This is a genomic window from Microvirga sp. GCM10011540, assembly GCF_042650665.1.
Lineage (GTDB): Bacteria > Pseudomonadota > Alphaproteobacteria > Rhizobiales > Beijerinckiaceae > Microvirga > Microvirga lenta.
The window spans coordinates 1-111220 of record NZ_JBHSBQ010000005.1; the positions used below are offsets into that span (position 1 = coordinate 1).

103 protein-coding genes and 3 pseudogenes (1 of these 106 cut by a window edge) are annotated in these 111220 nt (G+C 66.4%); 45 read left to right on the forward strand and 61 right to left on the reverse strand.

Annotation, left to right across the window (positions count from 1 at the left end):
• Positions 1–581, forward strand: a 581-nt coding sequence (locus ACFOYU_RS00620; RefSeq protein WP_377032075.1) for a TCP-1/cpn60 chaperonin family protein, incomplete at its 5' end; no start/stop codon positions are given.
• A gap of 260 nt (positions 582–841) precedes the next feature.
• Here ACFOYU_RS00620 and ACFOYU_RS00625 read toward each other — a convergent pair.
• Both ACFOYU_RS00625 and ACFOYU_RS00630 read right to left on the reverse strand, forming a co-directional pair.
• Positions 842–1162: a hypothetical protein gene (locus tag ACFOYU_RS00625; RefSeq protein ID WP_377032076.1), complete on the reverse strand. Its 321-nt coding sequence runs from the start codon at positions 1160–1162 to the stop codon at positions 842–844.
• A 35-nt stretch (positions 1163–1197) separates the two neighbouring features.
• A pseudogene (locus ACFOYU_RS00630) lies at positions 1198–1314 on the reverse strand (transposase); the annotation flags it as partial.
• 333 nt (positions 1315–1647) lie between these two features.
• Between ACFOYU_RS00630 and ACFOYU_RS00635 the strand changes: the two are divergent.
• On the forward strand, positions 1648–3399 hold the full coding sequence (locus tag ACFOYU_RS00635) for a hypothetical protein (RefSeq protein WP_377032077.1): 1752 nt from the start codon (positions 1648–1650) through the stop codon (positions 3397–3399).
• Positions 3400–3474: 75 nt separating this feature from the next.
• Here the strand turns inward: ACFOYU_RS00635 and gstA are convergent, their stop codons facing one another.
• Both gstA and ACFOYU_RS00645 read right to left on the reverse strand, forming a co-directional pair.
• Complete coding sequence (gene gstA / locus ACFOYU_RS00640; protein WP_377032078.1) at positions 3475–4092, reverse strand: glutathione transferase GstA; 618 nt, start codon at positions 4090–4092, stop codon at positions 3475–3477.
• 31 nt (positions 4093–4123) lie between these two features.
• Positions 4124–4576 (reverse strand): DoxX family protein, encoded by a 453-nt coding sequence (locus ACFOYU_RS00645; protein ID WP_377032079.1) that lies wholly within the window; start codon positions 4574–4576, stop codon positions 4124–4126.
• A gap of 96 nt (positions 4577–4672) precedes the next feature.
• On the opposite strand from ACFOYU_RS00645, the gene ACFOYU_RS00650 reads away from it, so the two are divergent.
• Positions 4673–5125, forward strand: coding sequence for a MarR family winged helix-turn-helix transcriptional regulator (locus ACFOYU_RS00650; RefSeq protein WP_377032080.1), 453 nt, complete (start codon positions 4673–4675; stop codon positions 5123–5125).
• 124 nt (positions 5126–5249) lie between these two features.
• Complete coding sequence (locus tag ACFOYU_RS00655; protein WP_377032081.1) at positions 5250–5741, forward strand: VOC family protein; 492 nt, start codon at positions 5250–5252, stop codon at positions 5739–5741.
• A gap of 18 nt (positions 5742–5759) precedes the next feature.
• On the opposite strand, the gene ACFOYU_RS00660 is transcribed toward ACFOYU_RS00655, so the two are convergent.
• On the reverse strand, positions 5760–6584 hold the full coding sequence (locus ACFOYU_RS00660; protein WP_226739851.1) for an aldo/keto reductase: 825 nt from the start codon (positions 6582–6584) through the stop codon (positions 5760–5762).
• 193 nt (positions 6585–6777) lie between these two features.
• On the opposite strand from ACFOYU_RS00660, the gene ACFOYU_RS00665 reads away from it, so the two are divergent.
• Entirely contained in the window at positions 6778–7857 is a 1080-nt protein-coding gene (locus tag ACFOYU_RS00665) for a flavodoxin family protein (RefSeq protein WP_377032082.1), read from the forward strand.
• 57 nt (positions 7858–7914) lie between these two features.
• Here the strand turns inward: ACFOYU_RS00665 and ACFOYU_RS00670 are convergent, their stop codons facing one another.
• Genes ACFOYU_RS00670 through ACFOYU_RS00680 form a run of 3 tightly spaced genes read right to left on the reverse strand, consistent with a single transcriptional unit; the run spans position 7915 to position 10496 of the window.
• Positions 7915–8700: a MetQ/NlpA family ABC transporter substrate-binding protein gene (locus ACFOYU_RS00670; RefSeq protein WP_377032083.1), complete on the reverse strand. Its 786-nt coding sequence runs from the start codon at positions 8698–8700 to the stop codon at positions 7915–7917.
• Positions 8701–8746: 46 nt separating this feature from the next.
• Positions 8747–9412: a methionine ABC transporter permease gene (locus ACFOYU_RS00675; protein ID WP_226739845.1), complete on the reverse strand. Its 666-nt coding sequence runs from the start codon at positions 9410–9412 to the stop codon at positions 8747–8749.
• The gene (locus ACFOYU_RS00680; protein WP_377032084.1) at positions 9402–10496 is read right to left on the reverse strand and encodes a methionine ABC transporter ATP-binding protein; all 1095 of its coding nucleotides are present in this window, start codon (positions 10494–10496) and stop codon (positions 9402–9404) included. The genes ACFOYU_RS00675 and ACFOYU_RS00680 overlap by 11 nt, the downstream gene beginning before the upstream one ends.
• 265 nt (positions 10497–10761) lie before the next feature.
• Here ACFOYU_RS00680 and ACFOYU_RS00685 point away from each other — a divergent pair, with 265 nt between their 5' ends.
• Positions 10762–12855 (forward strand): ABC transporter ATP-binding protein/permease, encoded by a 2094-nt coding sequence (locus ACFOYU_RS00685; RefSeq protein ID WP_377032085.1) that lies wholly within the window; start codon positions 10762–10764, stop codon positions 12853–12855.
• Positions 12856–12935: 80 nt separating this feature from the next.
• On the opposite strand, the gene ACFOYU_RS00690 is transcribed toward ACFOYU_RS00685, so the two are convergent.
• From ACFOYU_RS00690 to ACFOYU_RS00720, 7 genes are all read right to left on the reverse strand, one after another.
• A complete protein-coding gene (locus ACFOYU_RS00690; protein WP_226739838.1) occupies positions 12936–13412 on the reverse strand; it encodes an META domain-containing protein in 477 nt (158 codons plus the stop codon).
• A 140-nt stretch (positions 13413–13552) separates the two neighbouring features.
• On the reverse strand, positions 13553–14527 hold the full coding sequence (gene hisG, locus ACFOYU_RS00695; RefSeq protein ID WP_377032086.1) for an ATP phosphoribosyltransferase: 975 nt from the start codon (positions 14525–14527) through the stop codon (positions 13553–13555).
• Complete coding sequence (locus ACFOYU_RS00700; RefSeq protein WP_377032087.1) at positions 14524–15621, reverse strand: ATP phosphoribosyltransferase regulatory subunit; 1098 nt, start codon at positions 15619–15621, stop codon at positions 14524–14526. The genes hisG and ACFOYU_RS00700 overlap by 4 nt, the downstream gene beginning before the upstream one ends.
• Positions 15622–15860: 239 nt before the next feature.
• Complete coding sequence (locus tag ACFOYU_RS00705) at positions 15861–16325, reverse strand: hypothetical protein (RefSeq protein WP_377032088.1); 465 nt, start codon at positions 16323–16325, stop codon at positions 15861–15863.
• 68 nt (positions 16326–16393) lie between these two features.
• Positions 16394–17878 (reverse strand): histidine--tRNA ligase, encoded by a 1485-nt coding sequence (gene hisS, locus ACFOYU_RS00710; protein WP_377032089.1) that lies wholly within the window; start codon positions 17876–17878, stop codon positions 16394–16396.
• A gap of 151 nt (positions 17879–18029) precedes the next feature.
• The gene (locus ACFOYU_RS00715; protein ID WP_377032090.1) at positions 18030–19379 is read right to left on the reverse strand and encodes an aspartate aminotransferase family protein; all 1350 of its coding nucleotides are present in this window, start codon (positions 19377–19379) and stop codon (positions 18030–18032) included.
• 106 nt (positions 19380–19485) lie between these two features.
• Positions 19486–19707 (reverse strand): heavy-metal-associated domain-containing protein, encoded by a 222-nt coding sequence (locus ACFOYU_RS00720; RefSeq protein WP_226739825.1) that lies wholly within the window; start codon positions 19705–19707, stop codon positions 19486–19488.
• 194 nt (positions 19708–19901) lie between these two features.
• Here ACFOYU_RS00720 and ACFOYU_RS00725 point away from each other — a divergent pair, with 194 nt between their 5' ends.
• From ACFOYU_RS00725 to ACFOYU_RS00740, 4 genes are all read left to right on the forward strand, one after another.
• On the forward strand, positions 19902–21290 hold the full coding sequence (locus ACFOYU_RS00725) for an EAL domain-containing protein (protein ID WP_377032091.1): 1389 nt from the start codon (positions 19902–19904) through the stop codon (positions 21288–21290).
• Between the two features lie 51 nt (positions 21291–21341).
• Positions 21342–22223: a TIGR01459 family HAD-type hydrolase gene (locus tag ACFOYU_RS00730; RefSeq protein WP_377032092.1), complete on the forward strand. Its 882-nt coding sequence runs from the start codon at positions 21342–21344 to the stop codon at positions 22221–22223.
• A 63-nt stretch (positions 22224–22286) separates the two neighbouring features.
• Positions 22287–23258 carry a bifunctional riboflavin kinase/FAD synthetase gene (locus ACFOYU_RS00735; RefSeq protein ID WP_377032093.1) on the forward strand — a complete coding sequence of 324 codons (972 nt, stop codon included), beginning with the start codon at positions 22287–22289 and terminating at the stop codon, positions 23256–23258.
• 38 nt (positions 23259–23296) lie between these two features.
• Positions 23297–24298, forward strand: a complete 1002-nt coding sequence (locus ACFOYU_RS00740; protein ID WP_377032094.1) for a DUF4424 domain-containing protein — start codon at positions 23297–23299, stop codon at positions 24296–24298.
• Between the two features lie 3 nt (positions 24299–24301).
• Here ACFOYU_RS00740 and ACFOYU_RS00745 read toward each other — a convergent pair whose 3' ends face one another.
• From ACFOYU_RS00745 to ACFOYU_RS00755, 3 genes are read right to left on the reverse strand one after another with little or no spacing between them, the layout of a single operon-like run.
• A complete protein-coding gene (locus ACFOYU_RS00745; protein WP_377032095.1) occupies positions 24302–25480 on the reverse strand; it encodes a DUF3095 domain-containing protein in 1179 nt (392 codons plus the stop codon).
• A gap of 10 nt (positions 25481–25490) precedes the next feature.
• The gene (msrB, locus tag ACFOYU_RS00750; RefSeq protein ID WP_226739814.1) at positions 25491–25994 is read right to left on the reverse strand and encodes a peptide-methionine (R)-S-oxide reductase MsrB; all 504 of its coding nucleotides are present in this window, start codon (positions 25992–25994) and stop codon (positions 25491–25493) included.
• Positions 25995–26028: 34 nt separating this feature from the next.
• A complete protein-coding gene (locus ACFOYU_RS00755; protein WP_377032476.1) occupies positions 26029–27138 on the reverse strand; it encodes a catalase family protein in 1110 nt (369 codons plus the stop codon).
• 303 nt (positions 27139–27441) lie between these two features.
• Between ACFOYU_RS00755 and ileS the strand changes: the two genes are divergently transcribed.
• The 5 genes from ileS (at position 27442) to ACFOYU_RS00780 (ending at position 34575) form a co-directional block, all read left to right on the forward strand.
• Positions 27442–30390 carry an isoleucine--tRNA ligase gene (gene ileS, locus ACFOYU_RS00760; protein ID WP_377032096.1) on the forward strand — a complete coding sequence of 983 codons (2949 nt, stop codon included), beginning with the start codon at positions 27442–27444 and terminating at the stop codon, positions 30388–30390.
• 134 nt (positions 30391–30524) lie between these two features.
• Positions 30525–31007, forward strand: coding sequence for a signal peptidase II (gene lspA / locus ACFOYU_RS00765; protein WP_264196451.1), 483 nt, complete (start codon positions 30525–30527; stop codon positions 31005–31007).
• Between the two features lie 92 nt (positions 31008–31099).
• Entirely contained in the window at positions 31100–31735 is a 636-nt protein-coding gene (locus tag ACFOYU_RS00770) for a hypothetical protein (protein ID WP_226739810.1), read from the forward strand.
• A gap of 211 nt (positions 31736–31946) precedes the next feature.
• On the forward strand, positions 31947–33275 hold the full coding sequence (locus tag ACFOYU_RS00775; protein WP_377032097.1) for a M16 family metallopeptidase: 1329 nt from the start codon (positions 31947–31949) through the stop codon (positions 33273–33275).
• Positions 33276–33291: 16 nt separating this feature from the next.
• The gene (locus tag ACFOYU_RS00780) at positions 33292–34575 is read left to right on the forward strand and encodes a M16 family metallopeptidase (protein ID WP_377032098.1); all 1284 of its coding nucleotides are present in this window, start codon (positions 33292–33294) and stop codon (positions 34573–34575) included.
• Between the two features lie 80 nt (positions 34576–34655).
• Here ACFOYU_RS00780 and ACFOYU_RS00785 read toward each other — a convergent pair whose 3' ends face one another.
• Entirely contained in the window at positions 34656–36725 is a 2070-nt protein-coding gene (locus ACFOYU_RS00785; protein ID WP_377032099.1) for a hypothetical protein, read from the reverse strand.
• Positions 36726–36958: 233 nt separating this feature from the next.
• Here ACFOYU_RS00785 and ACFOYU_RS00790 point away from each other — a divergent pair, with 233 nt between their 5' ends.
• Together ACFOYU_RS00790 and mutL are read left to right on the forward strand one after the other, a co-directional pair.
• A complete protein-coding gene (locus ACFOYU_RS00790) occupies positions 36959–38278 on the forward strand; it encodes a glucose-6-phosphate isomerase (protein WP_226739800.1) in 1320 nt (439 codons plus the stop codon).
• 160 nt (positions 38279–38438) lie between these two features.
• Positions 38439–40277, forward strand: coding sequence for a DNA mismatch repair endonuclease MutL (gene mutL, locus ACFOYU_RS00795; protein ID WP_377032100.1), 1839 nt, complete (start codon positions 38439–38441; stop codon positions 40275–40277).
• Between the two features lie 138 nt (positions 40278–40415).
• Here mutL and ACFOYU_RS00800 read toward each other — a convergent pair whose 3' ends face one another.
• Positions 40416–41081: a cold-shock protein gene (locus ACFOYU_RS00800; protein ID WP_319004837.1), complete on the reverse strand. Its 666-nt coding sequence runs from the start codon at positions 41079–41081 to the stop codon at positions 40416–40418.
• Positions 41082–41407: 326 nt separating this feature from the next.
• Between ACFOYU_RS00800 and rpsU the strand changes: the two genes are divergently transcribed.
• Positions 41408–41713: a 30S ribosomal protein S21 gene (gene rpsU, locus ACFOYU_RS00805; RefSeq protein WP_226740193.1), complete on the forward strand. Its 306-nt coding sequence runs from the start codon at positions 41408–41410 to the stop codon at positions 41711–41713.
• Between the two features lie 110 nt (positions 41714–41823).
• Complete coding sequence (locus tag ACFOYU_RS00810; protein WP_377032101.1) at positions 41824–42189, forward strand: YidH family protein; 366 nt, start codon at positions 41824–41826, stop codon at positions 42187–42189.
• Between the two features lie 15 nt (positions 42190–42204).
• Here the strand turns inward: ACFOYU_RS00810 and ACFOYU_RS00815 are convergent, their stop codons facing one another.
• Complete coding sequence (locus ACFOYU_RS00815) at positions 42205–42558, reverse strand: TraR/DksA family transcriptional regulator (protein WP_377032102.1); 354 nt, start codon at positions 42556–42558, stop codon at positions 42205–42207.
• Positions 42559–42869: 311 nt separating this feature from the next.
• A complete protein-coding gene (locus ACFOYU_RS00820; RefSeq protein WP_377032103.1) occupies positions 42870–44567 on the reverse strand; it encodes a methyl-accepting chemotaxis protein in 1698 nt (565 codons plus the stop codon).
• Positions 44568–44885: 318 nt separating this feature from the next.
• Between ACFOYU_RS00820 and ACFOYU_RS00825 the strand changes: the two genes are divergently transcribed.
• Positions 44886–47381 carry a glucose/quinate/shikimate family membrane-bound PQQ-dependent dehydrogenase gene (locus tag ACFOYU_RS00825; protein WP_377032104.1) on the forward strand — a complete coding sequence of 832 codons (2496 nt, stop codon included), beginning with the start codon at positions 44886–44888 and terminating at the stop codon, positions 47379–47381.
• A gap of 54 nt (positions 47382–47435) precedes the next feature.
• Here the strand turns inward: ACFOYU_RS00825 and rsmD are convergent, their stop codons facing one another.
• Both rsmD and ACFOYU_RS00835 read right to left on the reverse strand, forming a co-directional pair.
• The gene (gene rsmD / locus ACFOYU_RS00830) at positions 47436–47999 is read right to left on the reverse strand and encodes a 16S rRNA (guanine(966)-N(2))-methyltransferase RsmD (RefSeq protein ID WP_377032105.1); all 564 of its coding nucleotides are present in this window, start codon (positions 47997–47999) and stop codon (positions 47436–47438) included.
• 10 nt (positions 48000–48009) lie between these two features.
• Positions 48010–49953, reverse strand: a complete 1944-nt coding sequence (locus ACFOYU_RS00835) for a pseudouridine synthase (protein ID WP_377032106.1) — start codon at positions 49951–49953, stop codon at positions 48010–48012.
• Positions 49954–49993: 40 nt separating this feature from the next.
• Here ACFOYU_RS00835 and ACFOYU_RS00840 point away from each other — a divergent pair, with 40 nt between their 5' ends.
• Positions 49994–50455: a nucleoside deaminase gene (locus tag ACFOYU_RS00840; protein ID WP_226739783.1), complete on the forward strand. Its 462-nt coding sequence runs from the start codon at positions 49994–49996 to the stop codon at positions 50453–50455.
• A gap of 18 nt (positions 50456–50473) precedes the next feature.
• On the opposite strand, the gene ACFOYU_RS00845 is transcribed toward ACFOYU_RS00840, so the two are convergent.
• From ACFOYU_RS00845 to ACFOYU_RS00860, 4 genes are all read right to left on the reverse strand, one after another.
• Positions 50474–51382, reverse strand: a complete 909-nt coding sequence (locus ACFOYU_RS00845) for an alpha/beta hydrolase (protein WP_377032107.1) — start codon at positions 51380–51382, stop codon at positions 50474–50476.
• A gap of 59 nt (positions 51383–51441) precedes the next feature.
• Positions 51442–52722, reverse strand: coding sequence for a phosphoribosylamine--glycine ligase (gene purD / locus ACFOYU_RS00850; protein WP_377032108.1), 1281 nt, complete (start codon positions 52720–52722; stop codon positions 51442–51444).
• A gap of 134 nt (positions 52723–52856) precedes the next feature.
• On the reverse strand, positions 52857–55289 hold the full coding sequence (locus ACFOYU_RS00855) for a Calx-beta domain-containing protein (RefSeq protein ID WP_377032109.1): 2433 nt from the start codon (positions 55287–55289) through the stop codon (positions 52857–52859).
• Positions 55202–56242 carry a hypothetical protein gene (locus ACFOYU_RS00860; protein ID WP_377032110.1) on the reverse strand — a complete coding sequence of 347 codons (1041 nt, stop codon included), beginning with the start codon at positions 56240–56242 and terminating at the stop codon, positions 55202–55204. Before ACFOYU_RS00860 ends, ACFOYU_RS00855 begins: the two co-directional genes overlap by 88 nt.
• 217 nt (positions 56243–56459) lie before the next feature.
• Between ACFOYU_RS00860 and xseA the strand changes: the two genes are divergently transcribed.
• Positions 56460–58037: an exodeoxyribonuclease VII large subunit gene (xseA, locus tag ACFOYU_RS00865; protein ID WP_377032111.1), complete on the forward strand. Its 1578-nt coding sequence runs from the start codon at positions 56460–56462 to the stop codon at positions 58035–58037.
• Between the two features lie 69 nt (positions 58038–58106).
• Complete coding sequence (locus ACFOYU_RS00870; RefSeq protein WP_226739772.1) at positions 58107–58322, forward strand: DUF2093 domain-containing protein; 216 nt, start codon at positions 58107–58109, stop codon at positions 58320–58322.
• Here ACFOYU_RS00870 and lpxK read toward each other — a convergent pair.
• From lpxK to ACFOYU_RS00895, 5 genes are read right to left on the reverse strand one after another with little or no spacing between them, the layout of a single operon-like run.
• Positions 58314–59333, reverse strand: a complete 1020-nt coding sequence (gene lpxK / locus ACFOYU_RS00875) for a tetraacyldisaccharide 4'-kinase (RefSeq protein WP_377032112.1) — start codon at positions 59331–59333, stop codon at positions 58314–58316. The genes ACFOYU_RS00870 and lpxK overlap by 9 nt on opposite strands.
• The gene (locus ACFOYU_RS00880; RefSeq protein WP_377032113.1) at positions 59333–60622 is read right to left on the reverse strand and encodes a 3-deoxy-D-manno-octulosonic acid transferase; all 1290 of its coding nucleotides are present in this window, start codon (positions 60620–60622) and stop codon (positions 59333–59335) included. Before ACFOYU_RS00880 ends, lpxK begins: the two co-directional genes overlap by 1 nt.
• Positions 60619–61374 (reverse strand): lysophospholipid acyltransferase family protein, encoded by a 756-nt coding sequence (locus tag ACFOYU_RS00885; RefSeq protein ID WP_377032114.1) that lies wholly within the window; start codon positions 61372–61374, stop codon positions 60619–60621. Before ACFOYU_RS00885 ends, ACFOYU_RS00880 begins: the two co-directional genes overlap by 4 nt.
• A 15-nt stretch (positions 61375–61389) precedes the next feature.
• Positions 61390–61623 carry a DUF4170 domain-containing protein gene (locus ACFOYU_RS00890; protein ID WP_226739764.1) on the reverse strand — a complete coding sequence of 78 codons (234 nt, stop codon included), beginning with the start codon at positions 61621–61623 and terminating at the stop codon, positions 61390–61392.
• Positions 61624–61678: 55 nt separating this feature from the next.
• Positions 61679–62482, reverse strand: a complete 804-nt coding sequence (locus ACFOYU_RS00895) for an inositol monophosphatase family protein (protein ID WP_377032115.1) — start codon at positions 62480–62482, stop codon at positions 61679–61681.
• A gap of 228 nt (positions 62483–62710) precedes the next feature.
• Between ACFOYU_RS00895 and ACFOYU_RS00900 the strand changes: the two genes are divergently transcribed.
• The gene (locus ACFOYU_RS00900) at positions 62711–63178 is read left to right on the forward strand and encodes a DUF6101 family protein (protein ID WP_226739760.1); all 468 of its coding nucleotides are present in this window, start codon (positions 62711–62713) and stop codon (positions 63176–63178) included.
• A 5-nt stretch (positions 63179–63183) separates the two neighbouring features.
• Here the strand turns inward: ACFOYU_RS00900 and ubiA are convergent, their stop codons facing one another.
• Positions 63184–64122: a 4-hydroxybenzoate octaprenyltransferase gene (ubiA, locus tag ACFOYU_RS00905; protein ID WP_377032116.1), complete on the reverse strand. Its 939-nt coding sequence runs from the start codon at positions 64120–64122 to the stop codon at positions 63184–63186.
• Between the two features lie 15 nt (positions 64123–64137).
• Positions 64138–64602, reverse strand: coding sequence for a hypothetical protein (locus ACFOYU_RS00910; protein ID WP_226739756.1), 465 nt, complete (start codon positions 64600–64602; stop codon positions 64138–64140).
• Between the two features lie 290 nt (positions 64603–64892).
• Here ACFOYU_RS00910 and ACFOYU_RS00915 point away from each other — a divergent pair, with 290 nt between their 5' ends.
• From ACFOYU_RS00915 to ACFOYU_RS00925, 3 genes are all read left to right on the forward strand, one after another.
• The gene (locus ACFOYU_RS00915; protein WP_226739754.1) at positions 64893–65639 is read left to right on the forward strand and encodes a 16S rRNA (uracil(1498)-N(3))-methyltransferase; all 747 of its coding nucleotides are present in this window, start codon (positions 64893–64895) and stop codon (positions 65637–65639) included.
• A gap of 173 nt (positions 65640–65812) precedes the next feature.
• Positions 65813–66952 (forward strand): carboxylate-amine ligase, encoded by a 1140-nt coding sequence (locus tag ACFOYU_RS00920; RefSeq protein ID WP_377032117.1) that lies wholly within the window; start codon positions 65813–65815, stop codon positions 66950–66952.
• 194 nt (positions 66953–67146) lie between these two features.
• Entirely contained in the window at positions 67147–68517 is a 1371-nt protein-coding gene (locus tag ACFOYU_RS00925; protein WP_377032118.1) for a glutamate--cysteine ligase, read from the forward strand.
• 27 nt (positions 68518–68544) lie between these two features.
• On the opposite strand, the gene ACFOYU_RS00930 is transcribed toward ACFOYU_RS00925, so the two are convergent.
• From ACFOYU_RS00930 to ACFOYU_RS00940, 3 genes are all read right to left on the reverse strand, one after another.
• Positions 68545–70038 (reverse strand): diguanylate cyclase domain-containing protein, encoded by a 1494-nt coding sequence (locus ACFOYU_RS00930; RefSeq protein WP_377032119.1) that lies wholly within the window; start codon positions 70036–70038, stop codon positions 68545–68547.
• 25 nt (positions 70039–70063) lie between these two features.
• Positions 70064–70381: a quaternary ammonium compound efflux SMR transporter SugE gene (gene sugE / locus ACFOYU_RS00935; protein ID WP_226739745.1), complete on the reverse strand. Its 318-nt coding sequence runs from the start codon at positions 70379–70381 to the stop codon at positions 70064–70066.
• 226 nt (positions 70382–70607) lie between these two features.
• Positions 70608–70901, reverse strand: a complete 294-nt coding sequence (locus ACFOYU_RS00940; protein ID WP_226739743.1) for a hypothetical protein — start codon at positions 70899–70901, stop codon at positions 70608–70610.
• A gap of 232 nt (positions 70902–71133) precedes the next feature.
• Between ACFOYU_RS00940 and ACFOYU_RS00945 the strand changes: the two genes are divergently transcribed.
• From ACFOYU_RS00945 to ACFOYU_RS00960, 4 genes are all read left to right on the forward strand, one after another.
• The gene (locus ACFOYU_RS00945; protein ID WP_377032120.1) at positions 71134–72126 is read left to right on the forward strand and encodes a hypothetical protein; all 993 of its coding nucleotides are present in this window, start codon (positions 71134–71136) and stop codon (positions 72124–72126) included.
• 92 nt (positions 72127–72218) lie between these two features.
• Complete coding sequence (locus tag ACFOYU_RS00950) at positions 72219–73901, forward strand: autotransporter outer membrane beta-barrel domain-containing protein (protein ID WP_377032121.1); 1683 nt, start codon at positions 72219–72221, stop codon at positions 73899–73901.
• A gap of 540 nt (positions 73902–74441) precedes the next feature.
• A complete protein-coding gene (locus ACFOYU_RS00955; protein ID WP_226739739.1) occupies positions 74442–75278 on the forward strand; it encodes a class I SAM-dependent methyltransferase in 837 nt (278 codons plus the stop codon).
• Positions 75279–75367: 89 nt separating this feature from the next.
• Complete coding sequence (locus ACFOYU_RS00960; RefSeq protein WP_226739737.1) at positions 75368–75613, forward strand: hypothetical protein; 246 nt, start codon at positions 75368–75370, stop codon at positions 75611–75613.
• Between the two features lie 9 nt (positions 75614–75622).
• On the opposite strand, the gene ACFOYU_RS00965 is transcribed toward ACFOYU_RS00960, so the two are convergent.
• A complete protein-coding gene (locus ACFOYU_RS00965) occupies positions 75623–76060 on the reverse strand; it encodes a YqaA family protein (protein WP_377032122.1) in 438 nt (145 codons plus the stop codon).
• 206 nt (positions 76061–76266) lie between these two features.
• On the opposite strand from ACFOYU_RS00965, the gene ACFOYU_RS00970 reads away from it, so the two are divergent.
• Together ACFOYU_RS00970 and ACFOYU_RS00975 are read left to right on the forward strand one after the other, a co-directional pair.
• A complete protein-coding gene (locus ACFOYU_RS00970) occupies positions 76267–77346 on the forward strand; it encodes an alpha/beta fold hydrolase (RefSeq protein ID WP_377032477.1) in 1080 nt (359 codons plus the stop codon).
• Between the two features lie 222 nt (positions 77347–77568).
• Positions 77569–77646 (forward strand): annotated as a pseudogene (locus ACFOYU_RS00975) (cold-shock protein); the annotation flags it as partial.
• A gap of 215 nt (positions 77647–77861) precedes the next feature.
• Here the strand turns inward: ACFOYU_RS00975 and ACFOYU_RS00980 are convergent.
• From ACFOYU_RS00980 to ACFOYU_RS01005, 6 genes and pseudogenes are all read right to left on the reverse strand, one after another.
• A pseudogene (locus tag ACFOYU_RS00980) lies at positions 77862–80486 on the reverse strand (cadherin domain-containing protein); the annotation flags it as partial.
• Between the two features lie 218 nt (positions 80487–80704).
• Positions 80705–81370: a carbonic anhydrase gene (locus ACFOYU_RS00985; protein WP_226738162.1), complete on the reverse strand. Its 666-nt coding sequence runs from the start codon at positions 81368–81370 to the stop codon at positions 80705–80707.
• Positions 81371–81467: 97 nt separating this feature from the next.
• A complete protein-coding gene (locus ACFOYU_RS00990; protein WP_226738160.1) occupies positions 81468–81779 on the reverse strand; it encodes a DUF190 domain-containing protein in 312 nt (103 codons plus the stop codon).
• Positions 81780–81809: 30 nt separating this feature from the next.
• Positions 81810–82793: a sodium-dependent bicarbonate transport family permease gene (locus tag ACFOYU_RS00995; protein ID WP_319004813.1), complete on the reverse strand. Its 984-nt coding sequence runs from the start codon at positions 82791–82793 to the stop codon at positions 81810–81812.
• 12 nt (positions 82794–82805) lie between these two features.
• The gene (locus ACFOYU_RS01000) at positions 82806–83744 is read right to left on the reverse strand and encodes a threonine/serine dehydratase (RefSeq protein ID WP_226738158.1); all 939 of its coding nucleotides are present in this window, start codon (positions 83742–83744) and stop codon (positions 82806–82808) included.
• Positions 83744–84478, reverse strand: a complete 735-nt coding sequence (locus ACFOYU_RS01005; RefSeq protein WP_226738156.1) for a DUF429 domain-containing protein — start codon at positions 84476–84478, stop codon at positions 83744–83746. The genes ACFOYU_RS01000 and ACFOYU_RS01005 overlap by 1 nt, the downstream gene beginning before the upstream one ends.
• Before the next feature lie 78 nt (positions 84479–84556).
• Between ACFOYU_RS01005 and ACFOYU_RS01010 the strand changes: the two genes are divergently transcribed.
• The gene (locus tag ACFOYU_RS01010) at positions 84557–85444 is read left to right on the forward strand and encodes a CoA ester lyase (RefSeq protein WP_226738154.1); all 888 of its coding nucleotides are present in this window, start codon (positions 84557–84559) and stop codon (positions 85442–85444) included.
• A 130-nt stretch (positions 85445–85574) separates the two neighbouring features.
• On the opposite strand, the gene ACFOYU_RS01015 is transcribed toward ACFOYU_RS01010, so the two are convergent.
• Complete coding sequence (locus ACFOYU_RS01015) at positions 85575–86429, reverse strand: AraC family transcriptional regulator (RefSeq protein WP_377032123.1); 855 nt, start codon at positions 86427–86429, stop codon at positions 85575–85577.
• 65 nt (positions 86430–86494) lie between these two features.
• Between ACFOYU_RS01015 and ACFOYU_RS01020 the strand changes: the two genes are divergently transcribed.
• The 4 genes from ACFOYU_RS01020 to ACFOYU_RS01035 all read left to right on the forward strand — a co-directional run bounded on the left by ACFOYU_RS01020 (position 86495) and on the right by ACFOYU_RS01035 (position 90365).
• On the forward strand, positions 86495–87721 hold the full coding sequence (locus tag ACFOYU_RS01020; RefSeq protein WP_264196366.1) for an ABC transporter substrate-binding protein: 1227 nt from the start codon (positions 86495–86497) through the stop codon (positions 87719–87721).
• 105 nt (positions 87722–87826) lie between these two features.
• The gene (locus ACFOYU_RS01025) at positions 87827–88699 is read left to right on the forward strand and encodes a phosphoenolpyruvate hydrolase family protein (protein WP_377032124.1); all 873 of its coding nucleotides are present in this window, start codon (positions 87827–87829) and stop codon (positions 88697–88699) included.
• On the forward strand, positions 88681–89136 hold the full coding sequence (locus ACFOYU_RS01030) for an SRPBCC family protein (RefSeq protein WP_377032125.1): 456 nt from the start codon (positions 88681–88683) through the stop codon (positions 89134–89136). Before ACFOYU_RS01025 ends, ACFOYU_RS01030 begins: the two co-directional genes overlap by 19 nt.
• Positions 89133–90365, forward strand: a complete 1233-nt coding sequence (locus tag ACFOYU_RS01035) for a Tm-1-like ATP-binding domain-containing protein (protein WP_226738145.1) — start codon at positions 89133–89135, stop codon at positions 90363–90365. Before ACFOYU_RS01030 ends, ACFOYU_RS01035 begins: the two co-directional genes overlap by 4 nt.
• 61 nt (positions 90366–90426) lie before the next feature.
• Here the strand turns inward: ACFOYU_RS01035 and ACFOYU_RS01040 are convergent, their stop codons facing one another.
• From ACFOYU_RS01040 to ACFOYU_RS01055, 4 genes are all read right to left on the reverse strand, one after another.
• Complete coding sequence (locus ACFOYU_RS01040) at positions 90427–91404, reverse strand: aldo/keto reductase (RefSeq protein ID WP_377032126.1); 978 nt, start codon at positions 91402–91404, stop codon at positions 90427–90429.
• A gap of 37 nt (positions 91405–91441) precedes the next feature.
• Positions 91442–92737, reverse strand: a complete 1296-nt coding sequence (locus ACFOYU_RS01045; RefSeq protein WP_226738140.1) for a TRAP transporter large permease — start codon at positions 92735–92737, stop codon at positions 91442–91444.
• Positions 92734–93237 carry a TRAP transporter small permease gene (locus ACFOYU_RS01050; protein WP_226738138.1) on the reverse strand — a complete coding sequence of 168 codons (504 nt, stop codon included), beginning with the start codon at positions 93235–93237 and terminating at the stop codon, positions 92734–92736. Before ACFOYU_RS01050 ends, ACFOYU_RS01045 begins: the two co-directional genes overlap by 4 nt.
• Positions 93238–93388: 151 nt before the next feature.
• Positions 93389–94390 carry a sialic acid TRAP transporter substrate-binding protein SiaP gene (locus tag ACFOYU_RS01055; protein ID WP_226738136.1) on the reverse strand — a complete coding sequence of 334 codons (1002 nt, stop codon included), beginning with the start codon at positions 94388–94390 and terminating at the stop codon, positions 93389–93391.
• Between the two features lie 174 nt (positions 94391–94564).
• Between ACFOYU_RS01055 and ACFOYU_RS01060 the strand changes: the two genes are divergently transcribed.
• Positions 94565–95458 (forward strand): dihydrodipicolinate synthase family protein, encoded by an 894-nt coding sequence (locus tag ACFOYU_RS01060; RefSeq protein WP_377032127.1) that lies wholly within the window; start codon positions 94565–94567, stop codon positions 95456–95458.
• A gap of 12 nt (positions 95459–95470) precedes the next feature.
• Entirely contained in the window at positions 95471–96151 is a 681-nt protein-coding gene (locus ACFOYU_RS01065) for a GntR family transcriptional regulator (RefSeq protein ID WP_377032128.1), read from the forward strand.
• 57 nt (positions 96152–96208) lie between these two features.
• Here the strand turns inward: ACFOYU_RS01065 and ACFOYU_RS01070 are convergent, their stop codons facing one another.
• From ACFOYU_RS01070 to ACFOYU_RS01120, 11 genes are all read right to left on the reverse strand, one after another.
• Positions 96209–96868 carry a hypothetical protein gene (locus tag ACFOYU_RS01070; RefSeq protein WP_377032129.1) on the reverse strand — a complete coding sequence of 220 codons (660 nt, stop codon included), beginning with the start codon at positions 96866–96868 and terminating at the stop codon, positions 96209–96211.
• 105 nt (positions 96869–96973) lie between these two features.
• Positions 96974–98977, reverse strand: coding sequence for a BCCT family transporter (locus ACFOYU_RS01075; protein WP_226738130.1), 2004 nt, complete (start codon positions 98975–98977; stop codon positions 96974–96976).
• A 299-nt stretch (positions 98978–99276) separates the two neighbouring features.
• On the reverse strand, positions 99277–100299 hold the full coding sequence (locus ACFOYU_RS01080; protein WP_226738128.1) for a cyclase family protein: 1023 nt from the start codon (positions 100297–100299) through the stop codon (positions 99277–99279).
• Positions 100296–101453: an SDR family oxidoreductase gene (locus ACFOYU_RS01085; RefSeq protein ID WP_226738126.1), complete on the reverse strand. Its 1158-nt coding sequence runs from the start codon at positions 101451–101453 to the stop codon at positions 100296–100298. The genes ACFOYU_RS01080 and ACFOYU_RS01085 overlap by 4 nt, the downstream gene beginning before the upstream one ends.
• A gap of 7 nt (positions 101454–101460) precedes the next feature.
• The gene (locus tag ACFOYU_RS01090) at positions 101461–102621 is read right to left on the reverse strand and encodes an acyl-CoA dehydrogenase family protein (protein ID WP_377032130.1); all 1161 of its coding nucleotides are present in this window, start codon (positions 102619–102621) and stop codon (positions 101461–101463) included.
• Between the two features lie 13 nt (positions 102622–102634).
• A complete protein-coding gene (locus ACFOYU_RS01095; protein WP_377032131.1) occupies positions 102635–103498 on the reverse strand; it encodes a MaoC/PaaZ C-terminal domain-containing protein in 864 nt (287 codons plus the stop codon).
• Between the two features lie 3 nt (positions 103499–103501).
• A complete protein-coding gene (locus ACFOYU_RS01100) occupies positions 103502–104416 on the reverse strand; it encodes an SDR family NAD(P)-dependent oxidoreductase (RefSeq protein WP_226738120.1) in 915 nt (304 codons plus the stop codon).
• 18 nt (positions 104417–104434) lie between these two features.
• On the reverse strand, positions 104435–105586 hold the full coding sequence (locus tag ACFOYU_RS01105; RefSeq protein WP_377032132.1) for a thiolase: 1152 nt from the start codon (positions 105584–105586) through the stop codon (positions 104435–104437).
• The gene (locus ACFOYU_RS01110; RefSeq protein WP_226738116.1) at positions 105583–105972 is read right to left on the reverse strand and encodes a Zn-ribbon domain-containing OB-fold protein; all 390 of its coding nucleotides are present in this window, start codon (positions 105970–105972) and stop codon (positions 105583–105585) included. The genes ACFOYU_RS01105 and ACFOYU_RS01110 overlap by 4 nt, the downstream gene beginning before the upstream one ends.
• On the reverse strand, positions 105969–106553 hold the full coding sequence (locus ACFOYU_RS01115; protein ID WP_377032133.1) for a hypothetical protein: 585 nt from the start codon (positions 106551–106553) through the stop codon (positions 105969–105971). The genes ACFOYU_RS01110 and ACFOYU_RS01115 overlap by 4 nt, the downstream gene beginning before the upstream one ends.
• A 33-nt stretch (positions 106554–106586) precedes the next feature.
• Complete coding sequence (locus ACFOYU_RS01120) at positions 106587–107369, reverse strand: enoyl-CoA hydratase/isomerase family protein (protein WP_226738112.1); 783 nt, start codon at positions 107367–107369, stop codon at positions 106587–106589.
• Positions 107370–107577: 208 nt separating this feature from the next.
• On the opposite strand from ACFOYU_RS01120, the gene ACFOYU_RS01125 reads away from it, so the two are divergent.
• The 5 genes in view from ACFOYU_RS01125 to ACFOYU_RS01145 are tightly spaced (at most 14 nt apart) and all read left to right on the forward strand, a layout consistent with a single transcriptional unit that may run on beyond the window.
• Positions 107578–108729 carry an ABC transporter substrate-binding protein gene (locus ACFOYU_RS01125; protein ID WP_226738110.1) on the forward strand — a complete coding sequence of 384 codons (1152 nt, stop codon included), beginning with the start codon at positions 107578–107580 and terminating at the stop codon, positions 108727–108729.
• Positions 108730–108739: 10 nt separating this feature from the next.
• Positions 108740–109516, forward strand: a complete 777-nt coding sequence (locus ACFOYU_RS01130; RefSeq protein ID WP_226738109.1) for an ABC transporter ATP-binding protein — start codon at positions 108740–108742, stop codon at positions 109514–109516.
• The gene (locus ACFOYU_RS01135; protein ID WP_377032134.1) at positions 109513–110253 is read left to right on the forward strand and encodes an ABC transporter ATP-binding protein; all 741 of its coding nucleotides are present in this window, start codon (positions 109513–109515) and stop codon (positions 110251–110253) included. The genes ACFOYU_RS01130 and ACFOYU_RS01135 overlap by 4 nt, the downstream gene beginning before the upstream one ends.
• Positions 110250–111116, forward strand: coding sequence for a branched-chain amino acid ABC transporter permease (locus ACFOYU_RS01140; protein WP_226738105.1), 867 nt, complete (start codon positions 110250–110252; stop codon positions 111114–111116). Before ACFOYU_RS01135 ends, ACFOYU_RS01140 begins: the two co-directional genes overlap by 4 nt.
• A 14-nt stretch (positions 111117–111130) precedes the next feature.
• Positions 111131–111220: the 5' end (the start) of a branched-chain amino acid ABC transporter permease gene (locus ACFOYU_RS01145; protein WP_377032135.1), read on the forward strand. It continues 885 nt past the right edge of the window; only the first 90 of its 975 coding nucleotides appear in the window; its start codon is at positions 111131–111133; its stop codon lies beyond the right edge, outside the window.

Consider the following 111220-nt stretch of genomic DNA (forward strand, 5'->3'; position numbering starts at 1 on the left):
CCACCTCGGACTACGACCGTGAGAAGCTCCAGGAGCGTCTCGCCAAGCTGGCGGGCGGCGTGGCCGTCATCCGCGTCGGCGGCGCCACCGAGGTCGAGGTCAAGGAGAAGAAGGACCGCGTTGACGATGCCCTGAACGCCACCCGCGCGGCGGTCGAGGAAGGCATCGTTCCCGGCGGCGGCACGGCTCTGCTGCGCGCCAAGGGTGCGATTGCGAACCTCACGACCGACAATGCGGACGTGAAGGCCGGCATCAACATCGTCCTGCGCGCTCTTGAGGCCCCGATCCGCCAGATCGCCGCGAATGCCGGCGTGGAAGGCTCGATCGTGATCGGCAAGATCAACGACAACAAGTCGGACACCTTCGGCTTCAACGCCCAGACCGAAGAGTTCGTGGACATGCTGAAGGCCGGTATCGTCGATCCGGCGAAGGTCGTCCGCACCGCTCTTCAGAATGCAGCATCGGTCGCTGGTCTCCTCGTCACCACCGAGGCCATGGTGGCCGAGACACCGAAGAACGACGCTACTCCGGCGATGCCGGGCGGTATGGGCGGCGGCATGGGAGGTATGGGCGGCTTCTAAGCCATGCTCCTATCAGCCCAGTGAATTGGCCCCGGAGTGATCCGGGGCCTTTTCGTCTGTGTTGTTGTGAATTCTCTAGAGGCGATCGCACAGGTGAAGATTGGGCGGACAGCTGCGTCGCACTACGCCGGCTGTGAGATCAAGTCGTTGATCGATCTTTGTCCTTTAGAACCGCCGCGCTGATCCTAGCACAGTGAACGCTCGGTTATGGACCTGGCCGAACGCTTCTTCGTCCAACCACGCCCGAGGCAATAATCAGATTAGCGCTTATTCAGCAGGACCACGTTGGATCCGGCCGTGTTGTTGCCCTTGGACGGTTTGACCTTGCTGAGGAGGGTGGGCGAGACATTCCACTTCTGCCCAGTGTTGGTGATCACCGTCACCGTCTTCTTGTTGTAGCGCGTCAACACGCCCTCGAGTGGGTCCTGGCCGGGAGGCTGGAAGGCGACCCGGTCCCCAATCTTGAAATCCAGCATCTCCACATGAGCGCGCATCTGGTCGAGAAAGCGCAGGCGCTCGACGATGCGGTGATTGAGATCGATCAGCTCGGCCTCAGTCAGCTGGTCAATGTCGATCTTCATAGAGGTGCCATATGATAGAGTCGGGCTAGGTACTGTTAGGTCTTGAGCCAATCGAGAGCGGCGGCGAGACAGAGTATGCCCATGAACGATGAGGCCGTCTTCTCGTAGCGGGTTGCAACAGCCCGCCACTCCTTCAACCTCGCCCAGAGCCGCTNGGCTCTCCAGGACGCCGCTTCCGTGGCCGGCCTGCTCGTCACGACCGAAGCCATGGTCGCCGAGCTGCCCCGCAAGGAATCCGCTCCGGCCATGCCGGGCGGCGGCGGCATGGGCGGCATGGACTTCTAAGCGACCCAACGGGTCGTCCCGGACAAGCCGCGCCACGCCAGTGACGCGGCACCGATCCGGGATCCAAGCCGAGAAGAATAAAAAAAAGCCCCGGAGGAAACTCCGGGGCTTTTTTGTTCAATCAGCGAGTTGGATTGTTATATGAAATAAAGTTTCGTAAGACGAAATGCCTAACGTCTGGGGCTGCCATGACTGTACATGTGATCGACACCGCCAATCCTCTGCCGCCTGTCTACGGTGAAGGCGAGAGCGCCTTGGTCATTGAGGATGGCGACACCGTCATTCTGAGCCAAGGAGCGCAAATTGCCGCTTACGGCCGGAATGGCTGGGGCCTCTTCGGCGGGTTGGGCAATACTCTCCAAATCAACGGTAGCGTCCATAGCGAATGGGAAACAGCCATCGCCGCTCACGGGGCCATCACGATCGGGGCGGCCGGGCAGGTATATGGCCGCGACTCCGGGCTTCAACTCGCGAACGATCCTGTCCTCAACCGACCCAACATCCTCAACAATGCGGGGATTGTCTCGGCGGGACAGAATGGAGTCGCGATTTGGCTGCACGGGGCTTCCAACGTCATCGTCAATAGCGGGGAGATTAGAGGCGCAGGGGGCATCTGGGGAGGTAACAATCAACCTGACGGTGGAACCTTCACCCTCTATAATTCCGGTGTGGTCAGCGCCTCACATGGTTTGGCTGTCACAGGGGCCCTGTTCGGCACGAACTACATTGTCAATACGGGGCACATCACTGGCGCGATCATCCTCGGCAGTGGAAACGATTTCTTCGAAAACCGCGACGGCACTTGGACTTATGGAGGCGCCGATATCCGGCTCCGAGAAGGCGACGACGTCTTTCATGGCGGGAGCTCGCCGGAATTCGTCTTCGCTGACGAGGGCAACGATACCGTTGACGGAGGCGGGGGCGATGATCGGCTCATTGGGCGAAGCGGAGACGATTTCCTTCGCGGGGGCACGGGGAACGACGACATTCGGGGTGAGTCGGGCGTCGACGTTGCCGCTTATGCCGGCTCGTTTGCAGACTACACGATTTCTCGCCAAGCCGACGGCAGCTTCATCGTAACGGACAACCGAGCGATTAACGACGCGATGAACGATGGCACGGACATGCTGACCGGCATCGAGTATCTTCAGTTCGCCGACCGCACCATCGCGTTGACGAGTCCGACAAACTCCGCGCCCACTTCCATCACTATTAGCGGCACCGTTGTCGACAGCGATGTGCCTGTCGGAACGGTCGTTGGGCAGTTGAACGGCGTCGATCCGGACGGCGATGCGCTAGGCTATCACCTTGTCTCCAATCCTGGCGGACATTTCCGCATCCACGGCGACAAGCTCCTGGTCCACCGTGCCTTCACGCAGCAGGACATGGACATCCAGATCACGGTTCGGGCCAGCGATCCGGGGGGTGCTTCCATCGATCGGCAGTTCACGATCAACGTCGCGTCCGAGATCTTCACCATTCAGCCGGTAGAGATCGTACCGGTTGTGGCCCCCATGCCCATGCAAACTGCCGCCACCTCTCTCACCCTCAAGGGCGGCAAGAAGGCCGACCGGCTCATAGGCGGGGATGGAAACGACCGGCTCAATGGCGGGCTCGGGAACGACAAGCTCGCCGGCGGCGAGGGAGCGGACGTGTTCGAGTTCAGCACCAGGCTGAAGAAGAACGTGGACCGGCTGCTCGACTTCTCGCGCCCGGACGATACGATCCGGCTGTCGAAGAAGGTGTTCAAGCTGCAGAAGGGCGTGCTGGATAAGGATGCGTTCCGGATCGGCAGGAAAGCGCTCGACGAGGACGACCGGATCGTCTTCAACACCAAGACCGGCGCGCTGTACTACGATGCGGACGGCTCGGGCACGGACCATGCGGCGGTGCAGTTCGCGCAGATGAAGGCCAGGACGGCGCTCAAGGCGGACGACTTCCTGGTTATCTGACGGCATTCGCCGCCACCTCGCGCATGACAAAAAAGCCCCGGACCGCTCCGGGGCTTTTGTCGTTTGTCGGGCGCGTCAGGCCGCCTGCTTCAGCAGGCCTTCGGTGGCCAGCGCCTCCTGCACCTTCGGGCGGGCGGCCACCCGGTCGAGGAAGGCGCGCAGGTTGCCATAAGGGGCAAGGTCGACGGCGTGGTAGTTCGCCCAGTTCGTCACCGTGAACAGGTAGGCATCGGCCACCGTGAAGCGCTCGCCGGTCAGGAAGGGCTGCTGGGCCAGCACCTTGTCGAGATAGGTGAAGCGCTGCGCCAGCTTGTCCTTCGTGGCCTGCTTGACCGAGTCGGGTGTCGAGGGGTTCCACAGCGGGCCGAAACCCTTGTGGATCTCGGACGAGATGAAGGCGAGCCACTCGTGCAGGCGGTGGCGCTCCATCGTGGCTGGGGCCGGGGCGAGCCCCGCTTCCGGCTGGCGGTCGGCCACGAAGAGCAGGAGGGCGGCCGCCTCGGTCAGGACTTCGCCCTCCGGCATGGCGACCGCCGGCACGTAGCCCTTCGGGTTGATCGCGGCGAAATCCGCGCCGGTCTCGGTCTTGCGGGTGGCGAGGTCGACCTTCTCCAGGGTCAGCGGCAGGCCCGCCTCGCGAGCGGCGATGTGGACGGCGAGCGAGCAGGCGCCGGGGGTGTAGTAGAGCTTCATATCAGGTCTCCGAAAGGCGAGGGTGGGTGGATCAGGCGGCGGCGCGGCCCAGGGACGGAGCCGGACGGCCGAAGGGCAGGGAACGCGAGGGGCTGAGCGCATGGGCGCCATCCCCGAGAAGGGCCTGAGCGACGGAGAGGACGATCAGGTAGAGCGGGTATTCCCAGCCGCCGCCCGGCGCGGAGAAGACCCAGCCGTTGCCGAGATGGACCCAGGTCGCTCCGGCGAGCACCGGCACGAGGGCCAGCGACACCCAGCGGCTCTGGACGCCCAGCACCAGCAGAACGCCGCCGATGAACTCGGCCCAGAAGGTGGCATAGGCGAGGAAGGCGGGCAGGCCAAGCGATTCGAAGTACTGCGCCGTGCCCGCGAGGGTGAAGGTCATCCACTTCAGGACGACGCTGTGGGCGATGAACATGACGCCGAGGGAGACGCGGAGCAGAAGAACGCCGTAGGCTTCGAGAGTTGTATTCGTGCGGGTCATTGGAACCTCCATGCAGATGCATAGATATTCGTATGCACTTGCATGTATAAGTCAAACATGATGCAATTGCATGAATCGAGAAGGAGCTTTGCCGGAATGCAAGAACCGCAGAACCCGTCCGAGGCCGTGACCGATGCCTGGGTCCGCCTGATCCGGGGCGGACGGGAGGTGGCGGGCCGGATCGAGGCCGATCTGAAGCAGGCCGGCTTTCCGCCGCTCGCGTGGTACGACGTGCTGCTGTCGCTCAAGAAGGCGGCGGAAGGCCGCCGCACGCCGCGGGAAATCGAGCGCGAGGTCCTGTTCGAGCAGTACAATCTCTCGCGGCTCCTTGACCGGATGGAGGCGGAGGGCCTGGTCCGGCGCATTCCCTATCCCGGCGACAGGCGCCGGCAGCTCATCGAGATCACCGAGGAGGGTAGGGCGCTCCAGCGCCGGATGTGGGCCGTCTACGGCCCGGCGATCAGCCGCTATGTCGGCTGCCGCCTCGCGGAAGGGGAGGCCGCGGAGCTCGCCCGCCTGCTCCAGAAGCTCGTGAGCAACGAGACGTGATCCCGCCGCCCCTGGATTGCCGAACGATACGGGTGTAGTCGCGTTCATCTGTGCACGGCTAACGAAAGGTCAGGGCGTGAGCGCGAACGGGACTATCCTGGGCAGGTGGCGTCGAGGCTTTCGCGTGCTCGCCCTTCTTCCGCTTCTGGCCCTGGCCGTCCCGCTGACGGCTCCCGGTCCCGCCGCGAGCGCTCCCGTCTCCAGGCCGAGCTCCGCCTCCATCCGCACGCCCGATTTCGACGAGACCGTCGCGTGGTATCGCGACAGGCTCGGCTTCCGGCTGCTCTCGACCCGCAGTCTCCTGCGCGAGCGGGTGGCCCTGATGGAACGAAGCGGCTTCCTGCTCGAGATCGCCGAGGCCGATCATCCGATGCCGCCGGGACCGGGACCGAACCTCGACGCCACGGGAGCCACCCGCGCTCCCGTCGTCAGCGTGCTGGTGCAGGATGTGGACAGGGAGGTCTCACGGCTGCGGGCCGAGGGCGTCGACATCCTCGAGGAGCCCCAGGACGAGCTCGAGGGCGATTTCCGGATAGCGCAGATCCGCGACAACGGGCGCCACCGGATCGAGCTCCGGGAGCCCCTCGGCGCGAGCTTCAACGCCATGGGGCGTTGAAGCGGGTAAAAGCTCCGATCAGGTGAACAGCTCGGGGTCGGGACCGACGCGGCCGCCCTTGTCGTCGAGCTTCTCGATCGCCCGCATGTCCTCCGCGTCGAGCGTGAAATCGAACACGTCGAAGTTCTCGCGGATGCGCGACGGCGTCGCCGATTTCGGAATGGCGACGATGCCGTTGTCCAGGTGCCAGCGAAGGATCACCTGCGCCGAGGTCTTGTTGTGCTTGCGGGCGATGGCCGCGAGCTGCTCGTCCTCGAGCAGGGTGCCTTGCCCGAGCGGGCTCCAGGCTTCGGTGACGATGCCGTGCTCGGCGTGGAAGGCGCGCAGCTCCCGCTGCTGGAAGCGGGGATGCAGCTCGATCTGGTTCACCGCCGGCACCACGCCCGTCTCGTCGAAAAGCCGCTGCAGATGCGGAATGTTGAAGTTGGACACGCCGATGGACTTGGTGCGGCCCTCCTCCTTGAGCTTGATGAAGGCGCGCCAGGTGTCCGGATAGGCGTCGCGCTTCCAGGTCGGCCAGTGGATGAGGTAGAGATCCACGTAATCGAGCCCCAGGCGCTTCATGCTCGCGTCGAAGGCCTTCAGCGTGGTGTCGTAGCCCTGGTCGTCGTTCCAGAGCTTGGTCGTGATGAACAGCTCCTCGCGCGGCACGCCCGCCTGACGGACGGCCTCGCCGACCCCTTCCTCGTTGCGGTAGATCATGGCCGTGTCGATGGAGCGGTACCCGGCATCGATGGCCTGCTTGACGATGCTCGTCGCGACCCCGTTCTCGACCTGCCAGACGCCGAAGCCGAGCTGCGGCATCTGCCTGCCGTCGTTGAGCGGAAGGGATGGATGGGACATGTACATTCCTTGTCTGGTGGATCGTCGATGTGTCGGGATGCCCGCCAAGAGCTAGGGCATGCCGCTGCATGTGCAAACCCCAGCCCCATGCAGGGCAGGCCCTCGTTTATGCGAGGGCTGCAGCGGGAGGAACAGTCCAGCTTTCCCCGCGTTGCATCGAGCGGAGCTTCCACCATCCCCGAAGGAACATGCCGTGCCCTCCCTCGCGCCGCGCCAAGGAACGCCGGATCCGACTCTGAGCGAGGAGGAGTACCGCAAGCGCTTCCTCGGCCAGTTCGAGGACCCGGCATTCGACGATCTCAGGGACGAACTCGACAGGATCGCCGCCGCGGCCTGGGACGCCTACAGCCACCACCGCAAGAGCCCGAGGACGCGCAAGGCGGGCCCCGGCTTCGCCGATCCGGACTACGATCTATCGGTGGACTGGCTCGCGGCGCAGGAGGCGATCAGGGAGGCCGAGCGGCGCCATGAGGATCCGAGCGGGCCGCTGCGCATCCTCATCGTCAGCGGCGCCTCGCGCAGCGAGCACACCTGTCCGGGCGAGATGTCCAAGACCTACCGCCTCTCGCAGGTCGCGCGCGAGGTTTTCGCGTTCACACCCGGCGTCGAGGTCGAGCACCTCGACCTCAGCCGCCTGAGTTCGGAATACGGCCGCCACATCCACCCCTGCAAGACGTGCTTCTCGACCGCCGCCGCGCTCTGCCACTGGCCATGCTCCTGCTATCCCAACTACTCGCTCGGGCAGACGCAGGACTGGATGAACGAGATCTACCCGAAATGGGTCGAGGCGCACGGGGTGATGCTGCTCACGCCCGTGAACTGGTATCAGGTCTCGTCGCCCATGAAGCTGATGATGGACAGGCTGGTCTGCGCCGATGGCGGCAATCCGGATCCGACCTCCACCCACGGGAAGGACGCCGAGGGCGCAAAGGCCATGGAGCTGGAAGGCTGGGACTATCCCAGGCACCTGGCGGGCCGCGTGTTTTCCGTGATCGTCCATGGGGATGCGGAGGGCGCGGAAGGCGTGCGCCGCAGCCTGGCGGATTGGCTGCGCTCCATGGGGCTCCACCCCGCCGGGGCGGCGGCGGAGCTGGACCGCTACATCGGCTACTGGAAGCCCTATGCCACGAGCCACGACGAGCTCGACCACGACCATGCGGTGCAGGACGAGGTGCGCAATGCGGCGCGCACCCTGCTCGAGGCGGCCAGGGCCCAGCGGGCAGGGGGCCTGATCCAGGCGGGAGAGGGGCTGCCCGAACCCCGGCAGAAATAGACCATGAAAAAGGCCGGGCACGAGGCCCGGCCGAGTGAGGTCAACTCTTCGAGAGGCTTACCAGCTCGTGAGAACCGCGCCCTTGAACTTCTCTTCCACGAACTTCTTCACCTCGGGCGTGCGGTAGGCTTCGACGAAGGTCTTCACCCACGGCTTGTCCTTGTCCTCGGCGCGCACGGCGATGACGTTCACGTAAGGCCCCTTCGGATCTTCGCGGGTGAGCGCATCCTTCACCGGGTCGAGGCCGGCCTGCGTGGCGTAGTTGGTGTTGATGACGGCGGCATCGACGTCGTCGAGCACGCGCGGAGCCTGGGCGGCGTCGATCTCGACGAATTTCAGGTTCTTCTTGTTCTCGGTGATATCGAGGATCGTCGGCTTGAAGCCCACGCCGTCCTTCAGCTTGATCAGGCCCTTGTCCTGCAGGAGCAGGAGCGCGCGGCCGCCATTGGTCGGATCGTTCGGGAACGCGATCGTCGCGCCGTTCGGCAGGGCGTCGAAGGCCTTGTGCTTCTTCGAATAGACGCCGATCGGGAAGTTCACCGTCTGGGCCACGCTCTCGATCTTATAGCCGCGGTTTTCCTTCTGGTTGTCCAGATAGGGCTGGTGCTGGAACGAGTTGGCTTCCAGCTCGCCGGACGAGAGGGCCTCGTTCGGCACCACATAGTCCGAGAACTCGACGATCTTGATGTCGAGGCCCTTCTGCGCCGCGATGGGCTTCACCGCCTCGAGGATCTGGGCGTGAGGGCCGGGGGTCGCGCCGACGCGGATCGTCTGGGTCTGCGCGGCCGCGGGAAGGGCCGCGAGGGACAGGAGGGCGGCGAGGCCCAGTTTCTTGAACGACATCGTTTTCTCCGTGTGCGATGGTCTTGAAAGGAAGCGGGAATGAGGATCAGGCTTGGCGCACGCGCTTGTTGAGGCGGCGGGCCAGCCGGTCGCCGACGCTCTGAACGGCTTGGACCAGCACGATCAGGACGACGACCACGGCCAGCATCATCTCGGGCATGAAGCGCTGATAGCCGTAGCGGATGCCGAGGTCGCCCAGGCCGCCGCCGCCGACCGCGCCCACCATGGCCGAGAAGCCGAGGAGCGAGACGACGGCAAGGGTCAGGCCGAGCACGATGCCCGGCAGGGCCTCGGGAACCAGCACCTTGAACACGATCTGCAGCGGGCTTGCGCCGAAGGCACGGGCGGCCTCGATGAGGCCCTGATCCACCTCGCGGATCGCGCCTTCGATGAGCCGTGCGATGAAGGGGATCGCGGCGATCGTCAGCGGCACGATGGCCGCGTTGGTGCCGATCGAGGTTCCGGCGATCAGGCGGGTGAAGGGAATGATCGCCACCACCAGGATGATGAAGGGCGTGGAGCGGGTCGCGTTGACGACGACGCCGAGCACGCGGTTCACCCAAGGGGCCGCGAACAGCTCGCCCTTGCCGCTGGTGGCGAGGAAGATGCCGAGGGGCATACCGAGCAGGGTGGCGATCCCGGCCGAGACCGCGACCATGTAGAGGGTTTCGCCGGTAGCGCTGGCGATGAGGCGGATCATCTCAGGCGACATGGCCGAGAACCTCCGTATCGAGTCCGTGTTGCTTGAGGAAGTCGAGGGTGGCCGTCAGCGACTGCTCCGGCACGCCGACGACGAGGGTGCCGCAGGGGCGGCCGGCGATCTCGTCCACCGATCCCGCGAGGATGTTGGCCTCGATGCCGAGGTCGCGCGCCAGCCGCGCCAGGACGGGGTCCGTGGCGTGAGGGCCGCGGAAGCCGATGCGGATCACCGCCTGGCTGCCGGGCGTTGCGTCCGGCTGCAGGCGGTTCGCCACGTAGGGGGGCAGGGCGCGGCCGGTTTCGTCGGCCAGGAAGGAGCGCGTCACCTCGTGCCGCGGCCGGGTGAAGACGTCGAACACGTCGCCCTGTTCGACGATGCGCCCGCCCTCGATCACCGCCACGTCGCGGGCGATGGAGCGGATCACCGCCATCTCGTGGGTGATGAGGATGATGGTGAGGCCGAGTTCCGCATTGATGCGGGCGAGCAGATCGAGGATCGAGCGGGTGGTTTCCGGATCGAGCGCCGAGGTCGCCTCGTCGGAGAGGAGAACCTTCGGATTGGTGGCAAGGGCGCGGGCGATGCCGACGCGCTGCTTCTGGCCGCCGGACAGCTCGGACGGATACCGGTTGCGCTTGTCCGCCAGGCCCACTAGTGCCAGCAGCTCCTCGACGCGCGCCTTGATCGCCGCCTTGTCGTAGCCGGCCACCTCGAGCGGCAGGGCCACGTTCTCGGCGGCGGTGCGCGAGGACAGCAGGTTGAAGTGCTGGAAGATCATGCCGATGGAGCGGCGGGCGTGGCGCAACGCGCGTTCCGGCAGGGCCGAAACGTCGGCTCCGTCCACGATCACGCGGCCCGAGCTCGGCTTTTCCAGGCCGTTCACGAGGCGGATCAGGGTCGACTTGCCTGCGCCGGACCGTCCGATGATGCCGAGAACGGAGCCTTGCGGAACGACGAGGTCGATCTCACTTAAGGCCGTGACGGGAGAGCCGTCGCGCCCGGCGAACACCTTCGAGATCTTCTCCAGGCGGACGATCGGCTCCGCCGGAACGAGGCGGTGAAGCGGCTGATCGCCGAGATATCCGAGGGGAGCGTTCATACGTTTGCTCTGAGGTCACTCTCGTTTCGCAGTTGCGAACACATGGGGTATCCTGTTCTCCATGTCAACCTTTCCGTTCTTTAAAAAGAATTTTCTGTTGTGAAGAACGAAATGCCCGGGTTAGGCTCCTCGCCCCGGCCGGCTGCTTCACGTGATCACACCCGCGTTATGGCGGAACTTTCTCCTTTCTTTCGCCACAGGTGCGGTTGATCGCCCCCTCGGCATCCGACTAAACAAGCCAAGTCGAGTTTTAAGGAAGAAACCCATGGTCAAGGCCAGCATCGGGGTGGGACTTGCAGGTCTTGCCCTTCTCGCGCTGTACCTGAGCGAAACCACCGTCTCGGTCCTGCTGCCGCTCGCGGTTCTGGGCCTGGGCCTTGCCCTGTACCTCTCCAGGGACATCTCGAAATTCCTCAAGGTGTTCATCTGGGTCCTGGCGGGTGTGGAGGGCATCCTCGTCGCCCTGAGCCTCGCCGGCGCATTCGGCTCGGTTCCGGAGACGCTCGCCGACTACGTGCCGCCGGCCTCCATGACGGTGGGCGCGACGATCTTCGCCTTCGTGATCTACGGCATCTCCCGCATTCCGGTGATCCGGACCATCACCCGCATCGCGGACCGCTACTTCACGTCGAGCACGCCGAGCCAGATCACCATTCCCTTCATCGGCACCATTCGCGCCACGGAAGGCGCGATCGGCACGGCGCTCCTGGTCTTCCTCATCGCCATTAATCTGGGACAGGTCGCCCTCAACGTGCGCCTCAACTTCTTCGGGCGCGACATGTTCAACGCCCTGCAGGAAAAGGACGCCAGCGCCTTCTGGTACCAGCTCTTCTGGATCTTCGTGCCGCTGGCGACCGTCTTCGTCAGCGTGGCCATGGTGGAGATCGTCTCGCAATACGTGATGCGCATCCGCTGGCGCGCCTTCCTCAACGACCTCTATGTCCATGAATGGCTGAGCGGCGGCACCCATTACCGCATGCAGCTCGTTGGGCGCGAGGCGGACAACCCCGACCAGCGCATCGCCGAGGATCTGCGCAGCTACATCGACCAGACCTACACCCTGTCCATCGGCCTCATGAACCAGTCGGCGACCCTGGTCTCGTTCATCGCGATCCTGTGGTCCCTATCGGCCGGCTTCACGCTGCCCGGCACGGACATTCCCGTTCCGGGCCTTCTGGTCTGGGTCTGTATCGCCTACGCGCTTCTCGGCACCTGGCTCACCCACCTCATCGGCCGCCCGCTCATCGCCCTGTACTTCCAGCAGGAGCGGGTCGAGGCCGATTACCGCTTCTCCCTGGCGCGCCTGCGCGAATATACCGAGCAGATCGCCCTCCTGGGCGGCGAGGCGGCGGAGGAGGAGGCCCTGAAGGCGCGCTTCGGGCGGATCGTGCAGAACTTCATGCGGATCGTGCGCCGGGTCATGCGCCTGCAGGTGTTCCAGTCCACCTATTTCCAGGCCAACGTGGTGGTGCCCTACATCCTCACCGCGCCCTACTACTTCATCGACCGGATCACCCTCGGCCAGATGCAGCAGACCGTCGGCGCCTTCTCGAGCGTGCAGGGCGCCCTGGACTTCTTCATCACGTCCTACTCGACCCTCGCCAACTACAAGGCCGTCGTCGACCGCCTGACCACCTTCGAGGCCGCGGTGGCGAAGGTCCGCGATCCGGATGCGGGAGAGCACGTGTCGCTCGCATCCTCCCCGGACAGGAACCTCAACGTGTCGAACCTTCAGGTGGCGCTGCCCGATGGGCGGGTGCTCATGAAGGCGGACGGCGTCGCCTTCCGCCACGGCTCGACGACCCTGCTGGCCGGTCCCTCGGGCTCCGGCAAATCGACCCTCTTCCGGGCCATTTCCGGCATCTGGCCCTTCGGCTCGGGCCAGATCAGGGTTCCGGCGGGACAGACGATGATGCTCCTGCCCCAGCGGCCCTACATCCCCATGGGCTCCTTGCGCGAGGCCGTGACCTATCCCGGCACCTTCGGGGTCTACAGCGATGCCGACATCGCGGAGGCCCTGCGCGCCGCCAAGCTGCCCGCCCTGGCGGACCGCCTCGACGAGGAGCGCGTCTGGGCCCAGACCCTGTCCCTCGGCGAGCAGCAGCGCCTCGCCATCGCCCGCGCCCTCCTGGCCAAGCCCGACTGGCTCTTCCTGGACGAGGCCACCGCGGCGCTCGACGAGCCGACGGAGGAGGAGATCTACAAGGTCATCAAGGAGAAGCTGCCGAATTCGACCGTCGTGTCCATCGGCCACCGCTCGACGCTGGGCGCATTCCATGACAGGCGGATCGACATGCACAGGCAGGACGATGGCCTCTTCGCGCCGGTCGAGAGGCGCCAGCCCGAGCCGGCCGAGTAAGACTGCGGCCGTTCTCCAACAAGGAAATGGCCGGCGCAGGGCCGGCCATTCCGAAAGGCTGACGGTGTCGGAGGCGATGCCTAGATCGCCCGCTCGAACCGCAATTCGCCGTTCTGCGTGCGGATGATCAGGTTGCGGCCCTGGATGTCCCACTTGGCGGAGGTGCGGAGCGCCACCAGGAAGGCCTGCTCGATCGCCATGGCGGACTTGTCGCAGGAACGCTTGGTCAGGGCAAAGGGGCCGACCGCCAGTCCCTGCTCGCGCAGGGGATAGGCCGTGGCCGAATAGGTGTTGCAGCCGCCGAAGCCGCTGGCCCGGAGCTGGTCGTCCAGACGGAAGCTCGGGCGGTCGCCGGTGAAGGGCTTGCCGTTCAGGCTCACCGCCACCCAGGACGAGCCCAGGGGGAAGACCTTGTCGCCCTGGAGGGGCTGCGGAACCTTGGTGTCAACCTGTCGTGTCGGACCCACCGGCCGTCCGAGAACCGAGGCGGACTGGGCATGGGCTGCCGACACAGTGGCGAAGGTGGCAAGGATCGCCGCCAATCGAAGCGCATTCATCGGAAACCTCGTCAACATAAAACGCCGGGACCATAAGGGGCCTTGGCCTGAGAGGCAACGCCCCGGGGTGTTTTGTCCCGCTTTCCGTTACAGCACGGTCAAGCTGAAGCGGAGATGAAGCGGAACGGCCGGTCCCGGCATCAGCCGAGCCGGCGCAAAAGCCGCTCCGTCAGTCCGTTGGTGGGGCGGAACAGGTAGTCGAAGGCTCTGACCGTGACGTCCTGGGCTCCCAGAGACTGCAGCGCGGCCACGATTTCGAACACCACCGACGTGCGGCAATGGAGGACGACCTCCCGGGCCTGGGGAGCGCCGTAGGGAAGCGAGGCGCCGAAGGTCTGCACCAGGGCGGCGAGGTCGGATGCCCGCGACGGATCGAGCGCCGCGCGGACCTCGCGGCTCGTGCGCGCGTCCTCCTCGGCCGCGATGCGGGTGAGGACGGCCGTGGCCGCCGCCCGGGCCTTGTCGGTCCAGGGTGCGCGGGTGGAGGCGACGAGATTGGCCTCGGAGCGCAGCATCACCCCGTCGTCCAGCACCTTGAGGGCATTGGCGGTCAGGGTGGCGCCCGTCGTGGTGATGTCCACGATCAGCTCCGCCGAGCCCGCGCCGGGAGCGCCTTCGGTGGCGCCCAGGCTCTCGACGATCCGGTAATCCGCGATGCCCTTCTCGGCGAAGAAGCGCCGGGTGAGGTTCACGTATTTCGTGGCCACCCGCATCTTGTAGCCGTGGCGGGCGCGCAGATCCGCCGCCACCTCGTCCAGGTCGGCCATGGTGCGGACGTCGATCCAGGCCTGCGGCACGGCCACGACCACGTTGGCGTGGCCGAAGCCGAGCGGGGTCAGGAGCTCGATCGCCTCGTCCGCGTCCGGCACCTGCTCGCGCACGAGGTCTTCCCCCGTGATGCCGAGATGGGCGGCTCCGGTCGCGAGCTGGTTCACGATCTCGGAGGCGGACAGGAAGGCCACTTCCACGTCGGGAACGCCCGCAAGCGTCCCGCGGTAGTCGCGCGCCCCGCGGGATTGGGTGAAGACCAGTCCGGCGCGGGCGAAGAAGGCGGCCGCGTTTTCCTGCAGGCGCCCCTTGGAGGGAACGGCCAGGATGAGGGGTGAATCGGTCATTGGGCGGCTCCCAGGATGCGGTCGAGCCAGAAGGAGCAGCCGACCGCCGGGATCGGCTCCTCGGCGCCGAGATGCTGGAGCAGCCGGTCGTAGCGTCCGCCGCCCACCACGGGCTTGGCGTCGCTGCGGTCCGCGTCCTGCACCTCGAAGATGAAGCCGGTATAGTAATCCAGGTTGCGGGCGAAGGTGGCGGCGAACGAGAAGGCGTTCACGTCCAGCCCTCGCGCCGCCATGAAGCCCGTGCGCTCCTCGAAGGCGCCGAGCGCCTCGGACAGATCGAGCCCGGCATCCCGCGCCAGGGCCCGGACGGCGCCGGCCGCCTGGTCGGGGTCGCCGGAAATGGCGAGATAGCGCTCCAGCACCTGCCGGGCCTCGTCCGGCAGGCCGGAGCGGTTGGCGGCGCGGGCCAGGAAGCGCTCGGCGATCTCGCCCGCGCTGCGCCCGCCGACGCGGGCGATGCCGGCGATGGAGAGGATGTCCTCCACGAAGGCCTTGGCGGCTTGAGGGGCCTGTCCCTCGATGGCGGCGAGAAGGCCCGCATGTTCCGGCTGGCCGGGGCCCTCCGGCTCGCTCAGGCTCGCGAGGCCCTGGCCCGACACGATGGCGCGCATCACCCGGCGCTTGGCGGCCGGGGCGATTCCAAGGGCGTCGATGAGGGCGTTGAGAAGCCCCATGTCGCCGAGCCTGACCCGGTGGCGCCGGTCGCTGATGCCCGCAAGGCCTTCGAGAGCGAGGCCGAGGATCTCGGCGTCGGCCGCCGCCACGTCGGTGCGGCCGACGGATTCGAGGCCCGCCTGGAGGAACTCGCCGCTCTCGTTGGGGCGCATGCGGAAGACGGGGCCGCCATAGCAATAGCCCGACGGCCTCGCGCCGCGATGCTCCAGATGCTGCAGGCAGACGGGAATGGTGTATTCGGGCCGCAGGCACAGTTCGGTGCCCGCCGCGTCCTGGGTCACGAACATCCGGCGTCGGATGTCCTCTCCCGACAGGTCGATGAACACGTCCGCCGGCTGAAGCACCGGCGGCTCGATGCGCGCATAGCCTTCGCGCTCGAAAAGCGCGATCAGCGCAAGAATGGCATCCGTCTCCGTCACTGGCGTCGCAATCCCTTGATCCGCACGCTCTCTAGCAATGCTTGGCAGGGAAGGCGACCGTTTTCGGCAGGCAGGGTGAACGGCGAGAGGGAGACGAAATCCTGAAACCCGACGACCTCATCCCGAGGAGCAGCCGGAAGGCTGCGTCTCGGAGGATGATCCAGTGCGCGTCGGAGACGCCCTCGTGCTTCGGGACGGACCTGCGGCCCTCCTCGGCATGAGGGCTGCGGGGCAGGAGCTCAGTGCTTTTCCGCCTTGTCGTCCTTGGTCTTGCGCGACGTCTTGCGCTTGCTGTGGTCGCTGGAGAGATGGGCGTACTGCACCTTCTTGCGCTTGGGCTTCTCGTCGGCTTCGTCCTCTCCCAGGAGCGATGGAGGCAGGAACTGGCGCGCGGCTTCGGTCACCACATGGGCAACGGCGCTGCTGGCAGTGTTGACGGTGTCGGTGGTGGCATCGGCCGCCTTCGATCCCGCGTCCACGGCGGCAGCCCCGGCCTTCTGGGCGGTGCGGGTGCGGGTGAGGGCCGCTGCGGCGGCCCCTGCGGCCGCGATGAGCGCATCGGCCAGGATCTCGCGGCCCAGGCTCGTGTTAAACATGTCCATGAGGCCGGATTTCTTCACGGACTTCGAGAGCTTCGCGGTCGTGCTCTTCTTCTTCGACTTGTCGGCCTTGTCGGAACTCTTCTTCGCTTTGGCCTTCGCCATGACGGTCTCCTGATGGTCAAGCTTGAGAACAACCCGCAGCGCGGGGGCGGAGTTCCCAGGTCCAGCCCTTAACCGAAATGCCGCCCCAGCACCTCGCGCACGGCCTCGACGATCCGGTCCTCGGACACCGAGAACTGGGCCGGCCGGGCCGCCTTCCATTCCTCGTTGGAGGCAATCGCCTCCGCCGCCTTGGCGCCCTCGATGAGGTCCTTGATCTCGACCTCGCCGCGCTCGCGCTCGTTGGAGCCCTGGATGATCACGCAGGGGCTCTGGCGCTTGTCGGCATATTTCATCTGGGCCTTCATTCCCGACGAGCCGAGATAGAGCTCGGCCCGGATGCCGGCCTGGCGCAGGGTCGAGACCATGCGCTGATAGGCGGCGATCTGGTCCCGGTCCATGACCAGCACCACCACGGGGCCGGGCTGTACCTGGCCGGAGACGATGGGGCTCTTCACGGTCTTGAGGGCGGAGAACAGGCGCGACACGCCGATGGAGAAGCCGGTCGCCGGAACCGGCTCCGGCCGGAAGCGGCCGACGAGGCCGTCATACCGCCCTCCGCCGCCGACGGAGCCGAAGCGGACGGGGCGCCCGTCCTCGTCCTGCACCTGGAAGGTCAGCTCCGCCTCGTAGACGGGGCCGGTGTAATATTCGAGGCCGCGCACCACCGACGGATCGATCACGATCCGGTCTTCGTAATTCGAGCCCGCGACGAGCGCCGCGATCTCCGCCAGCTCGTTCGCGCCTTCGGCGCCTCGGGTCGAGGAGCCGACGACGCCGCGCAGGTTTTCGACCGTCGCGGCATTCGTCTCCGCCCTGGCGCTGGTGAAGGCCAGCACGCGCTCGATGGCGTCCGGCTCCAGTCCCGCACCCTTGGTGAAGTCGCCGCTTTCGTCCTTGCGGCCGGCGCCCAGGAGCTGGCGCACCCCGTCGGGACCGAGGCGGTCGAGCTTGTCGATGGCGCGCAGGACCGTGAGGCGCTGGCCGGCCTGATCCTCGCCGCCGAGGCCGATGGCCTCGAGCACGCCGTCGAGCACCTTGCGGTTGTTCACCTTGATCAGGTAGTCGCCGCGCTTGATGCCGACCTTTTCCAGCGTGTCGGCCGCCATCATGCAGATTTCCGCATCGGCGGCCACGGAAGCCGCGCCGACCGTGTCGGCGTCGAACTGCATGAACTGGCGGAAGCGGCCGGGACCCGGTTTCTCGTTGCGAAACACCCAGCCCGCCCGGTAGCTGCGATAGGGCTTGGGCAGGGCGTCGAAATTCTCGGCCACATAGCGGGCGAGCGGCGCCGTCAGGTCGTAGCGCAGGGACAGCCACTGCTCGTCGTCGTCCTGGAAGGAGAACACGCCCTCATTGGGCCGGTCCTGGTCGGGCAGGAACTTGCCGAGCGCGTCCGTGTACTCGACGAAGGGCGTCTCGACGCCCTCGAATCCGTAGAGTTCGTAGGTCTCGCGGATGGCCGCGAGCATCCGCTCGGTCGCCGCGAGATCGGCGGGGCCACGATCGGCAAAGCCGCGCGGCGCGCGGGCCTTGAGTTTGTCGGCCTTGGACATGGTTTTCAGGACAGCCAGTTTTTCAAGAGAAAGCGTGGGCGCGTCCTAACCCGCGACGGCGGGAGGGGCAAGGGTTGTTGCTGTGAGGCGGCGCAAACGTGTCATTCCGGGCCCGGCCCAAAGGGCCGTCCCGGAATGACGGCGAGGGAGCTTACGCCACCGCCTTGATCACCTGTCCGACCTTGTCGGCGATTTCGCCGATCTGGTCCTCGGAGACGATGAGGGGCGGGGAGAGGGCGATGGTGTCGCCGGTGATGCGCATCATCACGTCATGCTCGTGGAAGCCGCGGTCCATGGCCTCGAAGGCGCGGGCGCCGACGGCGTCGGGACGCGAGGCGAGGTCGATGGCGCCCACGAGGCCGATGGTGCGGATGTCGAGCACGTTCGGCAGGCCCTTGAGCGAATGGATCGCGTCAGCCCAGACCGGCTCCAGGGCCTTGGCGCGTTCGAACAGCTTCTCGTCGCGGTAGATGTCCTGGGTGGCGAGAGCCGCCGCACAGGCCAGCGGATGACCGGAATAGGTGTAGCCGTGGAAGAGCTCGATCATGTTGTCGGGCCCCTTCATGAAGGCGTCGTGGATGCCCTTGCGCACGATCACGCCGCCCATGGGCACGGTGCCGGAATTCACGCCCTTGGCGAAAGTGATCATGTCCGGGATCACGCCGTAGCGCTCGGCCGCGAAGGCGGTGCCGAGGCGGCCGAAGCCGGAGATGACCTCGTCGAAGATCAGCAGGATGCCGTACTTGTCGCAGATCTGGCGCAGGCGCTGCAGGTATCCCCTCGGCGGCGGCAGCACGCCGGTGGAGCCCGCCATCGGCTCGACGATCACGGCCGCGATGGTGGAGGCGTCGTGCAGCGCCACGATGCGCTCCAGATCGTCCGCCAGATGCGCGCCCCATTCCGGCTCGCCGCGGGAGAAGGCCTGCTCGGCCCGGTTATAGGTGTGGGGCAGGTGATCGACGCCGGCCAGCAGCGAGCCGAAGAACTGGCGGTTCTTGACGATGCCGCCGACCGAAATGCCGCCGAAGCCGACGCCGTGATAGCCGCGCTCGCGGCCGATCAGGCGCGTGCGGCTGCCCTGGCCCTGAACGTTCCAATAGGCCAGCGCGATCTTGAGGGCGGTGTCGACCGCCTCCGAGCCGGAATTGCAGAAGAACACGTGGTCGAGGTCGCCTGGGGCGAGCTGGGCGATCCGCGCCGCGGTCGCGAAGCCGGCCGCGTGGCCGAACTGGAAGGCCGGGGAATAGTCGAGCTCGGCCGCCTGCTTCTGGATCGCGGCGGTGATCTCGTCGCGGTTATGGCCCGCATTGCAGCACCACAGACCGGCCGCGCCGTCGATCACGGCGCGTCCTTCCGGCGTGTAGTAGTGCATGTCCTTGGCGCGGGCGATCATCCGGGGGCGCGCCTTGAAGGAGCGGTTCGCCGTGAACGGAAGCCACCACGCTTCCAGATCGTTCGGTGCGGACAGATCGTTGGCGGCTCTGGATGTCTGTGCGGTCATGGCGGTCCCCGGAAATGAACTCTCGGGATCAGCCTATCAGTGCTTCCCAGGGGCGCAAAAGGACTTTTGCGGGGACAAGGGTTGCAAGAGCCTCATCGGCCTCCCGTCACAGCGTCATGGCGCGCGCCTCGTAGCCGGCGGCGTTCAGCGCCTGCGCCACCTCCAGGCTCTGCGCGCAGGTGGTGATGTGAACCCGGCCGTGGTCCAGATCCACATCGACCTTGGCGCTGGGATCGAGGCGCTGGACCGCCTTCGTCACGGCGCTCACGCAACCCTGGCAGGTCATTCCCTCCACCTGCATCAGCAAATCCTTCCGGGGCTCTTCCATCGGTCTCATCCTTTCGCTCGTCCTGTCGATCGCCGCCTGGGGACAGGTCCAGGCAAGATCGGCCTGTTAATCAAATCCTCGACATGCGGCACTTGAAATAATGCTGCACTTGCGGTTCAGGTGCCTCTCGGACAACATCGTTGCACAATTGATTCGCTGGTTTTGACGCGAAACCACGGGGAGCGGGGGCACCCATGGTAACAACGGCCAAAAGGCTGTTTTTCTTCAAAGGAAGAGAGGCGACGCCGTTCGCCCTCGGCCTGGCATCGGCTGCGGCGATGATCGTCGTGGCGATTTCCATGGGGATCGGAGCCGTCGTCACGGGCATGGCGCTTCTCCATGTGGCCGCGCTGACGGGCATTGCCATCCTGTGGCTGCGGACGGATGCCGCGACGAAGGCCGCCGAGAAGGCCTCCTCGGATGTCGCCTTCCTGGCCAATCGGCTGGTCAAGCTCGAGAAGCACGTTCGCGCGCCCGAGGCCAATCCCGCCCTGCGCTCCACCGTGGCGGAAGTGACCGGCACCGTCGGCCTTCTGGGCGGAGTCGTACGCGAGCTCGCCCGGAGCGTGGCCGCGCAGAACCGGGACGTGGCCGACCTGAAGGACACCCTGAACGGCGGCGCGAGGTCGGACGGGGGCGAGAGGCTCTCATCCAGGCCCGCCCCGGACCGGCACGTGGTGGAGGCGCTCGCCTCCCTACCGGATATTCAGCCCGAGCCGTCCCTGCTTCCCGCCCGTCCCCAGCCCACGGAGGACGAGATCGGACGCATGCGGCTGGCGACGCAGGCTTTCGAGGCCGACCGGATCGAGCTCCACCTGCAGCCTGTCGTGGCCCTGCCTCAGCGCAAGATCCGCTTCTACGAGGCTCTCGCCCGCCTGCGGCTGGTGGACGGGACGCTCCTCGGTCCCATCGAGTTCCTGCCCGTCCTGGAGCGCCTCGGCCGTGCGCCGGAATTCGACCGGCGGATGGTGGTGCGGGCTGTTGCCGTGGCGCGCCATCTGGTGGCCCGCGGGAGCGAGGCCATCGTCGCCGTCAATCTCTCGCCCCGGTCGATCAGGGAGCCCGGTTTCCTGTACTCCCTCGCCCGGGTGATGGACGATGCTCCCGAAATCGCCGGCAAGGTCGTGCTGGAAATTCCTCAGGCAGCCTGGCGCAGCCTCGATAGGGACCAGAAGGAGGCGCTCGCCGCCCTTCGCGACCGGGGCGTGCCCTTCTCGATCGACCGGGCCGCCGATCTGGCCTTCGACGCGCCGGCCATGGCCGATCTCGGGGTGCGTTTCCTGAAGCTTCCGGCCGAGCTGATGATCGCGACCGCCGAGAAGGAAGAGAGCCGCGGGTTCGGCCACGACATCGGGGTGCGCGACTTCGCCTCCGTCCTGCGGCGCGAGGGCATCAAGCTCGTGGCCGAGCGGGTCGAGCGCGAGGAGGCGGTGCCGGCTCTCGCCGAGCTCGGCGTGCCGCTGGCCCAGGGCTTCGTCTTCGCCGCGCCTCGGGCGATCCGGGGGGATGTGCTGGGACCGTCCTCCGCGAAAACCGCCTTTTCCGCCGATGCCCGCGAACCGGTGCTGCGCCGCGCCGGTTGACTTCGGGGGCGGGACAGCCTACCCGCCCGGGTTCACAGCCAGCGAGCTCCCATGACCGCCTCTCTTCGCCCCGCTCTTGTCGAGGGACTGAAACCCCTTGCCGACCGCTACGATCTCGTTCTCTGCGATGTGTGGGGCGTTCTGCACAACGGCGTCAAAGCCTTCGAGCCCGCCAGCGAGGCGCTGACCCGGTTCCGCGAGGGGGGAGGACGCGTCGTTCTCGTCTCCAACGCGCCCCGTCCCGGAAGCGCCGTGGGCACGCAGCTCGATGGGTTCGGCGTTCCCCGCTCGGCCTATGACGCCATCGTCACTTCGGGAGACCTCACCCGCCTCGCCATCGAGGAGCGGCTCGACAAGGTCGTCCACCATATCGGCCCGCCCCGGGACTGGCCGATCTATACGGGGCTCGATGTGCGCTTCGGCTCCATCGGGGAGGCCGATTACGTGGTCTGCTCGGGGCTGGAGGACGACGAGACGGAGACGGCGGAGGATTACCGTCCCCGCCTCGAGGCCATGCTCAAGCGCAATCTCTGGATGGTCTGCGCCAATCCGGACCTCGTGGTGGAGCGGGGCCACGTGATGGTGCCCTGTGCCGGCGCCATCGCGCAGCTCTACGAGGAGATGGGCGGCGCGGTCTTCTATGCCGGCAAGCCGCACGCTCCGGTCTACGAGCGGGCCATCGCCATGGCCGCCGAGCTCAACGGCCGCGAGATTCCCAAGGATCGGGTGCTCGCCATCGGCGACGCCATCCGCACCGACATCGCGGGGGCCGCAGGCTACGGGATCGACTCCCTTCTGATCGCCCGCGGCATTCATGCGGAGGAGCTGAACGCCCATATGGGGCCGCTCGTCTCGCAGCATGTGCAGGACTGGGTCGATCTCCAGCCCGTGCGGCCGCAGGCGATCACGGACGCCCTGTCCTGGGCCGCCTGAACGCCTTGACCCACCGGCCGGATTTCGACAGGGTCCGGTTCCCGCACAAGCCCGCCTGATCCCATGTTCTCCGAACACGCTTCCCGAAAGGTGCCGTCCTCCTTCGTGGTGTGCCGCGACGGCGAAGCCGTGCCCGCGAGCCTGCGGGGCGCCATGGCGGCCATCGGCAATTTCGATGGCGTCCACCGCGGGCACCAGCACCTGATCGGGATGGCGGTGAAGTCCGGCCGCCCCGGGGCCGTCGTCACCTTCGAGCCGCATCCGCGGGCTTTCTTCCAGCCGGACAAGCCGCTTTTCCGCATCACGCCGGAGCCGATCAAGCTCGCCGTCATGGCCCGGCTCGGCCTTGCCGGCGTCTTCCTCAGGCGCTTCGGCAAAGATCTCGCCGCCCTGAGCGCCGAGGAATTCGTGGACGTCCTGCACCGGGACCTGCACGTGTCGGGCGTCGTGATCGGCCATAACTTCCATTTCGGCCGCGGGCGCGAGGGCAATCCCGCCAGGATGCAGGAGCTCTGCGCCGCGCGGGGCATGGACTGCCTGATCGCGCCTGCCGTGACCCAGGGTACGGAACCCGTTTCCTCCAGCTCCATCCGCACGGCGCTGGAAGCGGGCGACGTGGCCCTCGCCAACCGGCTTCTGGGATATCGCTGGTTTCTTCAGGCGGAGGTGCGCCACGGCGACAAGCGCGGGCGCGATCTCGGCTATCCCACCGCCAATATGCGCCTTTCCGACGATTGCCGCCTGCACCACGGGATCTACGCCGTGCGGGCGAATGTCGGCGGCAGGACCGTGGACGGCGTCGCCAGTTTCGGCCGCCGCCCGACCTTCGACAACGGCGCGCCTCTTCTCGAGGTGCATCTCTTCGATTTCACGGGCGACCTCTACGGGCGAACCCTCGACGTGGAGTTCGTCGGCTGGATCCGGGGCGAGCAGCGTTTCGACGGGATCGAGGCCCTGATCGCGCAGATGGACCGGGATTCCGCCGAGGCCAGGCGGATGCTGGCCGAGGATGACACCCGCTCGATGATCGAATAGGAAAAAAGCCGTCACAACGTCCGCGCGGGAGAATTGGTGTGAACCGTCTCAAGGCCCTTCTGTCCCTCGCGCTCCTGGCGCTACCCCTGGAAGCGGCGACAGCCAACGACACGATGGCGAACTTCGCGGCCGGAGGGCTGACCTTCAGCCGGACGGACGCCGTCGGCATGGTCTCGGAGGATCTCTTCCTCTCCATGGACGAAGTCCGGGTGAACTACCGGTTCCGCAATCGCACCGACCGGGACGTGTCGGGCACCGTCGCCTTTCCGATGCCCGACATCGAGGATCACTATTTCTCCGATGCGGATTATCCCGACGGGCCGCCCGAGAACCCCATGCGCTTCTCGGTGACGGTGAACGGGAAGAGCATCCCGTTCAGCCTCGAGAAGAAGGCAATGGTGGGCGAGGAGAACGTGACCGCTGCCCTTCGGGAGCTGAACGTTCCGCTCGAGCCCTATGCGCCCGAGGTGGACGAGGCTCTCAGGCGTCTGGCCCCGCCCGCGCTGAAGCGGCTTCGGGATGCCGGGGCCGTCGAGGTTCTGGACAATGCCGGGGGAAGCGGCCCAGACACCGAACTGATCCCGCGCTGGGTGCTCAGGGCTACCTATCACTGGCAGCAGACCTTCCCGGCCGGGCAGGACGTGCTGATCGGCCACCGCTACAAGCCGAGCGTCGGCGGAGCCGTGGTCGATCTGGACTCCCTGGCCAGAAGCGGCGAGGGGATCGCCTCCTATGCCGAGGGCGCTTGCGCCGACAGGGACTTCGTCCGCGGTGCACGGCGCTGGGCCGAGCGCCAGCGCAAGGCTCCCGTCGCGCCGCTGGCGCGCTACATCGATTATGTTCTCGTGACGGGCGGCAACTGGGCCGGTCCGATCGGCAGCTTCAAGCTGACCGTGGACAAGAAGCATCCCGACAACCTCGTCAGCTTCTGCGGCGAGGGCGTGAAGAAGGTCGGGCCCACGCAGTTCGAGATGACGAAGACAGATTTCGTCCCGAGGCAGAACATCAAGGTGCTGATCCTGGATGCGGGAAAATCCTGAGCGTCAGGGTTCCGCCTGAGGCTTGAGCGCCTGCGCCGCCATGGCATAGCCGCCCATGGCCCCGTCGACGAAGTGGATGTGGTCGCTGCGGGTCGGAGAGGGAACGAAGCAGGTCATCAGCGCCGCATCCTGCCGGTGCAGGCCGTAGCGGGCGATCCCCTGGTTCTGGGCCTCGGCGAGAAGAGCTTCCAGGCGGTCCGCGAGAGCGGGCGTGCAATCGAGGGTCATGCGCAGCCCGTCGTCGAACTTGCGAAAATCCGTGTTGTCCACGAGCTGGCGCGTGTAGCGCACCGGATCGAAGCTGCCGACCGGCCGCCCGAGCCGGAAGATTGCGAAGGCGGTCAACCGCTGGGCCGCCAGCCTAGCATAGGTGGCGAGACGGGAGCTCCCCTGCGTCCCCAGGGCCCTGGCCTCCAGGCCGAAGCCCGTAAACGGGGCGGCGAGCCTCGGACCGGTCTCGGGAACGGGCCTGCCGGCGCCCGATTTGCTCTCGGCCAGGGAAAGGAGCCGGCCGATGAGGTCGTTGAACGCCGCCGCATCCGCATCGGCGCCGGGAACGACGATCAGGGAAAGGATCACGCCGCGCTCCGAGCGGATCTTGTCGAAGCGGCAGGAGAGGCCGGTCAGGTTCGGCAGCGTTCCGGGCCCCGCCGGTTCGAGGGCGTAGGAACCGGCCTTCATGGCCTGCTCCGCATAGGCGAGCCCGCCTCCGGAGAACATGGCGTAGGTCACGTCCGGCGAGGCCGCGAAGCGGGCGATGCGGACATCGTGCCCTTGCTCCCGGACCTCGTGGACCGGAACCAGCGCGACGCGCAGCGACAGGCCGAACACGTCCCGCACCCAGGCGGCCACGGCGGCAAGGGCTTCGCGCGCCAGATCGGCCTGGGAGGACGGCAGGGCGAAGCTTGCGCCGTCGCCGCTGAAGATGAAGGGGAAATCGTGATTGCCCAAGGCATTGGCGACGGCCGCGATGACGGATGCGGCGGCGGCGTTCACTTCCTTGTAGCGCCCGGCCTCGATGGCGGCGGTGGAGCGCACGATATCGCTCAGACCGAGCACCCAATCGTCGGGCAGGGGCGTGTAGATGGCGGGATCGGTCAGCCGGGAGAAGCGGTCGAAGACGGGCAGTCCGGCATAGAAGCCGGCGCCGTCCCGTTGCTCCGCTCCCGATCCGCCCGCCATCGGAGCGGTGCTACGCCACCGTTTCGCCTTCCGGGGCGCCCCTGTCGAGCAGATCCGGCAGAGGGTCGCCCTCGGCCACGAAGCGCATGGAGACCGAGTTCATGCAATAGCGTTCGCCCGTGGGCGGGGGGCCGTCGTTGAACACGTGGCCCAGATGGCCCTGGCAGCGGGCGCAGCGGATCTCGGTGCGGACCATGCCGTAGCTCGTGTCGCGCACGAAGGCGATGTGCGACCGGTCGATGGGATCGAAGAAGCTCGGCCAGCCGGTGCCGGATTCGAACTTGGCGCCGGATTTGAACAGGGGCAGGCCGCACAGGCGGCAGGCATAGGTGCCCTGTTCCTTGGCCTCGTTGAAGATCCCGCAGAAGGGGCGCTCGGTGCCGTGCTCCAGGAGCACCCGGCGCTCCTCGTCGTCGAGGTCGTCCACGAGCCTGCGGAACTGCTCCTCGGTCGGGGGCGTCAGATCGAAGCCGGCCTTGGAGCGCTGTTCGGTCATGGTGGTCGAATGGTCCATGTCTCGTCCTTCCATCTCTCGGCTTTTCTAGCCCTCACGCGAGCGTGCGGTCCAGCGCCTTCGGCTCCGATATAGGGTGCCCGTTGTGCGTTGCCCTGTCCCGGGCCGACAATTCGTAGGCCCTGCGACGAAGGCGCATGATGATCCCCAGCGGGCGGTGGGCTTCCACCCCGTGCCAGGGACTGAAGGAGAGGCCCTCGTCGATGGCCGCGGCCTTGCCCTCGCTCCAGGCCTCCTGCGGCGGCACCGAGATCCGGGCCACGGGGATGTAGGGGCTCTCGTCCTCCGGCCAGGCAACGGTGGCGTCCTCAACCGGCATGGTCTGCAGATCGGTGCAGAGCTGGACCCGAACCTCCCACACGCCGCCATGCTGGCGGAAGAACTCGACGACCGCCTCGCGCAAGCCGTCCGGATTGCCCTTCAGGTCGAGCGGCGCGTCCTTCAGGGCCATGAGCTCGGGGGAGACCGGGGCGACCGAAACCTTGGCGATGTAGTCGCCGTAGCGAAGCGGGACCTGAGAGAAGAACGTTTCTCCCAGAATGTGCGTCTTGGGGTGTCCGGCCAGGGACTTGAGCTTGGCGCTCTCCCCGCCGAAGGCCTCGATCAGGGTTTCCAGGCCCCGCGAAACGGCCGACACGGCCTTCTTGGTGCGGTCGAGCCGGTCCGTGGTCTTCTCCAGAAGCTTGAGGTTCTGGGCAAAGGTCTTCGCATCCGCCTGAAAGGCCGGGCCGTTCACGAGCACGAAATCCTGCGTTCTGTCGCCCTCGGATCCGGGCAGCCGGTCCCCCTCCACGCCCACCACCTTGATGGCCATGCCCCGCGGCGTCGATACGCTGTCGTCCAGCAGGTCGCCGGGAGTGGTGGAGAGGCGCAGGGCCACCGGATAGGCCTCCGGCCTGGCGAAGATGCCCTGCGCCAGCACCTCGGGCAGGCCGTCGAGGACGCGCATCTCGCCCTGGAGCAGCCCATGGCTCTTGGCGTGGACGCTGCGGACCGCGTGGCCGTAGTCCCGGAAGGTCCGCTCGCGGATCCTGCGCATGGATTCGAGGATGCTCGCCTCGATCTCCGCCTCGTCCTTCCCCGGCGTCTCGACGGACGGGTCGTAGGGCAGGGGCGAGGCAGGGGCGGTCGTCGGGGTGCTCATCGGCAGGTTCTCCAGGATCGGGAACAGCCATTCCAGGGCGCCGTTGCCAAACCGGACAGGCAGCCGGGCAGTTCCGGCATTCTTGCCGCCGTCACGCTTTATTATCCGGCCCGTCGCTGCTAAAAGGCTTGCCATGCCCATGGTTTCTCAGGCTTTCCGCGCGGACCGCATCCGCGCCCTGCGAATTACAGGCCCGGCCTTCGCGTGAGCCGCGAGGGTCCGGGATTGTGCCGTTTCGCCTTTGACACAGAAGCCTGATGCGCTCCGCCGCCCGCGGACCATCCTCAAGATCGATTGACCGTCATGTCCGACAAGACCGAAGCCCCTGCGCGCGACTATTCAGAAACGCTCTTCCTGCCGCAGACCGAATTCCCCATGCGCGCCGGCCTGCCGCAGCGCGAGCCGCAGCTCCTGCAGCGCTGGAACGAGAACAGGCTCTACGAGCGCCTGCGCGAGGTCCAGAAGGGCCGCCCGCGCTTCGTGCTCCACGACGGCCCTCCCTATGCCAACGGCAACATCCATATCGGGCACGCCCTCAACAAGATCCTGAAGGATCTGGTGGTGCGCTCGCAGGGAATGCTGGGCTTCGACTCCAATTACGTGCCCGGCTGGGACTGCCACGGCCTTCCCATCGAGTGGAAGATCGAGGAGGAGTACCGCGCCAAGGGCAAGAACAAGGACGACGTGGACGTCGTCGAGTTCCGCCGCGAGTGCCGGGCCTTCGCCGAAAAGTGGATCGACGTGCAGCGCGAGGAGTTCAAGCGCCTCGGCGTCGAGGGCGACTGGTCCCATCCCTACGCCACCATGTCCTATGACGCGGAGGCGCAGATCGCCCGCGAGATCATGAGCTTCGCGGCCTCCGACCAGCTCTATCGCGGCTCGAAGCCCGTCATGTGGTCCTCCGTGGAGAAGACCGCGCTCGCCGAGGCCGAGGTGGAGTACCACGAGAAGACCTCGACCACGATCTGGGTGAAGTTCAAGATCACCAACACCCTCGACGGCGATCTCGACGGCGCCTCCGTCGTCATCTGGACGACCACGCCCTGGACGATCCCGGCCAACCGCGCCATCGCCTATGGGGCCGAGATCTCCTACGGCCTGTTCAGGGTCACGGAAGCCGCCGACGACAACTGGGCCAAGGTGGGCGACGAGCTCGTCATCGCCGACAAGCTCGCGGCCGAGGTGTTCGCCGCCGCCCGCGTGGCGGGCTACGAGCGCGTCAAGGACGTGCTGCCGGTGATGATCGAGCGCTGCGCCCATCCGTTCCGCGGCCTCGAGGGCGCCAGCGGCTACTGGGACTTCGCGGTGCCGGTGCTGCCGGCCGACTACGTGACCGACGATGCGGGAACGGGCTTCGTGCACACGGCTCCCGGCCACGGCGCGGACGACTACAACACCTACGTGAAGCACAAGGCCGTGTTCGAAGCCTGCGGCACCCGGGAGGTGCCGCATACGGTGTCGCCGGACTCGTCCTACTTCCCCGACGTGCCGTTCTTCGCGGGCGAGCGCATCTACGACGACAAGGGCAAGGATGCGGGCGCCAACGAGGCGGTGATCAAGATGCTCGTCGAGGTCGGTGCGCTCATCGCGCGCGGCCGCCTCAAGCACCAGTATCCCCATTCCTGGCGCTCGAAGGGTCCGCTGATCTTCCGCAACACGCCGCAATGGTTCATCGCCATGGACAAGTCGCTCGACGACAGGGGCGATACCCTCCGTCAGCGCGCGCTCCATGCGATCAAGACCGTCGAGTGGGTGCCGGAGACGGGCGAGAACCGCATCACCGGCATGATCGAGAACCGGCCCGACTGGGTCGTGTCGCGCCAGCGCGCCTGGGGTGTGCCGATCACGGTCTTCGTCCGCAAGGGCACGAACGAGATCCTCAAGGACGAACGCGTCAACGCCGCCATCGCCGAGGCCTTCGAGAAGGAGGGCGCGGATGCGTGGTACGTGGACGACGGCGCCCGTTTCCTGAAGGCCGGCGGCCATGACGTGGCCGATTTCGAGAAGGTGACCGACATTCTCGACGTGTGGTTCGATTCCGGCTGCACCCACGCCTTCGCGCTGGAAAAGCGCGACGACCTCAAGGTCAGGCGCAAGGTCGATGGCGGGCCGGACCAGGTCATGTATCTCGAAGGCTCGGACCAGCATCGCGGCTGGTTCCATTCCTCGCTGCTGGAAAGCTGCGGCACGCGCGGCCGCGCGCCCTACGACATCGTCCTGACCCACGGCTTCGTTCTCGACGAGAAGGGCCAGAAGATGTCGAAGTCGCTCGGCAACGTGGTGGCGCCTCAGAAGGTCATCCAGGATTCCGGCGCCGACATCCTGCGCCTGTGGGTGGCCGCGTCCGATTATTCGGACGACCTGCGCATCGGTCCGGAGATCCTCAAGACCTTCGTCGAGACCTATCGCAAGCTGCGCAACACGATCCGCTGGATGCTGGGCTCGCTGCATCACTTCCGCGAGGCCGACAAGGTCGCCGTGGCGGAGATGCCGGAGCTGGAGCGCTTCGTGCTCCATCGCCTCGCCGAACTCGACGGCGAGATGCGCGAGGCCTATCGCACCTTCGACTACAAGCGGGTGATCGCGCTCCTCAACTCGTTCATGACCACGGACCTGTCGGCGTTCTATTTCGACATCCGCAAGGACTCGCTCTATTGCGACCCGATCTCGAGCAAGGTCCGCAGGAGCGCGCTCACGGTGATCGACCAGACCTTCCGCTGCGTGGCGACATGGATCGCGCCGATCCTCGCCTTCACCGCCGAGGAGGCGTGGCTCGCGCGCTACCCGAACGCGGAATCGGTCCACCTCGAAACCTTCCCCGACGTGCCGGCGGAATGGCGCGACGAGGCTCTGGCCGAGCGCTGGTCGAAGGTTCGCCGCGTCCGCCGCGTCGTTACCGGCGCGCTGGAGATCGAGCGCGCGCAGAAGCGCATCGGCGCGAGCCTCGAGGCGGCGCCCGCCGTCTTCATCGCGGACGAGAGCCTGTGGAACGCGGTGCAGGGGCTGGACCTCGCCGAGATCTGCATCACCTCCGGCATCGAGGTGGCGCAGGGCGAAGGCCCGGCCGAAGCCTTCCGCCTCGAGGACGTGAAGGGCGTCGCGGTCGTTCCGCGTCTGGCAGAGGGCCGCAAATGTGCCCGGTCCTGGAAGGTGACGCCGGACGTGGGCACCGATCCCGACTATCCCGACGTGACTCCCCGCGACGCCGCCGCCCTGCGTGAATGGGACCAGCTGAGAGCGGCCGCGGAATGACAAAGGCAGACAATTCGGGAACGTCGCTTCCCGGGCTCAATGCTTCCGACGAGGACGGCTCGAAGCGCCCTGGGCCTTCGAACCGTTCCCCGTCTCCGCGGGGAGGGGGGAAGCGCAAGACCCGGAAGGACGGGCTGTCCGCCGCCGCCCGCATCGGCTTCACCGTTGCCCTGATCACCCTGTTCCTCGACCAGGCGACGAAGCTCTACACCCTGTTCATCTACGATCTGCCGGTGCGCGAGCCGGTGAGCCTGACGCCGTTCCTCAGCCTGATCGTGGTCTGGAACCGGGGCATCTCCTACGGAATGTTCCAGCAGAGCACCGATCTCGGCCGCTGGATCCTGATCGTGGTCTCGATCCTGGCGTCGATCGGCCTGTCCTTCTGGATCCGCAACACCAAAGGCCGGCTCCTGGCCGCGTCCCTGGGTCTGATCGTGGGCGGCGCCATCGGCAACGTCGTCGACCGCCTCGCTTACGGAGCGGTGTTCGACTTCCTCCTGCTCCACTGGGGCACGTGGTCCTGGTACGTCTTCAACGTGGCCGACGCGGCCATCGTTGCGGGGGTCGTCGGATTGCTTTATGACTCCTTTGTGCTGGAAAAGCGCCGAGTGCGGTAAATCTGCAACGCGAGAATGCCGAGCCGCCTTATGTTTGCCTGAATGAGCAATCAGGCGTTCCGGCAAGAATTGGAAACCAGACGGTGGGTGCCATGAAGGGAATGAAAGTCTTTGGCTGCGTGGGCGCTATGGCGCTTCTGTTCGCCGCCTCCGGAGCTTCGGCGCAGGAGGGCGAGGTCGTGAAGAGCATCCTCGGCAGCATCGGCATCATTCCCAAGGAGAAGCCGCCGATCGTCTACAACGAGCGCGCGCCGCTCGTGCTCCCGCCCAAGATGGAACTGCGTCCCCCGGTGCCGGGCGGCGTCGAGGCCCGGAACGGCAACTGGCCGAAGGATCCCGACGTGGCCGCCGCCCGCAAGGCCGCCGCCGAGGCGCGGACGCCCTACACCAGCACCGAGCTCTACAAGAACAGCGAAGGCAAGCGCCTCTCCATCGAGGAGATCCGCGCAGGCCGCAATCCCAACAACTACGTCTCGGGCCCGACCGGCCCGGTCGGCGGTCAGGCCGACAAGAGCGTCATGACGCCCGAAGAGCTCCGCTCCTTCAGCACGCAGAAGGAAGCCGAGCTCGAAGGCGACGGGCTCGAGCGCCGTTATCTCAGCGATCCCCCGGGAAGCCTCCTGAAGGCTGCTAACGGAGCCCCGCTCAAGGCTTCACAGGATCGGGTGGAGATCATCGGCGATCCGGACAGCCCCCAGTCCTTCATCCGCGAGCAGAGCAGGCGCTGAGTTCTGCCGCACTTCCGCTTCTTTCAGGCGAACGGGACCCCTCGTTTCGCCTGAAATGTTTTAAGAAGGCCGAAAGGCCAAGCCTGCCTCCCCCGAGCGCAAACCGTGTCGCACCTTGAAGTTGTGCTGCTCCGCTTGCGTGCTCGCCGGATTGGACTATTCCCGTAGGCGATCCTACGAACCGACTTGATTCCGCTAAGGTTGAACAATCATGGACACCCCCTCCACACTTTTCCTGCGTACCGATGCCGCCTCCTTCGGGCGGACGGAAGGTGGCGGACCGGAAGTGTCGAGCTTCTCCCTCGACAACGGCCTCGACGTGGTGGTGATCCCCGACAACCGCGTGCCCGTCGTGACTCACATGATCTGGTACCGCAACGGTTCGGCGGATGATCCGCAGGGCCAGTCCGGCATCGCGCACTTCCTCGAGCACCTGATGTTCAAGGGCACCGAGAAGCACCCGGCGGGCGAGTTCTCGAAGGTCGTCTCCTCTCTCGGCGGCCAGGAGAACGCGTTCACCTCCTTCGATTACACGGCCTATTTCCAGCGCGTCGCGCGCGAACACCTCAAGACCATGATGGAGTTCGAGTCCGACCGCATGACGAACCTCCTGCTCGAAGAGGCGGTCGTCGCGCCGGAGCGGGACGTGGTGCTGGAGGAGCGGCGGATGCGGGTCGAGACCGACCCCTCGGCCCAGCTCTCCGAGGCCATGGCGGCGGCCCTCTTCGTGCATCACCCCTACGGCATTCCGATCATCGGCTGGATGCACGAGATCGAGACCCTCAACCGCGAGAACGCGCTCGACTACTACCGCCGTTTCTACACGCCCGAGAACGCCATTCTCGTGGTGGCCGGCGACGTGACGCCCGAAGAGGTGCGCAAGCTCGCCGAGGAGACCTACGGCCGCATCAAGCCGCGCGGCGAGCGTCCGGTCCGGTTCCGCCCGCGCGATCCGGAGCCGGTGGCGGCCCGCCACATCACGGTGGCCGATTCCAAGGTCGAGCAGCCGACCCTGCAGCGGCTCTATCTCGTGCCGTCCTGCCGCACGGCGCAGACCCGGGATTGCTATGCGCTCGAGCTTCTGGCCGAGGTGATCGGCGGCGGGCCGACCTCCTACCTCTATCGCAAGCTCGTGCTGGAGCGGGGCGTCGCGGTGAATGCGGGTGCCTGGTACATGTCCTCGGCCATGGAGGACACGCGCTTCTGCATCTACGCGGTGCCGGCCGAAGGCGTGTCGCTCGAAGATCTCGAGCGGGCCGTCGACGAGGTGCTGAAGACCATTCCCGAAGCCCTCGATTCCGAGGCCATCGAGCGCGCCAAGACCCGGCTCGTGGCCGAGACGATCTATTCCACCGACAGCCAGTCGGCACTCGCCCGCATCTACGGCTCGGCGCTCGCCATCGGCGAGACCATCGAGGACGTTCAGCGCTGGCCGGTCGAGATCGAGGCGGTCCTGAAGGACGATCTCGCTTCCGCGGCCGAGCGCTACCTCATCCTTCGCCGCTCCGTGACGGGCTATCTGAAGAAGTCGGCCGCCTGAGGCCGCGAGAACCGAGATGACCATGACAGCTTCCGTCGAAACTCTTTCCGCGTCCCCCACAACGGTGAAGACGCTGGTGTCTCCCGGCGGCATCGAAGCCTGGCACGTCGAATCGAGCGTGGTACCGCTGATTGCCGTCGCCTTCATCTTCGAGGGCGGCTCCGCCCACGACCCGGAGAACCGGCCCGGCGTGGCGCAGATGCTGGCGCGCCTCCTCGACGAGGGGGCGGGCGAATACGATTCCGATGCGTTCCAGGAGCGTCTCGCGGGACGGGCGATCGAGCTGTCCTTCAACGCCGGTAACGATGCCATCGGCGGTTCGCTGAAGACCCTGGTCAAGCACGCGGACGAAGCGTTCGAGCTTCTGCGCCTGGCTCTGACGGAGCCGCGCTTCGATCAGGACGCCATCGAGCGCGTGCGGGCGCAGACCATCGCCGGCCTGCGCTACCAGCAGAACGATCCGGGCGTGATGGCCACGCGTCGCTTCTTCGAGGAAGGCTTCGCGGGGCATCCCTACGGCCGTCCGACTTCCGGCACGCCGGAGAGCGTGGCGGCGATCACCCGGGACGATCTGGTCGACATGCACCAGGCGATCATCACCCGCGGGCGCATCAAGATCGCCGTCGTCGGGGCCATCGATGCGGAGCGCCTCTCGGTGCTGCTCGACAAGGCCTTCGGTTCTCTTCCCGAGGCCAAGCCTCTCGGGATGATCGAGGCGACCTCGCTCAAGCAGCTCGGGTCCCGTTTCGTGGTGGACCTCGACGTGCCGCAATCGGTGATCCGCTTCGGCACGCAGGGCGTGGCCTGGCGCGACCCGGGCTTCATCCCGGCCTATGTGCTCAACCATATCCTGGGCGGCGGCGCCTTCACCTCGCGCCTGTTCCAGGAGGTGCGCGAGAAGCGCGGCCTCGCCTACAGCGTCGGCACGTCCCTCGTGAGCTACCGCTCCGCCGCCATGACCTGGGGCTACACCGCCACCAAGAACGAGCGCGTCGGCGAGGCCCTGCAGGTGATCCAGGAAGAGATCCTGCGCCTGAAGACGCAAGGTCCGACCGACGAGGAGCTGCAGAAGGCGAAGGACTATCTCGTCGGCTCCTATGCCCTGGGCTTCGACACCTCGACGAAGATCGCCCATACCATGGTGCAGATCGCCTTCGAGGGCCTCGGCGTCGACTACATCGCCCGCCGCAACGCCCTTGTGGCGGCCGTCACGAGGGAAGACATCCACATCGCCGCCGAGCGCATCTTCGGCGACGGCCAGATGCTGACGGTGATCGCAGGGCGGCCGACGGGACTTTGAGGTTCTGAAGCCGAAAAGGAAAAGGGAGCCGCGAGGCTCCCTTTTTTGTTGTTCGTGCGTGCACCCTCTCGTTCAGGGCGTCAGATGAAGAAGAAGTCGTGATGGGAGAGGGTGGTGCCTTCGCCCTTCTGCAGCTTGAAGCTGGCGATCTCCACCATGGCCTTGCGGCCCGAGCCGTCCACGTCCCAGTACAGCTTCTTGCCCTTGAGGATGAAGAAGTCGTCCTTGTCCGTGGCCTTGCTGCCCTTCTTGAAGTAGCTCGCCTTGAGCTTGGCCGGCTTGTCGAGCGAGGCGTTCTTCTTCTTCAGGTACTTGGCAATGGTCTTGTTGGTGAACGCCGCATCATCGAAGAACAGGCTGTCGTACTTGGAGCCGAAGTCGTAGATCTTGTCCTTGTTCCGGTTGGCCACGCTCTTGCTGGTGAGCTTGGTGTCGAACACGAAGGCATCCTTGCTCGTGCGGCCCTTACCGCCGTAGAGCTTGTCCTTGCCGGCGCCGCCGCCGATGGTGTCGTGGCCGGCCTCGCCCTTGAGCGTGTCGTTGCCCGCGCCGCCGAACAGATGGTCGTTGCCGCTTGTGCCCTTGATGACGTCGTTGCCCGTTCCGCCCGGGAACGTGTCGGATTGCACGGATGCGAGCGCCATCTGGCCCGAAGCCAGATCGATGCTGTAGGTTCCTTCCCACTTATGGGCGCCCTGGTACAAGGTCACCGTCGCGGACTTGGTGCCGCCGGTCGCATAGGCATGGCTGAGGACAGCGGTGCCTCCCTTCGGCGTGACCGTCTCGACCGTGCCGTCGCCCCACGCAATCCGGACGCTTGTGGCGGCGCCGACGCCGAGACGAATATCCACGAAGCGGCCTTCGGAGATAGCCGCTCGGTTGACCATCATGGCCATGTCGACGCGGAAGATGTCCGTCCAGCCGTTGGTATCGCCCGGCACGAGATTGTCGGCGAGGCTTTCGAAGACGCCGTAGCGTCCGTCCTCGCTCAGCCGCAGACGATAGCTGCTGTCGTTCCCCTCCGCTCCGGCCGCATCCGTCGAGAGCCGGATGATCTCGCCGGTCACGAGATCCTTGCGGAACACATCCCATGAACCGTTCGTGTCGCCGGCCACAAGGTTGCTTGAGGTGCTTTGAAACGTCACGTAGCGGCCGTCGGCACTGAACTCCGCCCTTTGGCTCGTGCCGTTGCCCTCGGCGCCGTCGGCGGCGGTGGAGACGCGCGTGATCGCACCGGTCAGGAGGTCCTTGCGGAAGATGTCGTAGTCGCCGTTGGTGTCGCCGGTCACCAGGTTCGTGGAATCGCTCTCGAACACCACGTAGCGTCCATCGCGGCTGAAATGAGCGTCGCGCGAGGTGCCGTTGCCGCCCGTGCCGTCGGCGGCCGACGACACGTGGGTGACGGCCCCGGTCACGAAATTCTTGATGAAGATGTCGGCTTTATCGTTGGTGTCGTTCGGCACGAAGTTGTTGGCGATGCTCTCGAACAGCGCCGAATTTCCATCGGGGCTGAGTTGAGGTTTCTCGCTCCAGCCGTTGGATTCCTCGGTCCATCCGTTGGCGAGCGAAACGCGCCTGAGGATGTTGTCCTGAACGTCCTTGATGTAGATGTCGTTCTTGCCGTTCGTGTCGTCCGGGAGAAGCGCCGCGAGGCTTTGGAACAGAATGTAGCGTCCCTCCTCGCTGATCTGCGCTTGGCTGCTGCCGTCGTTCTCGACGCCTCCCGCGGCCGTGGAAACCCGCACGACGGCTCCGGTCACGAGATCTTTCCGGAAGATGTCGCGTTCGCCGTTGGTGTCGCCGGGCACGAGATCCCTGGCGGAACTCTCGAAGACTACGTAGCGCCCGTCGGCGCTGAAGCGGGCATTGTCGCTGTCGCCGCCCGTGGCCGGAGCGCCGTTTGCGGCGGTCGATACCTGACGGACCGTGCCGGTCAGGAGGTCCTTGATGTAAACGTCGCGCCAAGCGGTGGTATCGCCCGGGACGAGCTTCGCATAGCTGTCGAACAGCACATACCGGCCGTCGGCGCTGAACGTAGCGTTCTGGCTGCGCTCATTCCCTTGGCTGCCGTCGGCCATGGTCGAGACGCGGGTGATGATGTCGGAGATGCCGGGGCGGCTGAAGGATTGCAGGACAGGAGTGAAGGGCATGGCTGGCTCGCGGTGGGACATGACTGGCGGCAACGACTCCGCTTTCTCGCGGCTTTGACATTGCCGATGCGGTAGCTAGGGCATATCGTAGAGTAGTCGATATGTTATAGCGTGCGTTTTGTCGCACCTCGAACCGGGACAGACCTGTCGCCGCCCCGAAGAGGCACACCCTAGCCGCCGCCCATCCTCTGCCCTAGTGTTCCGCTCTCCTGTAACGAGTCGGAGCATTCCCCATGGCCCTGCAGCAAACGATCGATCTCACCCTTGCATCCAACATCGGTGGAGGCGGTCTGCCGCGGCAGGCGGTGGAGGCGGCGCTCTCCGTCGTGGGCAAGGCCATGAAGCGGCTGGCCGAGGACGACGAGACCGGGCGGCTGCCGCTGCTGCACATGCCCCGCACCACGGACGATCTCGACGCGGTGCGCGAGGCGGCGGCGTGGCTGCGCCGGGACGCGACCGACGTGGTCTTTCTCGGCACCGGCGGGTCGAGCCTCGGCGGCCAGACCCTTGCGCAGCTCAGGGATTATGCGGTGCCCGGGGCAGGGCGCTTCACCGAGAGCCCGCGCATCCATTTCCTCGACAATCTCGACCCGATCACCTTCGACCACATCCTGCACAAGCTGCCCCTGTCGTCGACCCGCTTCGTGTCGATCTCCAAGTCCGGCGGCACGGGCGAGACCCTGATGCAGACGATCGCCGTCCTCTCCTGCCTGGAGAAGGCCGGCCTCAAGGCGCACCCGAAGGAGGTCGTCCTCGGTCTCTCGGAGCCGCGCAGGAACGGCGGCAAGAACGCCCTGCGCGACCTGCTCGAGCCCGAAGGCGTGCGCTTCCTCGATCATCATACCGGCATCGGCGGGCGCTACTCCGTGCTCACCAATGTGGGCCTTCTGCCCGCGGCCGTGATGGGCCTCGATATCGACGCTATCCGCGCAGGCGCGGCGGAGGCCTATGAGCCCTTCCGAAACGGCACGGAAGCGAAGTACACCCCGGCGGCCCTGGGCGCCGCGGTCAATGTCGCGACGGCGCTCGAAGGCAAGGGCATCGCCGTCACCATGGCCTATGCGGACCGGCTGGAGCGCTTCACCCGCTGGTGGGTCCAGCTCTGGGCGGAGAGCATCGGCAAGAACGGCAAGGGCACCCAGCCCGTCGCCGCCATCGGTCCCGTGGACCAGCACAGCCAGCTGCAGCTCTATCTCGGCGGCCCGAACGACAAGCTCTTCACCGTCATGACCACCGGGGTGGCCGGGCAGGGCCCCGTCATGGACGAGAAGCTGGCGCAGCGGGCGGGCGAGCCCGGTTTCGCCGGCAAGCGCATCGGCGATCTGGTTGCGGCGCAAGGCCGGGCGACCGCCGAGACCCTCGCGAAGAACGGGCGCCCGACGCGCCAGCTCCACATCGAGAAGCTCGACGAGCGGTCTCTCGGAGAGTTGCTGATGCACTTTATGCTCGAGACGATCCTCACCGGCTACGCGATGGGCGTCGACCCCTTCGACCAGCCCGCCGTGGAAGAGGGCAAGATCCTCGCCAAGCAGTATCTGGCGCAGGCAAAGTAGCGCGGTCCCTGCTCGCTCATTGGCGCCGGCCCCGGCCGGCTGTCCACGTCTTTTTGCCGTGATGGCTTGCCGGGGGAGGGGGAGAATGTCGCGCCGTCTGGCCGACTCGTCCCTTCACCTCTATCTTAACGGGTGAGATTTCCGTTACGAAAAGCGCCCCATGCCCGTTCGCCGCCTCGATCCCATCCTCGTCGACCGCATCGCCGCGGGCGAGGTCGTCGAGCGCCCGGCCGCGGCCGTGAAGGAGCTCGTCGAGAACGCCATCGACGCGGGCGCCACCTCCATCGAGATTGCCGTGGAGGCGGGCGGCCGGCGGCTCATCCGCATCGTCGACGACGGGCACGGCATGACTCCGGGAGATCTGGAGCTCGCGGTCGAGCGTCACGCGACCTCGAAGCTGCCCGACGGCGATCTTTCCTCCATCGACACGCTGGGCTTTCGCGGCGAGGCGCTGCCGTCCATCGGTGCGGTGGCCCGCCTTGCCATCACCACGCGCACGGCCGACGCCGAAACCGGCTCGTCCATCGTGGTCGAGGCCGGCGTGAAGGGGCCGGTGCGTCCCGCGTCCGCGCCCAAGGGCACGCGGATCGAGGTGACCGACCTCTTCGCCGCCACGCCCGCCCGCCTGAAGTTCCTGAAGAGCGACCGCTCCGAGGCGCAAGCCGTGGCGGAGGTGGTCAAGCGTCTCGCCATCGCGCATCCGACCATCCGCTTCACCCTCGCGGGCGAGCACATCACGCCCTTCACCTACCCCCCGGAACCGGCGGGCGAGCATGGCTTCCTGCGGCGCCTCTCCCGCGTGCTCGGCAGCGATTTCAACGAGAACGCCATGGCGATCGGCGTGGAGCGCGAGGGCGTGCGGCTGTCGGGCTTCGCCAGCCTTCCGACCTACCATCGCGGCACGGGAGCCGGCATCCACTTCACCGTCAACGGCAGGCCGGTGCGCGACAAGCTGCTGCTCGGCGCGGTGCGCGGCGCCTATGCGGACGTGATGGCGTCCGACCGGCACCCGGTGCTGGCGCTGATGATCGACCTCGACCCGCGCAATGTGGACGTGAACGTCCACCCGGCGAAAACCGAGGTGCGCTTTCGCGATCCCGCCTTCGTGCGCGGCTTCGTGGTGGCAGCCCTGAAGGAGGCGATCACCCGCTTCGGCTTCCGGTCGGCCTCGACCGTCGGCACCCGCACACTCGAAAGCCTGCGGCCGCAGGGCGCGCCGCCGCGGCCGGTCTCCGTGGCCCAGCGCGCCCCCTCGATCCGCCATTCCAGCGCCTTTGCCGGCTGGCAGGCCCCCCTCGATGCCGGCTATCGCTCGTCCGGACTGGCCGAAGCCCAGACGGCTCTCCCCGACCTCGCGGCGCCGTCCGCCGACAGCCGCGCGAGCCTGCCCGATTACGATCCGGGTCAGGACGATTCGCCTCTCGGCGCCGCGCGGGCGCAGATCCACGGCACCTACATCGTGGCGCAGACCCAGGATGGCATCGTCATCGTCGATCAGCACGCGGCGCACGAACGGCTCGTCTACGAGCGCCTCAAGCGCGAGCGCGCCTCGTCCGGCATCTCGCGGCAATTGCTGCTCATTCCGGAGGTGGTGGATCTCGATCCCGTCGATGCGGACCGGGTCATGGCCGAGGCCGAAACGCTGGAAAGCCTGGGCCTGGTGCTGGAGCCGTTCGGGCCCGGCGCTCTGCTCGTGCGCGAGGTGCCGGCGGCCCTGGCGGGCGGGCGCATCAAGGCCCTGGTGCAGGATGTGGCGGATGCGCTTGCCGAATGGGGGCAGGGCGCATCGAGCCCTGTGGAGGAGCGCCTGGACGCGGTGCTCTCCCGCATGTCCTGCCACGGCTCCGTGCGGGCCGGGCGGCGCATGAAGCCGGAGGAGATGAATGCGCTCCTGCGCGAGATGGAGGCAACGCCCCTGTCGGGCCAGTGCAACCACGGACGTCCCACCTACGTAGAGCTCAAACTCTCCGACATCGAGCGCCTGTTCGGCCGCCGCTGACGGACGATCCGCCTAGCGCATCGTGCGGAAAAGTGGACCCGGTTTTCCGAACAACGCTCTAGAAACGGTGCCTTCAAAATAAATCCGGCGGCATCCTTTCGGACGCCGCCGGATTGAAATTCCGCGCTCGTCTGAGGCTCAGGCGAGCTCGATGGCTCCGACTTCGCGGCCCTTGCGTCCTTCGACGATGGCGACGCGAACGGCCTGACCCTGGTCGAGCCGGCTGAGGCCGGCGCGCTCCAGCGCCGAGACGTGCACGAACAGATCCTTGCTCTCGCCGTCGACGGCGATGAAGCCGAATCCCTTCACCTCATTGTACCACTTCACGGTTCCCAGGGTGTCGGGAGCCGCGGTCGGGGCCTGGAAGCCGCCCTGGCGGGGCGGACGACCGGCGGGAGCGCCTCTCGGAGCCATCGGCGGGCGCGGGCCGCGGCGCGGCGGCTCCGGTTCGGCCGTGCTGGTGTCGACGCTGACGATCTCGTTGACCTGGGGACCTTTCTGTCCCGTGCCGACCTGGATCACCAGGGTGGTGCCGGAGGGCAGGGCGCTGTGGCCCGCAGCCTCGACCTGCCTGACGTGCAGGAAAGCCTCGCCCGAGCCGTCCGTCAGCTCGACGAAACCGAATCCCTTCTCGGGATTGAACCACTTCACCCGTGCCTCGGCCTCGCGGCCGGATGTCGCCCGCGGAGCCTGTGGCCGCGCCGGACGCTCGAATGACGGCGACGGAGCGTAATCGCCCCAAGGATCAGCGGGTTGATCGCCGAACTGACGCTGGCGGCTGCGGTGCTCGTTACCCCGGCCCATAGGTACTGCCTTCTAAAGTCTGTCATAAAGGTTTGCTGCCAGTAGGCGTAGCGCTCTCGACGCGGAAGAGCAAGAAGATTGCCATGCCCAAAAAGAAGATCGGTCCGATTTCGTGCCATCTTGCGGTCCGCCCGTGCCCAGGAGGCGGGGTCCAGATGGCGAAATTGCGACTTTTCGGGTCTCGGGAGCGCCCGGAGCGTGCCAGACGGCGAAACTGTGCTATGGTCCGCCCTCGCCAAGGAGGTGGAAGCCCCCTTCCTGCCGGTATCAGCGATCGTGACACATCACGTCGACCGGCGCGTTTACACATGAGATTGGACGAAGTTTTGCAGGTTTTGGTACGCGACAACAATGTCGATCAGGCCCTCAGGGTTCTCAAGAAGAAGATGCAGCGTGAAGGAATCTTCCGTGAAATGAAGCAGCGGAAGGCCTACGAGAAGCCCTCCGAGCGGAAGACCCGGGAGAAGGCCGAGGCCGTCCGGCGCAATCGCAAGGCCGCCCGCAAGCAGGCGATTCGCGAGGGTCTGATCGCGGCTCCCAAGCCCAAGCCCCGCTTTGCCGGCGCCCGTCGCCCCTCGGCGGCTCCCGCTCCCGGAGCGCGTCCTCAGGCCGCAGAGCCGAAGGCCTCCTGAGGTCAGAGCACCTGGCCCTGGACTGACCCTGCAGGCGGCGCAGTTACGGCGCGCCGCCTCATGCCTGCCCCCTGGAGGGTGGGGCCGATCGTGACCCGGCTTATGCGAAGATGCCCCAACGCGACCCCGCAACAGAAGTCGACAGCGTCGACCTTGCGCACGACCGCACCATGCTGGCGGCCGAGCGGACCCTGGCCGCCTGGTGGCGCACGGCCATGGCGGCCCTGGCCGGAGCCGTGGGATTCGTGCGTCTCTTCGGCGACGTACAGCCGCAATGGGTCATCCGCGGCGGCGCCACGCTTCTCATCGCCCTGGCGCTCGTGATTCTCTTCGTCGCCTACGGGCGCTATCGCAGGACATCCAGGCGCATCAACAACGAAGAGGTGCGCTCGCTGTCCGTCTGGTCCCTTGCGGCGGGAACCGGGCTGCTCGTTCTGGCGGCAGGCGTTGCCGGTGCCGTCACCTGGCTCTTCTAGAGCCTCCTGGCGCTCTCAGCGGGCGCATTTCACGCAGAGGTGGAAGGTCGGGTCGATGTCGAGACGGCCCTCGGCGATCTCCTCACCGCATTCGGCGCAGTAGCCGAACTCGCCTTCCTCGATTCGCTGCAGGGCGCCCCTGATGCGCAGCACGCGGTCCTTGCGGCGCCGCTCGGCCTCCTGCGCCATGGCCTGGACCTGCATGGCATCCATGCGGGCGAGGCGACCCACGCTCTGCTGATCGAGCTGGACCGGTGCGCTGTTGCCGGCATTGGCCGCGACCAGCGCCTCGGTCTCGGCCAGTTCCGCCTCGAGCCGCGTCCGGTATCTCTCCGCACGCTCCCGATCCGATTGGCTTTTCGTGTTCATTGATCGTCCTCCCTGACGGCTTTGCCCGAAACAGTCGCGCCGGATGTGGAGGGGAATACGATCCGACGCGGGATGGTCGGGAGCGAGGCCGAATGCCCGCGCGCCCGTGCGATGGCGGAGGGGCTATGGCGGCGTCATGGGCTGCGAAGGAATGGGCTGCGAAGGAATGAGCGCGATCCGGACCATGCCGGATTTGTAGCGCATCGGGCGGGCAGGGACCAAGGGCCTGCCCGGGCCTCTCGGCCGGGTTCGAGGACCTGCGCCCCCAGGAGAGCGGCTCCTGAGGGGCGCAGGTCGTGGTTATCGTTGCGTCAGGCGGCCTTCACGCCCGAGAGGAAGCCGTCGACCTCCTGGCCGAGGCTGGCCGAGTGCCGGGCCAGCTCCCGGGCGGCGGAGAGCACCTGAGAGGCGGCCGCCCCGGTCTCGCCGGCGCCCTGGCGCACGTCGCCGATATTGCCGGTCACCTGCTCGGTGCCGCGGGCGGCCTCCTGCACGTTGCGGGCGATTTCGGCGGTGGCGGCGCCTTGCTCCTCCATCGCCGCCGCGATGCTCACGGAGATCTGGGACATCTCGCCGATGGTCTTGGCGATTTCCTGGATCGCTCCGACGGCCTCGCGGGTGGCCTGCTGGACCGAGCTGATCTGGTTGGAGATCTCCTCGGTGGCCTTGGCGGTCTGGCCCGCCAGCTCCTTGACCTCGGTGGCGACGACGGCAAAGCCCTTGCCGGCTTCTCCCGCCCGGGCCGCCTCGATGGTGGCGTTGAGGGCGAGCAGGTTGGTCTGGGACGCGATGTTGTTGATCAGCGCGATCACGTTGCCGATCTTCTCGGCGGTCCCCGCCAGTTGCTGAACGATGTTGTCCGTGCGCCGGGCATCGTGCACCGCCCGCTCGGCGATCTGCGATGACTGGTTCACCTGACCGGCGATTTCGCGGATCGAGATGGACAGCTCCTCGGTGGCGGCGGCGACCGTCTGCACGTTGGCCGAGGTCTGCTCGGCGGCGGTGGCGACGTTGACCGACTGGCTGTTGGTCTGGTCGGCGATGGACGTCATGGACTGGGCCGTGGCCTCCATCTCGGTGGCGGCGGAGGCGAGCCCTTGGGTCAGGGCCGAGACATTGGCCTCGAAGGCCTTGGTCAGCTGGTCGAGAAGCTGGGCACGGCGCATCTTGGCGTCGTTCTCGGCCTCCTGCTCGGCGGCAAGACGCTTCGCCTCGATGGCGTTGTCCTTGAACACCTGGAGCGCGCGGGCGAGCTGGCCGACTTCGTCCTTGCGCTCGGCGCCGGCGACGTTGACCGTGAGATCCCCATTCGCGAGACGGGCCATAGCGCTCGTCATAGTTCCGAGCGGACGCGTGATGCCGAAGACCGTGATCGCTCCGACCAGGCCTGCGGCGACCAGAATGCCGAGCGTGCCTGCCAGGATCAGGGCGGTGGACGTGTTGGACGCCAGCTCCCTTGCCTCCTGCTTCGCCTGCTCCAGTGCCTTGGTGTTGCCGTCGATCCGCTCCTGAAGGATGTCGCGGACCTTCATGCGGTAGTCGCGACCTTCTCCGTTGGAAATCTCGAGAGCCGCCGCGTCGTTGTCCTTCGCCGCGAAGGCGACGCTCTTGTCCATCAACTCGAAGTACTTGGTGGCGGTCGCCTTGATGTTCTCGTTGATCGCGCGCGTCTGAGGAGACCTCGCCAGGGCAACGAGCTCGTCGAGGTGCTGCATCGTCGCCTTCCGGTACTGCTGGTACACGCCGACGGTCCGCTCGATGCGATCCGGCTGGCTCGCGGAGAGCAGGGTCAGGTTCTTCTCCTGAATCGTCGCCTCGTTCACCTCGGCGTTGATCTGCAGGATGCGCGTCAGGCGGGCTGCGTCGTTTTCGACGAGCTCCTGCGTATCCGCGGACATTGTGTCGAGACCGACCTTAGCAAAAGCGATCAGCCCGATGGCAACGGCGACAAAGATCGTGACCGGAATGGCCAGCTTCGTGATGAGTTTCAAGTTGTTGAGGAATTGCATTTTCTTTCGGTGACCTGCCCGCATGGCCGCGGGAAGCGCGCGCCCCCGGACGCGTCATGGATATCAGGCGGCTAAACAATGCAATGACCAAGTAAATGTAAGTTTAAAGTCACCATACTTTAGGTAAGTTCATAGGTGAACTATTTTGGATCAATAGTATAAGATTTGATCTTTTTGGCAGGAAAATTTTCAGAAATTGACGCAGATCAATGCGCGCTTCTTCGGATGTGCTCCGCGCCACGTTGTCGCACGGAGCAACGAACAATCCCGGGCGCGCGGCGTTACCCAAGTGCACAGTGGCGACATTGGGGAAAAATCATGAGTGAGGTGAGGCGGAGCCCCGTTCTTATCGGAACGGGAATTCTCATGGCGTTGATGGGCCTGGGTCTCGGCGGCGGCGGGATCTGGCTGATTGCGCTCGGGGGCTCCTGGTACTACCTCATCGCCGGCATCGGCTTCCTTTTGACGGCTTTCCTGCTCTTCCGGCACAGCCCTGCGGCTCTCTGGGTCTTCGCCGCCGTCGTCGTCGGCACCCTCGTCTGGGCGCTGTGGGAGGCAGGACTCGACTGGTGGCCGCTCGCGGCGCGCGGGGGCGTCATCTTCGTCCTGGGCCTCCTCCTGCTGACCCCTTGGGTGACGCGCGCCCTCCGCCGCAGGCCCGCCGATCCTGCCACTCCGGCATCTCCCGCGCGGGTGTCGGCTTTCCGGGGCGCCGGCCTGCCGCTGACGGCGGCCCTCGGCATCGCCCTCGCCGTCGCGGCAGTCTCATGGTTCACCGAACCCAACCGGATCGAGGGAGCGGCGCCTGCTCCCCGCGCGCAGGTTCCGCCGGATGCGCTGGGGGTCCCGCCGGGCGAGTGGCGCTCGTACGGTCGAACGGATTACGGCCAGCGGTATTCGCCGCTCGACCAGATCACCCCGGCGAATGTGGCCAATCTCGAGGTCGCCTGGACCTACCGCACCGGGGATGTCCCGCTCTCTCAGCCGGGCGACCCGCAGGAGACGACCTTTCAGGTGACGCCGCTGAAGATCGGCAACAGGCTCTTCCTGTGCACGCCGCACCAGCAGGTCATCGCCATCGACGCCACGACCGGAGTCGAGATCTGGCGCTACGATCCGAAGGTCCAGGGCGAACTCGCGCTCCAGCACCTGACCTGCCGCGGCCTATCCTATCATCCCGGACGTGGCGATGCGCCTCCGCCGGCGCCCGCCATCACGCCGCCGGCGGCCCGGGACCCCACCGTGCCGGACCTGCCCGTGGCAGCGGCGGAGGGCCGGACGGCCGAGACCTGCACGACGAAGCTCTTCATGCCCACGGCGGATGGCCGCGTGATCGCCCTCAACCCGGACAACGGGGCCGTCTGCTCGAATTTCGGCGGCGGCAAGGGCCAGATCAATCTCTGGGCCAACATGCCCAACGTGAAGCCGGGCGCCTATTACTCGACATCTCCCGTCGTGGTCACGCGGGACCTCATCATCGTCGGCGGCACGGTTCTGGACAATGTCTCGACCAACGAGCAGTCGGGCGTCATCCGCGCCTTCAATGTCGATACGGGCGAACTCGTCTGGAACTGGGATTCCGGCAATCCCGATCAGACGGCGCCGATCGCTCCAGGCGAGAGCTATGTGCCGAATTCGCCGAACAGCTGGTCGATCTCCAGCGTCGACCAGGAACTCGGCATGGTCTACGTGCCCCTCGGCAACCAGCCGCCGGACCAGTGGGGCGGCAACCGCAGCGAGAATGTCGACCGCTTCTCGTCCTCGGTCGTCGCTCTCGATCTCGCCACAGGACAGGTGCGCTGGCACTTCCAGACCGTCCATCACGACCTGTGGGACTACGACGTGCCCTCGCAGCCGAGCCTGATCGACCTGACGGTCAACGGCGAGACCGTGCCCGCTCTCGTGCAGCCGACCAAGCAGGGCGAGATCTACGTGCTCGACCGGCGCAACGGCCGGCCCATTCTCCCGATCACGGAGGTTCCGGTTCCTCAGGGCGCCGCCGAGGGCGACCGGACGGCGCCGACGCAGCCGGGTTCCGCCCTGAGCTTCGATCCGCCGCCTCTCACCGGGCGCGACATGTGGGGAGCGACGCTGTTCGATCAGCTCGCCTGCCGCATCCAGTTCCACCGCCTGCGCTACGAGGGCCGCTACACGCCTCCCTCGACGCAGGGGACGCTGGTCCATCCGGGCAATTTCGGCGTGTTCAACTGGGGCAGCATCGCGGTCGATCCCGAGCGCCAGATCGCCTTCACGACACCGGCCTATCTGGCCTTCGTGTCGCGGCTGGTGCCGCGCGAGGACGACACGACGCTCTACGTGCAGGGCGAGAACCGGCCGGAGGGCAGCCTGCCGGCCCTGAACGAGAATTTCGGCGCACCTTTCGCCGTGCAGCTCTATCCGTTCACGTCGGCGCTGGGTCTGCCGTGCCAGGAGCCGCCCTGGGGCTATGTGGCGGCGGCCGACCTGACCACCGGACAGACCATCTGGATGCACAAGAACGGCACCGTGCGCGACCAGGCGCCCGTGCCTCTGCCCTTCAAGATGGGCGTCCCGAGCCTGGGCGGGCCGATGATGACGGCAAGCGGCGTCGCCTTCCTGTCGGGGACGATCGACTATTACGTCCGGGCCTACGACGTGACGAACGGCGAGCAGCTCTGGGAAAGCCGCCTGCCCGCCGGCGGCCAGTCGACGCCCATGACCTATCTCGGGGAGGATGGCCGGCAGTACCTGCTGGTGGTCGCCGGCGGGCATGGCTCGCTCGGCACCAAGGTGGGCGATTACGTCATCGCCTATGCGCTGCCGCGGCAGCAATAGTCACCCTCCGCCGGACATTCACGGCGAATGTCAGGGGTGGCGGAGGCGGCGGGCCTAGCTCGCCGCCGTAAACCGTCCGAACACCACCTTGGTCTCCCCGTAATCCCGGCGCTCGATCTCCTCGAAGCCGTCGGGCAGGGTGACCTCGACCCCTTGCGCCTCCTCCACCACCACGAGGGCGTCCGGCGTCAGCCAGCCGCCTTCGGCGCAGGAGCGCAGGGCCTTGGACGCCAGATCCTTGCCGTAGGGTGGGTCGCAGAAGACGAGGGAGAAGGGGGCGTTCGGCGCCGCCGCGCCCATGCGCGTGGCGTCGCGGCGGAACAGCCGGGTGGCGCCGCCGACGCCGACGCTCTCCACATTCTCGCGGATCAGGCCGCGCGCCTGCGCGCCGTCGTCCACGAACAGGGCGAAAGCCGCCCCGCGCGACAGGGCCTCCAGGCCCATGGCGCCGGTGCCGGCGAAGAGGTCGAGCACGCGCGCACCCTCGACCGGGTCGTCGTAGGAATGCTGGAGGATGTTGAAGATCGTCTCGCGCAGGCGATCCGATGTCGGACGGATGCTGTCCGACTTCGGTCCTGCCAGCGAGCGGCCGCGCCAGCGCCCGCCCACGATTCTCACGGCTCAGCCCTCACGGACGGCGACCGCGCGGGCCGCCTTTCGAGCCGCCCTTCGGTCCTCCCTTGAAGCCGCCGCCGGAGCCGCCCCTGGGGCCGCCCTTGAAGCCGCCTCCACTGCGCGGACCGCCAAGGGCCGGGCCTTCGCCACGCGGAGGGCCGCGGCGCGGACGGTCGTCTCCGCCCGCACGGAAGGGCTTGTCGCCGTCCCGGCTGCGGAACGGGCGATCTCCCTCGGGACGGGGGCGGCGCGGACGCTCTTCGCCTTCGGACGCGCGGGCGCGGAACGGCTTGTCCCCCGCCGGACGGCGCGGACGGTCATCGTCCCGGCGCGGGCGGCCGAAGCCGCCTTCGCGGCTGCCGCGCGGAGCACGGTCCTCCCGGTCCGCAGCACTGCGGCGCGGACGGTCGTCGGCGCGCGGCGCGAAGCGGTCAGCCTCCCGGCGCGGCTTGCGGGCGGGAGCCTCTTCCTTCGGCTCGCTCACCAGCCGCTCGACCACCACCTTGCGGCCTTCGCCCGACGAGATGGCGCCCACGCGCTGGCGCTGGCGCTCCCCGCTGGCGGCACGCGCCTCCTTCGGGTCGGTGCCGCGGCGCGGCTGCTTCCTGCTCGGGGCATCCTCCGTCTCGCCGGCGCGCCAGACGCTCGTCTTCACATCGAGGCGGGAGGGGCGCTTCTTCGGCTCTTCCTCGTCCCTGCCGCGGCGGTCGTCGCGGGCGCGGAAGGGCCGCTCGTCATCGTCGCGGCGGCGGCGCGGGCGCTCTTCGTCCCGGTCGCGGCCGAAGCGGCTCGGCCGCTCCTCGCGCCCTTGGCGGGGACTGCGGTCCTGACGCTCCTCGCGCTCCTTCTTCGGCGAACCGAAGGGCGCGACGGGCTCGCGCACGGGGCTTTCGAAATCGACACCCGCCTCGACGGCGAGGGCGGTGCCGAGCTGGTCCTTCAGGACCTTGGTGCGGACCTCTTCGACCATGCCGGGCTCGATGTCGCCGAGCTGGAACGGGCCGAAGGAGAGGCGGATCAGACGGTTCACCTGCAGGCCGAGATGCTCGAGGATGCGCTTGACCTCACGGTTCTTGCCCTCGCGCAGGCCGAGCGTGATCCACGCATTGTCGCCCTGCACCCGGTCGAGGCGGGCCTCCACGGGGCCGTACTCGATGCCGTCGATGGTGATGCCGTTGCGCAAGGGGTCCAGATCGGCCTGGGTCACCTCGCCGTGGGCGCGCACCTTGTAGCGGCGCAGCCAGCCGGTATCCGGATGGGCGATGACGCGGGCGAGCCCGCCGTCGTTGGTGAGGAGCAGGAGCCCTTCGGTGTTGATGTCGAGCCGGCCCACCGCCACCACCCGGGGCAGTTCCTCGGGCAGGTTCTCGAACACGGTCGGGCGCCCCTCGGGGTCGCGGGCGGTGGTCACGAGGCCGCGCGGCTTGTGGAAGAGCCACAGGCGCGTGCGCTCCCGCAGGGGAAGCGGCTCCCCGTCCACGGTGATCTTGTCCTCGGCCGTGACGTTCATGGCGGGGCTGTCGAGCACCTTGCCGTTCAGGGTCACGCGGCCCTCGGCGATCATCGCCTCCGCGTCGCGGCGGGAGGCGATGCCGGCCCGGGCGATCACCTTGGCGATGCGCTCCTCGGAGGGCTCCTGCGGCTGGGTTTCCGCTTTCGCCTCGACGCGGTCCTCGCGGACGCGGCGCGGGCGCTCCTCGGCGGAGCGGTCGAACCGGCGCGGGCGGTCTTCGGTGCCGCGGCCACGGAACGGCTTGTCGCCCTCGTCGCGGCGCGGGCGGAACGGCTTGTCGCCGCCGGGGCGGGGCTTGCGCGGGCGCTCGTCGTCGCCGCGCGCCCGGAAGGGGCGCTCGCCGCCGTCGCGGGTCTTGCGGAAGGGCCGGTCGCCGGAAGGGCGGCCTCGGTCGGAGCGTCCGCCTGGACGGCCCTTCCGATTATTGTCATTGCTGTCGGTCATGGCGGCCTGATAGCAGAGGAAACAAAGAGAAGCGAGGGCCATGGACAACGCCGGCTGCAACAAGTTCGATCCCATGAGCGCCGCCTTCGACGAGGCCCGCGCCGCCGCCACGCGCGGCGAGGTCCCGGTCGGGGCCGTGATCGTGCGGGATGGCCGCCTCGTCGCCTCGGACGGCAATCGCCCGCGCCAGCTGCGCGACCCTTCGGCCCATGCGGAGATGCTGGCGATCCGCCGCGCCTGCGAGGTTCTGGACGACGAGCGCCTGACCGGCTGCGACCTCTACGTGACGCTGGAGCCCTGCACCATGTGCGCCGCCGCCATCTCCTTCGCACGGATCAGGCGGGTCTATTTCGCCGCCTACGACCCGAAGGGCGGGGCGGTGGAGAACGGTGTGCGCTTCTTCCACCAGTCCACCTGCCACCACGCGCCCGAGGTCTATGGCGGCATCCGGGAAAGCGAGGCCGCGACCCTGCTCAGGGGGTTCTTCGAGGGGCGGCGGTGAGCCCTCTCACCTCGCGCTTCAGCTTGTCACGAACGCCTGCAGCGCCGCCAGCGTCGCGCCCGGATTCTCCTCCGCCACGAAATGCCCCGAGGTCACGCCCATGCCGCCGATCTTCGGGGCGAAGGATTGCCGCCACACGTCGAGGGGGTGCTGTTCCTCGCCAACCGGGCCGCTCACGAGATAGAAGTCGCTCCAGATCAGGTAGGCTGGGCAGTTGATCGTCTTGCCCGCCGCGAGGTCGGCCTCGTCCGCCTCCACGTCCCGGGTGGCGCCCGCCCGGTAATCCTCGCAGAAGGCATGGATCCGGGAGGGCTCGTTGCAGCTGTCGCGGTAGGATTTGAGCGCCTTGCGGTCGAAGGGGGACAGGTCGCCCGGGGCGGACCATTTGGCGAGAAGGCCCTCGAAATAGGCCAGCGGATCGCGGCCGATCTCCTCCTCGGGCTGAGGGTAGGGCTGGGACAGGAAGCCCCAATGGGCCTCGGGGATCTTCCCGGCCCTCATCTGCGCCCAGACGTGGAACGTGGGCAGGATATCGAGGAGGGCGAGGCGCTCGACCCGACCGGGATGATCGAGGGCGAGCCGGTAGCCGACCCGCGCCCCGCGATCGTGCCCGGCCACCGCGAAGCGGATATGGCCCAGCTCCTCCATGACGGCGACCACGTCCCGCCCCATGGCGCGCTTGGAATAGATCTGGTGCGCCTCGTCGCTGCGGGGCGCCGTGGACCAGCCGTAGCCGCGCAGGTCCATGCACACGACCCGGTGCGTCTCGGCCAGGGCCGGCGCGAGGCGGTGCCACATGACGTGGGTCTGCGGGAAGCCGTGCAGCAGCACGAGGGGAGGGCCGTCCCCCTTGGAGCGCGCGAAGATGCGACCGACCTCCGTGTCGATCCAGTGGGATTCGAAACCGGGGAAGAGATCGTCGCTCATGAGGCCGCCCTTGGAAGTGTGAGAGGTCGATCCTCAATCTAGGGGAGGAGGCGCGTTCGTCAGCCCTTGCGCTCGCGCTCCACCGCCCGCCAGCCGATGTCGCGGCGGCAGAAGCCCTCCGGCCAGTCGATCCGCGAGACCGCCTCATAGGCCCTGGCGCTGGCCTCGGTGATCGTGGAGCCCAGCGCCGTGACGTTGAGCACGCGGCCGCCATTGGCGAGAATCTTGTTGCCGCTCTGCTTCGTGCCCGCATGGAAGACGATGACGTCGTCCATGGCGGAGGCCCTGTCGAGCCCGCGGATCTCCGAGCCCTTCTCGACGGCGCCAGGATAGCCCTGCGCGGCCATCACCACGGTGAGCGCCGCCTTGTCGGACCATTGCAGGGAGATGCTGTCGAGAACGCCGTCGCAGGCGGCGAGGAAGGCCGTCACCAGGTCCGATTTCAGGCGCGGCAGCAGCACCTGGGTCTCGGGGTCGCCGAGGCGGGCATTGTACTCGATGAGCTGCGGACCCTTGTCCGTGAGCATCAGGCCCGCATAGAGCACGCCCGTATAGGGCATTCCCCTGGCGCGCATCCCCGCGAGCGTCGGCTCGATGATCTCGCGCATGACGCGAGCCTGCAGCTCCGGCGTCAGCACGGCGGCGGGGGAATAGGCGCCCATGCCACCGGTATTCGGCCCCTTGTCGCCGTCGAACACGCGCTTGTGGTCCTGCGCGGTGCCCAGCGGAATCGCCGTCCTGCCGTCGCAGAGGGCGAAGAAGCTCGCCTCCTCGCCTTCGAGGAAGGCCTCGATCACCACCTCCGCGCCGGCGGCGCCGAGGCCGCCGCCGATCATCATGTCGATGGCGGCTTCCGCCTCCTCGAATGAGGTGGCGACCACCACGCCCTTGCCGGCCGCGAGCCCGTCCGCCTTCACGACCGTGGGCACGCCGTAACTGCGCACATAGGTCTTGGCGGCCTCCGCATCGGTGAAGCGGCGATAGGCGGCGGTGGGAATGCCGAACTCGGCGCACAGATCCTTGGTGAAGGCCTTCGACCCTTCGAGCTGCGCGGCGGCCTTGCTCGGCCCGAAGGCCTTGATGCCGGCGGCGGTGAGATCGTCCACCAGACCGGCCACGAGCGGCGCCTCCGGCCCCACGACGACGAATTCCACCCCCATGGTGCGGCAGAAGGCGATCACGGCCCCATGATCCGCCACGTCGATGACCACGTTGGTGCCGTGCTGCGCCGTGCCGGGATTGCCGGGCGCGATGAAGAGCTTGTCGCACAGGGCGCTGGCGGACAGGCTCCGGGCCAGCGCATGTTCCCGCCCGCCGGCACCGATGAGAAGAATGTTCATGCCTGAGCCCTCCCTGTGACGCTTGGGCTCTTAGCGGCTCGTAGGGCTTTCGACTACCCGAAAAAGCAGGGGCCGCGCCTCCGGGAAGAGACGCGGCCCGTTCTGAGGATCCCTTGAGAGGATCGTGTTCGGCCTCAGATGAAGAAGAAGTCCTTGTGGGTGAGGGTCTCGCCCTCCTTCTTCTGCAGCTTGAAGCTGGCGATCTCCACCATGGCCTTGCGGCCCGAGCCGTCCACGTCCCAGTACAGCTTCTTGCCCTTGAGGATGAAGAAGTCGTCCTTGTCGGTGGCCTTGCTGCCCTTCTTGAAGTAGCTCGCCTTGAGCTTGGCCGGCTTGTCGAGCGAGGCGTTCTTCTTCTTCAGGTACTTGGCAATGGTCTTGTTGGTGAACGCCGCATCGTCGAAGAACAGGCTGTCGTACTTGGAGCCGAAGTCGTAGATCTTGTCCTTGTTCCGGTTGGCCACGCTCTTGCTGGTGAGCTTGGTGTCGAACACGAAGGCATCCTTGCTGGTCTTGCCCTTGCCGCCGTAGAGCTTGTCCTTGCCCGCGCCGCCACCGATGGTGTCGTGGCCGCCGCCGCCGGAGAGCCGGTCGTTGCGAGCGCCGCCGAAGAACACGTCGTTACCGGGAGTACCGGCGGTGATCTCCGGGTTCATGTCGGTGACGTTGATCACGAGATCCTGGTCGACGATGTGGGTGCCGTCGCTGACCCGCACCTTGATCGTGTGAGAAGGCGCCTGCTCGAAGTCGAGCTTGAAGCCGTTCTCGACCAGGATCTGATTGCCGTTGGCGAGGGTGAAGCGCCCGCCCGCATTGTCGAGGAGCTGATAGGTGAGCGCGCCGGGAGCCTCATCCACTGCCGAGAGCGTGCAGACCAGGGAACCGGCCGCCGCATATTCCGCCGCCGTGGCGCTGCTCAGTGAAACGCCCGACGGAGCGTTGTTCACCGGAGGAGCGTCGTCGTCGTCCTGGATCTTGCCGGTGGCAGTGTGTCCCGTGTTGCCGACGACCGCGTTGCCGGTGCCGTCGTCGAGTTCCGACAGAAGGATCGTGAAGGTCGCCTCATCCAGATCATCGGCGGCATCCTTTTTGACCAACACCGTCACAGTGGCCTCGGTGCTGTCGCCGGTAAACTCGACGATTCCGGACGTTGGCCCTGAAAAGTCCTCCGCATCGGTAGTGCCGTGATCGAGCGTCCACTTAACCTTGGAGGTGCTGTCGTTCGCGACGTCGCGGATCACCGTGAAGGTGTAGGCGGTCGTGCCCTCTCCGGTTCCCTCGGTCTGGGACACGGTGACGGAGTTGGTTGCGAACTGCACCACAGGAGGCGCATCCTGAGCCATGATCTCGATGTTCTGGGGAGACTGCGCCCGCAGGGTATCGTCGGTCTCATCACAGGCCACCACCATGAGCTGCTTGGTGCCGGCCTGTTCGGTACCGATAGCGTCATTCGTCGTGATCTGGCCCGTTTCCGCGTTGATCGAGAAGCCGCCGTTCGTGGTGGACAATGTGTTGTCCGCCAGCAGGAAGGCGAACTTGTTCTTTCGGAAACCGTCGGCCATGTCCGGGTCTTCCCAGGACGCCTGAACAACGTCCACACCCGCTCCCGTCACGCCTGCGCGGATCGTTCTCTGGGGCTGGCCGAAGGTCACGAAGAGCGGAGCCTCGTTCACGTCGGCGGCCTTGATGGTCAGTTCCTGCACGGCGCTGTAGGTGGTGCCGTCGAAGGCCTTCACGTAGACCTTGTAGCCGCCCTGACCGCCGACCTGATCCTCGTGGTTCAGCGACTGGTTCGGAGCGAGCTTCAGCTGGTTGCCTTCGATTTTGAACTTGCCGCCGGCATCGCCGAACTCCGCGAATTCATAGGTGAGGTTGGCCGCAGGCGTGTCCTCGTCCGTGGCGCTCAGCGCGATCTCGAATACCGGTCCCTCGTCCACGGTGATTTCCGTGACGCCCGTGCCCATCCTTACATCCCTCGGAACGCTGTCGACGACGGTCAGCGTGGAGGTCGCCGTCCGGTCGAAATCGTCGACCACATCGACCTGAATCTGCCTGCCGGCGAACGTGTCTCCTTCCGGGCGTGTGTATGTGAGGGCGCGAACCAAGTCTTGCACGCTTGCAGCACTTCCGCCGCCGAGGAAGGTAACCTCGATCCGGCCGTTTTCGACGGCGGTCAGGATTCCTTCGGTGACGCCGATCTGGATCGTGCTGCCTTTTTGAAGACCATCGGGTCCGAGAAGGATCTCGTCGCTGGTCTGAATTCCAAGGAGATCGCCCGGCTGGCTTTGAGCCAGCGTGACCCGCACCTTACGAATGGTGGTGGTTTCGTCTTGGTCGAGGGTGAAGTTCTGGTCGCGGTCCAACAGGATCGTGGCCCCGGGGGCGGCACCTGTCGTGTCCGCGTCGAGACCTGCTGCAACCGGCCCGCCTGTCGTCGGAGTGTTGCTGCTGTCGTAGATGTGGTCGAAACCCGCGGCAATCAGCAGGTTCTTCTGCGTCTGGTGAGGGTGGCTTCCGCGAGTCTGAAGGTCGCGTTGCTTCCGTTGGTTCCGAGTTGGATCAGGCAATTTTCGTTCGACGTGTCGAACACAGCGGAAATGTTGTTTTGATCGAAAACGAAGATCGGGCTGGTTCCTCCCATGAGGGAGATGCTATCGAGACCCGCCAGGGTTTTCCCGCGGAAATCGAAGTAATTCCCGTTGAGGAAGAGGGTGTCGAGAGTCGCTTCCGTTCCATCGCCGAGGCCGCCGTCGATCTCCGAAAGCCCGAGCAGGTGTTTGCTCTGAAGGGAGAAAGAGTCCTTTTCCGCCGAACCGCGTAGGGCTTCGACACCCTGGATCTTCGAGAAGTTCGACAGGTCCAGGGATCCGCCGCCGACCAAGTGCAGCGCATCGTTTCCGCTGCCGCCGGAAAGGGTGGCCCCTTGAAGGGTTGTCGACGAGCTGAGGACGAAAATGTCGTCTCCGCTCGTACCCGAGACATCCGTCATGTCGGCAGTCAGGACGATGGCATTGTCGGGCCTGACCAGCACCTTGGTCTGGACCGTTGCCGCTGTCGTTGTATTTGCTTCTCGGTACGTAAGCTCGACCTTGATGCTTCTCTCTTCGGTTTTCGGCGTCGCCGATGAGGTATTCGCGTAGCTCAGGGCGCGAAGGACGGCCTGCACGGCTTCCATAGTGGCTGGGTAGCCGTCGAAGCTGATCGTCAACACGCCCTGCTCTGGAAGATCAAACTGGGCTATGGCAGTTCCGTTATACAAAATTTCGGTGGATTCATCCCCTGGGGTCAGAGCTAGGCCGTTCTCTGCCGCGATACTTAGAAAGTCGTAGCTGGCCGTGCCTACGAAGTCGGTCAGCGAAACAGTCAAAGACAAGAAAACCGTCTCATCGCTGGCGCCCGAAATTTCCGCGTCGCTGTCGAGCAGCACCGGTCCAGCTTCGGTGCTCACAATTCCGTCGAAATTCAGGATCTGAACGGTGTTGGCGGCCGAGGGCAGAGAGTTCGAATGGAATTCGGTCATGGAATCGCTTTTCTGATAGGAGGCGGATGAACCGGACTGCGGGAGAGCACTGGACACGTTATAAATTTACATAAAACTTCATTGCAATACCCTTGCAGAACCTGAAGCGCCCGCTTCCTCGCCCGTCTCCGCTGCGGAAGGATAGGATTATCCTCTATCCACACCCTCCGAAGCCCACCCTTGGCAGACCCCCGTCCGACCCACTACTGTTCCCCTCATGTTCGCAGACAAAGCCCCCTCCAATGCCCCCGAATGGTCGGTGTCCGATCTCGCGGGCGCCCTCAAGCGCACCCTCGAGGACGCGTTCGGCCATGTGCGCCTGCGCGGCGAGGTGTCGGGCTATCGCGGGCCCCATTCCTCGGGGCACGTCTATTTCTGCCTCAAGGACCAGAACGCCCGCATCGATGCGGTGATCTGGAAGGGGTCCTTCTCCCGGCTGAAGATCCGGCCGGAGGAAGGGATGGAGGTCATCGCCACCGGACGCATCACCACCTTCCCGGGCTCGTCCAAGTACCAGATCGTGGTCGAGACCCTGGAGCCCGCCGGCATCGGCGCGCTCATGGCGGTGCTGGAGGAGCGGCGGCGCAAGCTCACGGCCGAGGGCCTCTTCGCGGCCGAGCGCAAGCGGCGGCTGCCCTATCTGCCGCGGGTCATCGGCGTGGTGACCTCGCCCACCGGTGCCGTGATCCGCGACATCCTTCACCGGCTGGAGGACCGTTTCCCGCGTCAGGTCCTGGTCTGGCCCGTGCGCGTGCAGGGCGATACCTGCGCGGCCGAGGTGGCGGCGGCGATCCGCGGCTTCAATGCCCTCGAACCCGGCGGCAGGGTGCCGCGTCCGGACGTGCTCATCGTCGCCCGCGGCGGCGGCTCCATCGAGGATCTGTGGGGCTTCAACGAGGAGATCGTGGTCCGGGCCGCCGCCGAGAGCGCGATCCCGCTCGTCTCGGCGGTGGGGCACGAGACCGACTGGACCCTGATCGATCACGCGGCCGATGTCCGCGCGCCGACGCCTACGGGCGCCGCCGAGATGGTGGTGCCGGTGCGGGTCGAGCTGATGGCGGGCGTGAACGATCTCGCCCGGCGCCACATGGAATCCGTCCTGCGGGTCATCGACCGCCGCCGATCCGACCTGCGCTCGACCGCCCGCGCCCTGCCGACGCCGGAAGCCCTGTTCTCGCCCAAGCGCCAGCGGCTCGATCTCGCCTCGACCAAGCTCTACCCGGCCCTGTCGCGCAACGCCCGCGGGCACGAGGAGCGGCTGCTCAAGCTCTCCCGCCAGCTCTCCCACCTGTCGCCGGTGGCGAATGTCGCCCGCATGCGCGCCCGGCTCGATGCGGTGGGGCCGCGCCCCTACAACGCCCTGTGCCGCTCCATCGTCCTGCGCAGCGAAAGCCTGAAGCAGATCAGCCGGCGGCTCGTGGTGTCGCGCGAGGCGCTGCTGCGCGCCGAGCGGACCCGGCTCGCCCAGGCCGGCGACCTGATGCAGCGGGCGTCCGAGCGCTTGGCCCCCGCCCTCGAGGGGCAGATCGCCCGCAAGGCGGATCGTCTCCATGCGGTGGCCCAGCTCTTCGACAGCCTGAACTACAAGTCCGTGCTCAAGCGCGGCTTCGCCTTGGTGCGCGATGCGGACGGGCAGCCCCTGCGTTCCGCCGACGCGGTGTTCGACGGCCAGGCTCTCGTGCTGGAATTCGCGGACGGCAAGACCGACGCCACCGGCGGACGGGGCATGGCGGTGAGGCCCAAGTCCATCAAGTCCAAGGTTGCTGTCGCGGAAGAGCAGGGGGCCCTGTTCTGAGGCGGCATTGAAAACACCCGCCGGTCGCTCCTATGTGAGAGGCCGGTCCTTCCAGACACCAGTGACGCCATGAACAAGCTTGAGCGCAGCGGCGGCGAGGCCGTCGTGCAATATCTCGACAGCAACCTCCGGGTCGTGAAGCCCGGGGCCTTCGTGCGCTGCGGCGTCACGGGTCAGCCCATTCCCCTCGACGAGCTGAAATACTGGAGCGTCGAATTGCAGGAGGCCTATGCCTCGCCGGAGGCCGTGATGATGCGCCTGACGGGGCAGGCACCGTCACAATGACATGGCGCTGAGGCGCCGTTCCTCCACATGACGGAGGAGGAAGTTGCGGAACCCCGCCTCGTCCTCCAGCCCGAGCCGCACCGGCAGCGTCATCAGATCCGCCCAGGGTTCCGCGAGGTCCATGCCCGCGATCCGGGCGAGGTCCTTTTCCGTCGTGACCGCCTGAAGGCCCGCGCGTGCGGCTTCGCCCCTGAGGACGTCCAGGTCGGCGGGGCTGTAGGGGTGATGGTCCGGAAAGATCCGGGTCTGCTCGACCCTTGCCCCGCATTCCCGAAGGGTATCGAAGAACTTCTCCGGCCGGCCGATGCCGGCGAAGGCCAGGACGCGGCGGTCCCGCAGCGCCTCGGCGGCGGCGGGATATGGAACCAGCCGCGCCCGGAAGGCGCGCTTGCCCATTTGTTCCGCCTCCCCGGCCACCGCATCGCCGGCCTCTCCCTCGCCGATGACGAGGATCGCGTCGATGGCGGGCCACTGCACCGCCATGGGCGCGCGCAGGGGGCCGGAGGGCAGGGGCAGGCCGTTGCCGATCCCCGTGGCCCCGTCCACCACCGCGATGACGCAGTCCTTCCTCAGCGACGGGTTCTGAAGCCCATCGTCCATGATCACGGCGGTTGCACCGATCTCCAGCGCCAACTGCGCGCCTGCCGGACGGTCGCGGGAGACGATGGTCGGCGCCCTGCGGGCGAGCAACAGCGGTTCGTCGCCCACATCGGCGGCCGTGTGGTGGTCCGTGACCTCCACGGGGCCCGCGAGACGTCCGCCATAGCCGCGCGACAGGAAGGCCGGGCTCTCGCCGGCGGCCTCCAGCAGCTCCGCCACCGCCAGAGCCGTCGGGGTCTTGCCGGCGCCCCCGGCCGTGAAATTGCCGATGCAGACGACCGGCAGGCCTGCCTGCGCGCCCGGCCTCCCCATGCGCCGGGCCGCGACCGCGCCGTAGATCAGGCTGGCGGGCCGGAGCAGGTGGGCGAGAGGAGAAGGCGCCGCCTGCCACCAGAAGGCGGGCGCGCGCATCAGCGGCGCGCTCCGAGCTTCGCCTGGACGATGAAGGGCTCGATGGACTGCATGGTGCGATCCACGGCGCCGCCGAGCGCCTGCACCGCGTCCGCGGCGGCGCGGGCCATGTCCCGCGTCAGGGCCGGATTGGCGAGAAGCTGGCTCGCGGCCCGCGCGAGGGCGGCGCTGTCCTTGACCGTCAGGGCGCCCCGCGCCTCGTCGAGGGCGGCATAGATCTCGGCGGCGCTGTGAACGTGGGGTCCGTGCAGGATCGCGGCGCCGAGCTTGGCCGGCTCGATGGGGTTGTGGCCGCCGATGGGCACCAGGGTGCCGCCCATGAGCACGATGGGGGAGAGACGGTAGAACAGGCCCATCTCGCCCACCGTATCCACCACATAGATGTCCGTCGCCCGGTCCGGATGGATGCCCTGCGAGCGCCGTCCGGCGCGCTGGCCGGCGCGCTCGGCGATGGCGGCGACCTCCTCGCCCCGGTGCGGGTGGCGGGGCACGATGATCGTCAGAAGGTGCGGATGGCGCTGGGCCAGGGCGCGATGCACCGCGACGATGGCGGTCTCCTCGCCCGGATGGGTGCTGGCGGCGAGCCAGACGGGGCGGCCCGCCACGAGGCCGGACAAATGCGCGACCATGCGCGGATCGGCCGGTGGAGGGGCGGAATCGAACTTCAGGTTGCCGGAGACCAGCACCCGCGGCGCCCCGAGACGCGCCAGCCGCTCCGCATCCTCCGGAGTCTGCGCCAGGCACAGGGCGAAGCGTTCCAGCAGGGCGCCGATGATGCGCGGCAGCTTCTGCCAGCGCTGGAACGACCGGTCCGACATGCGCCCGTTGACGAGAACCAGGGGGATGCGGCGCTGGTCGAGGGCGACGACCGTGTTCGGCCAGATCTCGGACTCTGCCACCAGGGCGAGGTCCGGCTGCCAATGGTCGAGGAAGCGGCGGATGTAGCGCGGAACGTCGACAGGAACGAACTGATGCGCCGCGCCTGGAGGCAGACGCCGCGCGATGAGCGAGGCGGAGGTGCGGGTGCCCGACGTGACCAGCACGGAGATGCCGCGCTGCGTCAGCCGCTCCACCACCGGAAGCAGGGACAGGGTCTCGCCGTTGCTCGCCCCATGGACCCAGACCAGATGGCCCTTGGGCCGGGCGCGGCTGGGATAGCCCTGCCGCTCGCCGAGGCGCGTGCGATCCTCGCGCCCCTTGCGCTGGCGCCAGTAGAGCAGGCCGATCACCGCCGGCTCCAGGGCGGCGGTCGCGGTGCGGTAGGTTCTGACGAGGAAGGGCAGGCTCATGCGCGCGAGCCTTCGGCAAGAGCGGCGGGGGGCTTGGCGTTCCGGTTCCGGGCGCCGGGATCCTTCGAGCCGATCAGGGCATAGGCGCGTTCGTGAACCGCATCGAGCTCACGCTCCACGTCCTGCCGCAGGGATTCGAGGGTCGCCGCATCCGCGTCGCGGGGGACATGGATCGGCTCGCCGAGCACCATGGCGCCGCGCCCGAAGGGAAGGCCGATGCTCGCCCGGTCCCAGCTCGCGAAATCGATGCGCCGGCTCGTGACCACGGCGACGGGCACGATGGGCCGTCCCGAGAGCTGGGCCAGGGTCACGATGCCCTCGCCGCAGACCCGCGAGGTCTTCGGAATGTCGGCCGTCATCACCACCATCTCGCCATCGCCGAGGGCGCGCATCATGGCGCGCATGGCCGCGACGCCGCCCTTCTTGCGGATGTCGCGACCGCGGGCGCCGGAGCCCCGGATCGCACGGATCCCGAGATGGCGCAGCGCGATGGCGTTGAACTCGCCGTCGCCGGAGCGGGAGACCAGGCTCGCCGCCCGGTCCCCGGGCCGCTTCGCGAAATGGATCATGAAATGCTGCCCGTGCCACATGGCTGCGATCACGGGCATCAGGGGGCCGATCCGGTCATAGGCATCCGCCGGCTCCATCACGAACCGGTTGGTGCGCTGCACGAGCTTGAGATAGCCCGCGACGATCCCGCCCAGGGCTTCCTGGACAGGACGGGCGCGCGTGATGCGTTTGACGAGACCCATCGCGGCTTTGGGAGGTCAGCCCTGCTGCGGGTCCAGCAGGCGGTGAAGGTGAACGATGAAGTAGCGCATATGGGCGTTGTCGACGCTCGCCTGCGCCTTGGCTTTCCACGCCGCGTGGGCGCTGGCGTAGTTCGGGAAGATCCCGACGATGTCCAGCTGCGAGAGATCCCTGAAGTCGACGGAATCGAGGCTGGTGAGCTCGCCGCCGAAAACCAGGTGAAGGAGTTGCTTGCCAGGCAGGTCGGTCATGGGGATTAGGGTCTCCTAACGGAAGGCATAAGGGTTGCTGCTGAGGCTGGCCTTTTCAGGTCCTCATGGCTCCAATAGCACGCGGATGCAACCGTGACGCAACGGCAACCATCTCGTTGTGGCGCGGTTGAGGCCTGTTGTAGATGGGAGCCTGTCCGCCGAAGTCGGTCAGAAGGGCGCCGGCCTCGTGGAGAATCAGGTCCGCGGCGGCGATATCCCAGTCGTGGGCGTTCGACGAAACCAGGCCGACATCGATGGATCCGTCCGCGACCCGGGCGAGGCGCAGGGCCAGGGAGGGCACCTTGGGCAGGGGCTGGATCGCTCCCGCGCTGCGCGCGAATCTGTCCATGAGCGGTTTGGGGCCGGCCACGCGGGCGCGGTCCAGCCGTTCGGCTTCCGAAACCTTGAGCCTTCGGCCGTTGCACCAGGCCCCGCCGCCGAGAACGGCCTCGTAGAGGTGGTCGTGGATGGGGGCATAGATCACGCCCAGCACGGGCCGCCCCTCCAGGACGAGGGCAATGGAGATCGACCAGTCCGGATGGCCGGTCGAGAAGGCCCGGGTGCCGTCGATCGGATCGACGATCCAGACGCAGCGCTGGTCGAGACGCTCGGGATTGTCGGCCGTCTCCTCCGACAGCCACGCCGCCTCCGGCAGCAGGCCGGACAGGTGCTCCTTCAGGAAGGTGTCGAGGGCGATGTCCGCTTCGGTGACCGGCGAGGACTTGTCCTTGTACCAGAGGCGCGCCGCCGTCTGGGCGCCGGAGCGGTAGAAGGGCAGGGCCATGGCGCCGGCCTGGCGCGCGGCGTCCCGCACGGCCTGACCGAGGGAGGAAATGATTTCGGATGAAGGAGCAAGCATCGGATGCAAGATGGGGAGGGGCGGCGGAAGATGCCACCGGGGCCGATTACCACAGCCGCTCTTTTCCGGCGAGATGCAAGGTTTTGTTGAGCATCGCCTCCGAAAGGCGGGCGGCAACCCTCCCTTAACCGAAGCTTTTAAGCTCTTTCCTACGGGGCGGGGTCCAGATTGCCCCCATGATGAGCGGTCCGTCAGAGGCCGTCGGTGAACTCGAACAGGGCGTCACGCATGGGACAGGCGACACACAAGACCGGCATTTTTTCCCTGGCCGGCGGCTCCGGCCGGACGGTTAAGGCACCATTTCCGGTCGGGATCATCGGCAGGCTCGGAGCGGCCGCGACGGCTCTTGCCCTCCAGGCGGATCCCGAGGGGAGCGGCTTCCACCTCGTGCTCCTCGACGGCACGAAGGCGCTCCTGACCCTCGGCCCCTACGCGGAGGAGGACGTGGTGGCGGAGTGGCGCGCGCTCGGCGCGGCAGCGGGGCTGCCGCTGACGGTCAGGTTCTCGAACGGCTCGGTCATGGCCCTGTGCCGTCAGGTCGGGCGCCTGCAGGTGGGGCCGCTCTGGCCGCGCAGCCGGCACAAGCTGCTCACCTCCCGCCGCCCGCGCTTCCTGACCCGGCGCAAGACGGGCTGCTTCCCGCAGCGTCCGCGGATCTTCCGGGAGGCGGAGATCGTCCCGAGACAGGGGATCTGAGGTTTCTAAAGAGCCCTCACGAAGCTTTCGAGCGCCATGGCCGCGAACAGGATCAGGCCGGCATCCCTGTTCGACCGGAACAGGCGCAGGGCGCCCGCGCCGTCGGTGCGGTCGATCCGGGCGACCTGCCAGGCGAGATGAAGGGCGAAGAGGGCCAGCCCCGCGAAGGCGACCGGCCCCGCATCCGCCAGGATGAAGGCCGCCGCCATGAACAGGACGGTCGGCACGTAGCAGGCGGCGACGCCCAGCCGTACCCGCTCGCCGAAGAAGCGGGCGGAGGATTTGATGCCGGCGATCTCGTCGTCCTCGATATCCTGCAGCGCATAGATGGTGTCGTAGCCCACCACCCAGGCGATGCTGCCGAGATAGAGCGCGACCGCCGCCGGGCTCAGGGAGCCGAAGGCCGCGGCCCAGCCCATCAGGGCGCCCCAGGCGAAAGCCAGCCCCAGCACGATCTGCGGCATCCAAAAGAAGCGCTTCATGAAGGGATAGAGGGCCACGACGCCTAAGGAGGCGAAGCCCGTCGCGATGGCGAAGGCATTGAACTGAAGAAGCACCGCAAGACCGACCAGGCCCTGCAGGGCCAGAAAGGCAAGCGCCCCCTTGAGGCTGACCTGTCCGGAGGGAAGGGGGCGGTCCCGGGTCCGCTCCACCCGCGTGTCCAGGTCGCGGTCGACGATGTCGTTGTAGGTGCAGCCCGCGCCGCGCATGGCGACGGCGCCGATCAGGAACAGGACGCAGTGAACGGGATTCGGCCAGGGCTGGCCGGCGGCGATGGCCGCGAGGGCGGCCGACCACCAGCAGGGCAGCAGCAAAAGCCACCAGCCGATGGGCCGCTCGATGCGCGCGAGGCGGAGATAGGGTCTGAACCGGACAGGCGCCCAGCGGTCGGCCCAATGGCCCCGGACGGCGTCGGGAAGGGACGAGGCGACCGGGCGGTCCATGCGGGTGCGCCCTCCTTAGAGAGCGCCCTTCGGGATGCTGTAGGAGCCGGTGAGGCCGCCGCCGCCGAGCAGGCCGTTGCCCTGCTGCTGCGCCTGCTTCGCCCGCTTCTCCATCTCGGCCACCTTGGCGGCCGCCTGGCAGGCCTGCGTCTTCATGTTCTGGGCGCGCTTGTGATCTTCCGTGAAGCTCTGCGCGAACTGGTCGGGAACCTGGCACCAGTCCTTGTTGGCCGTGATCCACTTCACGCCCTTGTCACCGTTCGAGACGAGCTTCGTGAAGATGCCGCAGGCGGCGCGGGGGTCGATCTGTTTCTTCTTGCCTTCGCCGCCGAGCTTGTTGATCTGCTGAATCAGGCTCTGGCGCTCGGTCAGGAACTTCTGTGCGTCCTGGCACGAGCTCGACTGTGCGACGGCGGGAGCAGCCATGAAAATGCCCGCAAGGGCAAACGCAGCCGTGAGGTGCGAACGGAGATGCGTCATTGGCAAAGTCCTTACAAACAAGCGCGCGACGTCTCGCGGGCCGGTGTTCTGTTAACAGGTTAAGGCCCCCCAGGCCAAGCGGCGAATGGCCCCGCATAGGACATGGCGTGTTCCGGCGCACCTAAATTCCGTGTGACCGCGCCGCCCGTCCTCTCCCCCACGGTAGGTTAAATTGTTAAGAACTGTCTTAACCGAAGCGGCATCTCCGCAGCAATGCAGGGCTCCTTGCAGCAGAAGCCGCTTTGCCTCGAAACCTTCTCCGTCGCCTGCCGGGCGCTTCCAGAGATTCCATGGCTGCTTACGATTTCAACGCTCCCCGCCTGTTCGTCGACGTCCCGCTCCGGGCGGGCGCCCGCATCTCCCTCGACAGGGGGCAGGCCAACTACCTCCTCAACGTCCTGCGCCTTCAGGCCGGCAGCCCGGTCCTGATCTTCAACGGCGAAGACGGCGAGTGGCGCGCCGAGATCTCCGTGGAGGGCCGGAAGGCGGCGGACCTCGTCTGCGCCGAGCAGACGCGCGCGCAGACCCCGCGCCCCGATCTCGTCTATGCCTTCGCGCCGCTCAAGCACGCCCGGCTCGACTACATGGTGCAGAAGGCCGTGGAGATGGGAGCGGGGGTTCTCCAGCCGGTGATCACGCGGCGCACCCAGAGCACGCGGGTCAACCTCGAGCGCATGCGGAGTAACGCCGTCGAGGCAGCGGAGCAGTGCGGGATCATCACCCTTCCGGAGGTTCGGGAGGAGACGGATTTGGAGAGCTTCGTCAAGAACTTGGAGCAGGAGCGGCTGCTGGTTTTCTGCGACGAGGACGCCCCCGTCGCCAATCCGGTCGAGGCCCTGTCAAGCTTCGGGAACAAGAAGCCCGGTCTTGCCGTTGTCGTGGGTCCCGAAGGGGGCTTTACCGATTCGGAGAGAGCGCTTGTTGCCGCCCACGAAAGTAGTGTCCGCGTATCGTTGGGACCGCGAATCTTGCGCGCCGACACCGCCGCCGTGGCGGCCCTGGCGGTCGTTCAGTCCGTGCTTGGAGACTGGGGCTGATCCGACCATCCGACGATGGCTCGTGCCGATCTGCCTCTAGCTGCAGCAGCTTAGCAGTTTCACGCCCAATGGCCCCAATCTCGCCTCATTGCAGGGGAGGTTGGAGCGCATGGTCACAAGAACATCACCTAAATGAACGAACGCCAAAATAATAATTCAGAGGAGCTCAGGAAATGAGCGGGGACTACAAGTTCGGCATCGAAGAGGAATACTTCGTCAACGATGCGTCCAAGCGAGACATCGCACGGGGCAGGATCAAGGAATTCTTCGAAGCCTGCCGGGAAAAGCTTTCGGAAGACATTCAGCCTGAGATGCTCGAGCCTCAGATCGAGATCGCGACCAAGCCGGCGCTCGATTTCGCCGATGCGCGCTCGCAGCTCACGACCCTGCGCTCCTCCGTCGGGGCCATCGCCCGCGACTTCAAACTGTCCGTCATGGCGTCGGGCACGCACCCGGTCGCCATCTGGTCGCGGGTCCGCGCCAATCTCCAGCCCCGCTACGGCAAGGTCATGCACGACCTGCAGATGATCGGCAGCCGCATGATCCTCTGCGGGATGCATGTCCACGTGGAGGTGCCGGACCTCGCGGCCCGCGTGGACATCATGAACCGGATCCAGCCCTACCTGCCGCTTCTGCTCGCGCTCTCCACGTCCTCGCCGTTCTGGCAGTCGCAGCGCACGGGCCTGCTCGGCTATCGCCTGGCCGCCTACCGCGAGCTGCCGCGCACGGGCCTGCCGGACCTGTTCGACGGCGCCAAGGACTACCAGCGCTACATCGACACGCTCGTCGAGGCGCGCGCCATCGAGAATTCGAGCTATGTCTGGTGGGTCATCCGCCCGTCGCTGAAGCACCCCACCCTGGAGCTGCGCGTGGCCGACAGCTGCACCCGCGTCGACGACACCCTCGCCATCGCGGCCCTCTACCGCTGCCTGGTGCGGCACCTCGACCGCGACCCGAAGCTCAATGCGGGCCAGACGGGAGCGTCGCGCGCGATCAACGACGAGAACAGCTGGCGCGCCCAGCGCTACGGCATCCACGGCAGCTTCGTCGACGAGGCGTCCCGGAGCGCCAAGCCCGTGCGGCAGATTCTGGAGGAGACCCTGGACCTGGTGGCCGAGGACGCCAAGGCCCTCGGCTGCGAGCGCGAACTGGACCTCGCGCGCTGGATCGTCGCCCGCGGCACCAGCGCGGACCAGCAGCTGACCCTCTATACCGAAGCCCTGGGGCGCGGCCTGTCGAGCCGGGATGCGCTGTCCGGCGTCGTCGACTGGCTCTCCGCGGAGACCGTCGGCGAGCCGATGGTCCGGCACTGAAGGCCGGTCCCGGAGGGTGAGGATGAAGCGGCGGCTCTCGCACGGGCCGCCGCGTTCCGACACCCGGGAACAAGTGCCCGATCCTGCGTCTTTGTATCTTTGTCTCACGTTGCAGCTTGGCATTAAGGCGCCTATCTACACTCGACCTGATTCAGCGCGGTATCTCGACCGCGCTTTTCTTCATGAGGTGATGCATGGCGCGCGACGTATCCGATGCGACCCCCATCGGCGCGCGGTCGGAGCTCGTGGAATGGATCGCGTCCGGCGAGAAGCCCCGCGGTTCATGGCGACTCGGCACGGAGCACGAGAAGGTGCCCTTCTACACGGCCGATGCCTCTCCCGTTCCCTATGACGGCGAGCGGGGGATTCGCGCCCTGCTGGAGGGCATGGAGAGCCGCACGGGCTGGCAGCCCATCATGGAGGACGACCATCCCATCGGCCTCTTCGACGAGGGCGGGGGCGGGGCCATTTCTCTCGAGCCGGGCGGGCAGTTCGAGCTGTCGGGCGCACCCCTGAAGACGCTCCATGAGACGGCTGCCGAGACGGCGCAGCACCTGGAGGACGTGAAGGCCGTGGGCGAGCGCCTCGGAATCGGCTTCCTGACGCTCGGGATGAGCCCGCTCTGGACGCGGGACCAGACGCCGGTCATGCCGAAGGCGCGCTATCGCATCATGACGAACTACATGCCGAAGGTCGGCAAACTCGGCCTCGACATGATGTACCGCACGTCCACCGTGCAGGTGAACATGGACTATGCGTCCGAGGCCGACATGGTGAAGAAGCTGCGGGTCTCGCTCGCGCTTCAGCCCATCGCCACCGCCATCTTCGCCAATTCGCCCTTCACGGACGGCAAGCCCAACGGCTTCCTGTCCATGCGCTCGCACATCTGGCGCGATACGGACGCCGACCGCACGGGCATGATGGCCTTCGCGTTCGAGGACGGTTTCGGCTACGAGGCCTATGTGGACTGGGCCCTCGACGTGCCCATGTATTTCGTGAAGCGGGACTCCACCTATCACGACGTCGCGGGCGCTTCGTTCCGCGATCTCTTCGCGGGCAAGCTGCCGCAACTGCCGGGCGAGCGCGCCACCCGCTCCGACTGGGCGAACCACGTCTCCACCCTTTTTCCGGAGGTGCGGCTCAAGCGCTATCTCGAGATGCGCGGCGCGGATGTCGGTGGGCCCGAGCATATCGCGGCGCTCTCCGCCTTCTGGACCGGACTGCTCTACGACGAGGCCGCCCTCGACGGGGCCTGGGAACTGGTGAAGGGCTGGAGCGCCGAGGAGCGGGAGCGTCTGCGCGCCGACGTTCCGAAATTCGCCCTCAACGCCTCCATCGCGGGCCGTCCGGTTCGCGACGTTGCCGGCGACGCGCTGGCTCTCGCGCGGGCGGGCCTCGCGCGCAGGGGCTTCCTGGACGACCAAGGGCGGGACGAGACGCGCCACCTCGACTTCGTGGAGGAGATCGTGGCATCGGGCCGCACTCAGGCCGAGCGTCTGCTGGAGCGCTATCACGGAGCCTGGGGCGGCTCCGTCATGCCGGCCTTCAAGGAATGCGTTTTCTAAGCGCCGCCCGAGGCTGCGCAAAGAGGATCACGCAGCCTCCGCCATGGACACCCTGTTGCGGCCCTCGAGCTTCGCCTGGTAGAGCGCCTGATCGGCCAGAGTCACCAGCATCTTGGGATCGCTGTCGAGCTGCTCGAAAGCGGGCATGACCGCCGCGGTGCCGATGCTGATCGTGAGCACGCAGGACGGCGTATTGGCATTGTGGGGAATGGCAAGCGCCTCGATCCGGGCCCGAGCCTCCTCCGCGACCGCCGCGGCGCCGGCCGCATCGGTCGCCGGCAGGAGAATGACGATTTCCTCGCCGCCATAGCGTGCCACGAGATCGCCCGGGCGCTTCACCGCCGTCGACAGCGCCCGTGCCACCGTCTGCAGGCTCTCGTCGCCCGCCTGGTGCCCGTAATAGTCGTTGAAGCATTTGAAGCGGTCGATATCGATGAGCAGGAGCGCCAGCGGCGTGCCCTGGCGTGCCGCCCGGGACCATTCGGTTTCGAGAGCCTTGTCGAAGGTCCGGCGGTTGGCGAGGCCGGTCAGGCCGTCGGTGGTCGCCAGGATGGACAACTCCGCTTCCGCCCTTTCGCGCCGGGTCAGCTGCCGCGAGAGGCTCCATCCGAGATAGGCGAGGAGGCCGACCAGGATCAGGACGGCGACGGCCCGGTACACGAATTCCCGGTTCCAATCCGCAAGGGCCTCGACCCTGCCGACCGACGCGAGGACGCCAATGGGAAAGATGTGGTTGCGCTGATAGCCGCTGATGCGCTCCACCCCGTCGATGGGGGACTTGTACTCGAAGGATCCCCAGGTGACGCCATCCTTGAACCAGGGCTCGTAGGATACGTTGCGCCCGATGGCGTTCTCCCGGGAGGGAAAGCGCACGAGCAGGGTGCCGTCGGTGTGAAACAGGGTGATCGTTCCCTGCATGCCCACGTCGAAACGGCTGAAAAAGGTCGCGAAGTAGAGATGGGGAATGGTCGCCACGGCGACGCCGCCGAAGCTGCCGTCCGGTTTGTCGATGCGGCGCGAGAGCGTCAGAACCCAGTCGCTGCCGACCGGATCCCGGATGAGGGGGCCGAAGAACCATCTCCCGGCGGGCGTCGTGCTGTGATGCTGGAAAAACGCCTGGTCCCGGACATCGACCTTGTAGCGGTGGCCCGGCAGGGAGCTGCCGAGAAGCACACCGTCCGCACCGTAGATGGTCAGGGTCTTGAAGCGGCGCAGGGTTTGGATCCGCTCGGCCAGGAACTCGTCCATCTGCGTGATCGCATCCGGGGAGGCGCCGCCCCTTTCGATGCGGTCGACGATGTCGACCAGAATGGCGTCGGCCAGTTCGAAGGTGTCCTCGACGTGCTGGGTGAGGGATTTGGCGAGGTTGGTCACCGACGCCTCGATGGCCGTGAACTCCTCCTGGCGCTCGTTCCAGTCGCGCCAGCCTTCGAGGGTCACGATGGCCAGGCAGACAACGGCGACGAATGCCTTCAGCCACAGGGCCGAGGACAAAGCCTTGATGGAACGTGCTGCCGCCATGGTGCCCTCCGACGGATCGTCCGGGCTAGCCCGAGGCCAGCTTGAGGCCGAGAATGCCGGCCACGATCAGTCCGATGCAGGCGAGGCGCGCCGCCGTCGCAGGTTCCCCCAGGAGAATGATGCCCAGAATTGCGGTTCCGACCGTTCCGATCCCGGTCCAGACGGCATAGCCGGTGCCGACGGGCAGGGATTTCAGCGCCAGGCCGAGCAGCAGGACGCTGACGATCATGCTGGCCGCCGTGAGAACGGAGGGAAGAATGCGGGTGAATCCGTCCGTGTACTTCAAGCCGATAGCCCAGCCGATTTCGAAGAGGCCCGCGAGAACGAGATAAGTCCATGCCATGACAGGGCTCCGTCACAGGCAGGGCCGTCCCCACCGATCGCCGGGAAAGCACGAGGTCGTCCTCGTACTCCGAAAGGTATAGAGGAAAGATTTTGCCGCCTCAATCTGTTGCGAGGCTCGCGACTTGCAAAGCCGACTTTGCTTAAGTTCCGTCTTGCGGCGAGCGCCGGCACCCATGCGCCGGCGGAGCGCGCGGCCGAGACTGGGGCGGAAGGGGCCGGCTTGCTCAGTTTCCCTGCTCCTCTGCCGTCCGCGTCCCGCCGAGGGTCGCGAGGGGGTGGAACGGAGCATAGATCTGATGCTTCCACTCGTCGCCGCAATGAGTGCAGATGGAACGCATCATGTGGTTGCTCTGCTCCAGACGCCTGAGCAGGCGCTCCTGCCGCTCCTTGGCCTCGTTCTGAACGGCGTCGTAGCCGGAGGGACGCACCACCAGTTGCAGGGGCTTCGACGCCTCCTGGGCCAGGGCCGCCCCGGTCAGGGAGGCGAAAATTGCGGCGGAGAGCACGGCTCTCATCATCGATTCGTCCTGCAGGATTTCCTCATCGGATGACTGGACTCCAGAGGGCGCCGTCTCGTCAACCCTCGCGGGTATGAAAGGCGACGATGCGGCGCAGTCATTTGTGCATTTTCTCAAGGCGAGGTCAAAAATTATCAACGGTTACGTATGGTTAGCTATATGAACGAAGAGGTTTCCCGTCCGGATCGAGACCTAACTCCGCGAAGCTTGCGAAGCAGTTCGGAGGGAGTTCATGATCAAGATCGACAGGCGTGGTGATGCCCCAGGGCAGCGTATCGGAACAGCCGCGAAGTATCTGACATTCCGTCTGATGGCAGGCGCCTCTGCCGGCGTCCTCGCCCTCCTGGTTCTGGGTCGGCCCGCCTGGGCGGACTGCGTGCGGAACGGCAATTCGGTCGCCTGCTCCGGCACGTCCGTCTCCACCAATGCTCCGCTCGCCGTGGTCAACAGCGACGGAGCCGTCACGGTCGAGGGACAGGCGATGGTCAACGGCGATACGTTCAGCGCGATCCTCGGGTCCGGCGACCGCACCTCGCTGACCAACGACGGCACCCTGTCGACGAACGGAAACGCGGCGGACGTGATGGAGATCGTCGGTCATCAGGGCGTCATCCTCAACCGCGGAACGGCATCGTCGGAAGGCACGTCCGCCGATGCGCTGCGCGCCGTCAGGGACCGGAACGCCGTGACCAATGCAGGCACCGTGCGGACGACCGGATCCTCCGGCCGCGCCATGTACGGGGAGGGGAAAGCCAACACCCTCACCAACCGGGGCAGCATCGTCACCACGGGGCGAGGCGCCGAAGGCATGAGAGCCAAGGGCGACGACAACACGCTCGTGAACGAGAACCAGATCTCCACGTCCGGCGACTTCAGCAACGGCGTGAGGGCGACCGGAAGCCGCAACGCGATCTCCAACAGCGGCACGATCAGAACGTCGGCGGCAACGCCCAGCGGATCAAGATCGATCAAGGCACCGGCAACGCCGTCGTCAACAGCGGCTCGGTTCACACCAGCGGGGCCGCATCGTCCTACGGCATCTGGGTCAGCACGACCTCCGGCCAGAGCACGCGTCTCGTCAACGAGGCCTCGGGCGTCATCGAGACCCGGCAGAGCGATGCCCTGCACTTCGAGGGTGGCAGCGAGCGGTTCGAGAATTTCGGCCGCATCGTCGCCCGCAGCGGCGTCGCCGGGCAGCTGGGAAGCGGGGACGATTACTTCCTGATCGGCTCCTCGTCGCAGATCGACGGCTACATCGACGCCGAGAGCGGAACGGATACCTTTGCGCTCGGCGGCGACACAGACGCCACCTTCGACGTGAGCAAGATCGGCCCTGCGGCGCAGTACCGCCACTTCGAGAATTACGAGAAGGTCGGAGCCTCGACCTGGACGACGGTCGGCACCAACGATGCCGCCATGCCCTGGGCCGTCCGGGAGGGAACGCTCATGGTTATCGGGTCCATGGGCGGCTCGGACATGACCGTGTTCTCGGGAGCGACCCTCGGCGGCTCCGGAACGGTCGGCAGCATCAGCGCCCGGTCCGGCAGCACGTTGACGCCGGGCGTGGGCGGAATCGGCATCCTGAACGTCACCGGCAACGTGCTGATCGCCAACGGCACGATCTACCGGGTCGACCTCGATGCGGGCCTGCAGAGCGACAGAATCGTGGCCAACGGCACGGCGGAGGTTCAAGGGGGGCGCGTCCAGGTCAATGCCCTGCCGGGCGATTACAGGCCGGGCAGCCGGTGGACGATCCTCTCGGCGCAGGGCGGCGTGACGGGGCAGTTCTCCAGCGTGACCACGAACCTCGCCTTCTTCAGGCCGATCCTGACGAAGGACGGCAACAACATCTATCTCATGCTGCCGCAGATCCGGCCCTCCACGATGCCCGCCGACCGGCCGATCATCGATCCCTATCTGCCGGTGACGGAGGACGAACTGCCTCGCGTTCTCGACCTCACCTCGGGCGAGGCGCTGGTGAGCGCCACGGGCGTGATCTTGAGCCACGACGATCTCTTCCGCGCCGCCATCCTCTGCCGCCTGCGGTGCTCCATGGGCGGGTTGCCCACCTTCGCGGCGCTCGACGGCGTGCAGGTCGATTACATGGCCGACATGCCCGCGCACAGGCAGGCCGTCGCGGCGCCGGTGGCCGTTGCGCCTGCCCGGAACACGGATTGGGCCGTCTGGGGCAAGGCCATCGGCTCCTGGGGCACGACGGATGCGACGGCCACCACGGCGGCGGTGGAGCGCACTACCGGCGGCGTCGTGTTCGGCGTCGATGGCGGTCTCGGCACGCCCTATCGCTTCGGGCTCGCGGCCGGCTACTTCTCGACCGGCTTCGACGTGGCGGGACTCTCGTCCTCCGGAACGGTCGAAAGCCTTCATATCGGCGCCTACGGTTCCGCCTCTCTCGGGGCCTTCAACCTGCGGGGCGGCGTGGCCTATGCCCACCACGAGGTCGACGTGCACCGGGCTATCGCCTTCACGGGCTTTTCCGGCACCACGCTCTCCGGCAGCTCGACGGATTCCGTTCAGGCCTTCGGAGAGGTCGGCTACGCGATTCCGCTGAGCGAACGCCTCGTCATCGAGCCCTTCGCAGGCCTGGCGCACGTGCATATCGACAGCCGCGCGATCATGGAGGAGGGCTCCGCCGTCGCGGTGATGGGCGAGGCCCATTCCTTCGACACCACCTACTCCACCCTCGGAGCGCGCCTGACCGCCACCCTGCCGACCAGCGCCGGCCTGCTCACGTTCAAGGGCATGCTCGGGTGGCGCCATGCCTTCGGCGACACGGTGCCGGAAGCAACCTTCTCCTACGTGTCCGGCAGCACGCCCTTCCTCATCTCGGGCGCGCCCATCGACACGGATAGCCTCGTGGCCGAAGCGGGGCTGAACTGGGCGGTGAGCGAGAAGGTCACGCTCGGCGTCGCCTATACCGGCGCCATCGGCGCGAAGAACCAGGAGCACACCCTGCGCGGCAGCCTGAGCATTCGGTTCTGAGGCCCATCGGCTGTGTGCCAATGAAAGCCCCGCGGGCGCTCCCGCGGGGCTTTCGTGTCACGATCTTCGGCCGCCCGATCTAAATGGCGAAGAAGTCGAACTGGGTCAGCTTAAGGTTCTTGTCCAGAATCGCGAACTTGATGGCCTTCGCGGCTCCGGTGCCGTCGGAATCGTAGAACACCGCGCCGGTCTTCTTGTTGTAGATGATGCGGTCGGAGGCGTCGTGGGCCTTGGAACCGATCGACTGCCGGCGACCTGGAACTTGCCGTCCGGGTCGCTCACGATCGTCGTTGCATCTGTCGCGGAGAGCCGTTTGCCCGGCTCGTTCAATCCGCCAGCAACGACACGTTATGTCATATTGTATCGCATTTAAACTCCTAATTTGTCTTTATAATGTCCAAAATGTCGCGCCTGTTTGGCGGTGCAATAATTCCTGCACCCCCGAAGGATGACCGCGAAAGAGTGCCTTTCCGGCAAGGGGCTCAATGCTAGGCTGAATCAACAAAGTGTGAGCCCGAGTGGAGGGCTCGGGAGGCCTGGATGGTGCAGCGCGGGGATGATGTCCGTGATAACTACGGCAGTCCGGACATCATTGACCGGGTGCTCGCAGCGGTGGCCGAGGCGGGCCACAGGACCGATCAGCTCGCTGCCGAAATGCTCTACCCGTTCGACCAGCTTCATGGGCGCGAAATCGTTGCCACGCGGGAGCATGTGGGCCGTCTGCGGCTGACGCCGGGCATGCATGTGCTCGATGTCGGATCGGGCATCGGGGGGCCGGCGCGCTACGTGGCGCAGACCTACGACGTGGCGGTGACGGGGATCGACATCACGCCCGAATTCGTGGCCACGGCCAACGAGCTGACCCGACGCTGCGGCCTGGACCGCCGCGTCTCGTTCGAGGAGGCGGACGCGCTCTCCATGCCCTTCGAGGATAACACCTTCGACGCCGCGCTCTGCCTCTATGTGGGCATGAACGTGGTCGACAAGGCGCATCTGTGCCGCGAGATCCGCCGCGTGCTGAAGCCGGGAGGGCATCTGGTATGGAGCGAGGCCGCGCTCGGCCCCGTCGGCCCCGTCCGGTTTCCGGTGCCGTGGGCGCGCTTCCCATCGGCCAGCTTCCTCGTGCCGCCGCAGGTTCTGCAGCAGACCTTCACCAAGGCGCGTTTCCACATCGTCGATTTCATCGACGAGACCGAGAGGTTCATCGCGCCGGCCCAGCAGAACGGCACGGCTGAACCCACGCCGCCTCCGATGGCGCAGCAGGTGGCCAATCAGGTCGTCCTCGGCAACGACTTCATCGAGCGGCGCCAGAACTTCGTGCGCAACATGATGGAGGAGCGGCTGGTGAGCATCCTGATCGAGGCCGTGAAGACCTGATCCCTTCCCCAGCGGCAGCCGCCTCGGAACGACAGCGCCATGCATTCCGTTGGCATGGCGGATCGTGAACAGCCGGAGGCGAGACTTTCATGCTGACAGAATCGGATTTGAATGCCCCGGCCCAGCTGCATTACGAGACCGTCGGCGCATCCAAGGGCGACAGGCAGCGCGACTGGGGCGATGCCCGGGAGTTCCCGTCCCTGCGCGAAGCGGTGCATTGGGCCATGAACGAGGAGGCTCCGGCCGGCAAGCACGCGGTGATCCGCGCGGCTTCGGGGCACGTGCTCGAACCGGAGCATTTGGAGGAGATCTGGGCGAGCGTTCAGGGGCCTTGAGCCCCCGGCTCACATCCAGCCGAGGCTCAGCGCCCCGACCGTCAGGTATCGGGCCGTCTTGGCCACCGCCACGAGAAGGATGAAGACGGGCAGGGGCTCCCGCAGGACCCCCGCCACCAGCGTGAGCGGGTCGCCGATGACGGGCATCCAGCTCAGGAACAGCGTCCAGCGGCCGTAGCGATGATACCAGCCCTCCGCCTTCTTCATCTGCTCGCGCTTGACCGGAAACCAGCGCCGCCCCTCGAAATGGGCGAGGAACCGCCCGAGGAACCAGTTCACCACCGATCCTAGCGTGTTGCCGACGCTCGCCACCGCGATCAACAGCCATTCCGAGTAGCGGTCGGAGAGAAGCATGGCGAAGAGCACCGCTTCCGACTGGAACGGGAACAGGGTGGCCGAAAGAAAGGCCGCGGTGAAAAGGGCGCCGTATTCGGCAAAGGAGGGCATGAAGGCGGAATCTCTGTTGCCGGCAAAATCGTGCTCGTGTCGAGCGGGCGGGGAGGATGATCGTGGCGGTCATTCATCGGCGAAGCGACACGGCAAGATCCTCACATCGGGGTGCCATGTCCAGCACCTCCCGCAAAAGTGAGCAACTGCCGCCGGTGTTCCGCGTTGTCTATCCTTGATGGCCAAGGAGAGACGTCGTGCAGGACATGAACAGGACGAGGGGTAAAACCGCGCATGGGATGCGGGGCTCGCGAGAGCACGACCGCGCAGGGCGTTCGCGTCCGGCCTCCGGATCATGGCTTGCGCCCGCCCTGATCGGCGGAGTGGCGGCGGCCCTGGGCGCGACGGCGCTCTACGTGCACCGACGTTCCAAGGAGGCGGAGCGGCTGCACCCGCCCATCGGCCGCTTCATCGACGTCAACGGCGTCCGCCTGCACTACATCGAGCGCGGGCAGGGCGAACCGCTTGCGCTCATTCACGGCAACGGCTCGTTCATGCAGGATTTCCTGATCTGCGGCATGGTGGACGAACTCGCCAAGCGCTACCGGGTGATCGTGATCGAGCGCCCGGGCTTCGGCTACAGCTCTCGGCCGCGCCGCCTCTGGACCCCGCAGGCGCAGGCGAAGCTGATGCATGATGCGCTTCAACGCCTCGGGGTCGAGCGGGCCCACGTGCTCGGCCATTCCTGGGGCGCCATGGTCGCAGCGGCGCTCGCCGTGGATTTCCCTACCTTCGTGGAGAGCCTCGTTCTGGAATCCGGCTACTTCTACCCGACCCCGCGGGCGGATGTGCTGCTCGTCTCGCCGCCTGCCGTTCCCGTGGTCGGCGACGTGATACGCCATACCATCGCGCCCGTGACCTCGAGCCTCATGCTTCCGCAGATCTTCGACAAGATCTTCGATCCCGCACCCGTTCCGGAGCATTTCGCAAGGCACTTCCCCCGGGAGCTGGTCCTCAGGCCGTCGCACCTGCGCGCGGCCTCGGAGGACGTCGCGCTGATGATCCCGTCGGCCGCCAAGCTCCAGCACCGCTACCACGAGATCACGGCTCCGCTCGTGATCGTCGCGGGCGCGGGTGACCGGATCGTGGATATAGAACGCCATTCCGAGCGCTTGCATCACGATGTCCCGGGCAGCGAATTCGTGGAAATGCCGGGCATCGGCCATATGGGCCACCAATCGGCGCCGGATCTGGTGATCGAGGCCGTGGAGCGAGCCGTGCATCGGGCGAGACGGTCCCGCGTCGCCGCGCCGACAGGCGAAACCGTAGAGGCGCGCTGGCCCTGATGCGGCGCAATGGCGGTGGAATACGCAGGCTTCCCTTGTATTCCGCCGCCGTTACGCCTATGTAACATTTATCGACATTTGGCCGGACAATCGGGCTGTTACGCCTTGGCATGCCAGGCGCACGTTCAGACACTCTTCCAAACATCGACGAACCGGGTTCGAGGCCGTGCGTTACCACGCCCTTGCGCCCACGTGCACTGACACATGACTGAGGAATATCCCATGAACACGGGCACCGTGAAATTCTACAACGACCAAAAGGGCTTCGGCTTCATCCAGCCGGACAATGGCGACAAGGACGTNCCCACCAGGATCTGATTGCCCTGGAGGGCGAAACGTCCGCCGGCATTGTCGAGGAGCTGATAGGTGAGGGTCTCGTCCGCATCGGCCGTGGACGAGAGCGTGCCGACCAGGGAACCGGCCGCCGCATATTCCGCCGCTACGGTGCCGGTTAGGACAGGAGCCGATGGAGCATTGTTGACGGGCGTCTGGTTCACGTTCGTCACCCGCACCGTCACGGTCTGGGTGTCGGAGGCCGAACCGTCCGAGGCGACCACTGTGAGAGTGTAGTCCGTGTCCTGGTCAACAGCCAGGCGCTCGGCGTTCGCCACGCTGATCGCGCCGGTGTCCTCGTTGATCGAGAACAGACCGTCGTAGGTGCCGTTGGTGCCGCCCAGCGAATAGGTCAGCGCCTGCCCGTCCGGATCCGACGCCGTGGTCGAGGCGATGACGCCCGCCCCGGCATTCTCCGCCACCACGACCTTGCCGGCGTGGTCGCCCGTGCCGCCCGTGCCGTTCTCCGAGGCCTCCACCGCCGCGATGTCAGGCGCCCGGTTCACGTTGTTGACGGTGATCCGCACGGTGCCGTTCGCAGTGGCCTCGCCGTCCGAGGCGATGAGTTCGTAATCGACCGGCTCGTCGGCCGTAACCTCGATGTTCTGATTGACCTGGATCTGGTTGCCCAACACGATCTTGAACCGCTCGTCGGCGCTGATCAGGCCGTTCGAACCCGCAAGTGCGTCGGCGAAGGTGTAGGTCACCGTTTCGCCCTCATCGTCCGTCCGGGTGAGCGTCGCCACGCTTGCGCCCTCCGGGGAGCGCTCGTCGATGCTGAAGCTGCCCGATGGCTCATCCGGCGGGGCGTTGCCGCCGGTCGCAACGTTCCGGACCGTGATGGTGACGCCGCCGTCGGTGGTCAGTTTGCCGTCGGAGGCGCGCACTGCATAGGTGACGGTGTCGTCCTCGTCCACGCCGAACGGTTGATTCACCAGGATCTGGTTGCCGACGATCTTGAAGCGGCTGTCGGCGCTCACCGTTCCGCCGCCCTCGAAGGTGTAGGTCACCGTCTCGCCGTCCGCGTCCTTTTCGGCCAGGTTCGCCACCACCGTGCCGGCCGCCTTGCCCTCGTTGACGACGAAGCTGCCGGCCGGGGCCGCGGGCGCTTGGTTCTCCAGCGAGAGCGTGCCGTTGCTGAACTGCACCAACTCGATGTTGCGCAAGAGGTCCGTGCCGTCCTCGTCTGCCCGCTTGTCGACGATCGTGACGCTGCCGTCCTGGTTTCGGATGACGGTGTAGTCGGAGATCGCGCCGGAGAAGAGGGCCTTGTCCTGGCCCGCGCCGCCGTCCAGCGTGTCGTCGCCCTTTCCGCCTTGCAGCACATTGCTGCCCGAATTGCCCGTGAGCGTGTTGGCGCCTTCGCTGCCGGTGCCGTCAAGGTTGCCGGTGCCCGTGAGCTGCAGGTGCTCGACATGGGCGCCGAGCGTAAAGCTAACCGAAGCGCGGACGGTGTCGGTTCCGTCGTCCGCCGCTTCCTGCACCACGTCGCCGCCATCGTCGACGATATAGATGTCGCTGCCCTCGCCGCCGATCAGGGTATCTGCGCCGGCGCCGCCGTCGAGGCGGTTGTCGCCGTCATTGCCGGTGATCGCGTTGGCGAGCTCGTTGCCCGTGTCGTCGAGCCGTTCCGTACCAGTAAGGACGAGATTTTCGACGTTGACCCCGAGGGTGTAGGAAATCGTGGTCCTGACGGTGTCGGTTCCTTGGTCCGCAGCTTCCGTCACGACGTCGCCCGCATTGTCGATAACGTAGGTGTCGTCGCCGAAACCGCCTGCCATCTGGTCCGCGCCCTCGCCGCCATCCAGGAGATCGTCGCCGCGAAACAGGAGATCGCCGTCTCCGGTGAGTATGTCGTCTCCGCTATGGCCGAAGAGGCTGTCACTTCCGTCGCCACCGACGAGGTTATCGCTGCCGTTACCCCCGTGAGCTGTATCGTTGCCTCTTTCGAGTGAGACGAGGCCCGTCACGACACCTCCGCGGCCATCATAGAGGTCGGCACCGTTGCCGAACTGCAGGTTGCCCTCCATGCGTCCGGTGTTGAACACTTGGTCGCGTCCCGAACCGCCCTTGAAGGCAGTAGCCCCGATGATGGTCCCGGAATTCGTCAGGGTCGATTGCTCATCGTGCCCACTGAACAAATCGACGGCGATGGTTCCCCCCTGGATCAAACCCGAATTCACCACCCGCATCGGCCCTTGCCCAATGATTCCGATGGTCCCGCCGATGATGTCGCCGTCGTTGAAGACGCCGTATTGGGAAGGGTCGACGGCCGATGCACGAACATCGCTGCCGGTCAGTGTGTTTGCCAGGTTGAGGTCAATTGCAGCATCGGTGCCTGAAATGACACCTCTGTTGACGATCTGGTTCTGATATCCCTCAAGCCCTGCGCGAATGCCGTAGAAGCCTGTGATCATTCCGGTGTTGATGACAGAATTGCCGCCGAAATTCAGGAAAACGCCTGAATTGAGAATTCCGCCTGCCAGATCGCCGGTATCGGAGGCGCGGATCTGACCTGCATTTGTCAGGGTATTGTCTCTGCCGCTGAGATGAACGCCGGCCGTATGACTGTCGATGACGCCGGAGGCGGAGACGCGGACGGAACTTCCATCGTGTGCAAAGACAATGCCGGTGTCGGCTGCATAGACCGAGCCGTCGATCCTGGCATGGCTTGCCGAGTTTCCGGTGTTGCTGATGCCGTTTGCGTCTTCTGTAAGAATCGAGCCGGTCGAAGTGACCACCACATTCGGGTCATCGTCCGAGGCAATGACCTCGGTCGTGACCACCGTCGAAATATATTGCGTCATCTGAGATGCCCCTCACGTTCAGTAAGAGGCAATCTGTAACATTATATAATGCCAATCAACACCTGATGTTGTCTGGCAGTTAATAAGGACGTTGCATCAGCACATTCATTCCCAGCCAAACATGTTCCGGCAGGCCTGCGGCCTAGACCATACGGCCTAGACCGGCCCCATGCGGCACCTTGCCGCCGGCGACGGGTCGTCGTCCGCCCGGGCGCCCATCAGCTGCACCGGATCATCGACACCTTCTCTGGTATGTCCGCCACCGCCGGCTCGTAGGCGCCGGTCTCCGGGTTGCGCACCATCAGCACGCCCGAAGCGACCCCGAAGAAGGCGCCGTGGAGCTGGAGCTTGCCGCGCTCGACCAGGATCCGCACGCAGGGGAAGGTCATCAGGTTGTTGAGGCTGTTCTCGATGGCGGCGAGTTCGAGCTTCGCCACGTAGTCGTCGAGGCTCTCCCGGCGCGGGCCGAGGCGCTCGGCGGCGGGGGCGATCAGGGTCATCCAGCGGCCGATGAAGTCGCCGGGCGACAGGGGGGCGGTGTCGTCCGCGAAGGCGCGGATGCCGCCGCAGCGGGCATGGCCCATCACCACGATGTGCTTCACGCGCAGCGCCTGCACGGCGAATTCCAGGGCCGCCGAGGTGCCGTGATACTCGCCGCCCGTCTCGTAGGGCGGCACGAGGTTGGCCACGTTGCGCACCACGAAGAGCTCCCCCGGGCTGGCGTCGAAGATCACCTCCGGCGAGACCCGGCTGTCGCAGCAGCTGATCACCATCACCTCGGGGGACTGGCCCTGCTCGGCCAACGCTTCGTAACGGGATTTCTCGCGCGCGAAGCGATCGTCGAGGAAGGCGCGGTAGCCTTCGGTCAGGCGCGATGGAAACATGGGAGACGCTCCTTCGGGTCGCAGACGGTTTCGGTCGGCGCGATTGATAGGTCATCCGGCCCGGCAGCGCCAGACCTGCCGCCACCGGCCAGCGATGTCAGAAATGCTCGGCGCGGATCACCTGGACGTCGGAGACGGCGACGATGCCGATCTGGCGCGACACCACCGCGTAGACCTCCTCCAGCACCGGGTCGAGCCGCGTCGGGTCGGTGATGCAGACCACCATCACCATGCGGCCCGCGTCGCCTGCCAGGCCCTCGCTGCTCCAGGGGCCGTCATGCCCCCGGCCTGCCAGGGCCGGGACCACCGTGTAGCCGGTGACCTGGGCCCGGTCGAGCCGGTCCAGGAGGCGCCGGAGGACCGGGAACTCGACGACGATCTCGACGCGCTTCTTGAGGTGGGTCTGCATGGAACGGCTGCGCTCTTGAGGGTGAAGCCCCTATCCTGCCACGAGCCCGGCCAGGGCCATATAGAGCGGGATGCCGAGGGACAGGTTGAACGGAAAGGTCACGCCCAGGGACAGGGTGAGATAGATCGCGGGCTTCGCCTCGGGAAGGGCGAGGCGCATGGCGGCCGGCACGGCGATGTAGGAGGCCGAGGCCGCAAGGGTGATGAACAGGGCCGCGCCGCCCGGCGACAGGCCCAGCGGAAGGGCCGCCAGGGTCGCGAGCGCCGCGCTCAGCAGGGGCATGACGATGCCGAAGCCGAGAACGGGCGGGGAGAGGTGCCGGGCCCCCTCCCGCATGCCGCGTCCCGCCACCAGGCCCATGTCGAGCAGGAACAGGCAGAGCACGCCCCGGAACGGATCGACGATGAAGGGGGCGATCATCCCCAGGCCCTTCTGGCCCGTGGCCCAGCCGATGAGGAACGACCCCACCAGCATCACTACGGAGCCGTTGAGGCCGACCTCGTGCAGGAGCGAGCCGAGGCTGCCACCGTTCCCGCCGCTCCGCTCCTGGCCCTTCCGGGCGAGGAGCAGGGCCGACAGAATGGCGGGCGTCTCCATCACGGCCGCGACGGCGACGAGATAGCCCTCGAAAGGGATGTTCTGCCCGCGCACGACCTCGGTCGCCGCGATGAAGGTGACGATGGAGATCGAGCCGTAATGCGCCGCCACCGCCGCCGCGTCTACCCGGGACAGGCGGGAAACGGCGCGCAGGATCAGGAAGCCGATGACCGGGATCGCGAAGGAGAGCGCGATGCCCATGAGCACCACGCCGACCATGCGCGCCGTGACGCCGCTGGCGGCGATCTCCGCGCCGCCCTTGAAGCCGATGGACAGCATCAGGTAGAGCGCGAGCGTCTTCGCGACGGCTTCCGGCACCGTCAGGTCCGAGCGCGCCAGGGCCGCCGCGAGCCCCAGCGCGAAGAACAGCACCATCGGCGAGAGCAGGTTCTGGGCAGCGAGTTCGAGCAGGCTCACGGGAGTCGGGCCTCAGGGAACGAGTTCGGAGAGGCGCTGGAGCTCGACGTTGGCGCCGCACAGGAGCACGCCGACCCGCTCGCCCGGGGCCGGCCTGTAGGCGCCCGAGACGAGGGCCGCCAGTGCCGCAGCCCCGCCGGGCTCCGTGGCGATGCGCCAGTCGCGCCAGAGCAGCCTCTGCGCCTCGCGGATCGCCGGATCCTCGACCAGGGCCACGTGGTCCACCGTCTCACGGCAGATCGCGTAGACGAGATCGCCCGTGTTGCGGGCGCCCAGGGAATCGGCCGCGACCGAATCCACGTCCACGTCGACCGGGCGTCCGGCCTCCAGCGCCGCGTGGAGCGCGCGCGAGCCCTTGGGTTCGACGCCCACCACCTTCACGCGGCCATTCCACCAGCTTCCAATGCCGCTGATGAGACCGCCGCCGCCGACCGCGACCAGCACCGTGTCGAGGGGAGGGGCGTCCTCCTCCCATTCGAGGCCGGCGGTGCCCTGGCCCGCAATGGTCGTCTCGGCCCCGAAGGGGTGGACCCGCAGCGCCCCGCTCTCGGCCACGTAGAGGTCGCAGGCCTCCTGCGCGTCCGCATAGCGCGCGCCGCCGATCACTACCTCGGCCCCATGCGAGCGGATGACGGCGATTTTCGCGGGGCTCGAGATTTCCGGCACGAAGATGCGCGCCTTCATGCCGAGCCGCTTTGCCGCATAGGCTACCGCGGCGCCGTGGTTGCCGCCCGAGGCGGCCGCCACCCCCGCCTCCGTCACCTTCTGGCTCAGCAGGGTGTTGAACGCGCCACGGGTCTTGAACGAGCCCGCATGCTGCAGGAATTCGAGCTTCAGGCTGACCGGGCCGTCATGGCCGAAGGCGCCGCGCAGCGTCCAGGACGGCGTGCGGCGGATATGGGAGGCGATGCGGGAATGGGCGGCTTGGATGTCGGAGCGGGAGATGAGCATCAGTTGCGAAGGGTCCAGATGGCGACGGGCAGGCCGTGGGCATCACGGCCGGGCGGATCGGGAAAAGGTTGTCCCCCACCTCTCGCGATGTCGAGGGCCACGGTCAAGCCCGCAAGCGCATCGAGCAGGTCGTCCGGGCCGGCGCCCGGGGGAGCTTTCGCGCCGATCAGGTCCGTGGGAAGCCCGGCTCCGGCCAGGAGCGAGCGCCGCAGGGCGAGGCCCGGCTCATGGGGCCGGCTCTTGACCTTCTTCGGCTCTTGAAGCGCCTTCCGGCCGTTCAGCGCCCAGAAGGCGAGCTCGGGATGCACCTCGAAGATCCGCGGAACGAGATCGGGGCGCGCCTGGAGCAGTGCGTCGATCTCGCGGATCCTGGGGAAGAGGTTGAAGCCCTGCCGCGAGACCTTCCGCGGCGGCTCCGATGTAGCGAGGGCAAGGGCGCAGGCCTCGCCGTAATCCGGCGCGAAGACGGCCCGCCGCGACGGAATGGCGAAGACCGAGGATTGCCGCTCGCCGAGGAGCGGGCGCACGAGCTGCTCGGGCACCCGGCCCGAGCCCTCCGTCCGCTCCGGCAGTCCGATGGGCATGTCAACGGCCACGACCTGCGGCTTCTCCGGCCCGTCGAGGATGTCCGCAAGCGCCGGAGCGAGACGCAGAACGCACGAGGACGGTTCGTCGGGGATCATGAGAGCCGCGATCCAGCCTGCCCGGCATCCGTCCACACCGGCAACCCACATGAAGCGGCCTCCTCGATTTCGTTTGATGCGGCACGACCGGGGCCCTTAAATCGCAGGCAACCGCACGAGAGGGAAGCCATGACTCCGATCCGCCCGCGCCGCAGCGCGCTCTACATGCCGGGCTCCAACGCCCGGGCGCTGGAAAAGGCCAGAACCCTGCCGGCCGACACGGTGATCATCGACCTGGAGGACGCGGTGGCGCCGGACCTGAAGGCGGCGGCCCGCGAGCAGGCCTGCAATGCCGTCCGGCAGGGCGGCTACGGCGCGCGCGAGGTGGTGATCCGCATCAACGCCCTCGATACCCCCTGGGGCGAGAACGACCTGGCGGCCGCGGCCCAGGCGGCGCCGGATGCGGTGCTGGTGCCGAAGGTCTCCTCGCCCGAGGCATTGGTGGCCGTCGGCATCCGCCTGCGCCGGCACGGGGCGCCGGAGCGCACGCGGGTCTGGGCCATGATCGAGACGCCGCTCGCGGTCCTGAAGGCCGAGGACATCGCCAGCGCCGCCCTCGACGTGGATACGCGTCTGTCCTGCTTCGTTCTCGGCACCAACGATCTCGCCAAGGAAACCCGCGCCCGCCTCCTGCCCGGCCGCGCCGCCATGATGCCTTGGCTCATGCAGGTGCTTGCCGCTGCTCGCGCCTACGGCATCGATGTGCTGGACGGGGTCTACAACGATCTTTCCGATGAAACCGGTTTCAGGGCCGAATGCGAGCAGGGACGCGATTGCGGCTTCGACGGCAAGAGCGTCATCCACCCCGGCCAGATCGCCGTCGCCAACGAGGTCTTCGCGCCGTCGCCGGACGAGGTGGAGACGGCCCGCGCCCTCATCGCCGCCTTCGAGCGGCCCGAGAACGCGGACAAGGGCGCTCTCGCCATCGGGGGCCGCATGGTCGAGCGGCTTCATGCGGAGATGGCGAGGCGGGTGCTGGGGCTGGCGGAGGCCATCGAGGCGCGGGGGCGGAGCTAGAGCCGATTCCATTTGCATGGAATCGGCTCTCTTCCTCGTCGTGCCGCGCTTTTGACGGCGAGCCGGATCCACTTCGCCGAGAAACGCTCCAGGCACAAGGCAAACCGCAGGAAGAATCGGGTCGGGAATCCTATGAGGCGGTTATGCGATTCTTGTGTTTGCGGAACTGCGACGGCCTGATGCCCGTGATCTGCTGAAACTTGTTCGAGAAGGCGAACGGGTTCTCATAGCCGACCTGGTTCGCGATCAGCTCGATTTTCACGTCCGTCGTCGCCAGGAGATGGGCCGCGTGCTGGATCCTCAGGACCGCAAGTTGCTGGATCGGGCTCCGTCCGAGGCTCCGGTGGCACAGCCGGCGCAGGTGCTCGCCACTCATGCTTGCCAGGTCGGCGAGCTCGCCCAGCGTCCAGTCTCGCGAGAGGTCCTGCTGGACGACGCTCCAGAGCGACAATAGCCGCTTTTCCCGGCGCCACGGCTCCATGAACAGGTCGACGTAGCGCTCGATGAGATCGATCCAGAGACCGCACGTGCCGATATCGCGAGCGCCTTCCACTTCATGAACGAGCCCCATGATCGCGTGCCGGAGCGGCTCCGGGTCGAAGCGCGCCATAAGCGGAGCGACCGCGCTGATCATCGAGAAGGGCGACGAAGGCGTGAAGCGCACCCAGCAATATTGCCACCGCCTCGACGGAATGGCGTGAAAGGCGTGCAGAACGTGGGCCGGAGCGAAAGTCGTCATCCCCACTCGATGCGGTCGCCAGCGGCCGTCGAGCAACATTCGTCCTTCGCCGCCGAGCGATCCGTGCAGATAGGCGCCGCTGAGCTTCGTCCTGACGATGCGATAGGGCGTGGCCGCGTCGCCGACCCCGACATGCGCGATGTGCCGTTGGCGGAGAAGCGGGCAGGTATCGTCGCGTATGATCCACTGTTGCGTCTTGGCGCCGACAATGTGTGTTTCGAGTAGCTTCTCGTGCGCTACGACCATGGCTTCCGTGTTCTTCGACTGCCAAACTTCCGCTCAAGATAACAAAAATCATCATGGAGGAAACGATGGCCGTAAGTCTCAAAAGCATCCTTTTGACGTCAGTACTTCTGCCGCTGGCAGTAACGCCTGCAACAGCACAATCGAACGCCGTTTCCGACGACGTGGTCAGGATCGGCGTGCTGACGGATATGAGCGGCGTCTATTCCGACTTGGCCGGAAAGGGTGCCGTCGAAGCCGTGAAAATGGCAGCGGAAGATTTCGGAGGGAAAGTTCTTGGCAAACCCATCGACGTCATCTTCGCCGATCATCAGAATAAGCCGGATGTCGGCTCCGCGACTGCTCGCCAATGGTTCGACACGGGCGGCGTTGATCTGATCGCCGACCTTTCCAATTCTGCCGTTGCACTCTCGGTCGCGACCCTCGCGAAGGAGCGGAAGCGTCATATCATCGTGAACGGCTCGTCGAACATGGGCATCACGAACCAGGTGTGCTCGCCCTACGCGGTGCATTACGCATATGACGCCTACTCGCTCGCTCACGGCACCGGCAAGGCCGTCGTCGAGCAGGGCGGCGATACCTGGTTCTTCCTCACGGTCGATTTCGCGTTCGGTATCGGGCTCGAGCAACAGGTTTCCGAGGTCGTTCGGGAAGCCGGAGGGCGTGTGCTCGGGTCCGCGAGGCATCCGCTCGGCACGACGGATTTTTCGTCCTTCGTTCTGCAAGCGCAGACATCCAAGGCGAAGATCGTCGGCATTGCCTCGACCGGCGGCGACGCGATCAACGCGATCAAGGCCGCCGCGGAGTTCGGGATCACGAAGGATCAGGACCTCGCTGCTCTTCTATTGTGGGTCAACGACGTCCACGCGATCGGCCTCGAGACCGCGCAGGGGCTTCTGCTCACGAATGCCTGGTACTGGGACATGAACGACGAAACGAGGTCCTTCGCCAAGCGCTACTTCGACCGTGTGGGCAACATGCCCAACATGAGCCAGGCGGCAGACTATTCGTCGACAATGCACTACCTGAAAGCCGTGCAGGCGGCCGGCACGGACGATCCGGACGCCGTCTCGGCCAAGATGCGGGAAATGCCCATCAACGACTTCTTCGCCAAGGACAGCAAGATCCGCGTCGATGGCCGCATGGTCCACGACATGTATCTCTGGAGGGTCAAGGCTCCTTCCGAGTCGAAGTATCCTTGGGACTATCTCAAGCTGGTCGACACGATTCCGGCCGAACGGGCTTTCCAGCCTCTCGATCAGAGCAAGTGCTATCTTGTGAATAAATCCGGCTGATTACCATGCCGCGCTCCGGCTCAACCGAAGCGCGGCATCTCCGACAGCCTCTCGCCTCGAAAGGAGGTGAGGGCGTGATCCAGTTACTCATTCCCAGGAAAGAATATGGCTCGGTTTGAGCGAAGAACCTTGGTCGAACGCTTCCAGGACATGGTCCGGAGAGGCGAGCCCATCATCGGCGGCGGAGCCGGCACCGGAATTTCCGCAAAATGCGAAGAGGCGGGAGGGATCGATCTCATCATCGTCTATAATTCCGGGCGGTACCGCATGGCCGGACGCGCCTCCTCGGCGGGTCTGCTCGCCTATGGCAACGCGAACCAGATCGTCAAGGAAATGGCCGGCGAGATCCTCCCCGTCGTCCGGCACACGCCCGTCATCGCAGGCGTGAACGGGACCGACCCCTTCGCCATCATGCCGGTGCTCCTGAGGGAGCTCAAGGAAATGGGCTTCTCGGGCGTTCAGAACTTTCCCACCGTCGGGATCATCGACGGTACCTTTCGGGTCAGCCTGGAGGAGACCGGAATCCAGTTCGCATCGGAAATCGACATGATCCGCCAGGCTCACGAACTCGATCTCCTCACGACCCCTTATGTCTTCAGCGCCGACGAGGCTGTCGAGATGGCCAAGGCCGGTGCCGATCTGATCGTGCCGCACATGGGCGTCACGGTTGGAGGGACGATCGGAGCAACGACCTCGAAGACGCTTGAGCAATCCGTCGCACTGATCGACGAGTGGGCCGAGGCCGCTCGGAAGGTCCGCAAGGACGTCATCGTGATCGCGCATGGCGGCCCCATCGCGACTCCCGAGGATGTCGTCTATGTCCTCGAGAACAGCGAGCACTGCGACGGCTTCTACGGCGCCAGCAGCATGGAGCGCCTGCCGACCGAAATCGCCCTCACGGAGCACATTCGCACGTTCAAGAACCTTTCCATGGAAATTGGCCAGAGGGAGAAGGCTGCATGCCCCGCGTCTACGTGAGCGCAGTGATGGACGTCACGATCGATGAGGCGTGGAACGTGCTGCGCGATTTCAACGCCCTGCCGGTATACCATCGCTTCTTCAAGGACAGTCATATCGAGAACGATTGGCCGGCCGACAGGATCGGCTGTGTCCGAAACTTCAGGACGAAAGAGGGGGACGACTACATCCGCGAGCAGCTCCTGAGCCTGTCGGATCGCGAACACCTTTGCTGCTACACCATCATCGAGGCATCGATTCCCCTGTGGAACTACGTATCCGAGATGCGGCTTCGCCCGGTGACGGAAAGCCGGCAGACCTTTGGAGAATGGTGGGCTGAATTCGATACCCCGCCCGAGCAGGAGGAAGACCTCGTGGGACGGGTGACGGACACGTTCCGCTTTGCCTTCGAGGGCGCTGCGGAAGTGGCCAAAGCGAGGCGTCGCGGTGCTTCATGACGACCGTTCCGAGCAAAGGAAAGGCCTATATCGTCGGCACGTTCGATACGAAGGCTGAGGAACTCCGCTATGTCGGAGCCCTGCTGCGGGGTGCAGGGATCCCGACGGTCCTGGTGGATGTCGGGACCAAATCGTCCTCGGCGGATGCCGACGTCCCGGCCGAGACGGTCGCCTCTCATCATCCGGACGGGGTCGATGCCGTCTTTCGGGCAGGTGAGCGCGGCATTGCGGTCGATGCGATGAGAGATGCGCTTCAAGCCTTTATGCGGACTTGCACGGATGTCGGCGGGATCATCGGTCTCGGGGGGTCCGGCGGCACCGCCATCATCACGCCGACGATGCAGCGCCTCCCGATCGGCATGCCGAAGGTCATGGTGTCGACACTGGCATCGGGCGACATTTCGCGCTTCATCGGCGTCAGCGACATCATCATGATGTTCCCGGTCACCGATATCGCGGGACTGAACCGGGTGTCCCGCGTCGTCCTCGGCAATGCGGCCCATGCGCTCGCCGGAATGATGGTAAGGGACATTCCTGAGACCGGTGACGACAAACCGTCTATCGGGATCAGCATGTTCGGCGTGACCACGCCCTGCGTCCAGCAATTGACGGCCTCCCTCTCCGGCACCTTCGACTGTCAGGTGTTTCATGCCAACGGCCCGGGAGGGCGGGCGCTGGAGGCGCTCACGGCGTCCGGCCTGTTCCGGGGGGTCGTGGACGTCACGACCACCGAAGCTGCCGACTACCTCTTCGGAGGCGTATGCAGCGCCGGGCCGGACCGTTTCGAGGCCGTTGCTCGTGCGGACGTGCCGTGGGTCGGTTCGTGCGGCGCATTGGACATGGTCAATTTCTGGGCCATGGATACTGTCCCGGAACGCTATCGCGGACGCCTCCTCCACTCGCACAACGCCCATGTCACGCTGATGCGGACATCCGCGGACGAAATGGTAGCCATCGGCGAATGGCTGGCGGGGAAGCTGAACCGGTCCCGAGCTCCGGTGCGCCTCCTGATCCCGGAGGGGGGATTGTCCATGCTCGATGCCCCAGGGCAGCCATTCTTCGATCCCGCCGCGAATGAGGCGCTGTTCGCGAGTCTCGAGCGGAGTTTCCAGGCATCGGAGACGCACCGGATCGTTCGTGTCCCCCACCACATCAACGATCCGGCTTTCGTCGAGGAACTCGTCCAGCACGTTCATGACGTGATGGGTGACCGGCCTTCGTCGGGCTGACACGCATGGTTGCAGCGGGAGCCCGACGATCCGGCCGCAGCGACCTCGTGCCTGGCAATGATCATCCCGGATTGTATTGGCGGTTCGCTTCCGGATCCTCGGTGGAGAACGGGAGCGACGCCAGTTCCTCCCACATCGCGTCGGGGATCGGCCAGCACGCCCATTCGATGGTCTGCTCGACCCGCTCAGGCTTGCTGACCCCGCAGATGGTGGACGTGATCCGCTCGTCGCGCATCGAGAACTGCAAGGCGGCCGCGCCCGGGGGAACGCCGTGCCTGGCGCAGATGGCCTCGATCCGCCGGACAGGGTCCAGCACCTCTTCCGAGGCTTCCTGGTAGACGTAGCGTGGATAGGCGCTCGATCCTTTCGCAAGGACGCCGCCGGCGTAGGGGGCCGCGTTCAGGACCGCAATGCCCCTCGATCGGGCGAAGTCGATCATGGCGTCGGCATTGCGGTTGGTCAGGGTGAAGCGGTTATGGGTGATCAGCACGTCGAAATCCCAATCCCGCAGGAGCGGCATCATGATGTCGACGGAGCCTGCCGCAAGGCCGACGGCCTTCACCAGTCCCTCCTCCTTCATTCGGAACAGTTCCGGTAGAGCGCCCTTCGGGCCGCAAGTGCCTTCCAGGGAATCCGCGTGTTCCGGATCATGCAGATGCAGAATGTCGATGCGTTCGAGACCGAGCGCCTTCAGGCTCTCGTCGAGGGATCGCCTCGCCTGGGCGGCATCGAAGCGGTTCGTCTGCGGGTCGCGGTCCAGCTTGGTCGACACGACGGATCCCTGAGGGAGCCCGCCGCGCTGGCGGATGACGTCGCCAATCCGCTCTTCGCTGCGTCCCATCCCGTAGATGCGGGACGTATCCAGAAAGTTCGCCGGGCCGCGGAAGATGGCCGTGATCGTATCCCGCGCTCTTTCCTCGTCGACGCCATAGCCATAGGTGCCCGGCATGTCTCCCAGGGAGGAGGTGCCGAAGCAGATCTTCGAGACGGAAAGATTCGTGCGTCCCAGCAGGGTCGTCGGGATTGTCTCGGCAGGCATGCGAAGATTCCGTTCGTTGTGGACAGGCCGGTCCGGCCTATCCGTTGTATCCGAAGTAGCGCGGCAACCAGAGCACGACATCCGGCACGAAGATCATCAGCAGGAGAGCCGCGATCAGGATGCCGATGAAGGCCCAGATCTCGCGAATGATGTCGCGCAGGGAAATACCGGTCAGGCCGCTCATGACGAAGAGCAGAACGCCGTAGGGGGGCGTGATCATCCCGATCATGATGTTCACGACGATCACGATGCCGAAATGCACCAGATCGATGCCGAGCGCCCGGGCCGCCGGCAGGAACAGCGGTACGAGAACGAGGAGCATGGTCGTGGCGTCGAAGAGGCACCCGAGCAGAAGGAAGAGCAGATTGACCAGGAGAAGAAAGACGAGCGGCGATACGTCGAGATCCCCGAGAAGCCGGCCGATCTGCTCGGGAAGACGCTCCGAGGCGACGATGTAGTTGAGGATCAGGGCGCCCGCGATGAGAAGCGCCACCGCGCTGGTCGCCTTGCTGGAATCGACCAGGACGCTGAACGCCTCCTTCCACGAGAGCTCGCGGTAGAAGAACACCGCGAGAGCGAGGGCGTAGGCTGCCGCGATGGCGGCGGCTTCCGTGGGCGTGGTCGCTCCGCCATAGATGCAGGAGAGCAGGATGACTGGCATGAGGAGCGCCGGGAAGGCCCGATAGGTCGTGCGCGGCAATTCGCTGAGCGGAATGCCTTCCCCCCGGGGGAAGTTTCGCCTGCGGGCCACGAAGCCCACCAAGGCCATCTGGGACAGCCCCATGACGAGGCCGGGAATGATCCCGCCGAGAAATAGGTAGCCCACCGACGTGTCGGAGACCACCGCATAGATCACCATCGGGATCGATGGAGGGATGATGGGCCCGATGGTTGCCGAGGAGGCCGCCACCGAGACCGCGAATCCCGGCGGAATGCGCCCCTGCTTGATCATCATCTGGGTGACGAGCTTTCCAGGCCCGGCCGCATCCGCAATGGCCGATCCCGACATGCCCGAAAAGATGATGCTGACGAGAATGTCGACCTGCGCCAGACCGCCCCGGAAGCGCCCGACGAGGGCCTGACAGAACATGAAGAGCCGGTCGGACACCCCGCTCGCATTCATGATGTTGGCGGCGAGAATGAACAGCGGCACCGCGAGCAGCACGAAGGAATCGTAGAGGCCATTCAGGATCTGCTCCCCGAACAGCCCCACGTCCCGGCCCGTCACGATCAGATAGCCGATGGAGGCGACGAACATCGCGAATGCGACCGGCATTCCCAGAACGGCCAGACCGAAGAAGACGACGAGGGTGAGGATAAAGACCGTGCTCACGGCTCGATCTCCCCCTCGCGTCGGAGCTCATCTCCCCAGGAGCGCCCCAGAAGGCGCCGGACACGGACCACGGCACCGATGACCACCGCGACCGCGAACACGACGAAGATGGAGTAGAGGAGATCGAAGCGGATCCCGATGACCGGGCTCCTCTCGATTTCCATGAAGGAAACGTAGTCGAACGTTCCCGGAATGGCTGCAACGAATGCGATCCCGATCAGGATCGTTAGCGCAACCGCGAGCCAGCGCCTCCGCGCGGGAGGCAGCGACATGAAGACCATGTCGAAGGTGATGTGCTCCCGCTCGCGCAGCAGGAACGCCCCGCACCAGAAGATGATCCAGATATATGCGATCAGCACGAATTCCTGGGTCCACGCGACCGGGTCGTTGAGGACGTACCGGGTGAACACCTGGAGCAGGAACGCTGCGAACATGGCCACGAACAGGAGCACGGAGACCAGTTCGGCAAGGAAGCGGAGACGGGCGCGAACAGATTGCATCGAAGCTCCCGGGGTGAGCGCCGTGAAGAAGCGGCAGCCCAAGGCGGCGGCGCTCAAGAAAGCGCTCGATTGAGAAGCGTGGAATTCCGAGCGGATGCTTCGGCACAGACGGAGGCCGGCCGGAGCATCCGCTCGACAGGGGATGACCGGCTTACTTGATCGCGTTCACGCGATCGACCATGCCCTTCGGCCAGGACTTCGACAGATCGGATTCGAGGTAGGCCTTCTGCACCTGCTGACGGAAGGCTTCCACGTCGGGCTTGTAGACCTTCAATCCTTGCGACTTGAAGAAGTCGGCAAGCTGGGCCTCCTCCTTGATGCGGTTCTCGTTGTTGAAGCGCACGGCGGCCTTGGCGGCACCCATGACCGCGGCCTTCTGCTTGTCGTCGAGCTTGTCCCAGGTGGAGCCGGCCAGCGAGAGGAAGATCGCGTCCACCAGATGGTCGGTGAGGGCGATCTGCTTCGTGACCTCGTAGAACTTGGCCGCCCGGACCGTGGGGAGCGGGTTGTCCTGGCCGTCGATGGCGCCCGTCTGCAGCGCGGTGTAGATTTCGCCGAACGCGACCGGGAGCGGATTGGCTCCGAGCGCCTTGCCGAGAAAGAGCCAGGTATCCGACCCGGGCATGCGGAGCTTCACGCCCGCGAGATCGGCCGGCGTCTTGACTTCCTTCTCGGTCCTCAGGTTGAGCTGACGGGTGCCGAGATATCCCACGCTGAGGATCTTGATCCTCATCTTGTCCTCGACGAGGCCGTACATTTCCTTGCCGATGTCGCTCTCGAAGACCTTCGCCTGGTGCTCGGGATCCCGCAGCAGGTAACCGGCCGTGAAGATGGACCATTCCGGAATCTGCTTGGCGATGTCGAAGGCGGAGATCATCGCCATCTCGAGGTTGCCGCGCTGCATGGCCGCGGGCTCGGTGCCTTGCTTGAAGAGAGTTCCGTTCAGATGGATCTCGACGTCGAACTGGCCCGGAGCCGCCTTCTCCAGTTCCTCCTTGAACACAGGCAGCATCTTGGCGTGCCAGTCCGCCTCCACGGCGGGTGTCGAGATGCGAAGCTTGATGGGGTCGGCGGCCATGGCCGGCGTCAGGCCGGCGATGGCGGCGGCCGCGACCGTTCCCATGAACAGGCGCCGTGAAAGCGAAGCGAGCATTGGTGTCCTCCCGACGGTGATTGACTGTTTCAGAGCATTATCGAAGTCGCTCTTGTTTCCCATTCTGCACCCGTCATCGCGGACTTGTAAACATCTGACATGTGACTAACATGTCAGTTCTCATATCAGTGCTCCGAGGCTTTGCAGCCTTGGGCGAAACCGAGGACTCTCCCCGTGACCCTGCCCGCCGGCCGCTTCGGCCTCTCCGCTGCGATGACCACTCCCTTCCACGAGAGCGGAGCCCTCGACCTCCCGCGGCTGGCAGATCACGCCCGCTGGTGTCTTGCCAGCGGGTGCGCAAGCGTTACGGTGTTCGGCACGACCGGCGAAGGCGTCTCCGTGGGGACGTCGGGTCGCGAGCAGGTTCTGGGCGCGCTCGCTGCTGCCGGCATAGAGGGCGAGGGCGTGGTCTATTGCATTGCCGCTTCATCGATCCACGAGGCCGTGGTGCAGGGGCGCATGGCGGCGGAGTTCGGCTGCACAGGCCTTCTGCTGACACCGCCCTTCTACTTCAAGGGCGTCAGCGACGACGGCGTCTTCTCCTGGATTGCCGCAGTCCTGCAGAAGCTCGGGTCGGCCGCCCGCAACATCATTCTCTACAATATCCCCTCGGTCACCCAGGTTTCGCTCTCGGTTGAACTCATCGAGCGGATCAAGCGCGAATTCCCAGGCGCGATCGCGGGCGTGAAGGATTCGTCCGGGAACTGGGAGTACACGCAGCGGCTTCTCGCGGCCCACGGCGATCTCGCGATCCTGATCGGGGACGAGCGCTATCTCGCCGAAGGCGTGCGCCGCGGCGGCCAGGGCGCCATTTCGGGCCTGGCGAATATCTGCCCGGAGGCTCTTCGCCCCCTCGCCATGGACGGGCAAGACGATCAGCGAATCAACCGGCTCGTGGACGAAGTGCTGAAGTATCCGGTGGTGCCTGCGGTGAAGGCCCTCCTGGCCCGCCGGACGGGCGACAAGGCCTGGCTGAACGTGCGCGCTCCGCTGGTTCGCCTGCCGGCGGCGGATGTCGGACGGCTCGGCGGCTTCTACGACGATCTCTTCACGGACAAGGCAGCTTAGCGAGAAACCAGGATGGACGAAGCCACTGCAGGCCGGGACGGGCCAAACCTTCGGGAGAAGGCCTATGACCGCTTCACCCACCATCTCCTTGCCCGCGACATCCGTCCGGGCCAGTTCGTGTCCCAGCGCCAGCTCATGGAATTGACGGGGCTCTCCCTCGCCGCCATCCGTGAGCTGGTCCCCCGGCTCGAATCGGAAGGCCTCATCAGGACCGTGCCCCAGCGGGGCATGCAGATCGCCCATGTGGACCTGAACCTGATCCGGGACGCGTTCCAGTTCCGGCTCTTCATGGAACGGGAGGCCGTGGCGATCTTCACGGCAGAGGCGAGCGACGCGGCCCTTGCGCGCCTGCGGCAGGATCATGAGAGCATCGTTGCCGAAGCGGCAGTTCACGAGGAAAGCATCACGCCCGATCTCGTCGCCCGTGCTCAGGCGGTCGACTGGGACCTGCACTGGACGATCATCGCGTTCCTCGGCAACGCGATCATTGCCGATGCCTACCGGGTGAACTCGATCAAGGTGCGGCTCATCCGGCAGGAGCAGACCCTTCTGTCCGAGGCTCTCATCATGCCTGTGATGCGGGAGCACCTCGCCGTCATCGAGGCGATCGAGACCCGCGACCCTGCCAAAGCCGTTGCGGCCATCGACGCGCATATCAACAGCGCGAGGAGCCGGGCTCTCGGTCTGCGGTAAGCTGAGAAGGATGTGACCAGCCGACATCCGTCGGCCGTCTCTCGCAAGGAACTGCCGTCACAGATCCGCTTCGACGTCGTCGCGAAGCTTCTCCCGCTTGCGGCGGGATCGGATTTGCCGCGTCCCGACCTCGTGTCCTCTCAGGAGCAACTGGTCCCGGCGCCTGATCAGGTCGAACCGGCGGACCGCCCCGGCCAGGAGATCGTCGGAGCCATGCACCGCAATCACCTTCATCTCGAAGGCGACGAGGTCTTCCAGGCCGTCCGGAGCAGCGCCGCCCGGCAGCTCCCCGTTCCTTCGAAGCACCGGCTCGACAAGGCTCTGAAAGGATCCGATGTCGACGAACTCTCCCGCCTGCAGCGGTCCTTGACGGGTCGCGAGCTTCGTGTCCGAACGGCCCTCCTGCAGCTCGGTGACCGGGCAGCTCCAGCGCCCTTGGCTCGTCTCGACGGTGGCGATGAGACTCTCGATATAGATCGCCTCTGCGCTCATGTTGCTGATCAGACACCGGGCCTCGAGCCCGGACCCGGCGCCCCAGTTGACCAGGATGCTCGGCCTTTTCTGGCGGCGATAGCTGCTGACGAAAACCTGCAGATAGGCGATCCAGACGAACAGCATCGCGATGTTCGCCGCCACGCCGAGCACCTGATGATTACTCGCGATCCAGTCCCACATGCTCGTTTCCTCGTGGATGGCCTGTCCGGCCGTCAGCGGCAAGATTCCTCTGCTGCGGTCCGACGCGGCGCAAGGCCGGACTGATGTTCACGACCGGCCGATACGGCACAATGAAGGGGAAACTCCCGGCTCCGTCGCGAACCGCACTCATTGCGAGGGGGAATCGAGCTCATGCTCCGGAGCGCCATGAAGGAGTCGCGATTCCGGCGAGTGGACGAGCAGGAGATAGCGCTCGAACTGGACGAGGACGTCCGCGATGACCTGGTCGCGGCTCATGCCCATGATGTCGTAGCCGCGGCCGCCGCTGGAGAAGTAGGTCCGGGCCTCGTAGCGGTATTCAGGTTTGCCGGCGCCGAGCGGGGAGAAGACCGCTACGGGCTGGGCACTGCGGCTGACGCCGTAGACGAAGTCGCGAACACCTTCTGCGGGCGAGCGAAGGGCGATGGCGCCGCCATCCTCCTCGACCACGTTGGATGGGCGGCCACGCGAGGTCAGCTCCTTGGCGACCTGGTCGAGCGCCGGACGGACCTGCGAGTTGATGAACTCTTCCACCTCGGCCTCGGTCGGAGCGTGCAGGATGAGTGCCAGACGGCGCTGCCAGGTCAGACCTGCGGCAGGCTGGGCCGGAGGAGTGGACGGCCTGCCGGCATGGGCCTGCTGCTGGGCGAGGTCCGCCCGCATGCCGATCAGGAGCGACCAGACGAGGGCCAGCATGACGAGGGTGAAGGGCAGGGCGCTGGCCACGGTGGCCGATTGCAGGGCGCCGAGACCGCCGGCAAGGAGTAGGCTGGCCGCCACGATGCCCTCGAGGACGCACCAGAAGACGCGCTGGCCCGTGGTGGTCTGGGTTTCGCCGCCCGCGGCGATCGAGTCCACGACCAGGGAGCCGGAATCCGAGGACGTGATGAAGAAGATCGTGACCAGGAGCACTGCCAAGGTGGAGGTGAGGCCCGAGAACGGCAAGTACTCGAAGAACTTGAAGAGGCCGACCGATACGTCGTCGGCAACGGCCGCGCCCAGCGCACCGGCTGCCACGCCGGTATCCACGAAGATCGCGGTGTTGCCGAACACGGTCATCCAGAAGAAGGTGAAGCCTGCGGGGATGAACAGGACGGCGGTGACGAATTCGCGCACGGTGCGGCCGCGCGAGATGCGGGCGATGAACATGCCCACGAAGGGCGACCATGAAATCCACCAGGCCCAATAAAAGAGCGTCCAGGAATCGATCCAGGGTGTCGGCTCGTAGGCGTAGATGTTGAAGGTGCGAAGCAGCAGCGTGTCGAGATAGAGGCCCAGGTTCTGCACGAAGTCGCGAAAGAGCTGCGCCGTCGGCCCGACCACCAGGACGAACATCATCAGCAGGATCGCCACGACAAGGTTGGTTTCGGATAGGATGCGCACGCCCTTATCGAGGCCCGTGACGACCGAAACCGTGGCCAGGGCAGTGATGATCGCGATCAGAGGCAGCTGGACTTCGATGCCGACGGGAATTCCGAGAAGATAATGGAGGCCCGCATTGATCTGGGAGACTCCCACACCGAGAGAGGTCGCGATGCCGAACATGGTTCCGACAATGGCGAAGATGTCGACGACGTGACCGATCGGGCCGTTGATGCGCTCCTTGAGGAGCGGATAGAGGCCGGAGCGGATCGTGAGCGGCAGATTGTAGCGGTAGCCGAAATACGCCAGCGACAGGCCGACCACGGCATAGATGGCCCAGGCATGGATGCCCCAGTGGAAGAAGGTGATCGACATGGCTTCGCGCATCGCCGCGATCGAACGCGGTTCGGCCGTCGGCGGCGCCATGAAATGGGTCATGGGCTCGCCCACGGCATAGAACATGAGGCCGATGCCCATGCCAGCCGCGAAAAGCATGGCGATCCAGGAAGCGAACCTGAAGTCGGGCGTGGATTCGTCCGGGCCGAGCTTCAACCGGCCGTATCGGCCCAGGCACAGGAGCAGCACGGCAGCAAGAAAGATGCCGACGGCGAGGAGATAGAGCCAACCGAAACCTTTGAGGATGGCGGTCTGCAGGGCACTGAAGACCTCGCTGGCGCGGTCCGGAAAAACGACGCCGATGGAGAGGAAGACGCCGATGGCAGCGACGGCTCCGAAGAAGACCGGCGGATTGATGATGAAGCGTTTGAACATGCGGCCCCTTGGGATCCTCAGTCGTCAGCCGCGGCTTGCATTGGAGCGGAGAGCGTCACCTACCGGAACGCTCACGTTCCTGATCTGGGATTAGAAAACGCCGGAGGGAGAAGAGTTCCGTTTCAAAGCGCCGATGAGCCGTCTCGCGAACGGGGATGGCGCCGGAACATGCTCTCGTCTCACCTCCAGAAAAGGATCCGCAGATTTCCGCCCTCATCTGAGCATCGGCTCCAAGCTCGGCATGACGAGGGCCGGGACGGTCGCAGATCGGCTTCCGGGAGCCGGGGCGAATCCCGATCCTACACGGTCGCGACCGGGCTGGCCGGCGATCCGACGGCGCCAGGGAGCCTGAGCGGAGGGGCCGTCAGAAGGAAACTCCAGCGCCCGTTCTCCCGCAGCCAGCGCGCCAGTTCGGCGAAATACCACAGCTCACCGAGGTGGATGCCGAGCTTGAAGAGGCAGTGGTTGTGCAGGGGCAGTCCCGGATAGGTGTCGCCCGGACCGGGCTTGGCCGGATAGGCCTCCACGGCGAAGTTGTCGGCGCAGATCGCGACGAGGCCGGAATCCGTGATCCAGTCGAGCAGGCGCTCGTCGCGCCCGTCCAGCACGGCGCAGGACGACAGCAGCACGTCCCGGTCGGGCTTCTTGCCCATCTCCAGGATCAGGTCGGCGAAACCGGTATAGAGGCAGAGGAAGTCGCCGGGCTCCACCGAAACCTTCTGCTCCTCCAGGATCCGCATCAGCTCATCGTAGCCGACGATGCGGTGGTCGCGGCCGTGGCGGGCCTCCAGGTCGACCATGACGCCGCGTCCCTGCACGCCGCTCGTGGCGAGGTTCTCGATGCCGAGCGCCCTGGCGCCGTCCGGCTGGGGAGAATCGTCCGGCCCGACGATGTCGATGCCGCCGCGATAGCCGTTGTAATAGACCTTCTCGACCATGCCGTCGCCGTCGGCGTCGAAGAGCTGTCCCACGTGGCTCAGCGCATCCCATTGGGTGGAATACTGCGTGTAGAGCAGCACCGCATCGTCCGAGACGATGTCGGAGAAGCAGCCGCAGACGTTGCTGAGCCGGAAATTGTAGTTATGGCCCGGCCCGCGCCGCTCGTGCAGGAAGCGCGGCTCCTTGCGGTACTCGAAGAGGGCGTTGCCGCCCGGATAGTCGAGGGGAAGGCTCAAGGTGAAGGTCTGGCCATGCGTCACCTCCCGGATGGCGCGAAGGCGGCGCTCGGGCGTCAGGAGGTTCATGCGGCCGATCTGGTCGTCCTCGCCGAACTCGCCCCAGTTGGACCCTTCCGGCTTCCGGACCCAGCGCTTCCCGGTCATGTCATCCTCCCTGCTGTCGTGCTGTGATCGTTTGAGGAGCGCTCGGCCGCCCGACCGCCGCCCGTCGGCGGCAGGATCCGCTTGGCGGCGAGGCTGCGAAACAGGTCGCGGAACATGTCTTCCGTATCGATACAGTCGGCGAAGCCCGCCTGCCGGAGCTTGATGGTGCTCACGAGAGCCGGCGGCGGCCTGTGCTTCGCGCCATAGGCGAAGGTGAAGTCGGCATAGTGGTGCGACTCGCCGAGGACCTCCTTGAGCGAAAGCGGCTTCAGGCCGTGCCTGGCGACGATCCGGTCCCAGACCGCCGCCTTGGACGGCAGGAACTCGCCCATCGACAAGGGCCGGTCCGGTCCCGGCTCGACGCCGAGCGCGTCCGCGATGGCGGGCCAGACGTTCTGCCAGACGAAGACGTCGCCGTTCGTGATGTTGAAGGTCTCGTTGCGGGCGCTCGGCGCCTCCGTCGCCCAGGCGAGCGCCTTCGCCATGAGGCGCGCATCGATCGCCTCGAGCACGTAGGCGGGCCCTCCCGGGAACGAGAAGGGCATTCCCTCCTCCCGGCAGATGGCCGCATAGGCCCCGATCACGGGCGTGAGGTTCATCGCCACGCCGGCGACGTCGCCGAAGACCACCTGCGGGCGGAAGATCGTCATGCCGAAGCCGTGCCGTGCGGCGGCCTCCCGCACATAGTCCTCCTGCAGCCAGTAAAAGTTATCGTGCGGATCGCGGTGCCAGCGCTCGCGCGCCGGCACCGCGATGCGGTGGATGTGGATGCCGTAGGCCTTCGTCCCCTGCAGAAGGCTCACGTGCCGGAGGCCTCCCGATTTCTCGGCGAGCGGATCGAGCAGGTTGCGCAGCATCGCCAGGTTGATGGCCATCTGCTCGGGATCGCGCCAGCCTTCGACGAGACCCGGCTTCTCGTAGAGTGCCGCGTAGACGAGATGGGTGATCTCGGGCAGCGAACGAACCATCTCGCGGCAGGCCTCCGCATCGCGAAGGTCGACCGAAACGTGCCGGTACGGGCGATCCGGCGCGATGTCGGGCCTGCGCCGGGAAAGGGCCAGCGTGGTCCAACCGTCGAGGCCCGTGAAATGCTCCACGGCCGCATGGCCGATCACGCCCGTCGCGCCAGCGATCAGAACCGTTTTCGCCGCCACGTCCGCCTCACCTGCGCTGATCGAAGCGCCGGCCGACGAGCTCGGCCGCGATGTTGACCTTCTGGATGTCGATGGCGCCGCCCGCGATGCCCCAGCCGAAGGAGTCGCGCAGCCGCCGCTCCATGCCGTATTCCCGGGCATAGCCGTAGCCGCCCATGAGCTGGAGCGCGGTCGCGGTGACCTCGCGGGTGATCTCGTTGGCGTAGCACTTGGCGATGGAGGCCTCGCGGACGTTCGGCAGGTCCTTGCCGGCATTCGCGGCGGCACGGTGGATGAGCAGGCGGGACGCCTCCACCTTCATGGCCATCTCGGCGAGGCGGATCTGCACGGCCTGGAAGTCGACGATCGGCTTGCCGAACTGCTTGCGCTCCTGGATATAGGCCGTCACGTGCTCGAGCGCGCCGGCCGCGACGCCCAACGCCATGGTGGCGTTGCCGAGGCGCTCGATGTTGAACAATCCCATGAGGCTGGGGAAGCCGCCGGGGCCGACGAGGAGGTGATCCCTCGGAACGCGCACGTCCTCGAAATGCATGTCGGCCGAGGGTACGCCGCGGAAGCCCATGAGTTCCTCCTGCGGACCGAAGCTGAGGCCCGGCGTGTCGCGGTCCACGAAAACGGCGCCGATGCCCTTGGCGCCGGGCGTGCCGTCGAAGCGGCAGAAGACCACGTAGCCTTCCGAGTGTCCGGCGCCCGAACACCAGCGCTTCGCCCCGTCGATCACGATGGTGTCGCCCTCGATGCGGGCGCGGGTGCGCAGGTCCGTGAGCGCGGTGCCCGCGTCGGGCTCCGACATGGAGATCGCCACCAGCATCTCGCCCGCGACGACCTTCGGCACCACGCGCTCGCGCAAGGAGGGCTGGCCGAGCCGCTCGACGATCCGCACCGGTCCGGCGCAGCACTCGAAGACGGGGAAGGCGACGCCGACGGAGACCTTGGCGAACTCCTCCATGACCAGGAAGGCGTCGAGATGGGACAGCCCCAGGCCGCCCAGGTCCGGATCGGCATTGATGCCGAGGAAGCCCATGTCGGCATAGCGCCTCAGCCAGTCGTGCGGGACCGGATGGGAGGTTTCCTCGATCTCGGCGGCGAGCCTCGGCAGCTCGTTCTGGGCGAAGCGGCGGGCGCTCTCCTGCAGGGCGCGCTGCTCGTCGGTGAGCGTGAAATCCATGACTCAAGTCTCCTCAGGCCGCGTATTCGAACCGGCCGTTGTTGAACACCACCGCGTCACGGGCGGCGACGCGGGCCCGGAAGGCGGCCCGGCCCGGCTCCTCGCGCCAGATGTCGATCGTGATCGTTTCGCCCGGAAAGACCGGCGCGGAGAAGCGTCCCTCGATGGCCAGGAAGCGCTCCGGCTCGTAGTCGCACAGCGCCGCCATCAGCCCGTGCCCGGCGACGCCGTAGGTGGCGAGCCCGTGGAGGATCGGCCGGTCGTATCCCGCCTTGCGGGCGATGGCCGGATTGGCGTGCAGGGGGTTCAGGTCGCCCGAGAGCCGGTAGATCAGCGCCATCTGCGGATGGGTGGGCATGTCGATGCTGGCATCGGGCGACCGGTCCGGAACGGGATGGGGCGTGCGCAGTGCCTCGCTCTTGCCCCCGAAACCGCCGTCGCCGCGGCAGAACACCGTCTGCAGCAGCGTCGCGAGCTTCTCGCCGGTCGCCGCATCGGTGACGATGCGCTCCGCATAGACCAGGGCGCCTTTTCCAGGCCCCTTGTCGACGAGGTCCACGATGCGGGTCCGACCGACCACCTCGCCCTGGGCGGGCAGGGGGCGATGCAGGCGCATGGCGTGCTCGCCATGCACCACCTTGACCCAGTCGATCCCCGTATCGAGGTCGCGCATCCAGAAGCCCGGATAGGCGAGCACGTTCGCCATGGTCGGCACAGCCTTCAGCCTGGTCTCGTCCACGAAGCGCAGCTGCCGCTCGTCCGTTGGATCCTGCCCGAAGCCGGTGCCGAGGGCATAGACGATGCTGTCGCGCCAGCCGTAGGTTTGGCGGATCTCCGGAAATCGGAGGGCGAGGAGCTTGTCCGGATCGATGGCCATGACTCAGACCGGATCCCAGGAGAACACGTCGGCGGAGCGTTCGAGCGGCGTCAGCGAGGGGCCGAAGGCGCCGGGAAGCTGCTCCGCCAGCGCCTCCGGCGTCCAGCCGTCGCCGCGATGAAGCGAGCGCACCGGGCGCGGCTGGCTCATCAGGAACACCTCGTTGTTGCGCACCGCGAAGACCTGGCCCGAGATGTCCTTGGCCGCGTCCGATCCGAGGAAGGCGACCATCGGGGCGATCTTGTCCGGCGTCATCTGCTTCAGCTTGGCGACGCGGACCTTGTCGGCCTCGGTCTCGGTCGGGATGGAGCTGACCATGCGGCTCCATGCGAAGGGCGCAATGCAGTTGGAGCGCACGTTGAACCGCTGCAGGTCCATGGCGATGGCGCGTGACAGGCCGACGATGCCGAGCTTGGCGGCCATGTAGTTCGCCTGGCCGAAATTGCCGATGAGACCGGCGGTCGAGGTCATATGAACATAGGCGCCGGATTGCTGCTGACGGAAATGCGGCGCGGCCGCACGGCTGACGTTGAAGCTGCCGTGCAGATGGACGTCGATGACCGCGCGCCATTCCTCGGGCGACATGCGGTGGAAGATTGCGTCGCGCAGGATGCCGGCATTGTTGACGACGATGTCGATGCGGCCGAACTCGTCGAGGGCTGTCTGGACGATGCGTTCCGCGCCGGCCCATTCGGCGACGGAATCGCGGCTGGCGGCCGCCTGTCCGCCCGCCTCGCGGATGGCGGCGGCGGCCTGCTCGGCGGCGGAGGCGTTCTCCGTCTCGCCGGTCAGGCTCACGCCCACGTCGTTGATGACGACGCTCGCCCCCGCCTTGGCCAGACCTTCCGCGATGGCGCGCCCGACACCCTGGCCGGCGCCGGTGACGATGGCGACCTTGCCCTCCAGCATTCCTGGCATCCCGTTTCTCCCTCTATCTCAAATCGTTGCCGCCGTGCCGAGGATCGCCGTCGCCTGGCTCGACAGGACGCCGCCATTGGCGTGGGCGAGGGCGATCTCCGCCCCCTCCACCTGGCGTTCGCCGCAGGTGCCGCGCAGCTGCTCCACCGCCTCGATGATCGTGAACAGGCCGTACATTCCCGGATGATTGCAGGAGAGGCCGCCGCCATTCGTGTTCACCGGCAGGGTGCCGCCGGGCGCGATGGCGCCGCTCGACACGAAGGCGCCGCCTTCTCCCTTCGGGCAGAAGCCGAGGTCCTCCAGGAACAGCAGCGTCGTGATGGTGAAGGCGTCGTAGACCATGACGTGGTCGATGTCGGATGGGCCGACCCCGGCCATTTCGTAGGCGTGGCGGCTCGATTCCACGGCTGCGGTCGTGGTCAGGTCCGGCATGGCGGAGATCTGGCGGTGGCCGATTGCGACGCCGGTTCCCAGGACGTGGACGGGGGGCTTCGCCAGGTCGCGAGCGCGGTCGGCGCGGGTCAGCACCAGAGCCGCGCCGCCATCGGTGACGAGGCAGCAATCCGCCCGCGCGATGGGATCGCTTACCATGCGCGACGACAGAATCTCGTCGCGGGTCAGAGGGCCGCGCGCGAAGGCGTCCGGGTTGAGGTTCGCCCAGGCCCGCGCCGCCAGGGCGACGTCGGCGAGATTTTCTCGCGTCGTGCCGTATTCGTGCATGTGCCGCGCGGCTGCGAGCGCATAGCTCGAGATGGGATAGCGAGGCTTGTAGGGCGTTTCGTAATGCTGCGGGTCCGGCATGGAGGCAAGGCGCCCTCCGGCGCTGAGCTGGTTCGAGCCGTAGCAGATCAGCGCGACCTCGCAGAGGCCTGTTTCGAGGGCCGAGACAGCGTTCTGCAGGTGGAACAGGAAGGAGGCGCCGCCGACCATGGTGCCGTCCGCATGACGGACATTGATGCCCAGTCGCTCGGCCGCGTTGAGGACCGGCAATCCGGACGAGGAGATGGCGCAGAAGAGCCCGTCCACATCCTTGAGGGCAAGGCCGCAATCCTCGAGCGCCAGGATGGCGGCTTCCTGAAGCTGGTCGAACGGCAGGCGTCCGGGCGCGTTCCAGCGCTTGGTGTTGCCGATGCCGGCGATCGCCGCGCGGCCCCGAAGCGGATGGCTCATGCGGCGCCTCCCTCGGCAGGATCGAAGACGACGAAGGGTTCCGGTTCGGGAACGATGCGGGCCACGACCTCCATGCCGATCCTGACGGCGCCGGAATCGACGTTCTCCACCCGGCTCATCATGCGGGCGCCTTCCGCAAGATCGATCAGGGAGACGTTGTAGCCGCCCTCGCGCTCGCGCACGGTGGTGGACGCATGGACCACGCCACGACCCGAGGCCTCCCGCCATTCGAGATCGGGCGAGCCGCAGGCGCCGCAGACCATGGCGGGCGGGAAGCGCGTCGCCTCGCAGTCGCGGCAGTGCTGCAGGAGCAGGCGTCCTTCCGCGAGGGCTGTCCGCCAGACCTCATCGGGGCCCGGGCCGTCGAAGCGAGGATCGGTGCTCATCGGGCGCTATCATCCTGTGCGTGCGTGAACCAGAAGTCGAATGAGAGGGCCTCCTTGAGGGGCAATTCGGATGCGGCCTTGAGGCTGCGCTTGAGACGGCGCCCGAGCCCGTTCTCCGCAAATCTTGCGATCATCTCTTCGAGGACGAGAGCAGGGTCGGCCGCTCGGGTCGCAAACCCGCTGTCCGACAGGAGCATCAATGGATCGACGGACGGAGCGAAGGCCATCCGGTGCGCCAGAAGCGGACCGCAGCGGTTCCGGGCCAGGGCCATCGCGCCGGATGCACGACGCCAGTTCCCGACGACACGTGCATGCGGTCCCAGAATCGCATGATCCGCCGCCAGCATCAGCCCGAAACCCTGCGGCCCGATGGGGCCGGAAATCAGGGTGACGACCGGAACGGTCGCGTCGATGAGGAGGTTGACCGTGTCCGCGTGGGCTCTTGCGTCGGCGACGTCGCCTTCGAACGATCCGGAGATGACAAGGGCGGGAGACCGGCCGGCTTCGCGCAGGGCGCGTCTGATGCGTCCCTGGCGCTCCGCACCGGTTTCGCCCGCCGACAGTTCGAGCCGCTGCAGCATGCCTGATCCTAGGAGTTCACCCGTCATGTCAGCCTAGCGCCCCTGAAATTGCGGCCGACGCTTCTCGAGGAAGGCGTTCGTGCCCTCCTGCGCGTCCTGCGTGCCGAGAAGCCCGGCCATCAGCGTGAGCTCGTGCGCCAGGGCGGCCTGGAGGCTCATGACGCCGGCGGCACGCATCGCCGCCTTCGCGGCGCGGCTCGCGAGCGGGGCCTTGGCGGCAATGGCGAGAGCCTTCTCGGTGGCTGCGTCGACGACATTCTCGGCTGGCACCACCGCATCGACGAGACCGATGCGGCGGGCCGCCCATGCGTCGACGAACTGTCCGAGAAGCGCGGCCTCCGCCTGCGGTCCCGCTCCGGCCCGCTGCCGCCAGAGCTGCGTGCCGCCGGCGCCGGGAATGATCCCGAGATTGATCTCGGGCTGCCCGAATACAGCGTTGTCGCCGGCGACGACGAGATCGCAGGACAGCGCCACCTCGCAGCCGCCGCCGAGACAGAAACCCGCCACGGCGGCCACGATGGGCTTGTCGAAACGGGCGATGCTCTCGAAGGCGCGCCGGTTCGGCGACGAGAGGTAACTTGCGGGCGAATGGCCGGACAGGACGTCGATATCGGCTCCGGCGGAAAAATTCACCGGGCCGCCGGTGAGGACGGCCGCGAATATTTCGTCGTCACGGTCGGCGGCTTCGAGCTCCGCGGCGATGCGGGTGAGGATCGCCGGGTTGAGCGCGTTGCGCGCCTCGGGGCGATCGATCGTGACGATCAGAACGGCGCCGGTCCGCTCCGTCCTCACGAAAGAATGATCGCGCGGTGACATGGCTCCTCCTGGATGATGGATGGAGGTTACATACTCATCGGTATGTCGGCAAGAGGGCTGAAGTCTATTGTGCGGTGCGGCAAAAAATAGCCAAAAATAGCTATCCGCCAGAAGCGTCGTCCCACAATTGACATGCTGACATACTAATCGGTATCGTCGTGTGAATAAGAACAAGACCGACAAAGGCGTTCACATAGGAGGAAGGTCCATGAAGGCTCTCAAGACTCTTGCCGCCGCGACTCTCGGTGCATTCGTTCTCGCCGGTCCGGCGCTCGCTCAGGCACAACAACCCGTCAAGGTCGGTGTCATCTTTCCGCTGAGCGGAGGTGCCGGTCCGCAGGGACAGCACGTGACGCAGGCCATCCAGGCCATGGCATCCATCATCAACGAATCCGGCGGCGTCATGGGACGCCAGATCGAGATTCTCTCGCGGGACGACGAATCGACGCCGGCCGTCGGCGTCTCCCGCGCCAACGAGCTCATCTCGGAAGGCGTGTCGGTCATCATCGAAGGCTGGAACAGCCCGGTCACGCTCGCGATGCAGCCGGTGATCAACCGTGCCGGCATCCTCGACATCACGGCCATCTCGAAGGCGGACCCGATCCTCTCGGGCGAGGGCAATCCTCTCGCCGTCCGCCTCAACAGCTCGAACTCGCAGGACGGCGCGGTCATCGCCAAGTACATTGCGGACAGGAAGGCGAAGAAGATCGCCTTCCTGACGGAGAATGACGCCTACGGCAACGGTGCGCAGGAATCGATCGAGGCCGAACTGAAGAAAATAAACTACGAGTACGAGAAGGTCGCCGAGGAGAAGTTCCCCTTCAGCCAGGCGGATTTCCGCGTCGCCCTGACGAATGTGCGTGCCGCCAATCCCGATATCACCGTCGCGATCAACGCCAACGAGGGTCTCGGCATGCCGGCCCTGATCCGTCAGGCCAAGCAGAGCCGTCTGCCCGGGCAGCTGGTGACCGCCGTCGGAACGGTCGCGCCGAGCGTGATCTCGGTGGCGGGCGAGGCAGCCAACGGCGTGGTCGGCGCCGACATCTACTTCCCTGATGTCGAGCCGTTCGCATCGAACGAGATGAACAAGAAGTTCGTCGCCAAGACGAAGGAGATGTTCGACTACACCCCCGACAAGTACATGGCCCTCGGCGCCGCGGCGCTGCAGGTCTGGGCCATGGCCGCGAACGAGCTCAAGACCCTCGACAAGGAGCCCATCGCCAAGCGCATCCGCGGCGGGACCTTCGACGGCACCATCTTCGGCAAGATGCAGTTCGGCCCCAACGGCCAGCTGATGTCCGACCACAAGCTCTTCACGATCGAGGACCAGAAGATCGTGGTTCGCTCGGCCTCGAACTGAGGGTGGTGCGATGTCCGGCGGTGCGGGACCCGTTCTGCGCGTCAAAGGCCTGGGCGTCACCTATGGCGCCCTCGTCGCCCTCGACGACGTCACCTGGAGCGTCGGCGCAGGCGAGATCCTTGGGATCATCGGCCCGAACGGCGCCGGAAAGAGCTCCTGCTACGATGCCGTCACCCATCTGGTGCGGCGTCAGGGGCAGGTGTTCCTGAAGGGCGAGGAGGTGACCGCGGTCGCGCCGCATCTCCTCGCCGAGCGCGGCCTGAAGCGGGCATTCCAGCAGAATGCCTTCTTCCACGAACTGACGGTTCTGGAGAACATGGTCACGGTTCTCCAGGACCGCTACGGCACAAGTCTCGTCGCCGCCACGCTTCTGCCGTTCAGCGAGGCTCGCCGACGCCGCGCCGCCGTGGAGGATGCGAGGCAGCGTCTTCTGCGCTTCGGCATTCCGGAGATGTATCACGGGCTCAAGCCCACCAACATCCCGTACGGAACGCAGCGGATGCTCTCGATCGCCCTGGCCTATGGGAGTGGAGCGCAGGCGCTGCTTCTCGACGAGCCGGCGGCCGGGCTCGGCGGCGTGGACATGACCCATCTCGTCAATCTCCTGCTCTCTCTCAAGAACGAAGGATTGGCCGTCGTCGTGATCGAGCATCACATGGATCTCATCATGTCCGTGGCCGACCGGATCGTGGTTCTCGAGCAGGGTCGGCAGATCGCCATGGGAACGCCGCACGAGATCCAGTCCGACCCGCGGGTTCTCGAGGCCTATCTGGGGCACACGCAATGAACAACCGTCCGGTTCTGGAGGCGAAGGACCTCAAGGTCGCCTATGGCGGCAATCTCGCCCTCGACCTGCCGCACCTCGCCGTCCGCGAGCGGGAGCTGGTCGGCGTGGTGGGTGCCAACGGGGCAGGGAAGTCCACCCTGGTGAACGGCCTCGTCGGCTGGTCGCGCGGGACACCGAAAATATCCGGAAAAGTGCTGCTCGACGGAAGGGACATTTCAGGGCTTCCGACGCACGAGCGGGTTCGGTCCGGCCTTCTCCTGATTCCCGAGGGAAAGCTGGTCTTCACGCAGATGACCGTCGAGGAGAATCTCTCATCGACGTCCAACGAGACCGACCTGGGGCAGGGGCGGCGGCGCTATTCGACGGACGAGGTCTACGGCCTGTTTCCGCGCCTTCACGAGCGGCGCCATCATCTCGGCTCGCAGCTTTCGGGCGGCGAGCGGCAGATGCTCGGCATCGCCCGGGCGCTGCGGCTCGGCCCGCGCGCTCTCCTCCTCGACGAGCCTTCCATCGGGCTCGCCCCGCGGCTCGTCTCGACGGTGCTCGACACCGTCCGTTCCCTCGTCGATTCCGGCCTGACGGTTCTGCTCGTCGAGCAGAACGTCCGCGCCGCCATCGAGGTGGTCGATCGCCTCGTCCTGCTCGAACGGGGACGCATCATCGCCGAAGGTCCGGCTGCGGACATGCGGGACGATCCGCGGATCGCAGAGGCCTATCTCGGAGCACATGTGGCATGAACCTGACCCAGCAACTCGTCAACGGAATCGTGCTCGGGCACGCCTATGCGCTCATCGCCATCGGCTGGACGGTGCTCCTGGGCGTGGCACGCCTCGTCAATTTCGGTCACGGCCAGATGTACATGCTGGGAGCCTTCGTCACCTGGTACGGCGTCTCCCGTCTCGGGCTCCCCTACATCGTGTCCATCCCCTTCGCCATGCTGGCCGGCGTCGCGGTCGGATTCATCATGCAGCGGGTCATGCTTCGACTCACCCTCAAGCAGGATCTGGTGTCGATCATGATCGTCACCCTCGGCTTCGGCTACGTGCTCCACGGAGCGGCGGCCCTGACCTTCGGCTCCACCGGCCAGATCCTCGAGACGCCGCTATCCACCCAGGACATCTACTGGGGCGATCTCTGGTTCACCTATCAGGACATCGCCATCGTGATCGTGGCGATCCTGTTCTTCGCGGCTCTGAAGTACACCATCGACCGCACGCGGATCGGACGTCTGGCGCGAATGGTCGCGGAGGACCCGCAGCTCGCCGCGCTCGCCGGCATCAACGTGAAGCGGGTCTATTTCGGCGTCTTCGCCTTCGAGGGGGCGGCGGTCGCCCTGGCGGCGGCGCTCGTCGCTCCGCGCACGCCGATCCTCACCTCCATGGGCTTCGACGAGGTCATCGTCACCTTCGTGGTCGTGGTGCTCGGCGGAATAGGCAGCGTCACGGGCAGCTACCTCGCCGGATTGGCGCTGGGCCTGTTCACGGCCTTCTTCGGCGCCTTCGTGTCGCCCGCCTACGCCACCGCCGCCGCCTTCGCGGTGCTGATCGCGGTGCTGGTCGTCCGGCCCGGCGGGCTGGCCGTCAGCCCTGGAGGACGATGACCATGAGCCATGGAATGAAGACGATCCTTCTCGCCATCCTCGCGGTCCTCGGCTTCTTCGTGCCCATGATCCTCGGCGGGTCCGGCGCGGTCTACGCCGCCTGC

Excerpts from the sequence above, each read along its gene's own strand:
- ACFOYU_RS01000 (WP_226738158.1), bottom strand. The coding sequence starts at position 83,744 with ATGCTCATCTCCCGCTCCGACATCCAAGCCGCCCATTCCCGCATCGCC.
- ACFOYU_RS00930 (WP_377032119.1), bottom strand. The coding sequence starts at position 70,038 with ATGGCGGCAGCACGTTCCATCAAGGCTTTGTCCTCGGCCCTGTGGCTG.
- hisS (WP_377032089.1), bottom strand. The coding sequence starts at position 17,878 with ATGTCCAAGGCCGACAAACTCAAGGCCCGCGCGCCGCGCGGCTTTGCC.
- gstA (WP_377032078.1), bottom strand. The coding sequence starts at position 4,092 with ATGAAGCTCTACTACACCCCCGGCGCCTGCTCGCTCGCCGTCCACATC.
- ACFOYU_RS00900 (WP_226739760.1), top strand. The coding sequence starts at position 62,711 with ATGGGACAGGCGACACACAAGACCGGCATTTTTTCCCTGGCCGGCGGC.
- lpxK (WP_377032112.1), bottom strand. The coding sequence starts at position 59,333 with ATGCGCGCGCCCGCCTTCTGGTGGCAGGCGGCGCCTTCTCCTCTCGCC.
- ubiA (WP_377032116.1), bottom strand. The coding sequence starts at position 64,122 with ATGGACCGCCCGGTCGCCTCGTCCCTTCCCGACGCCGTCCGGGGCCAT.
- ACFOYU_RS00970 (WP_377032477.1), top strand. The coding sequence starts at position 76,267 with ATGAACAGGACGAGGGGTAAAACCGCGCATGGGATGCGGGGCTCGCGA.
- ACFOYU_RS01040 (WP_377032126.1), bottom strand. The coding sequence starts at position 91,404 with ATGCCTGCCGAGACAATCCCGACGACCCTGCTGGGACGCACGAATCTT.
- ACFOYU_RS00645 (WP_377032079.1), bottom strand. The coding sequence starts at position 4,576 with ATGACCCGCACGAATACAACTCTCGAAGCCTACGGCGTTCTTCTGCTC.
- ACFOYU_RS01115 (WP_377032133.1), bottom strand. The coding sequence starts at position 106,553 with ATGCTGCAGCGGCTCGAACTGTCGGCGGGCGAAACCGGTGCGGAGCGC.
- purD (WP_377032108.1), bottom strand. The coding sequence starts at position 52,722 with ATGAACATTCTTCTCATCGGTGCCGGCGGGCGGGAACATGCGCTGGCC.
- ACFOYU_RS01100 (WP_226738120.1), bottom strand. The coding sequence starts at position 104,416 with ATGCCAGGAATGCTGGAGGGCAAGGTCGCCATCGTCACCGGCGCCGGC.
- ACFOYU_RS00985 (WP_226738162.1), bottom strand. The coding sequence starts at position 81,370 with ATGTTTCCATCGCGCCTGACCGAAGGCTACCGCGCCTTCCTCGACGAT.
- ACFOYU_RS00660 (WP_226739851.1), bottom strand. The coding sequence starts at position 6,584 with ATGTCCCATCCATCCCTTCCGCTCAACGACGGCAGGCAGATGCCGCAG.
- hisG (WP_377032086.1), bottom strand. The coding sequence starts at position 14,527 with ATGACCGATTCACCCCTCATCCTGGCCGTTCCCTCCAAGGGGCGCCTG.
- ACFOYU_RS00785 (WP_377032099.1), bottom strand. The coding sequence starts at position 36,725 with ATGCCCTTCACTCCTGTCCTGCAATCCTTCAGCCGCCCCGGCATCTCC.
- ACFOYU_RS01055 (WP_226738136.1), bottom strand. The coding sequence starts at position 94,390 with ATGCTCGCTTCGCTTTCACGGCGCCTGTTCATGGGAACGGTCGCGGCC.
- ACFOYU_RS00845 (WP_377032107.1), bottom strand. The coding sequence starts at position 51,382 with ATGAGCGACGATCTCTTCCCCGGTTTCGAATCCCACTGGATCGACACG.
- ACFOYU_RS00895 (WP_377032115.1), bottom strand. The coding sequence starts at position 62,482 with ATGCTTGCTCCTTCATCCGAAATCATTTCCTCCCTCGGTCAGGCCGTG.
- ACFOYU_RS00815 (WP_377032102.1), bottom strand. The coding sequence starts at position 42,558 with ATGAACACGAAAAGCCAATCGGATCGGGAGCGTGCGGAGAGATACCGG.
- ACFOYU_RS00810 (WP_377032101.1), top strand. The coding sequence starts at position 41,824 with ATGCCCCAACGCGACCCCGCAACAGAAGTCGACAGCGTCGACCTTGCG.
- ACFOYU_RS00770 (WP_226739810.1), top strand. The coding sequence starts at position 31,100 with ATGAAGGGAATGAAAGTCTTTGGCTGCGTGGGCGCTATGGCGCTTCTG.
- ACFOYU_RS01105 (WP_377032132.1), bottom strand. The coding sequence starts at position 105,586 with ATGAGCCATCCGCTTCGGGGCCGCGCGGCGATCGCCGGCATCGGCAAC.
- ACFOYU_RS00955 (WP_226739739.1), top strand. The coding sequence starts at position 74,442 with ATGGTGCAGCGCGGGGATGATGTCCGTGATAACTACGGCAGTCCGGAC.
- sugE (WP_226739745.1), bottom strand. The coding sequence starts at position 70,381 with ATGGCATGGACTTATCTCGTTCTCGCGGGCCTCTTCGAAATCGGCTGG.
- ACFOYU_RS01010 (WP_226738154.1), top strand. The coding sequence starts at position 84,557 with ATGACTCCGATCCGCCCGCGCCGCAGCGCGCTCTACATGCCGGGCTCC.
- ACFOYU_RS00925 (WP_377032118.1), top strand. The coding sequence starts at position 67,147 with ATGGCGCGCGACGTATCCGATGCGACCCCCATCGGCGCGCGGTCGGAG.
- ACFOYU_RS01025 (WP_377032124.1), top strand. The coding sequence starts at position 87,827 with ATGGCTCGGTTTGAGCGAAGAACCTTGGTCGAACGCTTCCAGGACATG.
- ACFOYU_RS01015 (WP_377032123.1), bottom strand. The coding sequence starts at position 86,429 with ATGGTCGTAGCGCACGAGAAGCTACTCGAAACACACATTGTCGGCGCC.
- ACFOYU_RS00890 (WP_226739764.1), bottom strand. The coding sequence starts at position 61,623 with ATGACCGACCTGCCTGGCAAGCAACTCCTTCACCTGGTTTTCGGCGGC.
- xseA (WP_377032111.1), top strand. The coding sequence starts at position 56,460 with ATGTTCGCAGACAAAGCCCCCTCCAATGCCCCCGAATGGTCGGTGTCC.
- ACFOYU_RS00910 (WP_226739756.1), bottom strand. The coding sequence starts at position 64,602 with ATGACGCATCTCCGTTCGCACCTCACGGCTGCGTTTGCCCTTGCGGGC.
- ACFOYU_RS00790 (WP_226739800.1), top strand. The coding sequence starts at position 36,959 with ATGGCCCTGCAGCAAACGATCGATCTCACCCTTGCATCCAACATCGGT.
- ACFOYU_RS00835 (WP_377032106.1), bottom strand. The coding sequence starts at position 49,953 with ATGACCGACAGCAATGACAATAATCGGAAGGGCCGTCCAGGCGGACGC.
- ACFOYU_RS01135 (WP_377032134.1), top strand. The coding sequence starts at position 109,513 with ATGAACAACCGTCCGGTTCTGGAGGCGAAGGACCTCAAGGTCGCCTAT.
- ACFOYU_RS01125 (WP_226738110.1), top strand. The coding sequence starts at position 107,578 with ATGAAGGCTCTCAAGACTCTTGCCGCCGCGACTCTCGGTGCATTCGTT.
- ACFOYU_RS01020 (WP_264196366.1), top strand. The coding sequence starts at position 86,495 with ATGGCCGTAAGTCTCAAAAGCATCCTTTTGACGTCAGTACTTCTGCCG.
- ACFOYU_RS01065 (WP_377032128.1), top strand. The coding sequence starts at position 95,471 with ATGGACGAAGCCACTGCAGGCCGGGACGGGCCAAACCTTCGGGAGAAG.
- ACFOYU_RS00800 (WP_319004837.1), bottom strand. The coding sequence starts at position 41,081 with ATGGGCCGGGGTAACGAGCACCGCAGCCGCCAGCGTCAGTTCGGCGAT.
- ACFOYU_RS00680 (WP_377032084.1), bottom strand. The coding sequence starts at position 10,496 with ATGAACGCTCCCCTCGGATATCTCGGCGATCAGCCGCTTCACCGCCTC.
- ileS (WP_377032096.1), top strand. The coding sequence starts at position 27,442 with ATGTCCGACAAGACCGAAGCCCCTGCGCGCGACTATTCAGAAACGCTC.
- ACFOYU_RS00885 (WP_377032114.1), bottom strand. The coding sequence starts at position 61,374 with ATGGGTCTCGTCAAACGCATCACGCGCGCCCGTCCTGTCCAGGAAGCC.
- ACFOYU_RS00625 (WP_377032076.1), bottom strand. The coding sequence starts at position 1,162 with ATGAAGATCGACATTGACCAGCTGACTGAGGCCGAGCTGATCGATCTC.
- ACFOYU_RS00690 (WP_226739838.1), bottom strand. The coding sequence starts at position 13,412 with ATGAATGCGCTTCGATTGGCGGCGATCCTTGCCACCTTCGCCACTGTG.
- ACFOYU_RS01050 (WP_226738138.1), bottom strand. The coding sequence starts at position 93,237 with ATGCAATCTGTTCGCGCCCGTCTCCGCTTCCTTGCCGAACTGGTCTCC.
- ACFOYU_RS01075 (WP_226738130.1), bottom strand. The coding sequence starts at position 98,977 with ATGTTCAAACGCTTCATCATCAATCCGCCGGTCTTCTTCGGAGCCGTC.
- ACFOYU_RS00725 (WP_377032091.1), top strand. The coding sequence starts at position 19,902 with ATGGTAACAACGGCCAAAAGGCTGTTTTTCTTCAAAGGAAGAGAGGCG.
- ACFOYU_RS01080 (WP_226738128.1), bottom strand. The coding sequence starts at position 100,299 with ATGACCGGGAAGCGCTGGGTCCGGAAGCCGGAAGGGTCCAACTGGGGC.
- ACFOYU_RS00650 (WP_377032080.1), top strand. The coding sequence starts at position 4,673 with ATGCAAGAACCGCAGAACCCGTCCGAGGCCGTGACCGATGCCTGGGTC.
- ACFOYU_RS00870 (WP_226739772.1), top strand. The coding sequence starts at position 58,107 with ATGAACAAGCTTGAGCGCAGCGGCGGCGAGGCCGTCGTGCAATATCTC.
- ACFOYU_RS00820 (WP_377032103.1), bottom strand. The coding sequence starts at position 44,567 with ATGCAATTCCTCAACAACTTGAAACTCATCACGAAGCTGGCCATTCCG.
- ACFOYU_RS00685 (WP_377032085.1), top strand. The coding sequence starts at position 10,762 with ATGGTCAAGGCCAGCATCGGGGTGGGACTTGCAGGTCTTGCCCTTCTC.
- ACFOYU_RS00915 (WP_226739754.1), top strand. The coding sequence starts at position 64,893 with ATGGCTGCTTACGATTTCAACGCTCCCCGCCTGTTCGTCGACGTCCCG.
- mutL (WP_377032100.1), top strand. The coding sequence starts at position 38,439 with ATGCCCGTTCGCCGCCTCGATCCCATCCTCGTCGACCGCATCGCCGCG.
- ACFOYU_RS01140 (WP_226738105.1), top strand. The coding sequence starts at position 110,250 with ATGAACCTGACCCAGCAACTCGTCAACGGAATCGTGCTCGGGCACGCC.
- msrB (WP_226739814.1), bottom strand. The coding sequence starts at position 25,994 with ATGGACCATTCGACCACCATGACCGAACAGCGCTCCAAGGCCGGCTTC.
- ACFOYU_RS01035 (WP_226738145.1), top strand. The coding sequence starts at position 89,133 with ATGACGACCGTTCCGAGCAAAGGAAAGGCCTATATCGTCGGCACGTTC.
- ACFOYU_RS00730 (WP_377032092.1), top strand. The coding sequence starts at position 21,342 with ATGACCGCCTCTCTTCGCCCCGCTCTTGTCGAGGGACTGAAACCCCTT.
- ACFOYU_RS01130 (WP_226738109.1), top strand. The coding sequence starts at position 108,740 with ATGTCCGGCGGTGCGGGACCCGTTCTGCGCGTCAAAGGCCTGGGCGTC.
- ACFOYU_RS01095 (WP_377032131.1), bottom strand. The coding sequence starts at position 103,498 with ATGGCCATCGATCCGGACAAGCTCCTCGCCCTCCGATTTCCGGAGATC.
- ACFOYU_RS00735 (WP_377032093.1), top strand. The coding sequence starts at position 22,287 with ATGTTCTCCGAACACGCTTCCCGAAAGGTGCCGTCCTCCTTCGTGGTG.
- ACFOYU_RS01030 (WP_377032125.1), top strand. The coding sequence starts at position 88,681 with ATGCCCCGCGTCTACGTGAGCGCAGTGATGGACGTCACGATCGATGAG.
- ACFOYU_RS00715 (WP_377032090.1), bottom strand. The coding sequence starts at position 19,379 with ATGACCGCACAGACATCCAGAGCCGCCAACGATCTGTCCGCACCGAAC.
- ACFOYU_RS00860 (WP_377032110.1), bottom strand. The coding sequence starts at position 56,242 with ATGACCGAATTCCATTCGAACTCTCTGCCCTCGGCCGCCAACACCGTT.
- ACFOYU_RS00880 (WP_377032113.1), bottom strand. The coding sequence starts at position 60,622 with ATGAGCCTGCCCTTCCTCGTCAGAACCTACCGCACCGCGACCGCCGCC.
- ACFOYU_RS01090 (WP_377032130.1), bottom strand. The coding sequence starts at position 102,621 with ATGGATTTCACGCTCACCGACGAGCAGCGCGCCCTGCAGGAGAGCGCC.
- ACFOYU_RS00960 (WP_226739737.1), top strand. The coding sequence starts at position 75,368 with ATGCTGACAGAATCGGATTTGAATGCCCCGGCCCAGCTGCATTACGAG.
- ACFOYU_RS01110 (WP_226738116.1), bottom strand. The coding sequence starts at position 105,972 with ATGAGCACCGATCCTCGCTTCGACGGCCCGGGCCCCGATGAGGTCTGG.
- ACFOYU_RS00780 (WP_377032098.1), top strand. The coding sequence starts at position 33,292 with ATGACCATGACAGCTTCCGTCGAAACTCTTTCCGCGTCCCCCACAACG.
- ACFOYU_RS00825 (WP_377032104.1), top strand. The coding sequence starts at position 44,886 with ATGAGTGAGGTGAGGCGGAGCCCCGTTCTTATCGGAACGGGAATTCTC.
- ACFOYU_RS00945 (WP_377032120.1), top strand. The coding sequence starts at position 71,134 with ATGATCAAGATCGACAGGCGTGGTGATGCCCCAGGGCAGCGTATCGGA.
- ACFOYU_RS00990 (WP_226738160.1), bottom strand. The coding sequence starts at position 81,779 with ATGCAGACCCACCTCAAGAAGCGCGTCGAGATCGTCGTCGAGTTCCCG.
- ACFOYU_RS01120 (WP_226738112.1), bottom strand. The coding sequence starts at position 107,369 with ATGTCACCGCGCGATCATTCTTTCGTGAGGACGGAGCGGACCGGCGCC.
- ACFOYU_RS00670 (WP_377032083.1), bottom strand. The coding sequence starts at position 8,700 with ATGTCGTTCAAGAAACTGGGCCTCGCCGCCCTCCTGTCCCTCGCGGCC.
- ACFOYU_RS00840 (WP_226739783.1), top strand. The coding sequence starts at position 49,994 with ATGGACAACGCCGGCTGCAACAAGTTCGATCCCATGAGCGCCGCCTTC.
- ACFOYU_RS00775 (WP_377032097.1), top strand. The coding sequence starts at position 31,947 with ATGGACACCCCCTCCACACTTTTCCTGCGTACCGATGCCGCCTCCTTC.
- ACFOYU_RS00965 (WP_377032122.1), bottom strand. The coding sequence starts at position 76,060 with ATGCCCTCCTTTGCCGAATACGGCGCCCTTTTCACCGCGGCCTTTCTT.
- ACFOYU_RS00940 (WP_226739743.1), bottom strand. The coding sequence starts at position 70,901 with ATGATGAGAGCCGTGCTCTCCGCCGCAATTTTCGCCTCCCTGACCGGG.
- ACFOYU_RS00720 (WP_226739825.1), bottom strand. The coding sequence starts at position 19,707 with ATGGAAGAGCCCCGGAAGGATTTGCTGATGCAGGTGGAGGGAATGACC.
- ACFOYU_RS00755 (WP_377032476.1), bottom strand. The coding sequence starts at position 27,138 with ATGAGCACCCCGACGACCGCCCCTGCCTCGCCCCTGCCCTACGACCCG.
- ACFOYU_RS00745 (WP_377032095.1), bottom strand. The coding sequence starts at position 25,480 with ATGGCGGGCGGATCGGGAGCGGAGCAACGGGACGGCGCCGGCTTCTAT.
- ACFOYU_RS01005 (WP_226738156.1), bottom strand. The coding sequence starts at position 84,478 with ATGTGGGTTGCCGGTGTGGACGGATGCCGGGCAGGCTGGATCGCGGCT.
- ACFOYU_RS00920 (WP_377032117.1), top strand. The coding sequence starts at position 65,813 with ATGAGCGGGGACTACAAGTTCGGCATCGAAGAGGAATACTTCGTCAAC.
- ACFOYU_RS00675 (WP_226739845.1), bottom strand. The coding sequence starts at position 9,412 with ATGTCGCCTGAGATGATCCGCCTCATCGCCAGCGCTACCGGCGAAACC.
- ACFOYU_RS00705 (WP_377032088.1), bottom strand. The coding sequence starts at position 16,325 with ATGGCGAAGGCCAAAGCGAAGAAGAGTTCCGACAAGGCCGACAAGTCG.